The 113,423-nt window shown below is 65.3% G+C and carries 104 protein-coding genes, 1 tRNA gene and 2 riboswitches (1 of these 107 running past the window's edge); of the genes, 62 read left to right on the top strand and 43 right to left on the bottom strand.

Annotated features, from left to right (window positions below; all coding sequences use genetic code 11):
- Window positions 1-142: 142 nt before the first annotated feature.
- Window positions 143-244: riboswitch (TPP riboswitch) on the bottom strand.
- Between the two features lie 116 nt (window positions 245-360).
- Window positions 361-1,908, top strand: coding sequence for a surface-adhesin E family protein (locus tag ACTIFF_RS14940; RefSeq protein ID WP_439537549.1), 1,548 nt, complete (start codon window positions 361-363; stop codon window positions 1,906-1,908).
- 202 nt (window positions 1,909-2,110) lie between these two features.
- On the opposite strand, the gene ahcY is transcribed toward ACTIFF_RS14940, so the two are convergent.
- On the bottom strand, window positions 2,111-3,520 hold the full coding sequence (ahcY, locus tag ACTIFF_RS14945; RefSeq protein ID WP_439537550.1) for an adenosylhomocysteinase: 1,410 nt from the start codon (window positions 3,518-3,520) through the stop codon (window positions 2,111-2,113).
- 70 nt (window positions 3,521-3,590) lie between these two features.
- A riboswitch (S-adenosyl-L-homocysteine riboswitch) is annotated at window positions 3,591-3,689 on the bottom strand.
- Window positions 3,690-3,828: 139 nt separating this feature from the next.
- Here ahcY and ACTIFF_RS14950 point away from each other — a divergent pair.
- Window positions 3,829-5,370 carry a C13 family peptidase gene (locus tag ACTIFF_RS14950; RefSeq protein ID WP_439537551.1) on the top strand — a complete coding sequence of 514 codons (1,542 nt, stop codon included), beginning with the start codon at window positions 3,829-3,831 and terminating at the stop codon, window positions 5,368-5,370.
- Window positions 5,371-5,430: 60 nt separating this feature from the next.
- On the opposite strand, the gene ACTIFF_RS14955 is transcribed toward ACTIFF_RS14950, so the two are convergent.
- The 6 genes from ACTIFF_RS14955 to ACTIFF_RS14980 form a co-directional block, all read right to left on the bottom strand.
- On the bottom strand, window positions 5,431-5,805 hold the full coding sequence (locus ACTIFF_RS14955; protein ID WP_069039176.1) for a membrane lipoprotein lipid attachment site-containing protein: 375 nt from the start codon (window positions 5,803-5,805) through the stop codon (window positions 5,431-5,433).
- 136 nt (window positions 5,806-5,941) lie between these two features.
- The gene (locus ACTIFF_RS14960; protein ID WP_439537552.1) at window positions 5,942-6,403 is read right to left on the bottom strand and encodes a VOC family protein; all 462 of its coding nucleotides are present in this window, start codon (window positions 6,401-6,403) and stop codon (window positions 5,942-5,944) included.
- 11 nt (window positions 6,404-6,414) lie between these two features.
- Window positions 6,415-7,218, bottom strand: a complete 804-nt coding sequence (gene lgt / locus ACTIFF_RS14965; protein WP_439537553.1) for a prolipoprotein diacylglyceryl transferase — start codon at window positions 7,216-7,218, stop codon at window positions 6,415-6,417.
- A 215-nt stretch (window positions 7,219-7,433) separates the two neighbouring features.
- Complete coding sequence (locus tag ACTIFF_RS14970) at window positions 7,434-8,618, bottom strand: EAL domain-containing response regulator (protein ID WP_439537554.1); 1,185 nt, start codon at window positions 8,616-8,618, stop codon at window positions 7,434-7,436.
- A 28-nt stretch (window positions 8,619-8,646) separates the two neighbouring features.
- Entirely contained in the window at window positions 8,647-12,813 is a 4,167-nt protein-coding gene (locus ACTIFF_RS14975; protein WP_439537555.1) for a PAS domain S-box protein, read from the bottom strand.
- A gap of 144 nt (window positions 12,814-12,957) precedes the next feature.
- A complete protein-coding gene (locus ACTIFF_RS14980; RefSeq protein ID WP_439537556.1) occupies window positions 12,958-13,647 on the bottom strand; it encodes a YggS family pyridoxal phosphate-dependent enzyme in 690 nt (229 codons plus the stop codon).
- Between the two features lie 86 nt (window positions 13,648-13,733).
- On the opposite strand from ACTIFF_RS14980, the gene ACTIFF_RS14985 reads away from it, so the two are divergent.
- Together ACTIFF_RS14985 and ACTIFF_RS14990 are read left to right on the top strand one after the other, a co-directional pair.
- Window positions 13,734-14,777 (top strand): type IV pilus twitching motility protein PilT, encoded by a 1,044-nt coding sequence (locus tag ACTIFF_RS14985; protein WP_439537557.1) that lies wholly within the window; start codon window positions 13,734-13,736, stop codon window positions 14,775-14,777.
- An 80-nt stretch (window positions 14,778-14,857) separates the two neighbouring features.
- The gene (locus tag ACTIFF_RS14990; protein WP_257080839.1) at window positions 14,858-15,991 is read left to right on the top strand and encodes a PilT/PilU family type 4a pilus ATPase; all 1,134 of its coding nucleotides are present in this window, start codon (window positions 14,858-14,860) and stop codon (window positions 15,989-15,991) included.
- 44 nt (window positions 15,992-16,035) lie between these two features.
- Here ACTIFF_RS14990 and ACTIFF_RS14995 read toward each other — a convergent pair whose 3' ends face one another.
- The 9 genes from ACTIFF_RS14995 to ACTIFF_RS15035 all read right to left on the bottom strand — a co-directional run bounded on the left by ACTIFF_RS14995 (window position 16,036) and on the right by ACTIFF_RS15035 (window position 23,020).
- Window positions 16,036-16,413, bottom strand: coding sequence for a diacylglycerol kinase (locus ACTIFF_RS14995; protein ID WP_439537558.1), 378 nt, complete (start codon window positions 16,411-16,413; stop codon window positions 16,036-16,038).
- 29 nt (window positions 16,414-16,442) lie between these two features.
- Window positions 16,443-16,946, bottom strand: coding sequence for a thiol peroxidase (gene tpx / locus ACTIFF_RS15000; RefSeq protein ID WP_305634153.1), 504 nt, complete (start codon window positions 16,944-16,946; stop codon window positions 16,443-16,445).
- A gap of 48 nt (window positions 16,947-16,994) precedes the next feature.
- A complete protein-coding gene (locus ACTIFF_RS15005) occupies window positions 16,995-18,422 on the bottom strand; it encodes a DUF3426 domain-containing protein (protein WP_439537559.1) in 1,428 nt (475 codons plus the stop codon).
- Window positions 18,422-19,348, bottom strand: a complete 927-nt coding sequence (prmA, locus tag ACTIFF_RS15010; protein ID WP_439537560.1) for a 50S ribosomal protein L11 methyltransferase — start codon at window positions 19,346-19,348, stop codon at window positions 18,422-18,424. The genes ACTIFF_RS15005 and prmA overlap by 1 nt, the downstream gene beginning before the upstream one ends.
- Window positions 19,345-20,706: an acetyl-CoA carboxylase biotin carboxylase subunit gene (gene accC / locus ACTIFF_RS15015; protein WP_257080844.1), complete on the bottom strand. Its 1,362-nt coding sequence runs from the start codon at window positions 20,704-20,706 to the stop codon at window positions 19,345-19,347. Before accC ends, prmA begins: the two co-directional genes overlap by 4 nt.
- 137 nt (window positions 20,707-20,843) lie before the next feature.
- Window positions 20,844-21,299 (bottom strand): acetyl-CoA carboxylase biotin carboxyl carrier protein, encoded by a 456-nt coding sequence (gene accB / locus ACTIFF_RS15020; protein ID WP_439537561.1) that lies wholly within the window; start codon window positions 21,297-21,299, stop codon window positions 20,844-20,846.
- 55 nt (window positions 21,300-21,354) lie between these two features.
- Window positions 21,355-21,873 (bottom strand): type II 3-dehydroquinate dehydratase, encoded by a 519-nt coding sequence (gene aroQ / locus ACTIFF_RS15025; protein ID WP_439537562.1) that lies wholly within the window; start codon window positions 21,871-21,873, stop codon window positions 21,355-21,357.
- A 53-nt stretch (window positions 21,874-21,926) separates the two neighbouring features.
- Complete coding sequence (locus ACTIFF_RS15030; RefSeq protein WP_439537563.1) at window positions 21,927-22,466, bottom strand: TlpA family protein disulfide reductase; 540 nt, start codon at window positions 22,464-22,466, stop codon at window positions 21,927-21,929.
- Window positions 22,463-23,020 (bottom strand): nucleotidyltransferase, encoded by a 558-nt coding sequence (locus ACTIFF_RS15035; protein ID WP_439537564.1) that lies wholly within the window; start codon window positions 23,018-23,020, stop codon window positions 22,463-22,465. The genes ACTIFF_RS15030 and ACTIFF_RS15035 overlap by 4 nt, the downstream gene beginning before the upstream one ends.
- 88 nt (window positions 23,021-23,108) lie before the next feature.
- Between ACTIFF_RS15035 and mpl the strand changes: the two genes are divergently transcribed.
- The 8 genes from mpl to ACTIFF_RS15075 all read left to right on the top strand — a co-directional run bounded on the left by mpl (window position 23,109) and on the right by ACTIFF_RS15075 (window position 29,725).
- Window positions 23,109-24,461: a UDP-N-acetylmuramate:L-alanyl-gamma-D-glutamyl-meso-diaminopimelate ligase gene (gene mpl, locus ACTIFF_RS15040; protein WP_439537565.1), complete on the top strand. Its 1,353-nt coding sequence runs from the start codon at window positions 23,109-23,111 to the stop codon at window positions 24,459-24,461.
- Between the two features lie 124 nt (window positions 24,462-24,585).
- Complete coding sequence (locus ACTIFF_RS15045) at window positions 24,586-25,056, top strand: DUF2244 domain-containing protein (RefSeq protein WP_439537566.1); 471 nt, start codon at window positions 24,586-24,588, stop codon at window positions 25,054-25,056.
- Between the two features lie 175 nt (window positions 25,057-25,231).
- Window positions 25,232-26,284: a cytochrome c oxidase subunit II gene (gene coxB, locus ACTIFF_RS15050; protein ID WP_439537567.1), complete on the top strand. Its 1,053-nt coding sequence runs from the start codon at window positions 25,232-25,234 to the stop codon at window positions 26,282-26,284.
- A 51-nt stretch (window positions 26,285-26,335) separates the two neighbouring features.
- Entirely contained in the window at window positions 26,336-27,922 is a 1,587-nt protein-coding gene (gene ctaD / locus ACTIFF_RS15055; protein ID WP_257080851.1) for a cytochrome c oxidase subunit I, read from the top strand.
- A gap of 8 nt (window positions 27,923-27,930) precedes the next feature.
- The gene (locus ACTIFF_RS15060) at window positions 27,931-28,050 is read left to right on the top strand and encodes a cytochrome oxidase small assembly protein (protein WP_305634165.1); all 120 of its coding nucleotides are present in this window, start codon (window positions 27,931-27,933) and stop codon (window positions 28,048-28,050) included.
- Complete coding sequence (locus ACTIFF_RS15065) at window positions 28,047-28,640, top strand: cytochrome c oxidase assembly protein (RefSeq protein ID WP_439537568.1); 594 nt, start codon at window positions 28,047-28,049, stop codon at window positions 28,638-28,640. Before ACTIFF_RS15060 ends, ACTIFF_RS15065 begins: the two co-directional genes overlap by 4 nt.
- 2 nt (window positions 28,641-28,642) lie before the next feature.
- Window positions 28,643-28,831, top strand: a complete 189-nt coding sequence (locus ACTIFF_RS15070; RefSeq protein WP_305613440.1) for a DUF2970 domain-containing protein — start codon at window positions 28,643-28,645, stop codon at window positions 28,829-28,831.
- Window positions 28,832-28,858: 27 nt separating this feature from the next.
- Window positions 28,859-29,725, top strand: a complete 867-nt coding sequence (locus tag ACTIFF_RS15075; protein ID WP_439537569.1) for a cytochrome c oxidase subunit 3 — start codon at window positions 28,859-28,861, stop codon at window positions 29,723-29,725.
- A gap of 170 nt (window positions 29,726-29,895) precedes the next feature.
- Here the strand turns inward: ACTIFF_RS15075 and ACTIFF_RS15080 are convergent, their stop codons facing one another.
- A complete protein-coding gene (locus ACTIFF_RS15080) occupies window positions 29,896-30,090 on the bottom strand; it encodes a twin transmembrane helix small protein (protein WP_439537570.1) in 195 nt (64 codons plus the stop codon).
- 51 nt (window positions 30,091-30,141) lie between these two features.
- Here ACTIFF_RS15080 and ACTIFF_RS15085 point away from each other — a divergent pair, with 51 nt between their 5' ends.
- From ACTIFF_RS15085 to ACTIFF_RS15105, 5 genes are read left to right on the top strand one after another with little or no spacing between them, the layout of a single operon-like run.
- Window positions 30,142-30,864, top strand: coding sequence for an SURF1 family protein (locus tag ACTIFF_RS15085; protein ID WP_439537571.1), 723 nt, complete (start codon window positions 30,142-30,144; stop codon window positions 30,862-30,864).
- Window positions 30,861-31,418, top strand: coding sequence for an SCO family protein (locus ACTIFF_RS15090; RefSeq protein WP_439537572.1), 558 nt, complete (start codon window positions 30,861-30,863; stop codon window positions 31,416-31,418). Before ACTIFF_RS15085 ends, ACTIFF_RS15090 begins: the two co-directional genes overlap by 4 nt.
- On the top strand, window positions 31,418-32,434 hold the full coding sequence (locus ACTIFF_RS15095; protein WP_439537573.1) for a COX15/CtaA family protein: 1,017 nt from the start codon (window positions 31,418-31,420) through the stop codon (window positions 32,432-32,434). The genes ACTIFF_RS15090 and ACTIFF_RS15095 overlap by 1 nt, the downstream gene beginning before the upstream one ends.
- Window positions 32,415-33,314 (top strand): heme o synthase, encoded by a 900-nt coding sequence (cyoE, locus tag ACTIFF_RS15100; RefSeq protein ID WP_439537574.1) that lies wholly within the window; start codon window positions 32,415-32,417, stop codon window positions 33,312-33,314. Before ACTIFF_RS15095 ends, cyoE begins: the two co-directional genes overlap by 20 nt.
- Window positions 33,311-33,895 (top strand): SCO family protein, encoded by a 585-nt coding sequence (locus ACTIFF_RS15105; RefSeq protein WP_439537575.1) that lies wholly within the window; start codon window positions 33,311-33,313, stop codon window positions 33,893-33,895. Before cyoE ends, ACTIFF_RS15105 begins: the two co-directional genes overlap by 4 nt.
- Before the next feature lie 67 nt (window positions 33,896-33,962).
- Here ACTIFF_RS15105 and rpoH read toward each other — a convergent pair whose 3' ends face one another.
- Window positions 33,963-34,850: an RNA polymerase sigma factor RpoH gene (gene rpoH / locus ACTIFF_RS15110; protein ID WP_439537576.1), complete on the bottom strand. Its 888-nt coding sequence runs from the start codon at window positions 34,848-34,850 to the stop codon at window positions 33,963-33,965.
- Window positions 34,851-35,034: 184 nt separating this feature from the next.
- On the opposite strand from rpoH, the gene ACTIFF_RS15115 reads away from it, so the two are divergent.
- The 12 genes from ACTIFF_RS15115 to gloA all read left to right on the top strand — a co-directional run bounded on the left by ACTIFF_RS15115 (window position 35,035) and on the right by gloA (window position 46,191).
- Complete coding sequence (locus ACTIFF_RS15115) at window positions 35,035-35,346, top strand: hypothetical protein (RefSeq protein WP_439537577.1); 312 nt, start codon at window positions 35,035-35,037, stop codon at window positions 35,344-35,346.
- Between the two features lie 32 nt (window positions 35,347-35,378).
- Entirely contained in the window at window positions 35,379-36,728 is a 1,350-nt protein-coding gene (gene miaB, locus ACTIFF_RS15120) for a tRNA (N6-isopentenyl adenosine(37)-C2)-methylthiotransferase MiaB (RefSeq protein WP_439537578.1), read from the top strand.
- Window positions 36,725-37,708 (top strand): PhoH family protein, encoded by a 984-nt coding sequence (locus ACTIFF_RS15125; protein ID WP_257096708.1) that lies wholly within the window; start codon window positions 36,725-36,727, stop codon window positions 37,706-37,708. Before miaB ends, ACTIFF_RS15125 begins: the two co-directional genes overlap by 4 nt.
- Window positions 37,708-38,160, top strand: a complete 453-nt coding sequence (gene ybeY, locus ACTIFF_RS15130; RefSeq protein WP_439537579.1) for an rRNA maturation RNase YbeY — start codon at window positions 37,708-37,710, stop codon at window positions 38,158-38,160. Before ACTIFF_RS15125 ends, ybeY begins: the two co-directional genes overlap by 1 nt.
- A 105-nt stretch (window positions 38,161-38,265) precedes the next feature.
- A complete protein-coding gene (locus tag ACTIFF_RS15135) occupies window positions 38,266-39,129 on the top strand; it encodes an HlyC/CorC family transporter (protein WP_439537580.1) in 864 nt (287 codons plus the stop codon).
- Entirely contained in the window at window positions 39,126-40,592 is a 1,467-nt protein-coding gene (gene lnt / locus ACTIFF_RS15140; protein ID WP_439537581.1) for an apolipoprotein N-acyltransferase, read from the top strand. Before ACTIFF_RS15135 ends, lnt begins: the two co-directional genes overlap by 4 nt.
- A 30-nt stretch (window positions 40,593-40,622) precedes the next feature.
- Window positions 40,623-41,573 (top strand): glycine--tRNA ligase subunit alpha, encoded by a 951-nt coding sequence (gene glyQ / locus ACTIFF_RS15145; RefSeq protein ID WP_306477078.1) that lies wholly within the window; start codon window positions 40,623-40,625, stop codon window positions 41,571-41,573.
- 51 nt (window positions 41,574-41,624) lie between these two features.
- Window positions 41,625-43,730: a glycine--tRNA ligase subunit beta gene (gene glyS / locus ACTIFF_RS15150; RefSeq protein WP_439537582.1), complete on the top strand. Its 2,106-nt coding sequence runs from the start codon at window positions 41,625-41,627 to the stop codon at window positions 43,728-43,730.
- A 3-nt stretch (window positions 43,731-43,733) separates the two neighbouring features.
- Window positions 43,734-44,276: a D-glycero-beta-D-manno-heptose 1,7-bisphosphate 7-phosphatase gene (gene gmhB / locus ACTIFF_RS15155; RefSeq protein ID WP_439537583.1), complete on the top strand. Its 543-nt coding sequence runs from the start codon at window positions 43,734-43,736 to the stop codon at window positions 44,274-44,276.
- Window positions 44,276-45,019: a lysophospholipid acyltransferase family protein gene (locus tag ACTIFF_RS15160; RefSeq protein WP_439537584.1), complete on the top strand. Its 744-nt coding sequence runs from the start codon at window positions 44,276-44,278 to the stop codon at window positions 45,017-45,019. The genes gmhB and ACTIFF_RS15160 overlap by 1 nt, the downstream gene beginning before the upstream one ends.
- Window positions 44,988-45,767 (top strand): M48 family metallopeptidase, encoded by a 780-nt coding sequence (locus ACTIFF_RS15165; protein WP_306441231.1) that lies wholly within the window; start codon window positions 44,988-44,990, stop codon window positions 45,765-45,767. The genes ACTIFF_RS15160 and ACTIFF_RS15165 overlap by 32 nt, the downstream gene beginning before the upstream one ends.
- Window positions 45,768-45,792: 25 nt before the next feature.
- Window positions 45,793-46,191, top strand: a complete 399-nt coding sequence (gloA, locus tag ACTIFF_RS15170; protein ID WP_439537585.1) for a lactoylglutathione lyase — start codon at window positions 45,793-45,795, stop codon at window positions 46,189-46,191.
- A 13-nt stretch (window positions 46,192-46,204) separates the two neighbouring features.
- On the opposite strand, the gene ACTIFF_RS15175 is transcribed toward gloA, so the two are convergent.
- Window positions 46,205-49,312 carry a response regulator gene (locus ACTIFF_RS15175; RefSeq protein WP_439537586.1) on the bottom strand — a complete coding sequence of 1,036 codons (3,108 nt, stop codon included), beginning with the start codon at window positions 49,310-49,312 and terminating at the stop codon, window positions 46,205-46,207.
- A 3-nt stretch (window positions 49,313-49,315) separates the two neighbouring features.
- Entirely contained in the window at window positions 49,316-50,353 is a 1,038-nt protein-coding gene (locus ACTIFF_RS15180) for an HD domain-containing phosphohydrolase (protein WP_439537587.1), read from the bottom strand.
- Window positions 50,354-50,497: 144 nt separating this feature from the next.
- On the opposite strand from ACTIFF_RS15180, the gene ACTIFF_RS15185 reads away from it, so the two are divergent.
- The 4 genes from ACTIFF_RS15185 to ACTIFF_RS15200 all read left to right on the top strand — a co-directional run bounded on the left by ACTIFF_RS15185 (window position 50,498) and on the right by ACTIFF_RS15200 (window position 57,789).
- Window positions 50,498-51,907, top strand: coding sequence for a TAXI family TRAP transporter solute-binding subunit (locus tag ACTIFF_RS15185; protein ID WP_439537588.1), 1,410 nt, complete (start codon window positions 50,498-50,500; stop codon window positions 51,905-51,907).
- 94 nt (window positions 51,908-52,001) lie between these two features.
- The gene (locus tag ACTIFF_RS15190) at window positions 52,002-53,228 is read left to right on the top strand and encodes an efflux RND transporter periplasmic adaptor subunit (protein WP_439537589.1); all 1,227 of its coding nucleotides are present in this window, start codon (window positions 52,002-52,004) and stop codon (window positions 53,226-53,228) included.
- A gap of 14 nt (window positions 53,229-53,242) precedes the next feature.
- Entirely contained in the window at window positions 53,243-56,353 is a 3,111-nt protein-coding gene (locus tag ACTIFF_RS15195) for an efflux RND transporter permease subunit (protein ID WP_439537590.1), read from the top strand.
- Window positions 56,350-57,789 (top strand): efflux transporter outer membrane subunit, encoded by a 1,440-nt coding sequence (locus tag ACTIFF_RS15200; RefSeq protein WP_439537591.1) that lies wholly within the window; start codon window positions 56,350-56,352, stop codon window positions 57,787-57,789. The genes ACTIFF_RS15195 and ACTIFF_RS15200 overlap by 4 nt, the downstream gene beginning before the upstream one ends.
- 25 nt (window positions 57,790-57,814) lie before the next feature.
- On the opposite strand, the gene ACTIFF_RS15205 is transcribed toward ACTIFF_RS15200, so the two are convergent.
- Window positions 57,815-58,420, bottom strand: a complete 606-nt coding sequence (locus ACTIFF_RS15205; RefSeq protein ID WP_439537592.1) for a bactofilin family protein — start codon at window positions 58,418-58,420, stop codon at window positions 57,815-57,817.
- A gap of 291 nt (window positions 58,421-58,711) precedes the next feature.
- On the opposite strand from ACTIFF_RS15205, the gene ACTIFF_RS15210 reads away from it, so the two are divergent.
- The 4 genes from ACTIFF_RS15210 to ACTIFF_RS15225 all read left to right on the top strand — a co-directional run bounded on the left by ACTIFF_RS15210 (window position 58,712) and on the right by ACTIFF_RS15225 (window position 62,464).
- Entirely contained in the window at window positions 58,712-60,118 is a 1,407-nt protein-coding gene (locus ACTIFF_RS15210; protein ID WP_439537593.1) for a HAMP domain-containing sensor histidine kinase, read from the top strand.
- 109 nt (window positions 60,119-60,227) lie between these two features.
- Window positions 60,228-60,575: a hypothetical protein gene (locus ACTIFF_RS15215; protein ID WP_439537594.1), complete on the top strand. Its 348-nt coding sequence runs from the start codon at window positions 60,228-60,230 to the stop codon at window positions 60,573-60,575.
- Window positions 60,572-61,951 carry a sigma 54-interacting transcriptional regulator gene (locus ACTIFF_RS15220; RefSeq protein WP_306477092.1) on the top strand — a complete coding sequence of 460 codons (1,380 nt, stop codon included), beginning with the start codon at window positions 60,572-60,574 and terminating at the stop codon, window positions 61,949-61,951. Before ACTIFF_RS15215 ends, ACTIFF_RS15220 begins: the two co-directional genes overlap by 4 nt.
- 150 nt (window positions 61,952-62,101) lie before the next feature.
- The gene (locus ACTIFF_RS15225) at window positions 62,102-62,464 is read left to right on the top strand and encodes a BON domain-containing protein (RefSeq protein WP_439537595.1); all 363 of its coding nucleotides are present in this window, start codon (window positions 62,102-62,104) and stop codon (window positions 62,462-62,464) included.
- Between the two features lie 67 nt (window positions 62,465-62,531).
- Here the strand turns inward: ACTIFF_RS15225 and ACTIFF_RS15230 are convergent.
- Window positions 62,532-62,610: transfer RNA gene (locus ACTIFF_RS15230), tRNA-Ile, on the bottom strand.
- An 87-nt stretch (window positions 62,611-62,697) separates the two neighbouring features.
- On the opposite strand from ACTIFF_RS15230, the gene ACTIFF_RS15235 reads away from it, so the two are divergent.
- Window positions 62,698-63,861, top strand: coding sequence for an alkaline phosphatase family protein (locus ACTIFF_RS15235; protein WP_439537596.1), 1,164 nt, complete (start codon window positions 62,698-62,700; stop codon window positions 63,859-63,861).
- On the opposite strand, the gene ACTIFF_RS15240 is transcribed toward ACTIFF_RS15235, so the two are convergent.
- The 5 genes from ACTIFF_RS15240 to rpsU form a co-directional block, all read right to left on the bottom strand.
- Entirely contained in the window at window positions 63,846-64,277 is a 432-nt protein-coding gene (locus tag ACTIFF_RS15240) for a CBS domain-containing protein (protein WP_439537597.1), read from the bottom strand. The two genes, ACTIFF_RS15235 and ACTIFF_RS15240, sit on opposite strands and share 16 nt — an antisense overlap.
- A gap of 52 nt (window positions 64,278-64,329) precedes the next feature.
- Entirely contained in the window at window positions 64,330-66,384 is a 2,055-nt protein-coding gene (rpoD, locus tag ACTIFF_RS15245; protein WP_439537598.1) for an RNA polymerase sigma factor RpoD, read from the bottom strand.
- A 248-nt stretch (window positions 66,385-66,632) separates the two neighbouring features.
- On the bottom strand, window positions 66,633-68,399 hold the full coding sequence (gene dnaG, locus ACTIFF_RS15250) for a DNA primase (protein ID WP_439537599.1): 1,767 nt from the start codon (window positions 68,397-68,399) through the stop codon (window positions 66,633-66,635).
- A 12-nt stretch (window positions 68,400-68,411) separates the two neighbouring features.
- The gene (locus ACTIFF_RS15255; protein WP_439537600.1) at window positions 68,412-68,867 is read right to left on the bottom strand and encodes a GatB/YqeY domain-containing protein; all 456 of its coding nucleotides are present in this window, start codon (window positions 68,865-68,867) and stop codon (window positions 68,412-68,414) included.
- Between the two features lie 118 nt (window positions 68,868-68,985).
- Complete coding sequence (gene rpsU / locus ACTIFF_RS15260) at window positions 68,986-69,198, bottom strand: 30S ribosomal protein S21 (protein WP_008061479.1); 213 nt, start codon at window positions 69,196-69,198, stop codon at window positions 68,986-68,988.
- 129 nt (window positions 69,199-69,327) lie between these two features.
- Here rpsU and tsaD point away from each other — a divergent pair, with 129 nt between their 5' ends.
- A complete protein-coding gene (tsaD, locus tag ACTIFF_RS15265) occupies window positions 69,328-70,338 on the top strand; it encodes a tRNA (adenosine(37)-N6)-threonylcarbamoyltransferase complex transferase subunit TsaD (protein ID WP_439537601.1) in 1,011 nt (336 codons plus the stop codon).
- Window positions 70,339-70,348: 10 nt separating this feature from the next.
- Here the strand turns inward: tsaD and plsY are convergent, their stop codons facing one another.
- Complete coding sequence (gene plsY, locus ACTIFF_RS15270; protein WP_439537602.1) at window positions 70,349-70,963, bottom strand: glycerol-3-phosphate 1-O-acyltransferase PlsY; 615 nt, start codon at window positions 70,961-70,963, stop codon at window positions 70,349-70,351.
- Window positions 70,964-71,026: 63 nt separating this feature from the next.
- Here plsY and ACTIFF_RS15275 point away from each other — a divergent pair, with 63 nt between their 5' ends.
- The gene (locus tag ACTIFF_RS15275; protein WP_069039234.1) at window positions 71,027-71,386 is read left to right on the top strand and encodes a dihydroneopterin aldolase; all 360 of its coding nucleotides are present in this window, start codon (window positions 71,027-71,029) and stop codon (window positions 71,384-71,386) included.
- Here the strand turns inward: ACTIFF_RS15275 and ACTIFF_RS15280 are convergent.
- Entirely contained in the window at window positions 71,325-71,870 is a 546-nt protein-coding gene (locus tag ACTIFF_RS15280) for a methylated-DNA--[protein]-cysteine S-methyltransferase (RefSeq protein ID WP_439537603.1), read from the bottom strand. The genes ACTIFF_RS15275 and ACTIFF_RS15280 overlap by 62 nt on opposite strands.
- Complete coding sequence (locus ACTIFF_RS15285; protein WP_439537604.1) at window positions 71,867-72,451, bottom strand: chalcone isomerase family protein; 585 nt, start codon at window positions 72,449-72,451, stop codon at window positions 71,867-71,869. The genes ACTIFF_RS15280 and ACTIFF_RS15285 overlap by 4 nt, the downstream gene beginning before the upstream one ends.
- Window positions 72,452-72,648: 197 nt before the next feature.
- On the opposite strand from ACTIFF_RS15285, the gene ACTIFF_RS15290 reads away from it, so the two are divergent.
- From ACTIFF_RS15290 to ybaL, 3 genes are all read left to right on the top strand, one after another.
- Complete coding sequence (locus ACTIFF_RS15290; protein WP_439537605.1) at window positions 72,649-74,022, top strand: tetratricopeptide repeat protein; 1,374 nt, start codon at window positions 72,649-72,651, stop codon at window positions 74,020-74,022.
- Between the two features lie 9 nt (window positions 74,023-74,031).
- Window positions 74,032-75,432, top strand: a complete 1,401-nt coding sequence (locus ACTIFF_RS15295) for a FecR domain-containing protein (RefSeq protein ID WP_439537606.1) — start codon at window positions 74,032-74,034, stop codon at window positions 75,430-75,432.
- 141 nt (window positions 75,433-75,573) lie between these two features.
- The gene (gene ybaL, locus ACTIFF_RS15300; RefSeq protein WP_439537607.1) at window positions 75,574-77,232 is read left to right on the top strand and encodes a YbaL family putative K(+) efflux transporter; all 1,659 of its coding nucleotides are present in this window, start codon (window positions 75,574-75,576) and stop codon (window positions 77,230-77,232) included.
- Window positions 77,233-77,245: 13 nt separating this feature from the next.
- Here the strand turns inward: ybaL and ACTIFF_RS15305 are convergent, their stop codons facing one another.
- From ACTIFF_RS15305 to ACTIFF_RS15330, 6 genes are all read right to left on the bottom strand, one after another.
- Complete coding sequence (locus tag ACTIFF_RS15305) at window positions 77,246-77,842, bottom strand: MarC family protein (protein WP_439537608.1); 597 nt, start codon at window positions 77,840-77,842, stop codon at window positions 77,246-77,248.
- Window positions 77,843-78,014: 172 nt separating this feature from the next.
- Window positions 78,015-79,271 carry a glutamate-5-semialdehyde dehydrogenase gene (locus ACTIFF_RS15310; protein ID WP_439537609.1) on the bottom strand — a complete coding sequence of 419 codons (1,257 nt, stop codon included), beginning with the start codon at window positions 79,269-79,271 and terminating at the stop codon, window positions 78,015-78,017.
- Window positions 79,272-79,549: 278 nt separating this feature from the next.
- Window positions 79,550-80,554: a DNA polymerase III subunit delta gene (gene holA / locus ACTIFF_RS15315; protein WP_439537610.1), complete on the bottom strand. Its 1,005-nt coding sequence runs from the start codon at window positions 80,552-80,554 to the stop codon at window positions 79,550-79,552.
- A gap of 5 nt (window positions 80,555-80,559) precedes the next feature.
- The gene (locus ACTIFF_RS15320) at window positions 80,560-81,075 is read right to left on the bottom strand and encodes an LPS-assembly lipoprotein LptE (RefSeq protein WP_439537611.1); all 516 of its coding nucleotides are present in this window, start codon (window positions 81,073-81,075) and stop codon (window positions 80,560-80,562) included.
- A gap of 14 nt (window positions 81,076-81,089) precedes the next feature.
- Window positions 81,090-83,726 carry a leucine--tRNA ligase gene (gene leuS, locus ACTIFF_RS15325; RefSeq protein ID WP_439537612.1) on the bottom strand — a complete coding sequence of 879 codons (2,637 nt, stop codon included), beginning with the start codon at window positions 83,724-83,726 and terminating at the stop codon, window positions 81,090-81,092.
- Between the two features lie 59 nt (window positions 83,727-83,785).
- Window positions 83,786-84,715, bottom strand: coding sequence for a mechanosensitive ion channel family protein (locus ACTIFF_RS15330; RefSeq protein WP_439537613.1), 930 nt, complete (start codon window positions 84,713-84,715; stop codon window positions 83,786-83,788).
- Between the two features lie 155 nt (window positions 84,716-84,870).
- Here ACTIFF_RS15330 and uvrD point away from each other — a divergent pair, with 155 nt between their 5' ends.
- Genes uvrD through ACTIFF_RS15345 form a run of 3 tightly spaced genes read left to right on the top strand, consistent with a single transcriptional unit; the run spans window position 84,871 to window position 88,596 of the window.
- A complete protein-coding gene (gene uvrD, locus ACTIFF_RS15335) occupies window positions 84,871-87,096 on the top strand; it encodes a DNA helicase II (RefSeq protein WP_439537614.1) in 2,226 nt (741 codons plus the stop codon).
- A gap of 1 nt (window position 87,097) precedes the next feature.
- Window positions 87,098-88,000 carry a tetratricopeptide repeat protein gene (locus ACTIFF_RS15340; protein WP_439537615.1) on the top strand — a complete coding sequence of 301 codons (903 nt, stop codon included), beginning with the start codon at window positions 87,098-87,100 and terminating at the stop codon, window positions 87,998-88,000.
- Window positions 87,997-88,596 (top strand): poly-gamma-glutamate hydrolase family protein, encoded by a 600-nt coding sequence (locus ACTIFF_RS15345; protein ID WP_439537616.1) that lies wholly within the window; start codon window positions 87,997-87,999, stop codon window positions 88,594-88,596. The genes ACTIFF_RS15340 and ACTIFF_RS15345 overlap by 4 nt, the downstream gene beginning before the upstream one ends.
- Here the strand turns inward: ACTIFF_RS15345 and ACTIFF_RS15350 are convergent.
- Entirely contained in the window at window positions 88,593-89,090 is a 498-nt protein-coding gene (locus tag ACTIFF_RS15350; protein WP_257081005.1) for a hypothetical protein, read from the bottom strand. The genes ACTIFF_RS15345 and ACTIFF_RS15350 overlap by 4 nt on opposite strands.
- Before the next feature lie 118 nt (window positions 89,091-89,208).
- Window positions 89,209-89,976 carry a ParA family protein gene (locus tag ACTIFF_RS15355; RefSeq protein WP_439537617.1) on the bottom strand — a complete coding sequence of 256 codons (768 nt, stop codon included), beginning with the start codon at window positions 89,974-89,976 and terminating at the stop codon, window positions 89,209-89,211.
- Window positions 89,977-90,084: 108 nt separating this feature from the next.
- On the opposite strand from ACTIFF_RS15355, the gene ACTIFF_RS15360 reads away from it, so the two are divergent.
- The 7 genes from ACTIFF_RS15360 (at window position 90,085) to ACTIFF_RS15390 (ending at window position 96,143) form a co-directional block, all read left to right on the top strand.
- A complete protein-coding gene (locus ACTIFF_RS15360) occupies window positions 90,085-91,068 on the top strand; it encodes a quinone oxidoreductase family protein (RefSeq protein WP_439537618.1) in 984 nt (327 codons plus the stop codon).
- Between the two features lie 80 nt (window positions 91,069-91,148).
- Window positions 91,149-91,487: a hypothetical protein gene (locus tag ACTIFF_RS15365; protein ID WP_306477120.1), complete on the top strand. Its 339-nt coding sequence runs from the start codon at window positions 91,149-91,151 to the stop codon at window positions 91,485-91,487.
- Window positions 91,488-91,601: 114 nt separating this feature from the next.
- Entirely contained in the window at window positions 91,602-92,261 is a 660-nt protein-coding gene (locus tag ACTIFF_RS15370) for an SDR family NAD(P)-dependent oxidoreductase (RefSeq protein ID WP_306477121.1), read from the top strand.
- 23 nt (window positions 92,262-92,284) lie between these two features.
- Window positions 92,285-92,911: a ParA family protein gene (locus tag ACTIFF_RS15375; RefSeq protein WP_257081010.1), complete on the top strand. Its 627-nt coding sequence runs from the start codon at window positions 92,285-92,287 to the stop codon at window positions 92,909-92,911.
- The gene (locus ACTIFF_RS15380) at window positions 92,908-93,543 is read left to right on the top strand and encodes an NADPH-dependent FMN reductase (protein ID WP_439537619.1); all 636 of its coding nucleotides are present in this window, start codon (window positions 92,908-92,910) and stop codon (window positions 93,541-93,543) included. Before ACTIFF_RS15375 ends, ACTIFF_RS15380 begins: the two co-directional genes overlap by 4 nt.
- Before the next feature lie 41 nt (window positions 93,544-93,584).
- Window positions 93,585-94,358: a fumarylacetoacetate hydrolase family protein gene (locus ACTIFF_RS15385; protein WP_439537620.1), complete on the top strand. Its 774-nt coding sequence runs from the start codon at window positions 93,585-93,587 to the stop codon at window positions 94,356-94,358.
- A gap of 48 nt (window positions 94,359-94,406) precedes the next feature.
- The gene (locus ACTIFF_RS15390) at window positions 94,407-96,143 is read left to right on the top strand and encodes a cation:proton antiporter domain-containing protein (RefSeq protein WP_439537621.1); all 1,737 of its coding nucleotides are present in this window, start codon (window positions 94,407-94,409) and stop codon (window positions 96,141-96,143) included.
- Window positions 96,144-96,159: 16 nt separating this feature from the next.
- Here ACTIFF_RS15390 and ACTIFF_RS15395 read toward each other — a convergent pair whose 3' ends face one another.
- Window positions 96,160-96,663 carry a hypothetical protein gene (locus ACTIFF_RS15395; protein WP_439537622.1) on the bottom strand — a complete coding sequence of 168 codons (504 nt, stop codon included), beginning with the start codon at window positions 96,661-96,663 and terminating at the stop codon, window positions 96,160-96,162.
- A 142-nt stretch (window positions 96,664-96,805) separates the two neighbouring features.
- Between ACTIFF_RS15395 and ACTIFF_RS15400 the strand changes: the two genes are divergently transcribed.
- Window positions 96,806-97,603 (top strand): alpha/beta fold hydrolase, encoded by a 798-nt coding sequence (locus tag ACTIFF_RS15400; protein WP_439537623.1) that lies wholly within the window; start codon window positions 96,806-96,808, stop codon window positions 97,601-97,603.
- A 69-nt stretch (window positions 97,604-97,672) separates the two neighbouring features.
- On the opposite strand, the gene ACTIFF_RS15405 is transcribed toward ACTIFF_RS15400, so the two are convergent.
- Entirely contained in the window at window positions 97,673-99,541 is a 1,869-nt protein-coding gene (locus tag ACTIFF_RS15405) for a PAS domain-containing protein (protein ID WP_439537624.1), read from the bottom strand.
- Window position 99,542: 1 nt separating this feature from the next.
- Between ACTIFF_RS15405 and ACTIFF_RS15410 the strand changes: the two genes are divergently transcribed.
- Both ACTIFF_RS15410 and narL read left to right on the top strand, forming a co-directional pair.
- Window positions 99,543-101,141 carry a histidine kinase gene (locus ACTIFF_RS15410; RefSeq protein WP_439537625.1) on the top strand — a complete coding sequence of 533 codons (1,599 nt, stop codon included), beginning with the start codon at window positions 99,543-99,545 and terminating at the stop codon, window positions 101,139-101,141.
- The gene (narL, locus tag ACTIFF_RS15415; RefSeq protein WP_439537626.1) at window positions 101,138-101,788 is read left to right on the top strand and encodes a two-component system response regulator NarL; all 651 of its coding nucleotides are present in this window, start codon (window positions 101,138-101,140) and stop codon (window positions 101,786-101,788) included. Before ACTIFF_RS15410 ends, narL begins: the two co-directional genes overlap by 4 nt.
- 110 nt (window positions 101,789-101,898) lie before the next feature.
- Here the strand turns inward: narL and ACTIFF_RS15420 are convergent, their stop codons facing one another.
- Entirely contained in the window at window positions 101,899-103,599 is a 1,701-nt protein-coding gene (locus tag ACTIFF_RS15420; protein ID WP_439537627.1) for an APC family permease, read from the bottom strand.
- Between the two features lie 50 nt (window positions 103,600-103,649).
- The gene (locus ACTIFF_RS15425; RefSeq protein WP_439537628.1) at window positions 103,650-104,441 is read right to left on the bottom strand and encodes a TorF family putative porin; all 792 of its coding nucleotides are present in this window, start codon (window positions 104,439-104,441) and stop codon (window positions 103,650-103,652) included.
- Window positions 104,442-105,070: 629 nt separating this feature from the next.
- On the opposite strand from ACTIFF_RS15425, the gene ACTIFF_RS15430 reads away from it, so the two are divergent.
- From ACTIFF_RS15430 to ACTIFF_RS15455, 6 genes are all read left to right on the top strand, one after another.
- Window positions 105,071-106,432, top strand: coding sequence for a flavin-containing monooxygenase (locus ACTIFF_RS15430; RefSeq protein WP_439537629.1), 1,362 nt, complete (start codon window positions 105,071-105,073; stop codon window positions 106,430-106,432).
- Between the two features lie 112 nt (window positions 106,433-106,544).
- Window positions 106,545-108,827 (top strand): DUF1989 domain-containing protein, encoded by a 2,283-nt coding sequence (locus ACTIFF_RS15435; RefSeq protein ID WP_439537630.1) that lies wholly within the window; start codon window positions 106,545-106,547, stop codon window positions 108,825-108,827.
- 308 nt (window positions 108,828-109,135) lie between these two features.
- Complete coding sequence (locus ACTIFF_RS15440) at window positions 109,136-110,254, top strand: aminomethyltransferase family protein (protein ID WP_439537631.1); 1,119 nt, start codon at window positions 109,136-109,138, stop codon at window positions 110,252-110,254.
- A gap of 79 nt (window positions 110,255-110,333) precedes the next feature.
- Window positions 110,334-110,927, top strand: coding sequence for a dimethylamine monooxygenase subunit DmmA family protein (locus ACTIFF_RS15445; protein WP_439537632.1), 594 nt, complete (start codon window positions 110,334-110,336; stop codon window positions 110,925-110,927).
- Window positions 110,924-111,883 (top strand): PDR/VanB family oxidoreductase, encoded by a 960-nt coding sequence (locus ACTIFF_RS15450; RefSeq protein WP_439537633.1) that lies wholly within the window; start codon window positions 110,924-110,926, stop codon window positions 111,881-111,883. The genes ACTIFF_RS15445 and ACTIFF_RS15450 overlap by 4 nt, the downstream gene beginning before the upstream one ends.
- A 10-nt stretch (window positions 111,884-111,893) precedes the next feature.
- Entirely contained in the window at window positions 111,894-112,937 is a 1,044-nt protein-coding gene (locus ACTIFF_RS15455) for a heme-dependent oxidative N-demethylase family protein (protein ID WP_439537634.1), read from the top strand.
- Window positions 112,938-112,952: 15 nt separating this feature from the next.
- Here the strand turns inward: ACTIFF_RS15455 and ACTIFF_RS15460 are convergent, their stop codons facing one another.
- A protein-coding gene (locus ACTIFF_RS15460) for a TRAP transporter large permease (protein ID WP_439537635.1) crosses the window boundary here: on the bottom strand, window positions 112,953-113,423 show its final stretch. The gene runs 1,194 nt beyond the window's last position; the window shows 471 of its 1,665 coding nt (coding positions 1,195-1,665); its start codon lies off the right edge, out of view; the stop codon is at window positions 112,953-112,955.

Below are 113,423 nucleotides of genomic sequence, written 5' to 3' on the forward strand. Positions count from 1 at the left end.
TTGGGCAGCGGCGCGATGGCCGCCGAGTCGACGTGCGCCTGCGCGGCGAGGAAGGTGTCGCGGGAATCGCGGGAGTCGGGGGAAAGCGGGTCTTTGGCGTTCATGGAAGCTCCTGTGGGGCGAAGGGAACGCCGGCGCCCGGAGGTGGAGCTGCCCGTTTCCCTACGCCGGCATGATCCGGATCAGGTGTTGAGGGTGTGTCTCAGCCGCCAGCCTGCGCCGGGCGGCACCCCTAACGTGTGCAGGCTGAAAGTACCCTGCCGGCTGCGCCAGCGCAAGCGGCGTCGTTCAAGCGGGCGGTCTCGCGTGCCGTAAACCCTTCATCGTCCCGAACGGGACAGGGCTGACACGAGACCTGCCATGCAAAAGACCCACGCTCTGACTTCCTCCGTGATCGCCGCCGCGCTGTGCAGCGCGCTGGGCATTGCCCATGCGGCTGACTGGCACGTCGTGTCGACCGACCGCGGCAAAACCATCGAAATCGACCGGGACAGCGTGCTGCGTGCAGAAAGCGGCAAGAAGGTGGCCTGGGGACGGCTGGTGCTGAGCGACGCCGACGCCCAGAAAACCGGCTACGCGATGGTGCAGGCGCTGAACCGCTACGACTGCCAGAGCCTGCGCTTTGCCACGATCAAGCGCGTCTATCTGGATGCCAACCACAAGATTCTGCGCGAGGAACGTGCCGGCTCGGACAGCGAGATCGCGCTGCTGCCCGGCACGCTGGACGAAAAACTGTTCCGCGAAGTGTGTCAGCCGCCGGGTGCCGAGGAATTGCGCCAGGTCGCCGAACAGGCCGGCCGCGCCGCACTGACGGCGGCGAATGCGGCGGAGGGGCAGGGCGGCATCCAGCGGACCGAAATGGTCAGCATCAAGCCCGACCTGCGGGACGCTGCGGCGCAGGCGCGCAGCGAAATGGCTGCCGCACCGAAAGCTGCTGCGCCTAAGCCGGACAGCGCCGAGAAGGTGACTACCCCGGCCGGTCTGAAGGAAAAACTGGCGGCGGCGGACAAGCCGGCGCCAGCCCGGTCGGTCGAACCGGTCGCCGAAAAGGTGGCTGCCCCGGTCGCGAAGCCCGCACCGCCTGTCACGCGCAGTGAGATTCCCTTGCCGCCGCCGTACCGGCCAAAATCCAGGCCGATGCAGATGGCCGCCCTGGCGCCGGACGTACATGCGGGGTCCAAGCCGAAACCCAAGGCAGCGGCGGAAGTATCCCCGCATCCTGCTGCGCACGGCGACATCCACTGGACTTACGAAGGCGAGTTCGGGCCGCAGAACTGGGGCAAGCTCAAACCGGAGTGGGCGCAGTGCGGTGAAGGCCGCACGCAGTCGCCGATCGACATCCGCGAGGGCATCAAGGTCGACCTGCCGCCGATCAGCTTCGACTACAAGACGAGCTATATCACGATCATCGACACCGGTCATACGGTGCAGGTCAATGTCGGCGAGGGCAGCAGCTTTACCGTATCGGGCAAGCGCTACGACCTGGTGCAGTTCCATTTCCACAAGCCGGCCGAAGAACGCATCAACGGCAAGAGCTATGAAATGGTGGCCCACCTCGTGCATCGCGATGTGGACAACAAGCTGGCGGTGGTCGCGGTGCTGCTCGATCGCGGTGACGAAAGCTCGATCTTCAACACGCTCTGGGCCTATCTGCCGCTGCAGAAAAACGTGGAATCGACGCCGGACGTGAGCATTGACCTCGCGAAACTGCTGCCGGAAAAGCGCGAGTACTTCACCTACATGGGTTCGCTGACGACGCCGCCGTGTTCGGAAGGCGTGACCTGGATCGTGCTGAAGCAGCCGCACCTCGTGTCGGCCGAGCAGATCGGTGTGTTCGGTCACCTGTACAGGAACAACGCGCGGCCGGTGCAGGCGGGCAATTCGAGACTGATCAAGCAGTCGCGGTAGAGGCCCTCGGCGCCGCCGTTTGCCCGGCGTGCGGCGCGAGCGGGCCGCCTGCGGCCTCGCATCGAATCCGGTCCGTACTGCCGTCAAGGCGGTCGGCTTCGTCGAAAACAAAAAAGCCTCCATGACGGGTCCGCTGGAACCGTCATGGAGGCCATCCTTCCGCAGGTCGATCCGGGCCGGGAGCCTCCCGGCCGGCTGTCGATCAGTAGCGGTAGTGATCCGGCTTGTACGGACCTTCGCGGTGCACGCCGATGTAGCGCGCCTGCGTATCGCTCAGTTCGGTCAGCTGCGCATTCAGCTTCCTCAGCTGCAGGCGCGCGACCTTTTCGTCGAGGTGCTTGGGCAGCACGTAGACGCCGACAGGATATTTCTCTGTTTCGGTGAACAGCTCAATCTGGGCGATGGTCTGGTTGGCGAAGGAACTGGACATCACGTACGACGGATGACCCGTGCCGCAACCCAGATTCACCAGACGACCCTTGGCCAGCAGGATGATGCGACGGCCCGACGGGAAGATGACGTGATCGACCTGCGGCTTGATTTCGTCCCACTCGTACTTTTCGAGCGCGGCGACGTCGATTTCGTTGTCGAAGTGGCCGATGTTGCAGACGATGGCCTGATCCTTCATCTTCAGCATGTGTTCATGCGTGATGACGTGATAGTTGCCGGTGGCGGTCACGAAGATGTCGGCGTGTTCGACCGCGTAATCCATCGTGACGACGCGGTAGCCTTCCATCGCGGCCTGCAGTGCGCAGATCGGGTCGATTTCGGTGACCCACACCTGGGCCGACAGGGCGCGCAGTGCCTGTGCCGAGCCCTTGCCCACATCGCCGTAACCGGCGACGACGGCGACCTTGCCGGCGATCATCACGTCGGTGGCGCGCTTGATGCCGTCGACCAGCGACTCGCGGCAACCATACAGATTGTCGAACTTCGACTTGGTGACCGAGTCATTGACGTTGATGGCCGGGAAAGCCAGACGGCCTTCCTTGTGCATCTGGTACAGACGATGCACGCCGGTGGTGGTTTCTTCGGTCACGCCCTTGATGTGCTTCAGGCGCTTCGAATACCAGTTCGGGTCGCGCTTGAGCGTTTCGGTGATCGAATTGAACAGGCAGACTTCTTCTTCGCTCGCCGGGTGGTGCAGCGCGGTCGGATCGGTTTCCGCCTTGGTGCCCAGATGCAGCAGCAGCGTGGCATCGCCGCCGTCGTCGAGGATCATGTTGCTGAAACCGCCGTCCGGCCATTCGAAGATGCGATGGGTGTAATCCCAGTAATCGACCAGCGACTCGCCCTTGACCGCAAACACCGGCGTGCCGGCAGCGGCGATCGCTGCAGCGGCGTGGTCCTGCGTCGAGTAGATGTTGCACGATGCCCAGCGCACTTCGGCGCCCAGCGCTTCGAGCGTCTGGATCAGCACGGCGGTCTGGATCGTCATGTGCAGGCTGCCAGTGATGCGCGCGCCGCGCAGCGGCTGCTGCGTCGCGTACTCTTCGCGGATCGCCATCAGACCCGGCATTTCGGTCTCGGCGATGGCGATTTCCTTGCGTCCCCAGTCGGCCAGCGACGGGTCGGCAATCACGTAATCCTTCAGATCATTGGGGGCATTCATCTACGGGCTCCTTTGCAAGGGCAGGTGTGCTCACCTGCCATCCGCCACCGGACAATTCCGGCACTGCGGGTTCAGGTGAGCGCCGTTACAAATGTGCCCGCGACCGGCGACGGTCTGGCGGGGTCCGAGCCTGGGGGCCTTGCGGCACCTCGCAGCGCTCCTCGGAAGCTTTCGATTATAACGTCGCACGGGTCATCGGTCCGGGCATTTGCCCGCTCCAGTGATGCGACGCTGGCAACAGAGTGGCGAAAACCGCAATACGTTCCCGCCACGTCTGCATTTACGGTCTCTCCGGACGCAACTTGAGCATGAATCACGAAAATCACGAACTTTCCGGCACCCCGACACCCGTGGAGCCGCCGGGTCCGGCCGGCCACGTCATCGGCGACCTTCTCCGCAACCTCGCCGCCGGGCTGGGCAGTCTGCTGCTGTCCGCACGCGCTACGGCCGCCGCGCGCGCCGGCGTACTGGCATGGGTGGTGCTGGAATTGGCCGGTCTGCTCATCCGTCTTGGTTTCGAAGTCGCCCGCAACGGCAGCGACGGACGGATCGACCCCGGCGCGCTGCCGGATCAGCTGTTTCACCTGCCTTGGCTGCTGCTGTGTGCCTGGCTGGTGACTCGTCGGCAGCATCGGACCGACGCGGTGTTGCAGGCCGTGGTGGTGCTGGCCGCGTTGTGGATATGGATCGACGTGTCGTGGAATCTGGTCGCCATGCTGCCGGCCGGGATCTGGGACAGTCTGGGCGATGACAGCCAGTGGCTATGGTGGGCGCCGCTGGGCTGGGGCATCCTGGCGTCGACCGTCGCGCTGTGCCGGCTGCAGGGCGCGACCGGTGTCCAGCGCGCTGGCGTGCTGGGCGCGGTGCTGCTGGTGCTGGTGGTGCCGCAGATTGCGGTCGGTCCGCAAGCCCCGCTCTGGCTGGCGAGCGAGCCCGCACAGGACCCGGCAGAAGCCGCTCGCTGGCAGCAGGCGCGCAGCGAAACCGTGATCTACCGGCAGCCCTTGCTGCTGACCGAGGCACTGGCGCGGCTGGAACCCGGCCAGCCGGGCAGGACCGACCTGTTCCTGCTGGCAGTCGCCGGTCATGGCGCGCAGGACGTGTTCCTGCGCGAGGTCGAAAAGGTCGAGCGCCTGTTTGCGGAACGGTTCGGCACCGGCGGGCGCAGTGTGGTGCTGGCCAACAACCCCGGCACCGTGCTGACCCGCCCGCTCGCCACGGTCAGCGCGCTTGAACGCAGCCTGCAGATCATCGCTCAGCGTATGGACGACGATGAAGACGTGCTGTTCGTTTTCCTGACGTCTCATGGCGCCGAAAATCACCTGTTCGATCTCAGCCTTTGGCCATGGGAGCTGGAACAGCTGACGCCGCAGCGACTGGCCGGACTGCTCGATGCGGCGGGCATCCGCAACCGCGTCATTCTCGTGTCTGCCTGCTATTCGGGCGGCTTCGTGCCGCCGCTGGCCGGACCCGACACGCTGGTGATGTCGGCGTCGCGTGCTGACCGCAATTCGCACGGTTGCTCGCACGAGGCAGACTGGACCTTCTTCGGTCGCGCCTTCTTCGACGAGGCGCTGCGCGAAACCACCTCGTTCACCGATGCTTTCGAGCGCGCGCGCGCGGCGGTGGCGCAACGCGAATCTGCCGAGGGGCTGGAGCCGTCGGAACCGCAGATTGCCGTGGGAGAAACGATCCGGTCGCGGCTCGCCGATCTGGCCGCCGGGTGGCAGGCGAGGCCAGATCTGCCGTCCGCGCAGGCTGCGGGCGACGCAAACGTCGACCTTTCGCAGCCGCCCTGCGATGGCGAGGCGGCGCAACGAAAGTGCGCTCACCCGGCTAACCGGCGTTGAGTCGGCCGCCGGTCGTTTTCGAAGACCGATCGCGACGGGGGCATGGCCCCCGCCTGACGGTCACTTCTTGCGCGTGGCCTTGAACGGGAAGTCCAGGCCGGACACCCACATCGCGCCGGTGATTTCGTCGCCGCTTTCGTGCTGCTTGGCGTCGACCTTCACCTTCATGCCCGAGTAGATGAACTCGCCATCGATCTTGTTCGTTTCGCTGTCGAAGGTGAATCGATCCATGGCCAGTTCGCTGCCATTGGCCTTCATCAGCACCGAAAAGGATTTGGGGTCGGCGTTCGGGCCGGTGATCGTCAGCGTGCCGGTCACGTCGCCTTCCGGTGTTTCGAGGACCTGATAGTCCCACTGCCCGGCCGGCGTGGGTTTCATCGGCGAACAGGCGGCAAGCGCAAGGACGCTGAACAGCAGGCAGAGCAGTTTTTTCATGGTCAGTCAGTCTCCGTCGTTATGAAGGTCACCCTGTCACGCGGTGATCCGGGCGGCGCGTGTCGCACCGCTGCAGACTCATGGTGCCGCAGGCTTGACGAAGCGGCAAGCGTCCGCCCTGCACATCGACGTTGTCTCAACCCAGTGCCGCGACGACTTCAGGGGGCGCCTGCACCAACTCGATCAGCACGCCTTCGCCGCACAGCGGGAACTGTTCGTTGCCCTTCGGGTGGATGAACACGATGTCGAAGCCGGCCGCGCCGCGGCGGATGCCGCCCGGCGTGAAACGCATGCCCTGCGCCGTCATCCACTCGACGGCCTTCGGCAGATCGTCCACCCACAGACCGATGTGGTTCAGCGCAGGCTCGTCGACACGCGGCTTCTTCGACGGGTCGAGCGGCTGCATCAGATCGACCTCGATCCGGCTCGGTCCCGTGCCCAGCACGGCGATGTCCTCGACGACGTTCTCGCGCTCCGACGTGAAGTCGCCTTCCAGACCGAGGCCGAACACATCGACCCACAGATGCCGCAGTTTCATGCGGTCGGGACCGCCGATCGCGATCTGTTGCAGGCCGAGGATGCGGAAAGGTCGGTTCATGGATTCACTCCTCAAGTACGGCGATACGCCAGGATCATCATCACGCTGCCTGCAGCGACCATCGGCAGGCTGAGCCACTGGCCCATCGACAGCCCGCCGGCCAGCAGGCCCAGAAAATCGTCCGGCTCGCGGCCGAACTCCGCCAGAAAGCGGAAACCGCCGTAGCCGATCAGGAACATGGCACTGACCGCCGCCATCGGTCGCGGCTTGCGTGCGAACCACCACAGCAGCGCGAACAGCGCGAGCCCCTCGCCGGCGAACTGGTACAGCTGCGACGGATGACGCGGCAGCGCATCGACGGTCGGAAAGATCATGGCCCAGGGCACATCGGTCACGCGCCCGACCAGCTCGGCGTTGATGAAATTGCCCATGCGCCCGGCCGCCAACCCGAGCGGCACCAGCGGCGCGATGAAATCGGTCAGCTGGAAGAAGCGCCAGTCCATGCGGCGTGCAAACAGCGCCGCCGCGATCAGCACGCCGAGGAAGCCGCCGTGGAAACTCATGCCGCCGGACCAGATGGCCGGAATCTCATGCCAGTTCTCGAAGTAATACGCCGGCTTGTAGAACAGCACGTAGCCCAGCCGCCCGCCCAGCACCACGCCCAGTACGCCGAAGAACAGCAGGTCATCGATCTGCTTCGTGTCGAGCATGGACATGCCCTGCGCGGCCAGCCGCCGCGCATGGACCCGACCGAGCAGCATGAAGCCGACGAACGCCAGCAGATACATCAGCCCGTACCAGCGCACGGCAAGCGGGCCCAGTTCGAAGGCGATGGGGGAAATCGTGGGGTGGATCAGGAAGGCGGAGGCGGGCACGTCGGGAGCTTGGGGAAGTGCATCGAAGGCGGCAGTCTAGCCGGTCGGCGCGTCCGGCTGTGCAGACGGTGACCCGACGCGGGCGACGCAAACCATGAGTCGGGCACCGTGGGCGGCGGTCCCCAACCGTCCAGCCGGCAGCGGGTAACGACAGACAATGTCCGCAAACGACGCGCTGTTGCTGCGCTGCTTCGGCAACCCTGCGATGTCGGAATTCAGGCCGCGCTGGTCGCGGGTTGCCAGTGCCGTGCGGCGTCGCCGCTCATCGGGCGCGCAATGAAATAGCCCTGTGCCAGGTCGCAGCCGATCGACGTCAGGTAGTCGAGCGCGCCCTGATCCTCGACGCCTTCGGCGGTGAGGCGCAGGCCGAGGCTGTGGCCGAGGTCAACAATGGAACGGATGACGGTGCGCGATTCCTGCGATGCCATGGCGTTCATGACGAAGGATTTGTCGACCTTCATTTCCGAGAACGGCAGGCGGACCAGCTGCACCATCGATGAGTAGCCGGTGCCGAAGTCATCGATCGACAGCTGGAACCCTCGCATGCGCAGCCGGGTCAGCAGGTCGAGCGACGTGACCGGGTCGTCCATCGCGCTGGTTTCGGTCAGTTCGAGAATGAGCTGTCCGGGGGAAACGCCGTGCGTGGCGCACAGGCCGGAAATGAATTCCGCCAGCTGGAAGTCGATCAGGCTGCGGGCGGAAATGTTCACCGACAGCGACAGCCCGGTGCCGGGACAGCTGCCGGAAAACCAGGCGAGTGCCTGTTCGAACACCTGCTCGGTCAGCGGGTCGATCAGACCGGTGCTTTCGGCCAGCGGAATGAAGCGGTCGGGCATGATGAGCCCGGCCCGCGGATGCTGCCAGCGCACGAGTGCCTCGAAGCCCGCAAGCTGGTGGCTGCCGCAGACGACTTTCGGCTGGTAGGCGAGCACGAACTCCCGTGCGTCGAGCGCCCGGCGCAGTTCGGCCAGATCGGGCACGAAGGCGGCGTCACCGGCGGCAGTGCCTCCCGGGGCCCTTGCGGTCGGAGGCTCGATGGCGAGCAGGCTGCGCAGCGTGGCCGGCGAAAAGGGCTTGGACACGATGCCGGTCACGTTCAGGCCGTGTTCGGTGGCCGAGCGCTTGGCGGCATCTAGAATGCGGCCGCCGACGCCGCTGGTGATGATGATCTGGGCGCGGCAGCCCTTGATGGCCAGCATGCGCATGACTTCGACGCCATCCATGTCCGGCATCACGAGATCGATTGCGATATGGGTGGGCTGCCACTGATCGCATGTTTCGAAGAACTGCACCGGTTCGCAGGTGATCCGGGTTTCCAGTCCGGTTTCTTCGGCGATCCATGCAATCGTCTGCGCGACCGCGAGGTCGTCGTCAAGTACCAGCAGTCGGCCGTTCAACATGGTGCGGTGCTTTCGGACAGAAGCATGTTCATCTCGAGCCGGACAGTGCCAGCCTGACTTTGCGCGCCAGTTCGGCGCGCCGGTACGGCTTGTTCAACAGATGTACGCCCTTGTCGAGTCGCCCCTGATGCACGATCGCGTTCTCGGTGTAGCCCGAGGTATACAGCACCTTGAGCTGCGGTCGCACGCCGTGCGCCGCTTCGACGAGCTGCGGACCGTTCATGCCGCCCGGCATGATGACATCGGTAAACAACAGGTCGATGTGCGACCGGCCACGGATGATCTGCAATGCATCCGGTCCGTTGGTCGCTTCGATCACCGTGTAGCCGAGGCCGAGCAGCACGTTTCTCGCATGCTGACGGACCAGTTCGTCGTCTTCGACCAGCAGCACGGTTTCGTCGCTGCCCTGGGCATCGCGTTCGGCACCGGCGTCGGGCGACCCATTCTCCGACCATTCGTCCGACAGGTCGGCGCGCGGCAGATACATCTTGACCGTGGTGCCCTGGCCGACCTCGGAGTACACCTTCACGTGACCGCGCGACTGCTTGACGAAGCCGAACACCATGCTGAGCCCCAGTCCGGTGCCCTTGCCCTTCTCCTTCGTGGTGAAGAAGGGCTCGAACACCCGCGCAAGATGTTCGGGCGCTATGCCGGTGCCGGTGTCCGACACGGCGACCAGCACATACTGACCCGGCGACAGGTCAGGATAGGGGGTGCCGTGCGCGTCATCGAGCCAGGCGTTGGTCGTTTCCATCGTGAGCCGCCCGCCGCCCTTCATGGCATCACGCGCATTGATGCACAGGTTCAGCACGGCGCCTTCCAGCTGCGACGGGTCGACCAGCGCGCGCCACAGGCCGGGCCCATGGCGGAATTCGATCTCGATGTTTTCGCCCAGCGTGCGGCGCAGCATGTCGTGCATGCCGAGCAGCACGCCATGGGTATCCACCGATCTGGGTTCCAGCGCCTGCCGGCGCGAAAAGGCGAGCAGGCGATGCGTGAGATCGGCGCCGCGCTGGGCGGCCGTACGGGTCATTTCCGCCAGCATGCGCAGGCGATCGTTGTCGCCCAGCTTTTCCATCAGCAGTTCGGAATTGCCGAGGATGACGGTCAGCAGATTGTTGAAGTCATGCGCCACACCACCGGTCAGCTGGCCGACGGCCTCCAGCCGCTGTGCCTGCTCGAGCTGCGCTTCCACGGCGAGGCGGTGCGTGATGTCGGTGTTGATGGCCAGTACCGACTTGGGCTTGCCGTCGGCACCGGTCAGCAGTGTCCAGTGACCTTCCACGGTCAGCGAACTGCCATCCTTGCGGCGTTGCGTGATCTCGCCGGTCCATTCACCGGTGGCGATGACCTGCTGTGTCGCGACCCGGAATGCCGTGTCGTCCGGGTAGAACAGGTCGTTGATCCGCTGTCCGATCGCTTCGTGCGCCGGCCAGCCATAGATGCGCTCGGCGCTCTTGTTCCAGTACAGCACCCGATGGTCGATGCTGCGCACGATGATTGCGTCCTGCGCCTTGTCGAGCAGAGAGGCCTGCTCGCGGATGCGCGCGTCAGCATGCTGGCGTTCGAGCTCGGCGGCAGCGCGCGCGGAAAAGATGCGCAAGGTCGAGGTCATGAAGGCGGTTTCCTCGAGACATCGCCGGAACAGCACGAACAGCCAGCCGATCACCCGGCCATCGGCATCCACCAGACGGCGGCCGACATACGCTTCGATGTCCGGGCCGCCGAGCGTCGTCACGGCACCGAAACGGGCCATGACGCCCTGGCAGAATACCGACTCGTCGGCATGCAAAAGGGTTTCGCAGGGCGTCTGGTCGACGTCGTACTCCATGGCCGGTACCGACTCGCCGTCGCATACACCCGCAATCGTGCGCGCCCGCAGTGGCGTGCCAGGCAACAATACGGCGAGAAACCCGGCGTCGGCACCCAGCGCCTCGGTCATGTTGCGCACGAGCTGTTCGAAAAACTCGTTGCCGGCACTCGCTGACACGGCAGCGGCCACCTTCAGCACGGCTGACTGCAGGCGACGACGCTCGTCCTGCGCGCGGATGCTGTCGATACCGAACGCGAGGTCGTTGGCCAGCCCCTTCAGCAGCATAAGCTCCTCGTCAGCCATCTGACGTACTTCATCGGCGTACAGTGACAGCACGCCGAAGGTCCGGCGGTCGTTCTTCAGCGGCAGCCATACTCCACCCATGTAGCCGCGCGCGGCAGCCGCCGCCGACCATGTTCTGAAGCTTTCGTCGCGGCTGAGGTCGTTGCTGAAGATCGCCTCGCCCCCGCGGATGACGCGACCCGCCGGGCCCTTTCCGTCGACGCGGCTTTCGTCCCACGACAGATGGATGTTGTCGAAATAGCCATCGGTCCAGCCCGCGTGACATTGCACGGCGACCGGCTTGTCCGGTGCGTCGATTGCGTAGCCGACCCAGGCCATTCTGTAGCCGGCACTGTCGACGGCGATGCTGCAGATTTCGTGCAGCAGTTCCTGCTCATCCTGGATGCGGATCAGCGCCTCGCTGCAGCGGCTGCGCAGGTGAAGCGCGCGCGTGCGCTGCATCAGCAGACGTTCGGACCGGTCGCGCCCGGTAATGTCGTGCATCGCCACTACGGCACCCAGTTGTCGCCCGGATTCCGTCGCGATCGCCTGTCCAGTGCACTGCACGAGTCGCGGCGAGCCGCCAGCCGGTGCAATCACCATCTTCGCGTCCTTGATGATTTCGCCACGCAGTGCGCGGAACAGCGGAATGTCCGCCAGGGCGAGCGGCGTGGCGCCATCGGCGGCGAACAGGCTGTAGTGCGCGCCCCACTGTTCCGGTGGCAGCGGCTCCGGCGGAAGTCCGTGCAGATCGCGGGTGACGCGGTTGAACACCGATAGCGTGCCGTGTTCGTCACAGGCAACGATGCCTTCCGACAGGCTTTCAAGCAGTGCGTCGAGAAATTCACGTTCGCGTTCGCGCTCCTGTTCGAGCTGCTTGCGCTGAGTGATGTCGCGGAAATACACCGTCAGGCCGTCGTCCGACGGATAGGCACGAACTTCGAACCAGGACGCCAGCGGCGTGTAATAGGTATCGAACTCGACCGTCACGTTGTGCCCGACGGCGCGCCGATACGCGTCGCCGACCTCCGAGATTTCGGTACCGGAAAACTCGTCCCACAGCCGCTTGCCGACGACGGCGTCCGTGTCGCGCGTCAGCAGGCGCCCGGCTTCGCGGTTCATGTAGGTGAAGCGCCAGTTTTCATCCAGTGCGAACACGCCGTCGGTCATGCTGTCCAGCGTGGACGACAGGCGGCTGGCCAGCCGCCTTGTCTCTTCCGTGGCGCGCTTGCGTGCGGAAATATTCTGGAATGCGCCATGCACCTGAACCACACGCCCCTGCGGGTCAAGGCCCGCACGTCCGATTGAACGCACCCAGACCCGCTGCCCGCGGGATGTGACGACCTGCAGTTCCTCATCGAACGGTTTGCCCTGCGTCAGACAGGCTTCGAAAGCGTCCGTGATCTGCGCTCGCCACTCGGGCGCGTAGAGATCAAGTGCCTGACCGACCGAGAGCCGCGTACCCCGCGGCATTTCGTGAATGGCATACACCTCGTCCGACCAATTCAGCCGTTGCGTCGCAACGTCGAATTCCCAGGTCCCGATCCCGGCCATCCGCTGCGTGGCCTGAAGCTGGTCGGCGAGGCGCTGCCGCTGCACCTCGATCTGCTTGCACTGCTGCTGAAGGTCGATGTGCGCCATGATCTGGGTCGCCAGCGCGTCCAGCGCATCGAGCTGTTCGGGTGACAGTGCGTGCGGTCGGGTATCCATCACGGCCAGGGTGCCGATCGCGAAACCGGACAGCGTGCGCAGCGGCACGCCCGCGTACATCCGGACATGTGGTTCGCCGCGCACCAGCGGGTGAATTGCCAAACCGGCCGATTCACCGATGTCGGACATCATGAACGGACTGCGGGTGGCGATCGTGCGCTCGCAGAGGGCGACTTCGCGCGGAAACTCGCGCGGTCCGGCAAGGCCCACGGTCGATTTGAACCACTGGCGTGATGCGTCGATGAAACTCGTGAAGGCGATCGGTGTGCCGCACACCTGGGCCGCGAGCCGGGTCAGGCGGTCAATCTGCACGTCGGGAGGCGTGTCGAGCACTGCGCACGCGGTCAGTGCATCAAGCCGGCAGCGCTCTGCGTGATCGGTCTGGCTCATGACGCTTCCGTGAATGTCTGTCGACAGATCCTGCGCCCCTGAATGCTGGGGGTGCGCCCCTCCTCGGTCACCGCAAATTTACCTTGAATCGGGTCGCCAGCACCGTGAATTGGCTGTGCGCTTCGACCTGCCACCGCCAGCCGCTCACGTGCGGGCGCCGAACAACGCACTGCCGACGCGCACGATGGTCGCGCCCTCGGCGATGGCGGCTTCCAGATCGTGCGACATGCCCATCGACAGCGTGTCCAGATCGTGTCCGGCCGCATTCAGTTCTTCGAGTACCTGCCGTAAATGGGCAAAACGTTGACGCTGGAGAATGACATCGTCTGTCGGTTCGGGAATGGCCATCAGGCCGCGCAGCTTCAGCCGGGGCAGTCGCGCGACCGCGTCGGCGAGCGCGGCCACGTCGCCCGGCGCCACGCCGCTTTTCGACGCCTCGTCGCTCACGTTCACCTGTATGCATATGCAGAGCGGCGGTTTGTCGGGCGGGCGCTGTTCGGACAGGCGCTGCGCGATCTTCTCGCGGTCGATGGCGTGCACCCAGTCGAACCAGGTCGCCACCGGTCGCGTCTTGTTGCTCTGGATCGGCCCGATGAAGTGCCAGTCGAGCGCATGGCCCGCCGCGGTCAGCCGTTCCGCCTTGTCGCAGCCTTCCTGCACGTAGTTTTCGCCGAACGCCCGCTGACCGGCTGCTGCTGCAGCGAGGATGTCAGCATCGGGTTTGGTCTTGCTGACCGCCAGCAGCGAAATGCTCGCCGGATCGCGACCGCAGGCGTGAGCCGCTGCCGCAATGCGGTGCCGAACTGCTTGCAGGTTGTCTGAAATGTTCATCATAATGCCCTGAATTTCATCGATTTATCTCTGGCCGGAAAGCACCTGTTCGTGCTGCCCGGCGCGTCGCAACAGCTCCGAGGTTAAGCATGGACATCACCGAACTGCTCGCGTTTTCCGTCAAGAACAAGGCGTCCGACCTGCATCTGTCGGCCGGCCTGCCACCGATGATCCGCGTGCACGGCGACGTGCGACGCATCAATCTGCCGCCGATGGAGCACAAGGATGTGCACGGCATGATCTACGACATCATGAACGACACCCAGCGCAAGGTGTATGAAGAGCACCTCGAGTGCGACTTCTCGTTCGCGGTGCCCAATCTGGCGCGTTTCCTGGTCAATGCCTTCGTTCAGAACCGCGGCGCCGGCGCGGTGTTCCGGACCATTCCGTCCAAGGTGCTGACGCTGGAAGAATTGAACGCACCCAAGATATTCAAGGAGATCGCCAACACGCCGCGCGGCATCGTGCTGGTGACCGGACCGACGGGTTCCGGCAAGTCCACGACGCTGGCGGCCATGGTCGATTACGTCAACGAGAACGACTATGGCCACATCCTGACGGTGGAGGATCCGATCGAATTCGTTCACGAATCGAAGCGCTGCCTGATCAATCAGCGCGAAGTCGGGCCGCATACGCTCAGTTTCGCCAACGCGCTGCGTTCGGCGCTGCGGGAGGATCCGGACGTGATCCTGGTGGGCGAAATGCGCGATCTGGAAACCATCCGGCTCGCGCTGACCGCCGCCGAAACCGGCCACCTGGTGTTCGGCACCCTGCACACGTCGAGCGCCGCCAAGACGATCGACCGTATCGTTGACGTATTTCCGGCCGAGGAGAAGGAAATGGTGCGGGCCATGCTGTCGGAGTCGCTGCGCGCCGTCATTTCGCAGACGCTGCTGAAGACCAAGGATGGTGCCAGCCGCGTTGCGGCGCACGAAATCATGGTCGGCACGCCGGCCATCCGCAACCTGATCCGCGAAAACAAGATCGCGCAGATGTATTCGGCGATCCAGACCGGCCACAACGTGGGCATGCAGACGCTGGACCAGAACCTGACCGAACTGGTGCGCCGCAATGTGATATCGAACGCCGAAGCGCGCACCCGCGCACAGAACAAGGACGCCTTCGCCGGGTGACCGGCGTCGACCGGACGTGCAGCCGGCTACACTGGACACGTCGGCAGCATCAATCGCGTCAATCGCAGCGGAGAGCGTAGATGGAAAGAGATCAGGCACTGAAATTCATGTACGACCTGCTGCGCCTGATGGCGACCAAGCGCGGGTCGGACCTGTTTGTGACCGCAGGATTTCCGCCGGCCATCAAGGTGGACGGCCGCATCATTCCGCAGTCCAACCAGTCGCTGACGCCGCAGCACACAGCCGAACTGGCGCGCGCCATCATGAATGACCGGCAGGCGGCGGAATTCGAATCCACGAAGGAATGCAATTTCGCGATCTCGCCGGCCGGCATCGGCCGCTTCCGCGTCAATGCCTTCGTGCAGCAGGGCAAGATCGGCTGCGTGCTGCGCACCATCAACGCCAAGATTCCGACGCTCGACGAGCTGGGGCTGCCGACCGTGCTGAAGGACGTGGCGATGGCCAAGCGCGGTCTCACCATCTTCGTCGGCGGCACCGGCACCGGCAAGACCACCTCGCTGGCTGCGCTGGTCGACTGGCGCAACACCAACAGCTACGGTCACATCATCACGATCGAGGACCCGATCGAATATGTGCACGAACACAAGAACTGCGTCGTGACGCAGCGCGAGGTCGGGCTGGACACCGCCGACTGGGAAATCGCGCTGAAGAACACGCTGCGCCAGGCGCCCGACGTCATCCTGATGGGTGAAATCCGCGATCGCGAAACGATGGAGCACGCGATCCAGTTCGCCGAAACAGGCCACCTGTGTCTGGCCACCCTGCATGCCAACAGCGCCAACCAGGCGATCGACCGCATCATCAACTTCTTCCCCGAGAACAAGCGCGAGCAGTTGCTGATGGATCTGTCGCTGAACCTGCGCGCAATGATTTCGCAGCGTCTGGTGCCGATGAAGGAAGGCAAGGGGCGCGCGGCCGCGATCGAGGTGATGCTGAATTCGCCGCTGATCGCCGATCACATCTTCAAGGGCAATGTGGGCGAGATCAAGGACGTGATGAAGCGCTCGCGCGAGATCGGCATGCAGACCTTCGACCAGGCGCTGTTCGACCTGTACGAAGCGGGTCGCATCAATTATGAAGACGCGCTGCGCAACGCCGACTCGGTGAATGACCTGCGGCTGCAGATCAAGCTCAACAGCAAGGAAGCGCAGGATCGCAACCTGAACGTGACGTCAGGGCTGGATCTGGTCTGAGCCGGCGTCTGTCGCGGCGTTCGCGCCGCACAGGACCGGTGTATTCACATCCGCTGCACCAGTATCAGCCCCCATACCAGACCCAGGTTCAGCAGCGCCAGCATCACCGCCGCCGAGCCGATGTCCTTGGCGCGCTTGGCGAGGCGGTGGTTTTCGAGCGAGATGCGATCGACGGTCGCTTCGATCGCCGAATTCAGCAGTTCCACGATCAGCACCAGCAGCACCGCAAAAGCCATCAGCGAGCGCTCGATGCCGGTATTGCCCAGCCAGATCGCCAGCGGAATCAGCACGACGGCGGCGATCACCTCCTGCCGGAAGGCGTCTTCGTGGCGGAACGCTGCACCCAGCCCCTCGGCGGAATAACGCGTGGCATTGAGCAGCCGGCGCAGGCCGGTCTTGCCCTTGAACGGACTTTCTTCCATCTGCAGTGACCGGTCGGTTGGGCGGCTGCCTATCTCAGCGCGGCCAGTGCGGCGTCGTAGTCGGGTTCCTGCTTGATCTCGGGCACCAGCTCGGCATGCAGCACGCCATTGTTCGCGTCCAGCACGATGACGGCGCGGGCGGTCAGCCCGGCCAGCGGTCCATCAAGTATCTCCACCCCGTAGTTCGCCATGAATTCGCGACCGCGCAGCGTCGACAACGACACCACGTTGGACAATCCCTCGGTTTCGCAGAAGCGCTTCATCGCGAACGGCAGATCAGCCGAAATGACCAGCACCACGGTGTTGTTCATCTTGCCGGCCTGCTCGTTGAAGCGGCGCGTCGATGCCTGGCAGACCGGCGTATCGAGGCTGGGTACGATGTTGAGCACCTTGCGCCGGCTGCCGAAACTGGCCAGCGCGACGTCGGCCAGATCGGTTCCGACCAGCGTGAACGACGGGGCCCGGGACCCCTGCACGGGGAAATGTCCGGCGAGATGGATGGGCGTGCCGGCCAGCAATACGGTCTGGGTCATCGCAGTGTCCTCGGTGTCGGTGTGGGGGCCGGCGCTGACGCGCCGGAGTCAGGGATAGAAGGCGTACAGGCGGTAGCCGCTGGCGCCGGATTCCGCCGGGTCGACCAGCACACCGACCGTCTGTTCCGATGCCGGAGCGAAACTCTTTGTGCGGGCGTCCGGCGGCAGGAATTCCGACGGCGTCAGCACGCGCCGCACGACGGCGCGGTCGCCGGTATCGGTCAGCGTCAGTTCGAGATGCGGCCATTCCTGCTCGAAGGCGGCGGTATTGCGCAACAGTGCCGACAAGCGCAGCAGCGGCTCCCGCCCGGGTTCCGGCGTCAGTTCCGACGCCTCGATGCTCACCTTGTCGGGTTCGCGCGGCGCCCGCACGCTGCAGCCGATGCGCGCGCACGCCTGCTCGAACAAGGGCTTGAGCGCGGGCTGGGCAAGCGCAAGTTCGGTGCGGAAGTGATAGGCCAGCTGGCCCGTCGCGACCAGCGCGAGCAGCAGGCATCCCGCGATCCACAGCGCGGTCCGCAGCCCGCTGCGCGCGGCAGGCTCCTCGTCGCCGTAGAGCTCGCGCCGGATGCGCTGCATGGCCGGGTCGCGCACCGGTTCGAGCGCCGGCGGCGGATCGAGCAGCGGGTCACGTGCGGGCGCAGGGGCCGGCACTTCGTCGGGCGTGTCGTCGCGGGTGCCGGATGCCGGGACGGTGTCGTCCATGACATCGGCTGGCGGGCGGACGGAAGCTTCAGCAGGATCGTCGGCGGCGACTGCGATCAGCCCGTCCATTGCCGCAGACGTGTGCGCAGGCGACGCATCCGCCGGATCGTCAGTGGTGGCCGGTTCCCTGGCCGGATCGATCTGCAGCCCGGCGGCAGCGTCCAGTTCGAAAATGTCGAGCGGCTGGGTGATGTCGGGGTCGAGTTCGTGCGTGGCAGCCGGTTCGGAGGGCGTGAAGGGCGACGGTTCCGACAGCGACGGCATGCCCCAGTAATCGGTGGTGCGTGCGACCAGGGCGTCCATGTTGCCGCCCGGCTCGGGCATCGGCTGCCCGGGTGGCTCTGCCGGGCCACCCGGTTCGGTCAGCCGATCGGTCGTGACGGCAGACGCTTCGCTGCTCACCCGGACTTCGGGCGCATCGACGACATTCAGCGTGGCGTGGCTTTCTTCGGGCGGTTCAGGCGGATGGTCGGCGTCGCCGGTGGGCGAGTCAGCGAAGAAGCTCGCAATGTCAGTGTCCGGTGCTTCGCTGACCGCAGCGACCGTGCCCGCAGCAATCGGAAGGGGCAACGCCGGCGATGGCGGCGCGTCGATCGGCGTGCTGCCTGTGGCGACCGGACCGGCCGCGCGCAGGGCGGCGATGTCGACCATCGCGTCCAGCGCGTCGAAGACTGCATGGCAGCGGCCACAGCGCACGCGGCCTTCGCGTGCCCGGATCTGCACCGTATCGACGCGGAAGACGGTGGCGCAGGCCGGGCAGCGGGACAGCATCAGAGGCGTGTCCCGGTCAGCAGCACCCAGCCATCCCGCTCGCCGGCAACCTCCAGTTCGAAGGCCGGGCGATAGGCATCGCATACCATCTCGGTCTGGGCGGACAGGATGCCGGACAGCGCGATGCGCCCACCACCCCGCGTCAGGCCGCATAACAGCGGCGCCAGCACGGTCAGCGGATTGGCGAGGATGTTCGCCACCACGATGTCGGCCTGATGGTCGATGGTTTCGCTTGAATGCATCAGCTCGAGTGTGGCGCCATTGCGCTCGGCGTTGTAGTGCGCGGCGTCGAGTGCGTGCGGGTCGATGTCGGTGCCGGTCACCCGCGCCGAGCCGAGCCGCGAGGCCGCCAGTGCCAGGATGCCCGAGCCGCATCCGTAGTCGATGACGGTTTCGCCGCCGGTGATTACGCGGTCCAGCCATTCCAGGCAGAGACGGGTGGTCGGGTGCGAACCGGTGCCGAAGGCCATGCCCGGATCGAGCGTGATGTTGATCGCCGCCGGGTCGGGCTGGGCGTGCCAGGAGGGCACGATCCACAGTCGGTCCGACACGCGGATCGGGTCGAACTGGGCCTGCGTGATGCGCACCCAGTTCTGCTCGTCGAGCTGCGATGTCGTATAGGGTGGGGGGGCGGTCAGACCTGCCGCCTCGGCCGCTTCGGCCATGGCGGAGGCGAGATCGGCGTCGTGTTCGAACAGCGCGTGCAGGCGCGAATGCGGCCACAACTCGACCGCCACCGGCAGCCCGGGCTCGCCGAACTGGGGTCTTTCGTCCGGCGTGCCGGCATCGGCGTCCTCGATGTCAACAGACAGCGCGCCGGCGTCGAGCAGCGCGTCCGACAGCGCTTCGGCATGATTCGAATCAGCCAGCAGCGTGACGGTGATCCAGCCGCCTGCTGCACCCACGGGCTGGTCGTTGGCGCTCATTTGGCTTTGGCCAGAACCTGATCCGCCAGCTTCTGTTCGAGGTAGTGGATGCTGGTGCCGCCATCGACGAAGCGCGCGTCCTGCATCAACTCCTGGTGCAGCGGGATGTTGGTCTTGATGCCGCTGACGATCATTTCCGACAGGGCAATGCTCATGCGGCGGATTGCCTGGTCGCGCGTGTCGCCGTAGGTGATCACCTTGCCGATCATCGAGTCGTAGTAAGGCGGCACGGTGTAGCCCTGATAGACGTGCGAATCGACGCGCACACCCGGGCCGCCCGGTGGGTGATAACCGGTGATCTTGCCCGGGCTGGGTGTGAACTTGTACGGGTCTTCGGCGTTGATCCGGCACTCCAGCGCATGGCCGGTCAGCTTGATGTCGCGTTGCTTGAAGCGCAGCTTTTCGCCCGCCGCCACGCGGATCTGCTCCTGCACCAGGTCGATGCCGGTGATCAGTTCCGTCACCGGATGTTCCACCTGGATGCGGGTGTTCATTTCAATGAAGTAGAACTCGCCGTTCTCGAACAGGAACTCGAAGGTGCCGGCGCCGCGATAGTTGATGCGCCGGCAGGCTTCGGCGCAGCGTTCGCCGACGCGCGCGATGATGCGGGCCGGAATGCCGGGCGCCGGTGCTTCCTCGATGATCTTCTGGTGCCGCCGCTGCATGGAACAGTCGCGCTCGCCCAGATAGACCGCGTTGCGGTGAGCGTCGGCCAGCACCTGGATTTCGATGTGGCGGGGGTTTTCGAGAAACTTCTCCATGTACACGGAGGGGTTGTTGAACGCTGCCCCCGCTTCGGTCCGCGTCATCTGCACCGCATTGAGCAGGGCCGCTTCGGTATGTACGGTACGCATGCCGCGGCCGCCGCCGCCGCCGGCGGCCTTGATGATCACCGGATAGCCGATGCCACGCGCGATGCGGATGATTTCCTTCGGGTCGTCGCCGAGCGCGCCTTCCGAGCCGGGCACGACCGGTACGCCCGCTTCCTTCATCGCATCCTTGGCCGATACCTTGTCACCCATCAGCGTGATGGTTTCCGGGCGCGGGCCGATGAATACGAAACCGCTGCGCTCGACCCGTTCGGCAAAGTCGGCGTTTTCGGACAGGAAGCCGTAGCCAGGATGAATGGCTTCCGAATCGGTCACCTCGGCCGCCGAAATGATGGCCGGGATGTTCAGGTAGGACTGGCTGGACGGCGCCGGGCCGATGCATACCGACTCATCGGCCAGCTTGACGTATTTCGCTTCGGTGTCGGCTTCGGAATGCACCGCCACCGTGCGGATGCCCAGCTCGCGGCAGGCACGCAGGATGCGCAGGGCGATTTCGCCGCGGTTTGCAATCAGTATCTTTTCAAACATGGGCAACCTCCGCGGCGAAACCGCCCTGACGGCCCTTGGCCGTCGCGCAATTTGACTTCGTCGCTGCGCTGCCCGCAGGCAGCTGGTCACCGCGGTTTGCGATCAGTATCTTTTCAAACATCGTTTCGGGTCCGCGCTCAGCCGATGATGAACAGCGGCTGGCCGTATTCGACCGGCTGGCCATTCTCGACCAGCACCGCCTTCACGACGCCGGCAGCGTCCGACTCGATCTCGTTCATGAGCTTCATCGCTTCGATGATGCACAGCGTTTCGCCGACCACGACGGTCTGTCCGATATCGACAAATGATTTGCCGCCGGGCGAAGACGAGCGGTAGAAGCTGCCGACCATCGGCGACTTGACCACATGGCCTTCAGGCTGGGCCGCCTCGACCGGCACGACCGGCAGGGCGGCAACGGCAGCGGCCGGTGCCGCTTGCTGCGGCGCAGGCTGGCTCGATACATAGGTGGTCTGCATGGTGGGCGGCAGGTGCTTTGCAATGCGCACCTTTTCTTCGCCTTCGGTGACTTCGAGTTCCGAAATCCCCGATTCCTGTACCAGATCGATCAGCTTCTTGAGTTTGCGCAAATCCATGATTTTCCCCGCAAGAACCGCCCACGTACGTGGCGCGGTGTTTGTGCATGTTTAATTATTGTGTGGTGTCGAGCCGGCGGAGCGCGAACTCCAGAGCGGCTTCGTAACCGTAGGCACCGAGTCCGCAGATGACGCCGACGGCGATGTCCGACAGGTAGGAGTGGTGCCTGAACGCTTCTCGTGCATGGACGTTCGACAGGTGAACCTCGACGAACGGGATGCTGACCGACGCGAGTGCGTCGCGAATGGCCACACTGGTGTGGGTGTAGGCGGCCGGGTTGATGAGGATGAAGTCGATGTGTTCGGCCCGCGCGTGCTGGATGCGCGTGACCAGTTCGCCTTCGTGGTTGCTCTGGAAGCATTCGATGACCACGCCGCGCTCCAGCGCAGTCACTTTCAGCCGGGCATCGATGTCGGCCAGTGTCAGATGACCGTAGATGTCAGGTTCCCGCGAGCCCAGCAGATTCAGGTTGGGCCCGTGCAGGACAAGTATGCGACGCGTCGCGGCAGGCTTTCCGACACTGTCCGGCTGCACGGCAGTTTTTGACGCCTTGCGGCGAGTTGTAGGCTGCATGGCAGCAAGTTTGCCGGACTTGGCTGCAATTTGTCCAGCCGGGAACAGTGCGCTCAGCGCAACCTTGCCAGCAGGATGGCTTCCAGTTCGGATTCCTTGTAGGTGCCCAGCTTGCGTTCGACCACGCTGCCGTCGGGTGCGAAAATCACCGTGAATGGCATGCCCTGCGCGGTATTGCCCAGTTCCGAAGAAATCTGTATCGCGTCAGAACCGCCGATCAGCAGCGGATAGTCGATCGTCTCTTCCAGCAGGTATTGGCGCACGTTGTCTGCGCTGTCGATGCTGATGCCGACGAATTGCACGCCGCGATCGCGCAGTCGTCCGGCAATGCGCGAAAAACCGGGCATTTCCTCCCTGCACGGCGGGCACCAGGTGGCCCAGAAATTCACCACCAGCAGTTTGCCGCGCCATGCCGAGAACGGCATTTCGGTGCCGCTGGCGTCGGCCAGCCGGAGCGCGTCGAGACGGTTGGCGCCGATGGTCGCGGGTGCTGCCTCGAGCGTCGGTTGGCGCGACAGGGCGCTCCACACACCCGCGGCGCCGGCCGCGAGCACCATGGCGGCGATCAGGGCGCGTCGCAGCCAGATATTCATTCCTCGATCTCCTCGTTGTCCAGCAGGGCACGCAGCGACTCGGCACGCAGCCGCTCCCGCCCCCGGGACCGTTCCAGACCGGCCGGGAAGACCGCCAGTTCCACTGGCAGGTCATCCCAATCGAACAGCAGCGTGGTTTCCGGGCTGTTCCGGTCGGGCCGGCGCGGGTCGCGTGAATCGAAATCGACGCCGTTGTTGAGCAGGAACAGTTCGACTTCCTTTGCGCTGTCGGCGAAGACCTGCAGTTCGATTGCCGTGAAACGCCCGGCAGTCCCGTCGACCAAGCCGCCGGTGGCGTAGGGGTTGAAGCGAGCGAGCTCCGCCATCAGCGTCACGGCGGCGCTGCGCAGCATGCGCAACTGTTCCGGCTGTTCGTCGGCCAGATACAGTGACTGGTAGGTGCGTACCGCCTCCTCGATCTCGAGGTTGGTCGGCAGTTCCTCATTCGGACCGATGCCGAGCTGACGCGCCGCCTTGCGTTTGGCGAGCCCGTAGTCGCGGATGCCTTCTTCGGCGATCAGTCGCGCGGCAGTGCTTGCGATCTGCCGTCTCATGTTGCTGGGGCGCATGGCGGATGCTGCAGAGGGTGGGCACGGGCCCGGGTTGATAGAATCTGCGGTCATTCTGTCACATCACCCAGCCATGCACATTCACATCCTCGGCATTTGCGGCACCTTCATGGGCGGTGTTGCCGCGCTGGCGCGCGAGGCCGGACATCAGGTCAGCGGCTGCGATGCCGGCGTCTATCCGCCGATGAGCACACAGCTCGAACAACTGGGTATCAACCTGATCGAGGGCTACGATCCGGCGCAGATCGATCTCGAACCTGACCTGTTCGTCGTCGGCAATGCCGTGTCACGCGGCAATCCGCTGCTGGAAGCCGTGCTGGATCGCGGATTGCCCTATGTGTCGGGTCCGCAGTGGCTGGCGGAGCATGTGCTGGCCGGGCGCTGGGTACTCGCGGTCGCCGGCACGCACGGCAAGACGACGACGACTTCGATGCTGGCCTGGATGCTCGAGGATGCCGGACTGAAGCCCGGGTTCCTGATCGGCGGCGTGCCGCTTGATTTCGGTGTGTCGGCGCGACTGGGCGACGCGCCGTTCTTCGTGATCGAGGCCGATGAGTACGACACCGCGTTCTGCGACAAGCGATCGAAGTTCGTCCACTACCGGCCGCGTACCGCCATCCTGAACAATCTCGAGTTCGATCACGCCGACATCTTCGCTGATCTGGCCGCGATCGAGACCCAGTTCCACCACCTTGTGCGCACAATGCCTGCCAGCGCCCGCATCATTGCCAATGGCGCCGAAGAATCCTTGCACCGCGTGCTGGCGCGCGGCGTCTGGAGCGAAGTCGAGTGGTTCAATGCGCCGGCTGGCTGGCAGGTTACGGGGGCCGGACAGGCGCTGCACGTGCGCGGCCCGGCCGGTGAGGACGTTGCGGGTCGGCTTGAGATGCCCGGCAGGCACAACGCAAACAACGCGCTGGCGGCCATGCTCGCGGCGCGCCATGCCGGCGTGCGCCCGGAGCATGCACTCGAATCGCTGGCGACATTCCGGGGCGTCCGTCGGCGGCTGGAGCGGATTGGCGAAGTGGCCGGCGTGACCGTCTATGACGACTTTGCGCACCACCCTACCGCCATCGAGGAAACGATCCGCGCTCTGCGCACCGAGGTGGGTAAGGCGCGCATCCTTGCCGTCATCGAGCCGCGTTCGAACACGATGAAGCTCGGCGTGATGAAGGCACGCCTGCCCGCTGCACTCGAATCTGCCGACCTGACCTTCTGCCTCGGTGGCGATTCACTGGGCTGGGATGCTGCCACCGCACTGGCTCCGCTGGGGCAGCGGGCCCGTGTTGCGCCGTCGGTCGATACGCTGCTCGACCAGCTGTTGAGTGCGGTGCGTCCTGGCGACCATGTGCTTGTGATGAGCAATGGCGGCTTCGGCGGCGTCCACCGCAAGTTGCTGAATCGACTTGATCCGTCACGTTCGTGATGTCGGCACCTTGGGTTTTGCTCCGCTACGATATTGATAAGCGAGGGGGCGTGTGCTAGCTTATCGATTGCCAAGCGGCCCGCAGTGGTCGTATCAGGGGAGCTCCACTTCCGAGGCAGTCCACTTGTCTGCAGTACTCAGCCAATCCAGCGAGTTCAGCATTGAAGCCCGCCGTAATTGCTCGATGTCGCCGCGCGCCCTCCTGACTTTTTTTCTGGTCACCTGTGCGCTGTCGATGGCGATAGCGGCTGCATGGGCGGCCGTCGGTGTCTGGTGGGTGTTTCCATTTGCCGGGCTGGAGATCAGCGCGCTGGGACTTGCATTCATTGCGTATGGACGCAGGGTTGGTGACTTTGAACGCATTCATCTCGACGATGAGCGGTTGCTTGTCGAGGTCTGCGAAAAAACGCGTGTGATCCGATACGAGTTCGCACCGGCATGGGCAAAAGTTGAAACGCGGAAGGTCGGTTTCGGTTCGGAAGTCGTTGTACGGTGTCGCGACAGACAAGTGACGGTCGGTCGCTACCTCGATGAAAAGGGTCGCGCGAAGCTCGCACGAGATCTTGCGGGAAGATTGCGGGAGAAGCGTTTTTAGGTGCTTTTTTGCTGTTCGTTGTTTAGCCGTTGTCTGGATTCACCGTTTCACAGAACCAATCACAACATAAATCTGGGGTTGCATTATGGCGCTATCAAGAGGTGGCTTGCCCATTGCCCGTCGGGCTTGGGCGGCGATGGGTTTGTTTCTGCTTTCGGGTATTTCCCAGGCGGAAATGAAACTGAATCTGCAGGAGCCGATCACGGCGCTCGGTCGAGACGTCTACGACCTGCACCTGCTGATGACCATCGTCTGTGGCGTCATTTTCGTCGCCGTCTTCGGTGTGATGTTCTGGTCGGTGTTTGTGCACCGCAAGTCGGCGGGCTACAAGGCGGCAACCTTCCACGAAAGCACGACGGTTGAAATTCTCTGGACCATCGTTCCGGTTTTCATCCTGCTCGGCATGGCATGGCCCGCGACGAAAACCATTCTCGCGATGCGCGACACCACCAATGCGGACATCACGATCAAGGCAACGGGGTATCAGTGGAAATGGGGCTATGACTACCTGAAGGGCACGGGCGAAGGCATCAGCTTCGTCAGTACGTTGTCCACCCCGCAGCCGCAAGTACGCAACGAAGTCGCCAAGGGCGAGAACTACCTGCTCGAAGTCGATAACGAGCTTGTGGTTCCCGTCGGCAAGAAGATTCGCATCCTCACGACCGCGAATGACGTCATTCACGCCTGGTGGGTGCCTGCCCTTGCGGTCAAGCAGGACGCGGTGCCGGGCTTCATTCGCGATACGTGGTTCCGCGCCGAAAAGACGGGTACCTATCGCGGGCAATGTGCCGAGCTGTGCGGCAAGGAACATGGCTACATGCCCATCGTCGTCAAGATCGTGACCGAGGAGGAGTATGCGGCATGGGTCGATGGCAAGCTCAAGGCAATGGCTGCGGCCGCAGATGATCCGAACAAGATGTACCTCGTCGAAGAGCTGACCCCGCGCGGCGAGAAGGTGTTTGCCGCCAACTGCGCCGCCTGTCATCAGGCGAATGGTCAGGGCTTGCCGCCTGCCTTCCCGGCGCTTGTCGGGTCCAAGGTGGTGCTCGGCCCGCAGGACGGTCAGATCGACATCCTGTTGAACGGCAAGTCGGGTACGGCAATGGCGGCCTTCAAGCACCTGAGCGATACCGAACTGGCAGCCGTGATCACGTACACCCGGAACAGCTGGGGCAATGCCACCGGTGAAGTCGTTCAGCCGTCGGACATCAAGGTGGCGCGCGAGTAAGCGGCCGTCTCCGAACCTTCAGTCAACATTCTAGATTTTCAGGAGATCAACATGGCTGCGATTCCGGGCGGTGCCGACCACGCACACGATCACGACCACCATCAGCCCAGCGGCATCATGCGCTGGGTGACCACGACGAATCACAAGGACATCGGCTCGATGTACCTGTGGTTCAGTTTTGCGATGTTCCTTGTTGGCGGCGTCATGGCGCTCGTCATCCGCGCCGAGCTGTTCCAGCCCGGCCTGCAGGTGGTTGATCCCGACCGCTTCAACCAGATGACGACGCTGCACGGTCTCATCATGGTGTTCGGCGCGATCATGCCGGCCTTTGTCGGTTTCGCGAACTGGATGATTCCGCTGATGATTGGCGCATCCGACATGGCGTTCGCACGCATGAACAACTGGTCGTTCTGGCTGCTGCCGCCGGCTGCCATCCTGCTCACCTCGTCGCTGCTCGTGCCGGGCGGTGCCGCTGCTTCGGGCTGGACGCTCTACCCGCCGCTGACCGTGCAGATGGGCATCGGCATGGACATGGCGATCTTCGCGGTCCACATCCTCGGCATTTCGTCGATCATGGGTTCGATCAACATCGTGACGACGCTGCTGAACATGCGGGCGCCGGGCATGACGCTGATGAAGATGCCGCTGTTCTGCTGGACCTGGCTGATCACCGCCTATCTGGTCATCGCGGTGATGCCGGTTCTGGCCGGTGCGGTCACGATGATCCTGACCGACCGTCACTTCGGCACCAGCTTCTTCAATGCGGCCGGTGGTGGTGACCCGGTGCTGTACCAGCATATCTTCTGGTTCTTCGGCCATCCCGAGGTCTACATCATTGCGATTCCGGCCTTCGGTGTCGTGTCGCAGGTGATTCCCGCCTTCTCGCGCAAGCCGCTGTTCGGTTACGCCTCGATGGTCTATGCGACCTCGTCGATCGCCATCCTGTCCTTCATCGTGTGGGCGCACCACATGTACACGGTGGGCATGCCGGTTGCCGGTCAGCTGTACTTCATGTTCGCCACGATGCTGATCGCCATTCCGACCGGCGTGAAGGTGTTCAACTGGGTGGCCACCATGTGGCGCGGTTCGCTGAGCTTCGAAACCCCGATGCTGTTCTCGATCGGTTTCCTGTTCCTCTTCACGCTGGGCGGCTTCTCCGGACTGGTGCTGTCGATGACGGCGGTGGATATCCAGCTGCACGACAGCTACTACGTCGTGGCGCACTTCCACTACGTGATGGTCGCGGGCGCGCTGTTCTCCGCCTACGCCGGCGCCTACTATTGGCTGCCGAAGTGGACGGGTCACATGTACGACGAAAAGCTGGGCAAGCTGCACTTCTGGCTGTCCATCGTGTTCTTCAACATGACCTTCTTCGTTCAGCATTTCCTCGGCCTTGCAGGCATGCCGCGCCGCATCCCGGATTACTCGCTGCAGTTTGCCGAGTTCAACATGATCTCGTCGATCGGTGCCTTCGGCTTCGGTCTGTCGCAGCTGGTGTTCCTGGTTGTCGTGCTGAAGTGCATCAAGGGTGGAGAGAAGGCATCTGCCAAGCCTTGGGATGGTGCAGAAGGCCTTGAGTGGACCGTGCCGTCGCCGGCGCCGCATCACACCTTCGAAACGCCTCCGGTCTTCAAGTGAGCGCCGCTGTGACCTCAAGTGATGACGAGCTCCGCCGCCGCAACGTACGTACTGCGGTGTGGCTGGCGGGGACCGCGGTTGCCGTGTTCGTGGCGTTTGTGGTTCGTTACGGGTTGTCCGGCCAATGACAAATCCGGAACAGGGCGGAACGGTGTCCGAAAGACGCAACCGGTCGACGCTGGTGCGTTTGATCGTGTCTGCATTTCTGATGTTCGGCTTCGGCTACGCGCTGGTGCCGTTCTACGAAAAGCTCTGTCAGGTGCTGGACGTCAACAACCTGAACAAGCAGGACAACAGCCTGCCTCTGAACACCCAGGTCGACCGTTCTCGCAGCGTGACGGTCGAATTCGACGCCAACCTGCACAAGCTGCCGTGGAATTTCAAACCGGTGACGGGTTCAATGGTGGTGCACCCGGGTGAAGTCGTGACGATCGAGTACGAGGTGTCGAACACACGTCAGAACGCGGTGACCGGGCAGGCCATTCCGAGCTACACGCCGTCGGCTGCGATGCAGTACTTCCAGAAGATGGAGTGTTTCTGCTTCAAGCAGCAGACGCTTTCGGCCGGTGAGGTACGGCGGATGCCGGTGGCCTTCCTGGTGTCGCCGTCGCTGCCGAAGGACATCAACACCATCACCCTGTCGTACACCTTCTTCGAGGTTCCCGGTGCGACGGCTTCGGTGCCTGCACGCGACGCCAGTGCTGGCGCAGGAGGTTGATCATGGCCAGTGTGTTCCGCAATGTCGTGACCGTGTTGTCCGCATTCGCAGGTGTGCGGGGAAAGCGCAATCATGACGAAGCAGCGGCGTCTCTGACGCCGGTGCAAGTTATCATCACGGGCGTCGTGGCCGCCGCGTTGTTCGTGATCACGTTGCTGGTGGTTGTGAGAGTTCTGATCAGTATTGCTTGAAAGAATAACGGGAAGGAAAATTACAAAATGAGTTCGAATACGCCTCACCAAGCACCGTATTACTTCGTGCCGTCGCCATCGACCTATCCGATCACCGGTTCGGTCGCGCTGCTGTTGTTTGCACTGGGTTCAGTGCTGACGATGAACGCGATCCAGGGTGGTCCTTACGTTCTGGGTGCCGGCATCCTCACGCTGCTGTACATGATGTTCATCTGGTTCCGCAAGGTTGCCCACGAGTCGGAAGGCGGGCTGTACAACAAGCGCGTCGGCATGTCGTTCCGCTGGAGCATGGGCTGGTTCATCTTTTCGGAGGTGATGTTCTTTGCGGCCTTCTTTGGCGCGCTGTTCTACGCACGTGTGCTGTCCATCCCTGATCTCGCGTCGCTCGAACATCAGGCCTTGCTGTGGCCGGAGGCGACGAACGCCTGGCCGAACCCCGGCCCGGCCTACGACGGCGGCCCGTTCACCCCGATGGGTGCATGGGGCATACCGGCACTCAACACCTTCCTGCTGCTGACGTCCGGTGCCACGCTGACCTGGGCGCATCACGGCCTGCTGCACGACAACCGCGGACAATTGAAGCTCGGTCTGTTTCTGACCATCCTGCTCGGCGTCGTCTTCCTGGGTTTCCAGGTGTATGAATACATGCACGCTTACGGCGACCTGAACGTAAAGCTGACGACGGGGGTGTTCGGATCGCTGTTTTACCTGCTGACCGGGTTCCACGGCTTTCACGTCACCATTGGTGCAACGATGCTGATCGTGATACTGTGCCGCGTCTTTGCCGGACATTTCACGTCGCAAAACCATTTCGGCTTCGAAGCGGTTGCCTGGTACTGGCACTTTGTGGACGTCGTCTGGCTGCTGCTTTTCGTGGTGGTCTACTGGATCTGACGTAACGGAATTAGCGAGGAGGAGAGTGGGCCGGTATCAAACAAGAGCCCTTAAAAAATAAATACTCGGCGCCGCACATCGTGCGGCGCTTTTTTTCGTGGATCCGATCCGGTGCTGACGGGATGCACGGTCTGCTGCGGCGAAGCCCGCCCACGGCATGAAACCTCGGCTCAGAGTTTTCCTTCGATGAGCCCGAAGCGGTAACTCAGCGTCAGTGCGACGAACAGGGCGATCGACAGTCCAACGCGCAGCGCCAGCGCGCGCATCATCCGGCTCGAATTTCCTGAATCGCGGAACAGGAAGAAAAGTGCCGACCCCAGGCTGGCAATGATGAACAGCAACACGACGATAACGAGATAGCGCATCAAACGATTCCCTTTTCAAGATGTCCAGTGTATCCCGGACGTCTCACCGCAATGACCCATTTCACCTTCGCCCGCCGCACTTTCGTGATCCGTTTCTGGCCTGCGCTGATCTGCGCGCTGGTCATTGCTGTCACGCTCGGCGCCGCACAATGGCAGACCGCGCGCGCGCACTACAAGCAGGGTCTTCTCGCCGCGTATGAACGCGCCCAGGCGGCCCCCGCACTCGATGTCACGCGCTGGGGGCCGGTCGCGCCGCCCGAGTATTCGAGCGCCACGGTCGAGGGCGTGTGGAAGACCGATCAGCTCATTTACGCGGACAACCGGGTACGCAACGGCCAGGTCGGTTATGGGGTGTTCATGCCGCTGTGCCAGACGCCGGTGCGGTGTGTCCTGGTCGATCGTGGCTGGGTGCGCAGTGGCCGCTTGCGGGAAGACCTGCCGGCCGTCCCGACCGGATCCGGCGTGCAGCGTATCGAAGGTGTCATCCTGCGCGCCGACTCCAGATTCGTCGAATTGTCGGCTGATTCGGTCGATGGCAAGGTGTGGCAGAACGTGACGGTCGATCGCGTCGCGCGCGCCAGTTCGCTGGAACTGGCACCGTTCATCCTCGCGCAGCACGCCGGTCCGGATGACGGTCTGGCACGCGACCCGTTCAAGCCGGAATTCGGCATCGACAAGCACATCGCCTACGCCGGTCAGTGGTACGCATTCGCGCTCGTCACTGCGTTGTCCGGACTGTTCGCAGCCATGAAGAAAACAGGAGAGAAGTCTTGAACGGCAAGAAGACGCTGGTTGTCATCGGTCTGGTGTGCACGCTGCCCCTGCTCGCCTCGTACGCACTTTATTATCTGTGGCGACCCGACAGCACCGTGAACTACGGGCAGCTGTTGTCACCACAGCCCTTGCCGAAAGAGGCGCTGACGTCGATCGCCGGCAAGCCGTTCGATTTTTCCAGTCTCAAGGGCCGCTGGACGCTGGTGCTCGCTGACAGCGGCGCATGCGATGCGCGCTGCGAGCAATCGCTGTATTTCATCCGGCAGGTACGCAAGGCGCAGGGCGAGCATCAGGACCGCATCGAACGCGTGTGGCTGCTCAATGACGCCACAGCACCGCAGCCCAGACTGGTCGAGGCGATCGACGGCATGCACATCGTGCGTGCGGAAGGCTCGGCGACGCTTGCCGCGTTGACCCGGGAGCCTGCGCATGCGAGAGCCATCTATCTCGTCGATCCGCTCGGGCAATTGATGATGCGCTACCCGGACGAGCCGGACCCGAAGAAGATGATCAAGGATTTCCAACGACTGATGAAGTACTCGAGGCTCGGCTGATGAATACCTACCGCAAACTGCTGCTCGCCACCCTGGCGATGACTTTCGCACTGATCGTGCTTGGCGCATACGTGCGACTGTCCGACGCCGGACTGGGTTGTCCGGACTGGCCGGGCTGTTACGGCCATGCCACCGTGACCCAGGCGTCCGACCACATCACCGCAGCGCAGGAGGCCGACCCGCATGGTCCGGTGACTTTTGCCAAGGCATGGAAGGAAATGATCCACCGCTACTTTGCAGGCATCGTTGGCTTGTGCATCGTCGGCATCGCCGCGCTGGCCTGGCGCAACCGGCGCGAGCCTGCGGCGTCGCCTTGGTTGGCGACAGCCCTGATAGGGGTTGTCGGCCTGCAGGCGATGTTCGGCAAGTGGACGGTCACCATGCTGCTCAAGCCGGCGATCGTCACCGGCCATCTGATCGGCGGCCTGACGGTGCTCGCGCTGCTGGTCTGTCTTTACGCGCGCACGCTCGCGCCCTCCCGCATCACCGTCAGCCCGGCGCTGCGCCTGTTCGCCATGCTGGCCTTCGTGGTGCTCGCTGCGCAGATCACCCTGGGAGGCTGGGTCAGCACGAATTATGCTGCGCTCGCCTGTTCCGATTTGCCGACCTGCCGTGGCGCCTGGGTGCCGGAGATGGATGTCGCCAACGGCTTCCACGTCATTCGTGAGCTGGGCGTCGGTGCCGATGGCGAGACGCTGACCATCGAAGCCTTGACGGCAATTCACTGGATGCACCGGGTCGGTGCCGTCATCGCGACGCTCGTTCTGGTGTCCCTGGCGTTTGGTTTGCGCAGAGCTGGCCATGCAGCGCTTTCGACAGCACTGCTCGTGATTCTGGTGTTGCAGGTGTTGCTCGGCCTGGCAAATGTCTGGTTCAGTCTGCCTCTGCCGTTGGCTGCGGCACACAACGGCGGCGCTGCGGCGCTGGTGATCGTGATGGTACTGATAAACTACCGCCTTCGCGCGACTGCGCAGCAACGCTATCCCGGAGTCTTCCATGAAAGCCATGCGGCTTGATCTACCGCCCCTGTCGCTGAGGCTGGCCAATTACCTGCAGCTGACCAAGCCGCGCGTCGTTCAGCTGATCGTTTTCTGCGCGGTGATCGGCATGTTCCTCGCGGTGCCGCAGGGCCTGCCGCCGATGGGGGTCGTGCTGGCTGCCACCGTGGGGATCGGGCTGGTGGCGGGTGCCGCAGCCGCGATCAACTGTCTTGTGGAACAGAAGATCGACGCCGTGATGGCGCGCACGCGGGCCCGTCCGTTGCCGCGCGGCGAGGTCAATTCGCTTGAAACGCTGGTGTTCTCGGGGGTGGTCGGTGGCGTCGGCCTGACCATGCTCTACCACTGGGTCAATCCGCTGACCATGTGGCTCACGCTGGCGACCTTCATCGGCTACGCCATCATCTACACAGTCGTGCTCAAGCCGGCGACGCCGCAGAACATCGTGATTGGCGGCGCCTCGGGCGCAATGCCGCCGGTGCTGGGCTGGACGGCGGTGACCGGTGAAGTGTCGTCCGACGCACTGCTGCTGTTCCTGATCATCTTCGCATGGACGCCGCCCCACTTCTGGGCGCTGGCGCTCTACCGCACGCAGGAGTACGCCAAGGCCGGCCTGCCGATGCTGCCGGTGACCCATGGTGCCGAATACACCCGGCTGCAGGTATTTCTGTACACCCTGATCCTGTTCGCGGTCACGTTGCTGCCATTTGCCTCGCGCATGAGCGGCTGGATCTATCTCGCGGCGGCGGTCGTGCTGGGTGGCATCTTCATTGCTTATGCCTGGCGCCTGATGCGCGATTACTCCGACGATCTTGCCAAGCGCACCTTCCGCTTTTCACTCTGGCATCTGTCCCTGCTGTTTGCTGCACTGCTGGTCGACCACTACATCCCGCTATGAATCGCCGCCTCTTCGCGACCGCGCTGATTGCCGTCGCGCTGTCGGGCTGCGGACCGTCCGGCCCGAGCTATCGCAGCATCGATGTGACCGGCGCCGAATACGGCCGGGGCTTCACGCTGACCGACCACACCGGTCAGTCGCGTACCTTGGCCGATTACAAGGGCAAGCTGGTCACGCTGTTCTTCGGCTTCACGCATTGCCCTGATGTCTGCCCGACCAGCCTGACGACGATGAAGCAGGCGCTTGATCTGCTCGGACCGGACGCCGCCAAGGTCCAGGTGCTGTTCATCACGGTCGATCCGGAGCGCGATACGGCAGAGCTCCTGGCCGGTTATGTGCCCAAGTTCGACCCGTCCTTCGTCGGCCTGCGCGGCGACGCCGCGGCGACTGCCGCCACAGCCAAGGAATACAAGATCTTCTACCAGAAGGTCGCCGGCAACACGGAAGGCCAGTACACCATGGATCATTCCGCCGGAACCTATGTCCATGATGCGCAGGGCCGGCTGCGTCTGTTCATCCGTCACGGCGAGACGGCAGCCAATATCGCGCAGGATCTGAGAACCCTGCTTGCTGCAGGCTGACAACAAAAAAGCGACCCGGAGGTCGCTTTTTTGTTGTCCGGCCGATGTGTCGAAGCCGTCCTTCAGGTCAGGCGGCAACACCCAGCGCACGATGCATCGAGGCCTTCATCTTCTGCATGGCCTTCACTTCGATCTGGCGGATGCGTTCGGCAGACACGCCGTATTCGTCGGCCAGTTCATGCAGCGTGGCGGATTCGCCTTCCTGTGCCAGCCAGCGGCGCTGCACGATCGTACGGCTGCGGTCGTCGAGTGCAGCCAGCGCCGAATGCAGGCCTTCTTCGCGCAGGCGTACGTCCTGCGCCGCTTCCATCACTTCGAGCGGTGCGGCGGCGCTGTCGGTCAACCAGCTGATCGGTGCCATGCGTGCGCCGTCACGGTCGTCGTCGTCGGTATTGCCTTCGAGCGCGATGTCCTGCCCGGTCAGGCGGGTTTCCATCTCGACGACTTCTTCCGGCTTGACGCCGAGCGTTTTCGCCACCTCGCGGACTTCGGCCGGATTCAGCGTGTTGCTGCTGTGCTTCAGGCTGCGCAGGTTGAAGAACAGCTTGCGTTGTGCCTTGGTCGTCGCCACTTTCACGAGGCGCCAGTTGCGCAGGATGTACTCGTGGATCTCCGCCTTGATCCAGTGGATCGCGAACGAAACCAAGCGTACGCCGCGATCCGGATCGAAGCGCTTCACGGCCTTCATCAGGCCGATATTGCCTTCCTGGATCAGGTCGGCGTGCGGCAGGCCGTAGCCCAGGTAGCCGCGCGCGATGGCGACCACCAGACGCAGGTGCGACATCACGAGCGCGCGCGCAGATTCGAGGTCTTCCTCGTCGCGGAAACGCCGCGCCAGCGCCTGCTCCTGCTCTTCGGTGAGCAGCGGTACGCGATTCGCAGCCTGGATGTAGCTGTCGATGTTGCCGAGGGCGCCCGCCACCGGCAGATTCGGAACAATCAAAGCATGGGTCATGGTGCATTCCTCCCTTGTGCGCAAGATTAGCACTCCTCGCCATTGAGTGCTGATCGTCGAAAGGGTTCATTGCGTCGCAATATGTAACGGGTCACTTTTGCGCTGACTGCGACGGCTCGCTTTGGGGTTGCACGGGGGCGCAAGCTACAATCCGGTCATCAGTCACCGTCCTGTCAAGCCGCCGATGCGCATTTCGACTGCCCTGTTCCTGCTGATGTGCTGTCCGGCCATTGCATGGGCCCAGTTGCGGGCGATTCCGCCGGATGCGATCAAGGCGAAGATGCAGCCGCCGCGGGACGGTCTGGTCGAAATGGGCAAGCATGTTTTCCGGCTGGCGCCCGGTGCGCACATCCGTTCGACCGACAACAGGATCATGCTGCCGGTCATGATCACATCCGAACAGGTCGTGCGTTATCGGCTCGACGCCAATGGCGACCTGTACCGCGTGTGGATCCTGTCGCCGGACGAGATCGACCTGCCGGCCCCCAAACAGTAAGCAAGCATGATGATCCGGATGAATTCGCCCCGATGAGCCGCAAGATTTATATCAAGACCTTTGGTTGCCAGATGAACGAGTACGACTCGGACAAGATGGCCGACGTGCTCGGCGAGTCCGAAGGCCTGACGCCGACCGATCGACCGGAAGAGGCCGACGTGATCCTGTTCAACACCTGCTCGGTGCGCGAGAAGGCGCAGGAAAAGGTGTTTCATGACCTGGGCCGGGTCAAGCACCTGAAGAAGGACAACCCGCGCCTGCTGATCGGCGTCGGCGGTTGCGTCGCCAGTCAGGAAGGTGCGGCCATCGTCGAACGCGCGCCCTATGTCGACTTCGTGTTCGGCCCGCAGACCCTGCACCGACTGCCCGCCCTGATCGCGAAACGCCGCGAAAGCGGCCGGCCGCAGGTGGATATCAGTTTTCCCGAGATCGAGAAGTTCGACCACATGCCGCCGGCGCGCGTCGAAGGCGCCACCGCCTTCGTATCCATCATGGAAGGCTGCTCGAAGTACTGCACCTTCTGCGTCGTGCCCTATACGCGCGGCGAGGAAGTGTCTCGTCCGCTCGACGACATCCTGACCGAGGTGGCGACCCTGGTCGGCCAGGGCGTGAAGGAAGTGACCTTGCTCGGCCAGAACGTCAATGCCTGGCGTGCGCCGATCAGTCGCGACTCGGACGATATCGGTGACTTCGCCTTCCTGCTCGAATGCGTGCATGACCTGCCCGGCATCGAACGCATCCGCTACACGACCTCGCACCCGCGCGAAATGACGCAGCGGGTGATCGACGCCTACGCGCGCCTTCCCAAGCTGGTGTCGCAGCTGCACCTTCCGGTGCAGAGCGGCTCCGACCGCATCCTCGCGGCGATGAAGCGTGGCTACACGGCGCTCGAATACAAGGCGGTGGTCCGCAGGCTGCGCGCAGCGCGTCCCGACCTGTCGCTCAGTTCCGACTTCATCATCGGCTTCCCGGGCGAAACCGACGACGACTTCGAAAAGACGATGAAGCTGATCGACGACGTCGGTTTCGACAACAGCTTCAGCTTCGTCTATAGCGCACGGCCCGGCACACCGGCCGCCGACATGGCGGACGACACACCGACCGAGGTGAAGCAGGCGCGACTGGCGCGACTGCAGAAGCGCATCGAGGAACACACACAGGCGATCAGCCAGGCCATGGTGGGTACGGTGCAGCGCATCCTGGTCGAGGGGGCGTCGCGCAAGGACGCCCGCGAACTGGCTGGCCGAACCGACAACAACCGCGTCGTGAATTTCAGCGGCCCGGCCCGGCTCGTCGGACACTTCATCGACGTACGCATCGAGTCGGCGCTGCCGCACAGCCTGCGTGGCGCGGTGTTGACGCGAGAGGCGGTCGACGCTTGAAAACCAAACCGCTCGAGTTGCTGCTCGAACCGCTGGACAACACGCGGCTGGCCAATCTGTGCGGCGTGCTGGACGAAAACCTGCGTCAACTGGAAACCGCCTACGACGTCGAGATCGCCCGCCGCGGCGAAAATTTCCGCGTCAGCGGCGATCCGGTGCAGTCGCAGCGGGCCGTCGTTGCGCTGCGCCACTTCTACAGCGTCGCCAAGGATCACCTGAGCGTGGATGCCATCCAGCTCGGGCTGATCGAACTGTCGAATCGCGGGCTGCCGGAACCCGGTGCGCCCACGCTGCTGACGCGCAAGAGCAACCTGCACAGCCGCACACCGCGTCAGGCGCAGTACCTGAAGCAGATCCAGGAACACGACATCACGTTCGGCATCGGTCCGGCCGGCACCGGCAAGACCTATCTGGCGGTGGCCAGCGCGGTCGATGCGCTGGAACGCGAAACCGTCGCGCGCATCGTGCTGACCCGCCCTGCGGTCGAGGCCGGTGAGCGGCTCGGTTTCCTGCCCGGCGATCTGGCGCAGAAGGTCGATCCGTATCTGCGGCCGCTGTACGACGCGCTGTACGAACTGATGGGTTTCGAGCGGGTGGCACGCGCGTTCGAGCGGCAGGTGATCGAGATCGCGCCGCTGGCCTACATGCGCGGCCGCACGCTGAACAACGCCTTCATCATTCTCGACGAGGCGCAGAACACCACGCCGGAACAGATGAAGATGTTCCTGACCCGCATGGGCATCGGCTCCAAGGCGGTCATCACCGGCGACCTGACGCAGGTCGATTTGCCGCGCGGCCACAAGAGCGGGCTGGGCGAAGCGCGCAAGGTGCTGCACGACGTGCGCGGCATCGCGACGACCGAATTCCTCGCCGAGGATGTCGTGCGCCATCCGCTGGTGGCGCGCATCGTGTCCGCCTACGAGCGGTTCGACGCGCAGCGCGAGGCCGAAGAAGCCATGCGCAGGGGACCGCGCGGCTGATGCGGCTGAATCTGTCGGTGCAGTACGCCTGTGCGCGGGAAGGCTGCCCGCTGCGCGCCGATGTCCTGCGCTGGGTGCGTGCCGCAATCGACCCGGAGGTCGTGGTGCGTGCCGACATCACGGTGCGCTTCGTCGACGCCGATGAAGGCCGTGCGCTCAATGTCGACTATCGCGGCCGTGACTACGCGACCAATGTGCTGTCGTTCCCGTACGAGCAGGGCGCGCATTTGGCGGGCGATCTCGTCGTCTGCCAGCCGGTTCTTGCGACTGAGGCGACCGCACAGCGCAAGCCGTTCGCGCAGCATGCGGCCCACCTGATCGTGCATGGCACGCTGCATCTGCAGGGCCGGGACCACGAAACGTCGGACGCCGACGCCGAGGCGATGGAGGCGGAAGAGCGGCGCATCCTGGCCGGGCTGGGTCTGCCCGATCCGTACGCCGACGACCGTTGAAACCCGGCCTGCGCCGGTGCGCTCGCGCCCTGCGACGCACGCCTGACTCGAAACCTGCACGCGGCTCGGGTTACACTTGGGCTGTGTTCGTTCTCCTCTCCCCGCATGGACAGTAGTCCTTCTGCCCCACATCGCCCGGGTTTCCTCGAACGGCTGAGCCATCTTCTGATGCGCGAACCGGAAGACCGGGACCAGTTGCTGGCGCTGCTGCACTCCGCCTTCGAACGCAATCTGCTTGACGCGGATGCCCTGTCCATCATCGAAGGCGCGCTCCAGGTGTCCGACATGCCGGTGCGCGACGTGATGATCCCGCGCGCCCAGATGGATTGCGTCGACATCGAAGACCCGCTGGAAAAGATCGTCGACACCGCGCTGCGCACCGCGCACTCGCGTTTCCCGGTCATCGGCGACAACCGCGATGACGTCATCGGCATCCTGCTTGCCAAGGATCTGCTGCGCCTGGTGGCCGGCCACGACGACAGCCTGCGCGACATGCTGCGCCCGGCCGTGTTCATCCCGGAATCGAAGCGGCTCAACGTGCTGCTGCGCGAGTTCCGCGCCAGCCGCAACCACATGGCCATCGTGGTCGACGAATACGGCGGTGTCGCGGGTCTGGTGACGATCGAGGACGTGCTGGAACAGATCGTCGGCGACATCGAGGACGAATACGACTTCGACGAGTCGGCCGACAACATCCGGATCGACCAGGCCGGGCGCTATCGCGTCAAGGCGGCGACCGAGATCGAGGATTTCAACGAGGTTTTCTCAACCGAGTTCGAAGACGATGCCTTCGATACGGTCGGCGGTCTGGTCATCCACCAGCTCGGCCGCCTGCCCAAACGTGGCGAAGTCATCCAGCTGAAGGATCTGCGCTTCACCGTGCTGCGCGCCGACAGTCGTCGCGTGCATACGCTGATGGTGGATCGCATCAAGCCGGCCACGCCGATCGACGCAGCGCTGGTCGAATGAAGCCGGCGGTCAGGCTGGCCGCAGCCGGTGCGGCCGGTCTGCTGGCGGTTGCCGGATTCGCGCCGCTCGGCCTTTTCCCGATCCCGCTGCTGTCGCTGGCCACGCTGCTTTGGCTGATCGCCCTCTGCAATCCGCGTGCCGCGGCGCTGACCGGTTTCGTGTTCGGCCTGGGCTGGTTCCTCGGCGGCGTGTCATGGGTGCATGTGAGCCTGCACGACTTCGGCGGCATGCCGATGGCCATTTCACTGCTCGCGACCTTCCTGTTCTGCGTTTACCTGTCCTTCTTCCCTGCGGCGGCCTGCGCAGCACAGTGTTGGCTGCGCCCCGGGCGCGTGCTGTACGCGCCGCTGTTTGCCGGTCTGTGGGCGCTGACCGAATGGCTGCGCGGCACGCTGCTGACCGGATTTCCGTGGCTGGCCAGCGGCTATGCGCACGCACCGCCCAGCCCGCTGGCCGGGTACGTGCCCGTATTCGGCGTGCACGGCGCAGGCTGGGTCGCCGCATTGATTGGCGCCCTGCTTGCCGCGGCGGCGCTGCAGCGGATGACCTTGCGGCCGGCCATCGTGTCGCTGGTCGCACTGCTGGCCGGCGGCGCGCTGCTCGGTGCCGTTCGCTGGACCGAGCCCACGGGCCGTACGCTGACCGTGAGCCTGCTGCAGGGCAATGTGCCGCAAAGCCTGAAGTGGGTGCCGGAACGTCTGCCCGATTCGATGCAGACCTATCTCGACCTCGCGCGCACCTGGCCCGCCGATCTGGTCGTGCTGCCGGAAACCGCGATACCGGTGCCGTACGACGAGATCGATCCGGCCTGGCTGGCGGAAGTGCGGCGCACCGGCGCCGATGTGCTGATGGGCGCCATCACCATCGGTCGCGATGGCGAGGGAACCACCCGTTACTTCAACAGTGCGGTCGCACTGGGTCGTGAGGATGCGCGCTACAGCAAGTCGCATCTGGTGGCGTTCGGCGAATTCACGCCGCCGCTGTTCGCATGGACGCTGTCGCTGCTGTCCATCCCGATGTCCGACTTCGGCCGCGGTGCGGCGGTGCAGCCACCGCTCGATCTGGCCGGCGAGAAGGTCGCGGTGAACATCTGCTACGAGGACGTGTTCGGCGAGGAACTGATCGCCGCTGCGCGCGATGCGACGCTGCTGGTCAATGTGTCCAATACGGCCTGGTTCGGCGATTCGCTGGCGCAGCCACAGCATCTGCAGATCGCGCAGCTGCGTGCGCTGGAAATGGGCCGGCCGATGCTGCGCGCCACCAATACCGGCATGACGGCAGCGATCGGCGCCGACGGTCGCGTCATCGCCGCGCTGCCGCCATTCGAGCGTGCCGGACTGCGTGTCGAACTGTCCGGCCAGCAGGGCCTGACGCCCTTCATGCGCTGGGGCAATGCGCCGGTGGTCATCGGCGCGCTGTTGCTGATCGGGGCGGCGATGGTGCGGCGCAAGGCGAGCCGGTAGAATCCGCGCTTTCCGATTCGTCCAGTGCCCATGTCCGCCGCACCCACCTTCCAGGAAGTCCTGCTGCGTCTGTCCCGCTTCTGGGGCGACCAGAACTGCGCCCTGCTGCAGCCCTATGACATCGAGGTCGGTGCCGGCACCTTCCACACCGCCACCTTCCTGCGCGCCATCGGCCCCGAGCCCTGGCGCGCCGCCTACGTGCAGCCATCGCGCCGCCCGAAGGACGGGCGCTATGGCGAGAACCCGAACCGGTTGCAGCACTATTACCAGTTCCAGGTCGCGCTGAAGCCGTCGCCACCGAACATTCAGGAGCTGTACATCGACAGCCTGCGTGCGCTTGGACTGGACCCGTCGCAGCACGACATCCGCTTCGTCGAGGACGACTGGGAATCGCCGACGCTGGGCGCCTGGGGGCTGGGCTGGGAAGTGTGGCTGGACGGCATGGAAGTCACGCAGTTCACCTATTTCCAGGAAGTGGGGTCGATTGCCTGTAAGCCGGTGCTCGGTGAAATCACCTACGGCGCCGAGCGCCTGGCGATGTATCTGCAGGGCGTCGAGAACGTGTATGACCTGGTGTGGGCGCCCGGTATCCGCTACGGCGACGTCTATCACCAGAACGAGGTCGAACAGTCGACCTACAACTTCGAACACTCGAATGTCGAGTGGCTGTTCAGGCAATTCGGTGACTACGAGTCGGAAGCGAAGCGCCTGATCGAGATCGGCCTGCCGCTGCCCGGTTACGAAATGGTCATGAAGGCCTCGCACAGCTTCAACCTGCTCGATGCGCGCGGCGCGATTTCGGTCACCGAGCGTGCCGCCTACATCGGTCGTGTGCGCGCACTGGCGCGACTGGTGGCGCAGGCCTACTACGCGTCGCGCGAGCAGCGCGGCTTTCCGATGGCCGACCTGACGAGCCCGCGCCTGCGCGCGCTGCTGGGCGAAGAAGAGTGCAGCCGCATCGAAGCGCTGCGCGCCGCCTGATCACCGATTGCTTCGACGCCGCCGATCATGGCGGCTGATTCTGGACTGATTATGCACGCCACATTACTGGTCGAACTGCTGACCGAAGAGTTGCCGCCGAAAGCGCTGTCGCGACTGGGCGAAGTGTTCGCCGACGGCGTGTTCAAGGCGCTGGTCGAGCGCAAGCTGGTCGCCGCCGATGCGCGCATGGACCGCTACGCGAGTCCGCGCAGGCTGGCACTCACACTGCAGAACGTGACCGACCGTGCGCCCGATGCCGTGGTCGACGAAAAGCTGATGCCGGTCGCCGTCGCGCTCGACGCCGAGGGCCGGCCGACACCGGCATTGCTGAAGAAGCTGCTGGCGAAGAACATCCCGGCCGAGGCGCTGCCGCAATTCACGCGTCGGATGGACGGCAAGAGCGAAACCCTGTTTTACGCGATGACAGTGCCCGGCGCTGCGCTCGACGACGTACTGGCCGGCATCGTGCTCGAAGCCTTGAAGAAGCTGCCGATTCCGAAGCTGATGCGCTGGTCCGACTGCGACTTCCAGTTCGTCCGACCGGTGCATGGACTCGTCATGCTGCATGGCGACCGCATCGTGCCAGGCCAGGCCTTCGGTCACGCGTCCGGCCGCAGCACGCGCGGCCACCGCTTCATGGGCGAGGGCGAGGTGACGCTGGCGGGCGCCGACGAGTATGCCCGCACGCTGTATGAGCGCGGTTCGGTCATGGCCTCATTCGAGGCGCGCCGCGCGCTCATCACGCAGAAGCTGGCCCAGGCCTGCGCTGCGCTGGGTGAGGGCGTGCATCACGTCGATGACGCAGCGCTGATCGACGAAGTGACGGCGCTGGTCGAGTATCCGGTCGTCTACGTCGCCCAGTTCGAACCGGAATTCCTGGCGGTGCCGCAGGAATGCCTCATCCTGACGATGAAAGCGAACCAGAAGTACTTCCCGCTGCTCGACGCCTCGGGAAAGCTGCTCAACCGCTTTCTTGTCGTGTCCAACATGCAGGTGGCCGATGCGCACAACATCGTATCCGGCAACGAGCGCGTGGTGCGCGCCCGCCTGTCCGATGCGCGCTTCTTCTTCGAGCAGGACAAGAAGACGCCGCTGGCCGGACGCATCACGAAGATGGAGTCGGTGGTCTATCACAACCGCCTCGGCAGCCAGTTCGACCGCGTCATGCGCATCCAGCGGCTGGCGACGGAAATCGCGCATCGGCTCGATGCGGACGTGATGGCAACGGCGCGCGCCGCACTGCTGGCCAAGGCCGACCTGATGACCGACATGGTGGGCGAGTTTCCCGAACTGCAGGGGGTCATGGGACGCTACTACGCGCAGCATGACGGCGAGACCGACACGGTGTCGGCGGCGGTCGAACAGCACTATCGCCCGCGGTTTGCCGGCGATGCGCTGCCGCAGGGCGATGTCGCCTGCGCGGTATCGCTGGCCGACAAGATCGATGCGCTGGTCGGCTTCTTCGGCATCGGCCAGATTCCGACCGGCGACAAGGATCCGTTCGCGCTGCGTCGCGCCGCACTGGGCGTGCTGCGCATCCTGATGGACGCGTCGCTGCCGCTCGATCTCGGTCAGCTGGTGCAGATCGCTGCCGGCGGTTTCCGTGCCGGCCAGATCGGCGCCGGCGAAACCGCCGGGTTCGCCGCGCAGCTGCTCGATTTCATGCAGGAGCGACTGCGCAACCTGCTCAAGGATGGCGGCCACGACGCGCGCGCAATCGATGCCGTACTGGCGCTCAAGCCCACGCGCATCGATCTGGTGCCAGCCAAGCTTGCCGCCGTGGTTGCGTTCTCCGAACTGGCCGAGGCGCAGTCGCTCGCAGCGGCCAACAAGCGCATCGTGAACATCCTGAAGAAGGCGGGCGAGGTCGGTGACGTCATCGATCCGGCGCTGTTCGCGGTAGATGCCGAGGTCGAGCTGAACCATGCGCTGAGCACGGCAAACATGATGGCGCATCAGCATGTCGAACATGGCAACTACGCCGGCGCACTGAGCGCGCTGGCGATGCTGCGTGCGCCGGTCGATCGTTTTTTCGACGACGTCATGGTGAACGATGACGATGCGGCCGTGCGTGCCAACCGGCTTGCGCTGCTCGGTCAGCTGGCCACGGCGATGAATGCCGTGGCGGACATTTCGCGGCTCGAACTGAAAGACTGACGGATGAAGCTGATCATCCTCGACCGCGACGGCGTCATCAACTACGACTCCGACCAGTTCATCAAGTCGCCGCAGGAGTGGCGACCCATAGAAGGTTCGCTCGAAGCGATCGCGCTGCTGAACCAGTTCGGCTGGCGCGTCGTGGTGGCGACCAACCAGTCTGGCGTCGGTCGCGGGCTCTTCGACATGGACACCCTGGCTGCGATCCACGACAAGATGCACCGCTCGCTTGCCCAGACCGGCGGGCGCATCGACGCCATCTTCTTCTGTCCGCACGCGGCCGATTCGAAGTGCGCGTGCCGCAAGCCCAAGCCGGGCATGCTGCTGGAGATCGCCAGTCGCTTCAACGTTGATCTGGCTGATGTGCCGGTGGTCGGTGACAGCCTACGCGACCTGCAGGCGGCCGATGCGGCCGGCGCGCAACCGGTGCTGGTGCGTACCGGCAAGGGCACCAAGACCGAAGCCGATCCGGCGCTGCCGCGCGGTGCCCGGATCTATGACAATCTGGCCGCCATGGTGCGCGCGCTCACGGTGACTGCCGACTGATGACCTTCGTTCGCTCCGTCCTGTTCTTCCTGTTCCTCGTCGTCATCACGCCGCCGTTCTCGCTGATCGCCATCCTGGTGCGGCCGCTGCCGCCGCGTGTTCGCTACCGCATCATCGGCGCCTGGACGCGCCTCACGATGTTCGCGCTGCGTTTCATCGTGGGCCTGCACTACCGCGTCATCGGCCGCGAGAACCTGCCCTCCCACAGTGCGGTCGTGCTGTGCAAGCACCAGTCGGCGTGGGAGACGTTGAGCCTGCAGGTGATCCTGCCGCGCGTCGCCTTCGTGTTCAAGAAGGAGCTGCTGCGCATTCCGTTCTTCGGCTGGGGGCTGGGCTGCATGCCGATGATCGCGATCGACCGCTCGGCCGGCAAGGACGCGCTGGTGCAGGTCGAGGAGCAGGGCCGCACACTGCTCGAACAGGGATTCTGGGTGACCGTTTTTCCGGAGGGCACACGCATGCCACCCGGGCAGACGCGGCGCTACAAGGTCGGCGGCGCGCGGCTTGCGCAGGTGACCGGTGCGCCCGTGGTGCCGATCGCGCACAATGCGGGTGACTACTGGAAGCGCAACGCCTTCTTGAAGTATCCGGGCGAAATCGTCGTGAGCATCGGCCCCCCGATCGCGACACAGGGCTTGACGACCGAACAGATCAACGGGCACGCTCAGGTCTGGATCGAAAGTGAAATGCGTCGACTTTTTCCGCATCACTATGAAGCCGAACACCTGTCCGCAGCAGCTTGAGTTGGCCCTCGATACGCCGGAACACGCCGCGCCGCCGCCGCTGCGCGGGCGTCATATCGTGCTTGGGCAGCAGATCGTCGAGTACGCGCTGCGTCGTTCGCGTCGCCGTTCGATCGGTTTTTCGATCGGCGAATCCGGGCTGCGCGTGACCGCGCCGCACTGGGTGACGCTGCCGCAGATCGAGGAGGCGCTGCGCGAGAAGCAACGCTGGATATTCACCAAACTGGGCGAAGTGCGCGCGCGCCGTGCGCCCGTGCGCACCGACTGGCGCGATGGTGCACGACTGCCCTGGCTGGGCGGTCATGTGACGTTGCGGCTCGGCGACACCTGCGCCCGGCCGATGATCGACGACGACATGCTGCGCCTGCCTCTGCCGGCCGATGCCGACCACGACCGCGTGCGCGATGCGGTGTGTGCCTTCCTGCAGCGCGAAGCGCTCACGCGCTTCACGCAACGTGCGACCGAACTGGGCGCACGCATCGGCGTGTCGCCTTCCCGCGTCATGCTCAGTTCGGCCAACACGCTGTGGGGCACCTGTACTGCGCAGGGCGTGATCCGGCTGAACTGGCGCCTTATCCACTTCTCGCCGGCGATGATCGACTACGTGATCGCACACGAGCTGGCGCACCTGAAGGAACTGAATCACTCGCGCGCCTTCTGGGATACCGTGGCGCTGATCCTGCCCGGCTTCGAAGCCGCGCGACGCGAACTGCGTACCCAGCATCCGGGCCGCATCGTCGCCCACTGAACCGTCCAACCTGCGAGGTCACCTCATGAGAATCCTGCACACCATGTTGCGCGTCGGCCAGCTCGACCGCTCGATCGAGTTCTACACCAAGGTGCTCGGCATGCGCCTGCTGCGCCGGCAGGACTATCCGGACGGAAAGTTCACCCTCGCTTTCATCGGGTACCAGGACGAATCCGAAGGCGCCGTGCTCGAACTGACCCATAACTGGGACACTGACGCCTACGAGATGGGCAACGCGTACGGCCACATCGCGCTGGAGGTCGACGACGCCCATGCGACCTGTGACCAGGTCCGGGCGCTGGGGGGGCGTGTGGTGCGCGAGGCCGGTCCGATGAAGCACGGCACGACCGTGATCGCCTTCGTCGAGGACCCGGACGGCTACAAGATCGAATTCATCCAGCGCGGCACGTCGGGCGCCTGCTGAACGCAGGCTTCGCTCACGCGACCTTGCGCGCCGCCTGCTGTGCGGCGCGCAGTTCGGTCGCCAGTGCTTCGGTCTCGTCGACCAGCTGTTCCACCCACGCCGCACACTGTGGGTCTTCCACCGGCGTGCCGCTGCCCCCGCGTTCCAGTTGAGCGGCAATGCCGCTCGCCCGGGTGGCGCCGAAGTTGCGCACGATTCCCTTCACCGTATGCGCATGCATGGCCAGTTCTTCACGCGTGCCGCCGGCAAATGCCTGCACCAGCGCGTCCAGTGTGTTGCGGTAGTCGCGCAGGAACAGCGCGATGATGTCGTGCATCAGGCCCTCGTCGCCACCGAGGTTGCCGAGCATGAACAGGCGGTCGAATCGTGATTCGGCCGCTGGCGCATCGGGCTGGCGGCTGACCGGCGGTGCTGCCGACGGACCGAGTGCTTCGTCCAGCGCGCGCAGCAGGGCCGGTACCTGTACCGGCTTCGATACATAGCCGTCCATGCCGGCTTCGATGCATTTTTCGCGATCGCCGGCCATTGCGTGAGCGGTCATTGCGACGATGGGTGTGTGCCGCTGGCCGTCCTGGGCGCGGATGTGCCGCGTGGCTTCGAAGCCGCCCATCTGCGGCATCTGCACATCCATCAGGATCACATCGAAGCGTCGCTGCGCGGCCAGTGCCACGGCTTCGATACCGTTGGCGGCCAGTTCGACGTGATGGCCGAGCCGTTCCAGCAGACGCAGTGCGAGCGTCTGGTTGATCGGGTTGTCTTCGGCCAGCAGGATGTTCAGCGGACGGTTGTCGCGCAGCGCGGCCGGCGGATCGGACGGCATGTCGGCTGACGTGTCGGGACGCATGCCGGGTACGGCCATCAGTGCATCGAGCAGCTGCGCGGACTGCACCGGCCGCGTGATCAGGCTGCTCACGCCGACCGGCACGGTGTGCGCTGCGGGCGCCGCGCCGTCATGCAGCACGATGATGGGCAGTTCCGGGCTGTATTCGCCGCCCAGCGTGTGCACCAGCGCCCAGTCGTCGCGGCGGGCAATCTCCAGGTCGACCAGCAGCGCCTGGTAGCAGCGTGCCTCGGTTTCTGCCGACACGATGGCGCCAATGCCGGCGTCGAGGTCGGCGCACAGCTTCGGTACGACATGCCAGTGCGCCAGCCTGGCCGCCAGATCCTCGCGTGCGGCGGCATCCGGTTCGATGACCAGCACGGACATGTTGTCGAGCGAGCGGGTATCCGGTTGTGCAAGCTCGCTGCCGAGGGCGCGCGGAAAGCGGGCGGTGAAATGGAAGGTCGAGCCCTCGCCGGGCGTGCTCGTGACGCCTATCGTGCCGTCCATGCACTGCACCAGGCGGGTGCAGATGGCCAGTCCGAGGCCGGTGCCGCCGAACTTGCGCGTGGTCGAGGTATCCGCCTGCGAGAAGGCGTCGAAGATCAGCGTCTGCTTGTCGAGCGGAATGCCGATGCCGGTGTCACGAACGGCAAAGCGCAGGCCCTGGGCCTCGGGTGTCAGTTCGTCCAGCGTGACGGAGACGTCCACCTGTCCGCGTTCGGTGAACTTCAGTGCGTTCGACAGCAGGTTGGTCAGTACCTGACGCAGCCGCATCGGGTCACCCAGTACCGCGTCCGCCACTGCGGGATCGATGTGGCAGCGCAACTCCACAGGCTTGCCCGGTTTCGGTCGCAGGGTGCGCACGACGCCACCGATGACGTCGCGCAGGCTGAACGGAATCTGTTCGAAGTCCAGGTGGCCGGCTTCAATCTTGGAAAAGTCGAGGATGTCGTCGATCAGCGTCAGCAACGCGTCGGAGGACTGTTTCACCAGGCCGAGGTATTCGCGCTGTTCGGCGGTCAGGTCGGTGTCGAGCGCCAGTTCCGTCATGCCCATGATCGCGTTCATCGGCGTGCGGATTTCGTGGCTCATGTTTGCGAGGAAGTCGCTTTTGGCGCGGTTGGCCGCTTCGGCGGCGTCGCGCGCGTGCATGATTTGTTGCTGTATCGCCTTGCGTTCGCTGATGTCCGACACGAAGGCTGTGAACAGCGTGCGCCCCTTCATCTGCGACGCGGTGATCGCCAGTTCGGCCGGAAAGAGGCCGCCATCCTTGCGGTACAGATCGAGCTGCAGGTGATGACCGATGACGGCGTCGAAGCGCCGGCCCAGCCAGTGCACCAGATCCGTTTCGTCGCGTTCGCGCTGACTGCGCGTGACCAGCAGTTCGATCACCGGGCGTTGCCGCGCTTCGGTCAGCGTCCAGCCCAGCATGCGTTCGGCCGCCGGGTTGTACTCGATGACATTGCCGAAGGTGTCGAAGGTGATCACCGCGTCGATCGCGGCACTCATGATGGCGCCGGTGTGAGCTTCGCTTTCGGCCAGCGCGCTGCGCTGGTCGTACAGGCTCAGTGATGCCCAGTTCAGGGCCTGCGCCAGCCGGTCGGTTTCGAGCGAACCGGTGCCTGTCGGCAGGGTTTCGCCGGTCGCCCGGTCGAGTCGCTCGGCAAAATCGGTGCACTGCTGCAATGCGGTCAGCGGGCGGCGCAGCAGGACGTGCAGGGCGACGATGCCGATCAGCATGGCGATCAGGCCATGCAGCAGGCTGTCGGCCAGAATGTGCTGCCACACCTGGTGTGCTTCAGCGTTGTCCGTTTCGGTGCGCAGCCAGCGCAGTCCGCCTTCGCCGGCCAGTGGAACCCAGCTGACGACGCGCGTCTGACTGCTACCGCCGGTGCGGCTTCCGCTCACCGACAAGGTGCGGACTTCGGGGTGCGGTGTCGCCGGTGGCGCTTCGAACAGGATCGGATCGGTGTGCACCCAGCCCGGTCCGGCGTCATGCCGGAATGCCGCCAGCGTGGCGCCATCCTTGCTGATCAGTGCCGCGCCCTGCAGGCGGGTGTCGCCGGGCAGCCGCTGCAGGAGGTTGCCCTGGTCGAGACGGGTGGCCTGCTGGATCCTTTCGCCGATCACGCGTGTTTCGGCCAGCGCATTGCGGTGCAACTGCTGCAGAGTTTGTTGCGACTGTTCGTGCGCGGTGTAGAGCGCATTGCCGACGACGCTGATGCAGAACACCAGTGCAAACAGTCCGGCGATGCGCTGCAGCAGACGCCCGCCGCCCGGAGTCAGTGCGTCATCCATGGCTCAGGTTTCGTCCTGAAAGCGGGCGCGAATGTCCAGTACCTGATCCCACTGGCCAAGCAGCGCGTCCACGCAGACGGCGTCGAAGTGGCTGTTTCGGCCCTCGATCAGGAAGGCGGTTGCCTTGTCGAGGTCCCAGGCCGGCTTGTACGGACGCGGCGAGGTCAGTGCATCGAATACGTCGGCCACGGCGACGATGCGGCCGATCAGCGGAATGTCCTCGCCGGCCAGTCCGTTCGGATAACCGGTGCCGTCGAACTTCTCGTGATGGGTCAGGGCGATCGTTGCGGCGAGCTGCATGTAGGGCGATGCCGAATCTTTCAGGATTTCGTGGCCGATCGATGCGTGTCTGCGCATGATCACCAGTTCGTCCGGATCGAGCCGACCCGGCTTGAGCAGGATGTGGTCCGGCGTGCCGAGCTTGCCGACGTCGTGCATCGGCGCGGCAATCAGCAGTGATTCCTCCATGTCGGCATCGAGCCCCATGGCGCGCGCGATCAGTGCAGAGTAGTGCGCCATGCGCAGGATGTGGGCGCCGGTTTCAGGATCGCGGAACTCGGCTGCACGCGCCAGCTTGTTCAGCGTTTCACGCTCGCGCCCGTAGATTTCGGCGGTGGCCCGGCGCACCTCGTCGGCCAGCGTTCGCGCGTGGTTGGCCAGCGCGACCTGGCTGCGTCGCAGGAACAGCATGTTCTTCACCCGCGAGGTGAATTCGATGCGGTCCAGCGGCTTGTTCAGGAAATCGTTGGCACCCGATTCGAGCGCCCGGTAGCGCACTTCGCGCTCATGGTCGGCGGTGACCATCAGCAGCGGTGTCTGCGAGCGGGCGGGGTGACTGCGGAAGCGCCGGATGAACTCGATGCCATCCATGTCAGGCATCATGTAATCGACTATCACCAGATCGGGATCTTCGCGCATGCAGTGTTCGAGCGCCTCGGCAGGCGACAGGAAACAGGTCGCCGCGCAGTCGGGGAGCTTGCCCAGCAGCGCAGCCATGAGCACCAGGTTCACCTGGGCGTCGTCGATCACCACTACATCCATCGGACGAACCTCTGGTTTTGGTCAGTGTCTTTTATGGCAGCTAGCCGCCCGCCCGTGCATTCAATATGTCGCATCGTGTCCCGTTAACGGATGCACTCGTTGCACACTTGAGCCCGCCGCAATCTTCGTCGTGATCCGATCCGCATGACTTCGCCTCCACCGCCCTACACCCTGCGCGCGTCCGCGCTGCGCAACTGGCTGCGTCAATTGTCCTTTCGCGACATGTTCGTGCTGGTCCTGCCCGCACTGCTCATCGTCGGTGCGGGCTTCTGGTTCGCCGCCCGTTACATCAAGCCGGCACCCCCCGATTCCACGACGGTGTCGTGCGGCGCCGAAGGCTCGGCCTACGAAACCTACTGTGCGCGCTACAAGCCGCTGATCGAGCCGTTCGGCGTGCGCGTCGATGTCCGGCAGAGTGCCGGATCGATCGAAAACCTGCAGCGCTTGATGGACACGGAACAGTCGGTCGATTTCGCGTTCGTCCAGGGGGGCAGCGCAGAAGACCATCCGCCGGGCCTGCTGTCGCTCGGGGCAGCCTATTACGAGCCGGTATGGGTGTTCTATCGTGGCCGGCCAGGCCTTGACCGGCTGGATCAGCTGAAAGGTCTGCGCATCGGGATTGGCGCCGAAGGCAGCGGCACGCGCCATCTGGCGCTGCAACTGCTGGAGGCGCATGCACTCGTCGGTGACGCAAGACTGCTGAAGCCGCTTGGCGGCACCGCCGGCGTGGCGGCGCTGCTGACGCGCAAGATCGATGCGCTGATCGTGGTCGGCGCGGTCAATTCGGCCAGCGTGTGGTCACTGCTGTACGCCGACGGCATTTCGCTGATGAGCCTGGCGCAGTCACCGGCCTACGCGCGCCGCTTTCCCCATCTGAATGAATTGACGCTGCCGCGCGGTGCGATCGACTTCGTGCGCGACATTCCGTCGCGCGACATTTCGATGGTGGCGACGCGCGCCTATGTCGTGGCGCGCGAGGACACGCATCCGGCGCTGATCGACCTGATGCTGGGCGCGATGAAGCCGGCGCATGCCGAAGCCACGGTTTTTCAGCATCCGGGCGAGTTTCCGCAGTCCGACGGCGGCGACTTCGAGCTGCATCCGCGCGCGGCGCGTTTCTACGAGGTCGGCCCGCCGTTCCTGCAGCGCTACCTTCCGTTTTCCATCGCCAACCTGCTCGACCGCATGATCGTGCTGCTGGTGCCGCTGCTCGCCCTGGCCGTGCCGCTGTTCCGCATCCTGCCGCAGCTCTACGTATGGCGCGTGCGCAGCAAGCTATACCGCTGGTACGGCGAGCTGAAGGATCTGGAGCGCCAGGCGCTGCAGGAAGACACGACGCGCTCGCGCGCCGAATGGCTGCACGACCTCGACCGCATCGAAATCGCGGTCGCGCGCATCGGCGTGCCACTGTCACACGCCGACTATCACTATCAGTTGCGCGCGCACATCCACATGGTGCGCCGTCGCATCCAGGGGCTGGCCGAGAACGTCGTGCCGGCAGACCTGTCGACCTCCGGTGCCGCCGTCGGCGATCCCGTCACCCCGCAGGCCTGACCTTTGCGGGCGGTCCGGTGGAGCGGCAAGCCCTCTGTAATTTACAAACATTCGTGCGTGTATATAATTGCAGGCCGAGATCTGGAGAGCATTGATGCCCGCCCGCCCCGCAGTCCCGTCCGCCGCCATGTCGCCGGCGCCCCTGCATCGTTCTCCCGTCGCCCTGCGTTTTTCCCTGTCGATCGTCCCGCTGCTGATTGCGGCGACTTTCCTGAGCGCGTGTTCCGGTGACCAGCCCACCGCGGCTGCGGCACCCAAACCGCTGCCGGTGTCCATCGTGGTGGCGGAGAGCACGCGCGCGCCGCTGCTGATCGAATCGGTTGCGCAGGCAGAAGGGGCGCGCGAGGTTGAAGTCAGGGCGCGCGTGACCGGCATCATCGAAAAGCGGCTGTACGGCGAAGGTGAAGCCGTGAAAGCCGGCCAGCCGCTGTTCCGCATCGAGCGCGCGCCGTTCGAGATCGCACTCGCCCAGGCCCGCGCCCAGCTGGCCGAAGCGCAGGCGCTGGACGAACAGACGGCGCGCGAGCTGCAGCGTCTGCAGGGTCTGGTAACCGAGCGCGCGATCAGCCAGAAGGAATTCGACGATACGAAATCGGCCAGTGCGGTGTCGAAGGCGGCGATGAAATCGGCCGAAGCGGCGGTGCGCCAGGCTGAACTGAACCTCTCCTACACGAATGTGACCGCGCCGGTATCCGGCATGTCGGGGCGGGCGCAGCGTTCCGAAGGGTCACTGGTCAATGCCGGCAGCGACAGCCTGCTGACCTCGATTTCGCAGATCAATCCGATCTGGATCCGCTTCAGCCTGTCCGATGGCGACCTGCAGAAGCTGCCGGGCGGCCGCGCCGCCGCGCGCAACCTGCGCGACGTCGAACTGCAATTGCCCGATGGCAGTATTTATCCGCAGCGCGGGCAGATCAACTTTTCCGCCAGCCGGATCGACGCACTACTCGGCACGATGGAAATGCGCGCCGAGTTCGCCAACGCCGACGCCCGCATCCTGCCCGGCCAGTTCGTGCGCGCCCGGGTGATCGTCGGCGAACAGGACAATGTCTTTCTCGTGCCGCAGGCGGCGGTCACCCAGACGGAAAACGGCCCGGTGCTGATGCTGGTGGGGGCCGACGACAAGGTGGAGCCGCGCCCGGTCAAGCTGGGCGACTGGCAGGGCAAGAACTGGGTGGTCACCGACGGACTGAAGCCCGGCGAGCGCGTCATCGTCGACAACCTGATCAAGCTGCGCCCGGGCGCGCCCGTTGTCCCGCGAGTGCCGGGTGCAGGACCAGCCGACGCGCCGCCGGCCGCCGCCGCGCAGCCCAAGACCTGACGGAGCGCGCAGCCATGGCCCGCTTCTTCATCACCCGCCCGATCTTCTCGGGCGTCATTTCCATCGTGATCATGATTGCCGGTCTGGTGGCGTCGCTGTCGCTGCCGGTCGCGCAATATCCCGAAATTTCCCCACCGACGGTCATCGTCACCGCGACCTATCCCGGTGCCAATGCCGAAACGCTGTCGCGCACGGTTGCGGCACCGATCGAGGAACAGCTGTCCGGCGTCGAAGGCCTGCTGTACTTCAACTCGACGTCGACGTCCAACGGCACCGTCAGCATCACGCTCACCTTCGAAGTCGGTACGGACCCCGACACCGCGCTGATCGCGGTGAACAACCGCATTTCGGTCGCGGAATCGCGACTGCCGGAGGACGTGCGGCGCAACGGGCTGGTGGTGCGCAAGCGCTCGAACAATCTATTGATGATCGCTGCGCTGAAGTCGACCGATGGGCAGCGCGATACCCTTTTTCTGACCAATTACGTCGCGGTGAACGTGCTCGACGAACTGCGCCGGCTGCGCGGCGTCGGTGACGCGATCGCCTTCGATGCGCCTTACGCCATGCGCGTGTGGCTCAAGCCGGATGTGATGGCGCGGCTGGGCATCGCCACCTCCGACGTGGCGGCGGCGATCCGAGTGCAGAACGCGCAGAACGCCGCCGGTCGCATCGGCCAGGAGCCGGTGCTCAACGGTCAGCAGCTCACCTACACGGTCAGCGCGAAGGGCCGTCTGCTGAGCATCGAGGAGTTCGAGAACATCCTGCTGCGCGCCGATGGCCCGGGCGGCGTGGTGCGGCTGAAGGATGTCGCGCGCATCGAGCTCGGCGCGGAAAATTACGACCGCACGACCAAGGTGAATGGCACGCCGGTGTCCGGCATGGGCATCTACCTGCAGTCCGGCGCCAATGCCCTGGAGGCGGCGAATCTGGTCCGCGCCAAGCTGGACGAGTTGTCGGTGCGCCTGCCGGACGGACTCGAATTCATCATTCCGAACGACACCACGCGCTTCATCCGCGAATCGATCAAGGCGGTGGCGACGACGCTGCTCGAAGCCACCGTACTGGTTGTGCTGGTGGTGTTCGTGTTCCTGCAGAACTGGCGTGCCACGCTGATCCCCTTGATCGCAGTGCCGGTGTCGCTGGTCGGCACCTTCGCCGGACTGTGGATATTCGGCTTTTCGATCAATACGCTGACGCTGTTCGCCATGGTGCTGTCGATCGGCATCGTCGTGGACGATGCCATCGTGGTGCTGGAGAACGTCGAGCGGCAGATGCGCGAGTTCGGCCGCACGCCGAAGGATGCGGCGCTGGAAGCGATGCGCGAGGTGTCCGGCGCGCTGGTCGCCATGGTGCTGGTGCTGGTCGCGGTGTTCGTGCCGGTTGCCTTCCTGGGCGGCATCGCCGGCAAGTTGTACCAGCAGTTCGCCGCCACGGTGGCGGTGTCGGTCACCATCTCCGGCATCGTCGCGCTCACATTGACGCCCGCACTGTGCGCGCTGATGCTCAAGCCGCACGACGGTGAATCGAAAATATTCCGGCCGTTCAACCGCGGCTTCGACTGGCTGACGAAGGTCTACACCGGCACGGTGGCGCTGACGCTGCGCCACGGACTGATCAGCGTGCTGGTGGTCGGCCTGCTGTTCGCTGGCGCCGGCTTCATGTTCCGCGTCGTGCCGGGCGCCTTCGTGCCGTCGGAAGATCAGGGTTATCTGTTCGGTTTCGTGACCTTGCCGGATGGCGCTTCGGCCGAGCGCACCGAACAATCGTTTGAAAAGCTGCGCAAGGTGATCAACGACGAACCCGCGGTGGAAAACCTGTTCATGGTGCGCGGCATCGATTTCATCACCGGCAACAACCGGTCGAGCGTCGCCATGATGTTCGTCGTGCTGCGTCCGTGGGACCAGCGCACCGAAACCGCGGATGACCTGCAGAAGAAGATTGCCGCGGCAGGCATGAAATTGAGCGACGGCATGGGACTGATCTTCAATCCGCCACCGATCCAGGGCCTGGGTACGGCAGGTGGCTTCGAAGCCTACGTCCAGGCGCGCGAAGAGGCCGACCCGCGCAAGCTCGCTGCCATCACCACACAACTGCTCGATGCGCTGAAGGCGCGCTCCGAACTGACCGGCATGAACAGCTTCTTCCGCGTGTCCTCGCCGCAGTTGAGCGTCGAGGTGGACGAGGCCAAGGCGATCGCACTCGGCATTCCGATCGACGCGCTGTATTCGACGCTGCAGGCGACGATGGGCACGCTGTACGTGAATGACTTTAATCGCTCGGGCAAGACCTACAAGGTGCAGCTTGGCGCCGATGCCGCCTACCGCATGAAGCCGGAAGATCTGGGCAAACCGTATGTGCGGGCGACTACCGGCGCAATGATTCCGCTGTCGGCGGTGATCACCGTGAAGTCCGTCGTCGGTCCGGAGATGGTCGAGCGCTTCAATGGCTTCATCGCCGCCAAGATTCTCGGCAATTCGGCACCGGGCCGCAGTTCGGGCGAAGCCATACAGATCGTGGAGGAGGTGGCGCGCGACATCCTGCCGGCCGGCTACGCGCTGGAGTGGACCGGTCAGGCGTATCAGGAGAAACGCACCGGCCTGACCTCGGTCATCGCGATGGCTTTCGGCATCATCATGGTGTTCCTGATCCTCGCTGCGCAGTACGAACGCTGGTCTCTGCCGCTGGCGGTCATCCTGGCGATTCCGTTCGCCATCCTGGGAGCGCTGCTGGCAGTGTGGGTGCGCGGCATGCCGAACGACATCTACTTCCAGATCGGTCTGGTGGTGCTGGTCGGACTGGCCGCAAAGAACGCCATCCTGATCGTCGAATTCGCCGCGCAGAAGCAGGCCGAGGGCATGAGCGCCATCGAGGCTTCACTTGAGGCTGCACGGCTGCGATTCCGCCCGATCTGCATGACTGCGCTCGCCTTCATCCTCGGTGTCGTGCCGCTGGTGATCGCCACCGGCGCCGGTGCGTCGGCCCGGCGTTCGATGGGTACCGGCGTGTTTGGCGGCATGCTGGCTGCTACATTTGTCGCGACGATCTTCATTCCGCTGTTCTACAGCTGGCTGAGCGGCCGCAAGGCGGCAACGCGCGACACGGAAACCCAGGAGGCGGCGCAATGAAGACTGCGTTCCGCTCGCCGGCCCTGACTGCGCTTGCGGCCTTGCTGCTGTCCGGCTGCATGGTGGGCCCGGATTATGTGAGACCTGAACTGCCGCTGCCCGCGCGCTTTGCGGCGTCGGCCGACGGTCAGCCCCAGGTTGCGGTGGCGCGCGGCTGGTGGAAGCTGTTCAACGACGACACGCTGAACGCGCTGGTCGACCGCGCGCTGACCGACAACAGCGACGTGCAGCGTGCTGTCGCGCGGATCGAACAGGCGGACGCCGTGCTGCGCGAAGTCGGTGCGGCGCTGTTTCCGGATGTCGGCGTGGGGGCGGCCGCGAGCCGCTCACGCATCAGCGGCGTGGCAACGCCGATTCCGGCCGGGGCGCCGTTGTACCGCAACAACTTCCAGACCTCGATCTCGACTTCGTTCGAGATCGACTTCTGGGGCAAGCTGCGCCGCGCCAGCGAGGCGGCACGCGCGCAGGCGCTCGGTACCCGCTACGCGAAGGACACGGTGGAGCTGACGCTGGTGAGCCAGCTGGTCGGCAGCTATCTGAACCTGCGCGCGCTGGACGCCCAGCTCGCGCTGTCGCGCGACACGCTGGCGACACGGCGCGACAACGCCGCCATCCTGCGTACGCGCGCCGAACGCGGCCTGACCAATGATCTCGAACTGCAGCAGGCGCTGGGCGCGGTGGCGGCCATCGAGGCGCAGATCGCCGATCTGACGCGCAGTCGTGCGATTGCCGAAAACCAGCTCGGTCTGCTCAGTGGCCAGCTCGATCTGGCGATCGCCCCGGGTGATCTGCGCACGCTGCCCCTTCCGTTGCAGCCGCCGGCGGGCCTGCCGTCGTCGCTGCTCGACGCGCGGCCGGACATCCGTCAGGCCGAAGCCGATCTGGCCGCAGCCAGCGCGCAGATCGGTGTGGCGAAGGCTGCGCTGTACCCGTCGATTTCACTGACCGGCAACTACGGCTCGCAAAGTCGCGAACTGTCCGACCTGTTCAGCGGCCCGGCCAATATCTGGTCACTGGGCGTCGGGCTGGATCTGCCGTTGTTCGACGCTGGCCGGCGCAGCGCGCGCGTCGATCAGGTCAGTGCGCAGCAGAAGCAGGCGCTGGCGAGCTATGTGTCGGCAGTGCGCAGTGCCTTCACCGATGTGCGCGATGCGCTGGTGGCGGGCGAGCAGTACGCGCAGAGTGTGGTTGCGCTGCAAGCGCAGTTCGACGCCGCAGCACGCAGTCTTGAATTGGCGCAGAAGCGCTACGACGCCGGCTATTCGCGCTATCTGGAAGTGCTCGATGCGCAACGCAGCGCGAATGACGCATCACTCGCCCTGGTGCGGGCGCGCCAGTCGCAACTGGCCGAAGTGGTGAACCTGTATGTCGCGCTTGGCGGCGGGTGGGCCGACGCGACGGCGGAGCAGGGCGAGGCCGCAGCGGCCGCACCCTGATCTCCGGTCCATCGGGCTTGTCGTTTCAGCCGGCGAGCGCGCTCAGCACCCGGCGCTCGTCCGCCGGCAGTTCCTTTGCCGGCCGCGAGGCGTCCTTGCCAGCGGCGGTCAGCGATTTCACGTCGCCCGATATTTCCCCGCCTTCCTCGATCAGGATCGAGCCGTAGCGGATCTTGCCGCTGACCCGGCCGGTCGCATGCACGATGAGCCGCTGGCGCGCGGTCAGTTCGCCATCGAAATGACCGTGGATTTCCGCGATGTCGATGCCCACCGTGCCGGAGTACGCGCCATGTTCGGCGATGCGGATGACCCGGCTGTCCATCGTCGCCTCGACGCGGCCTTCCACCACCAGCGTGTCGCAGTCGAGAATTTCCGCGCCCTTGAGCTTCACGTCCGGTCCGACGATGAGGCGGCTGCCTTGCTCGGTCGAACCCGCACTGGCCGCTTCACGCGCGGCGGGCGTGGCGGTGAGTGCGGCCGGTGTGTCGCCAGGCAGCGACACGGGCGGTGCGCTGCCTGGCTGCGTGGCCGACAAGCCACCAGACATGGATGACTGTCCGCCCGGCCGCAAGGTACGGCCAGTCTGGTTTTCGGCGGGTTTCGGATACGGACCGGGTTTGCTGTTGAACATGCGTTCTCCTTGAATGATCGGGCCATCGAAGCGGTGCCCGACAGTACTCAGCAATGCTCGTGCCGGAAAAAATAGGTTCATAACTTCAATGGGTTGAGCGTGCGTCGAGCAAGCGGACGCCCGAAATCGCGCGGTGACTGTCGCCGCGGCACGACACACCGTTGGCGAACGGGAGGGCGGGCCATGCAACCGCCATTTACTTTATTTTGCATTTGCTTACGACGGCTTACCGCACGGGATTTGCGCCCTCCCTAGACTCGCTGCTCCATCTTGGCCTCACTCCGTCCGCGCATGCCGCATCTTTCCTTCCGCAGCACCCTTCTCATCACCGTGCTGCTGATCGCCGGCGCGCTCGGCGCAGCGGCTGGCAGCGGCTGGGTGATGCTTCAGGATTTCGCGCTCGCCAGCCGGCAGGCGAGCGCCGGTGCGCTCAAGCTGTCGGCTGCCATGCAGCAGATCGACGAACGCAGCGCCGATATGGAGCGCAGTGCGCGTCAGTACGCGGTGCTGCAGGCACCGGCGCTGCGCGAACGCTTCGATGAGGCCTATGACCAGGCGCAGACCGCGCTGGTCGACATCGAAGCCGAATTGCCGGCTGCGGTCGCCACGACGCAATGGCGCGAACGTGCCGCCCGACTCGCCGCCGGACTCGATGGGCCCCCGCCCCCGGCGGATGCGGTCGAAGCGGAGTCCGGTCTGGCCAGCCTGAATGACAGGCTGGCCGCTGCAGTCCGCAGCCACATCGACCAGCGCAACACCACGCTGCTCGACACCCTGGAGCGCAGTCGCGACCGGCTCGCTCTGCAGGTGCTGGCCGCCGTGGTGCTCGCCGTTCTGCTGGCGCTGGCCATCGGCTGGTGGATTTTGCGACCTCTGAAGCACGTCGAACGCGCGATCACGCGACTGGGCGAAGGCAGCTTTGCCGCGCCGGTGGTGGTCGGCGGACCTGCCGACTTGCGCCAGCTCGGTGACCGCCTGGAATGGCTGCGTCAGCGCATGGCCGAACTCGAGGCGCACCGAAACCGGGTGCTGCGCCATGTTTCGCACGAACTGAAGACGCCGCTCGCGTCGTTGCGTGAGGGCATCGCGTTGATGCAGGACGGTGTGCTTGGCGGTCTCAATGCGGAACAGCTCGAGGTGAGCCGCATTCTCGACACCAATGCGCGCGCCCTGCAGGAACGCATCGAGCAGCTGATCGGCTACAACGCGACGCAATTCGACGCGCAGCACCTTGATCTGCGGCCGACCGCGCTGCGAGCGCTGGTGCGCGACGTCACCGCCGACCTCAAGCTGCAGGCCAAGGTGAAGGACGTCCAGATCAACGTGTCGGGCTACGCGCCTCCGGTGCGCGGCGACGCCGCCAAGCTGCGCATCGCGCTGAGCAACCTGGTCAGCAACGGCATCGCATTCAGCCCGCACGGCGGGACGGTCCGGCTTGAGTTGAGCGCCGATGAACAGACCGCCCGCATCGACTGCATCGACGAAGGGCCGGGCGTTGCGCCAGACGAAGTCGATCGCATCTTCGAACCGTTTTTCCGCGGCAGCCGCCGCGCACCGCGACCGGACAAGGGCAACGGCCTCGGTCTGGCCATCGTGCGCGAATTCATCGCTGCCCATGGCGGCACGGCCTTCGTGATGCCTGCCGAACGCGGCGCCCATTTCAGGATAGAACTGCCCCATGCACCTCAAGTCGTCTGACATCGCCCGCGGTCCCGCGTGTCCATTCGCATATCTGCTGATACTCGCCGCGCTGTTGAGCGGCTGTGCGGCGACACGATCGTCATCCACCACAGAAGTACCTGACCCGATGCCCGTATCGCCGGTAGTGATCGTTCAGCCGGTCGAGCCGTCGCCGCTGCAGCAGGCCATGCAGGCCGCACACCCGCGCACCGGCAACGTCGCTCGCGCAAAGGCGCTGCTCGAAACCTTGCTGGCGGCGACGGACGATGCGTCGCGCGCGCAGCATCCGTATGCGCGCACGTTGCTCGACCAGATCAATGAGCGACAGCGGCTCGTCCAGCTGGCCGAGCGCACGAACCAGCAGTTGAAGGACAGCCAGCTGCGCACCGACGAGCTGCAGCGCAAGATCGATGCGCTGGCCGACATCGAACGCACGCCGCCGTCCCGCACACCGAAGCGGGTGCTGGCACGATGAGCGGCGCGCACCGGCTGCTCCTTGTCGACGACGATACGGGCCTGTTGCGATTGCTGTCGATGCGGCTCAAGGCCAGCGGCTATGCGGTCAGCACCGCCGAAACAGCCGAGGCAGCTTTGTTGCGGCTGGCGGTCGAACGCTTCAGTCTCGTGGTGTGCGATGTGCGTCTGCCGGACCGCGATGGCCTGTCGCTGTTCGGCGACATCCGGCATCAACATCCAGCGCTGCCGGTCATCCTGCTGACCGCACACGGCACGATTCCGGACGCGGTCGAAGCGACTTCGCAGGGCGTCTCCGGCTACCTGACCAAGCCTTTCGACAGTGCAGTGCTGCTGGCGCAGATTTCGCGCGCACTCGAGCACGCGACACCGCCCGGCGCAAGCGCCGCCATCGACGAAGCCTGGCGCGCTGACCTGATCAGCCACAGTGCGCGCATGAACACGCTGCTCGATGAAGCGCGACTGATCGCGGCGTCCGACGCCAGCGTGCTGATCCGCGGCCAGAGCGGCACCGGCAAGGAGTTGCTGGCGCGTGCCATCCATCGCGCCAGCCCGCGCGCGGCAGAGCCTTTCATTGCGATCAACTGCGGCGCGATTCCCGAAGCGCTGCTCGAATCCGAATTGTTCGGCCACGAGCGGGGCGCCTTCACGGGCGCGACCGTGCGCCATACCGGCCTGTTCCGTGCGGCGCACGGCGGTACGCTGTTTCTCGACGAGATCGGTGACATGCCGCTGGCGCTGCAGGTGAAGCTGCTGCGCGTGCTGCAGGAACGCGCAGTGCGCCCGGTGGGTGCGACGCAGGCTGAGCCGATCGACGTGCGCATCGTGTCGGCCACCCATTGCGATCTCGACGCTGCGCTCGATCAGGGCCAGTTCCGCGAAGACCTGTACTACCGCATCAACGTGGTGAGCCTCGTGCTGCCGTCGCTGGACGAGCGGCGCGAAGACATTCCGCTGTTGGCGGATCACTTCCTGCGCACGCTGGCGAAGAAGTATGGCAAGCACCTGACCGGCTTCGCACCCGACGCGCTCGAAGCGCTGGCGACCGCGAGCTGGGCCGGCAATGTGCGCCAGCTGCAGAACGTGGTCGAACAGGCGTGCGCACTGGCCACCACGGCACTTGTACCGCGCGCGCTGGTCGACCGTGCGTTGCGTGTGAAGCCGATGGAAGCGCTTGGCTATGCCGAAGCCAAACAGCGTTTCGAACGCAACTATCTGGTGCAGTTGCTCAAGCTCACGGCCGGCAACGTGAGCGATGCGGCGCGCATTGCCGGGCGCAACCGCACCGAGTTCTACCGGCTGCTGCAGCGCTGCGGACTTGATCCGGTCCTGTTCCGCAACGACGCAGCGGATGCGGCACTCGGCCGCCACGGCTGACCGCCGCGGTGTCGCCTCAGGGCGACGCCACAGTCGCAACCCGCAGCGGCAATAAACTGATTAAAAAAGGAAAAACGTGTTGGCGCGACATCTGCTTGAGGATCAGGCAGGCGTTTCAGCTACACGACCCGACTACAAGGAGGAGACCTCATGATCACCCGACAGCGCATCGTCACCGTATTGACCACCACGGCCATCGCCTATTCGATCTGCTCGCCGACCCAGGCTGCCGGTCTGGTGGGTGCCGCGCGTCCGCAGGCGCGCGAGCCGGCCACCGATGATGTGGATCACTCTTTGCAGAACGCCATCCAGGTGGCCTTTCGGGCCGACCATGCGCTCGACGGCATGGATGTTGCTGTGTCTTCGCACGCGGGCGATGTGACCCTCTCCGGTACCGTGCGCGATGCGGCGCAGCTCGCCCGCATACTGCAGACCGCCCTGTCAGTCGCCGGCGTGAGGCGGATCGACAATGCGCTGGCCGTGGCAGACGAACGCCCTGGCGACGCGGCGTGAAAGGGACTTCTTCCGCTCAGCACGAAATGGAAAAGCCCCAGCCGCGCACGGCTGGGGCTTTTGTGTCTGGTGGGCCCCCCGAGAGTCGAACTCGGCACCAACGGATTATGAGTCCGCTGCTCTAACCAAGCATGAGCTAGAGGCCCGGCAAGGGCGCGTACTATATCAAAGCGCCCTGGGGTTCGGACAACCGGACATCCAGACGGCGTGCCTTGTGGAGGATGCAGCGCGGCATGTGGCCGGATTTCGAAGGCGGGTCGATAGTCGATCTGATGGACAGCGTGGCGCGCGCGCGGGGTGGCATGGCTGCCGGGCAGGGGTTGCGCGACGTCGTGACGTCGGGCTGGCGCGACGCACGCACTGTCGTGCTGCTGGTGCTCGACGGCGTCGGCATGAAGCAGCTTGAGCTGCTGCCGGACGACAGCTTTCTGCGGCGCCACTGTGCGCACGCACTGACATCGGTTTTCCCTTCCACCACGGCGGCGGCGATCACGACCTTCATGACCGCGCGCGCGCCTGCGGTGCACGGATTGACGGGCTGGCACGTACGCTTCGACGAACCGGGTCTCGATGGGCGGGTGCTGGCCATCCTGCCGGTCACGCCACGCGGTTCGCACGACGTTTCTGCGCTGACGCCTGACGAAACATTGGCGCGGGTGTGCCGCACACCGTCGATGTTCGCTTCGCTGCCCGGCGACAGCTGCGTCGTCTCGCCGGCCGACATCGTCGATTCGCCGTTCAACCGGCGCCACAGCGCGGGGGCGCGGCGCATCGGCCACGATGGTTTTCCGGACATGCTGGACCAGATCGACTGCACCCTTCGAGCGCCGTCTCCACCGTCCTACGTCTATGCCTACTGGCCGGATTTCGATCATTGCGCCCATCAGTGCGGCGCGGCGTCTGACGAGGCAGGTGCCCTGCTGCGCGCAGCCGATGCCGCACTGGGCCGCTGGGTGAAGGCGCAGCTACGAGGCGACACGTTGCTGCTGGTGACGGCCGATCACGGTTTCATCAATGGTCCGCCGCAGCGCTTGATCGACATGGAGGACTTGCCACTGCTCGCCGATTGTCTCGCCAGTCCGCTGTCCGGCGAACGACGGACCGTGTTCTGTCACGTGAAGCCGGGGCGCGAGCGCGATTTCGAGCGCGCGGCGCAGGCGCTCGATCACGCCTGTACCGTGTGGCGCTCGGCCGATCTGCAGGCGGCCGGGCGTTTCGGGCCCGGTGCGCCCCATCCGAAGCTGCTGTCGCGCGTCGGCGACTTCACACTGGAAATGGGTGATGACTGGACGCTGCGCGACACGATGCCAGGCGAGCGCAGGCACCGTCTTGTTGGCGTCCACGGCGGTACGCACCCCGACGAAATGGGGGTGCCGCTGGTTCAGCTGGTGATATAGCTTTCGAGTTGCCGGATGAGGAACTGCTGGTAAGCGATGGTTTCCTTGACCATGTCGCCGATGGACACAACGCCGACCAACGTACCGGCTTCGTCGAGCACCGGCAGGTGACGGATGCGCTTGTCGGTCATCAGCTGCATCGCGTCGTCCACCGTATTGACCGGCGTCACGTGGATGAGCTTGCTCGTCATCACCTCGCGCAGCAGCGTCGTCGAAGAGCTTTTTCCTTCGAGTACCACGCGCCGGGCGTAGTCGCGTTCCGAAAAAATGCCGGCGAGCTTGCCGTCATCGGTCACCAGAACGGCGCCGATGCCGTGCTCCGCAAGAAGGCGCAGTGCGTCAAGCACCGTGCGCTCCGCCTCCATCGTTGCGATCTGGGCGGCTTTTCCTTCAAGTACCTGGGCTATCGTTTTCACGGTGCATCCTCCCTGTTGTCGATCAAGACTCCGGGTGAGGATGCACCCGAAATCAGGTCTCCGTGTCGAGGAAGCTGCGCAGCTTCTCCGAACGCGACGGATGACGCAGCTTGCGCAGCGCCTTGGCTTCGATCTGACGGATGCGCTCGCGCGTCACGTCGAACTGTTTGCCGACCTCTTCCAGAGTATGGTCGGTATTCATTTCGATGCCGAAGCGCATGCGCAGCACCTTGGCTTCACGCGGCGTCAGGCTGTCCAGCACTTCCTTCGTGATATCGCGCAGGCTGGCAAACAGCGCAGCGTCGGTCGGTGCCAGCGTCGCGGTGTCCTCGATGAAGTCGCCCAGGTGGGAATCGTCGTCGTCGCCGATCGGCGTTTCCATCGAGATCGGCTCCTTGCTGATCTTCAGGATCTTGCGGATCTTCTCTTCCGGCATTTCCATGCGGATCGCCAGCGTCGCCGGATCCGGCTCGGCGCCGGTTTCCTGCAGGATCTGCCGCGAAATCCGGTTCATCTTGTTGATCGTTTCGATCATGTGCACCGGAATGCGGATGGTGCGCGCCTGATCGGCGATGGAACGCGTGATCGCCTGGCGGATCCACCAGGTCGCATAGGTCGAAAATTTGTAGCCGCGGCGGTATTCGAACTTGTCCACCGCCTTCATCAGGCCGATGTTGCCTTCCTGGATCAGGTCGAGGAACTGCAGGCCGCGGTTGGTGTATTTCTTCGCGATCGAAATGACCAGACGTAGGTTGGCTTCGGTCATTTCGCGCTTGGCGCGGCGCATCTTGGCTTCGCCGGTGGACATCTGCTTGTTGATGTCCTTCAGTTCCTTCAACGGCAGACCGATGCGGTCCTGGATGTCGATCAGCTTGCCCTGTTCCTCGATGATGGCGGGCGCGGCGCGCAGCAATTGCGCGCCATTCGACTTGGCGGCGGTGATTTCACCCTTCAGCCAGTCGATGTTCACCTCGTTGCCGGGGAACACCTTGATGAAGTGCGAACGCGGCATGTTGCCCTTGTCCACACACAGTTCCAGGATCTTGCGCTCGTGCTTGCGTGCCGACTCGACCATGCCACGTACCGAATCGCACAGCTTTTCGATCATGCGGGCGGTGAAGCGGATGTTCATCAGTTCGTCGGACAACTGCTTCTGCAGCTTCAGGTAGATCTTGTCCTGCGAGCCCTTCTTGTCCAGCGTGGCCTGCATCTTCGTGTAGAAGGCGCGGATGTTCTCGAAGCGTTCGAGCGCGTCGGCCTTGAGCTGGATCAGCGAGGCGCTCATCGCGCCGGCTTCGTCTTCTTCTTCCTCGTCGTCCTCTTCGCTGTCCTCGTCGACGGCCGGTTCTGGCGCCGCTGCGGCTTCTTCCTCGACCGCATTCGGATCGATGAGGCCGTCGATCAGTTCGTCGATGCGCATTTCCTCGCGCGCCACCTTGTCGGCCATGTCGAGGATTTCGGCAATCGTCGTCGGGCAGGCCGAGATGGCCTGGATCATGTGGCGCAGGCCGTCTTCGATGCGCTTGGCGATTTCGATTTCGCCCTCGCGGGTCAGCAGTTCGACCGTTCCCATTTCACGCATGTACATGCGCACCGGATCGGTCGTGCGGCCGAATTCCGACTCCACCGTGGATAGTGCCTGCTCGGCTTCTTCCTCGACTTCCGAAGCATCGACCACGGCCGGGGCGTTTTCGCCCATCAGCAGGTCTTCCGATGCCGGCGCTTCGTCGAAGACACGGATGCCCATGTCGTTGAAGGTCGAAATGATCGACTCGATCTGTTCGGCATCGACAATGTCGTCCGGCAGATGGTCGTTGATCTCGGCGTAGGTCAGGTAGCCACGCTCCTTGCCGAGTGCGATCAGCGTCTTCAGGCGCAGGCGGCGCTGGTCGGCGTCCATCGGCAGTGCGTTTGCGACGGCGCCGGCTGCCTTGGCAGCCTTCAGTTCCTTCGCTTTACTGGCGGCCGTAGGCGGCTTTGCGGGCTTTGCGGCGCGTGCTGCGGCGGGCTTCGATGCAGCTGCTTCAGTCGGGTTGGGGGTGGCAACAGGTGTTTCCTCGACCGCTACCTGCTTGCGTGTATCCTTCGACTTGTCCTTGGCGACCATGTAATTCCTCAGATCTGCGTGTTACCAACGATATTCCGACTATCGGAAGATCGTCCGCCGGCATCGACGTGACATCCCGCGATGCGGCGGCCCGGAATGCTGCAAAGGCAACCGGCCAACTTTCTACGGTTCGAGTACGTTGCGCTCGACGAGTTCGGCAGTGCCCGGGAGGGCGCCGGCACCGCCGGTCGAACGTTCAATTGGGGAACCCATCATTATACGTGTTTTAGGGTGCGGGACGGCCTGTTTCAAGTGCCGGCCTTTTCCTTCAACAGGCGGTGCAGTTCTTCCTGCTGTGCGGCGGTCAGTCCGGACTGCCGGCTCAGTTCCGTCAAGCGCTTGATCGAATTCGATATTCCGGCGCGTCGCAGATGCAGGATGGTGTCGTCGAACATATGGGGCAGCGCGCCTTCATCCGCCACCTCTTCAAGCGAGCTGGCTGCGGCTTCGGTCATCAGCGTCCCGTGCGGGCTGTCCCGGAAGAATTCCATCAGCGCGGCGGCGTTCGGCGATTCGATGTCGCCATGTTCCAGGCAGTCGGCCACGGCCTGCACCGCCTGCAGCCAGCTGTCTTCCTCCACGAATTCCAGATGACCCAGCCGCAGGCTCAGTTCCGGGTGCTGCATCACGATGCACAGCAACTTGCGGGCGGGTGAGGACGGCGCTGTGCGTGGCGCTGCTGCCGGCGCGCGCGCTGGATAGCTGCCGCGGCGCGGCATGCGCAGCCCGCACGCCTCGGCCAGCTCGGCCGCAGACAGCCCGACTGCCGGCGCCAGCAGATGCAGCAGCTGGGTGCGCAGTGCGCCGGCCGGCACCTGCGTGACCAGCGGTTTCGCCTCCGTCACCAGCTGCGCACGCCCTTCGGCGCTGCGCGTGTCACAGCGCGCCCCGAGTTCGTGCAGCAAGTATTCGCTCAGCGGCTGTGCAGACAGCGCGAGCTGGCGAAAGCGGTCGGCGCCCTGTTCGCGCACGAAGCTGTCCGGATCGTGTTCCGGCGGCAGGAACAGAAAGGACGCGGATCGACCGTCTGCGAGTTCAGTCAGCGCCGATTCGAGCGCGCGCCAGGCCGCCTTGCGACCGGCGCGATCACCATCGAAGCAGAACACGATTCGATCTGTCTGGCGGAACAGCTTGTGGATATGGTCGGCCGTGGTGGCGGTACCGAGCGTGGCGACCGCATTGCCGACGCCGAACTGCGCCAGCGCCACCACATCCATATAGCCTTCGACCACCAGCACGAAGCCGTCGTCGCGGATCGCCGCACGCGCCTGCGTCAGCCCATACAACTCGCGACCCTTGGAGAACAAGGGGGTTTCCGGAGAATTCAGGTACTTCGGCTCACCCTTGTCGAGCACGCGGCCGCCGAACCCGATCACGTTGTTGCGGGCATCGAAGATGGGAAACATGATGCGGTCGCGGAAGCGGTCATAGCGCCGACCTTTTTCCTGGCCGTCGGACGCCTCGGCGTCGATGACCAGACCGCACTCGTTCAGCCCGGGCGCCTCGTAGTCGTCAAATGCGTCGCGCAGCCCTTGCCAGCCATCGGGCGCATAACCGATGCCGAAACGTGCCGCAATCTCGCCTGACAGACCTCGTCCCTTCAGGTACTCGATGGCGCGCGGTGACTTCTTGAGCTGCTGCTTGTAGTGATTCGCGGCGCGCGCCATCAGTTCGGTCAGCGAAGCGGCCTGCTGGCGGCGCTGTGCCATTTCCGGCGTGAAGTCCTCGCGCGGCACGGTCATGCCGGCCTGGCGCGCCAGTTCCTCTATCGCTTCCGGATACGGCAGGCCGGAATATTCCATCAGGAAACCGATGGCGCTGCCGTGGGCGCCGCAGCCGAAGCAGTGATAGAACTGCTTGGTCGGGCTGACCGTGAAGGAGGGCGATTTCTCGCTGTGGAAGGGGCAGCAGGCCTGGTAGTTGGCGCCGGCCTTCTTCAGCGGCACATGGCGTTCCACCACATCGACGATGTCGACCCGGTTGAGCAGTTCCTGAATGAAGGACTGCGGGATCATGCCCGCTCCCGGTCAGCCGCCAGCGCCGCCGAGTGCGGCCTTCACGAGTGCCGACGCGGCGGCCATGTCGGTCTTGCCGGCCAGCTTCGCCTTCAACGGACCCATGACCTTGCCCATGTCTGCCGGACCGGTTGCGCCGACAGCCGCGATCACCTCGGCGATGACTGCACGAACGTCGTCTGCACCCAGTTGCTGCGGCATGTAGGCAGTCAGGATTTCGAGTTCGGCCTTTTCCGCGTCGACCAGATCCTGCCGGCCTGCGCCTTCGAATTGGCTGATCGAGTCGCGCCGCTGCTTGAGCATCTTGTCGATGACCGCGGTGATCTGTGCGTCGTCGAGCACGATGCGTTCATCGACTTCCTTCTGCTTGATCGCCGCAAGCAGCAGGCGAATCGTGCCCAGACGCGCACTGTCCTTGGCGCGCATCGCCGATTTCATGTCTTCGGTGATCTGGTCCTTCAGGCTCATGGTCGAGTGCTCGCAGCGAAAACGATTGAAGGGGCGCAACAAACACAAAAAGCCGAAGGCGCTGTCGAGCGCATCCGGCTTTTCGATTCAAGCCCTGCAGCCTTGCAGGGCCCGGCGATCAGTACAGCTTCGGCGGCAGGGTCTGGCTGCGCAGCCGCTTGTGATGGCGCTTGACCGCGGCAGCCAGCTTGCGCTTGCGCTCGGCGGTGGGCTTCTCGTAGAACTCGCGTGAGCGCAGTTCGGTCAGCGTGCCTGCTTTTTCGATGGTGCGCTTGAAGCGACGGATCGCCACTTCGAACGGCTCGTTTTCCTTGACGCGAATACCCGGCATGCAACAGCCCTCAATGGCGCGCCCGCTTCTCTGAATGAAAGCGAACGCATAACGGAAAGCCGGTGAGTATATCGCCTAGTCGGAGTTGTGCCAAGCCTGACCGACGTTGCGGCCCGTACAATGTCGGCCATGTGGATACTTGGCATCGAATCGTCGTGCGACGAAACCGGTCTGGCGCTCTTCCAGGACGTGCGCGGGCTTGCGGCGCACGCCGTCCATTCGCAGATCGACCTGCATCAGGCCTACGGTGGCGTGGTGCCCGAGCTGGCATCACGCGACCATGTGCGGCGCATCGTGCCACTGTACCGCCAGGTACTCGCGGAGGCAGGAGTCTCCGCAGGCGACATCGATGCGGTGGCCTATACGGCCGGACCGGGTCTGGCCGGGGCATTGCTGGTTGGTGCCGCGTTTGCTGAGTCGCTTGCCTTGTCGCTGGGTCGGCCCGCGATCCCCATCCATCACCTTGAAGGACATCTGCTGTCGCCACTGCTGTCGGCCGACCCGCCGGCGTTTCCGTTCGTGGCGCTGCTGGTGTCGGGCGGACATACACAGCTGATGCGGGTGACCGGCGTCGGTGCGTATGAGTTGCTTGGCGAAACGCTGGACGATGCGGCAGGCGAGGCGTTCGACAAGACCGCCAAGCTGCTTGGCCTGCCCTACCCGGGTGGCCCGGCGCTCGCTGCACTGGCCGAGCGTGGTGTGGCGGGTCGTATGAGGCTGCCGCGCCCGATGCTGGGCAGCGGGGATCTCGATTTCAGTTTTTCCGGGCTGAAGACCGCGGTACTGAATACGGTCAACAGGGGCGTCGAGGACGCTGCCCGGGCAGACCTCGCGGCTGAATTCCAGGAGGCAGTGGTCGACGTGCTGGTCGCAAAATGTCTTGCCGCACTGCGCCACACCCGCCTGAACCAGCTGGTCGTGGCCGGAGGCGTCGGCGCAAACCGGCGCCTGCGCAGCCGGCTCGATGTGGAACTCGCGCAGCGGCGTGGCCGTGTGTTCTACCCGGAACTGGCGTTGTGCACCGACAACGGCGCGATGATTGCCTTCGCAGGTGCGTTGCGGCTGGCAGCCGGCCTGGCGCACGCGTCGACCGGCGGCGAAATCGCCGTGCGGCCACGCTGGGCGCTCGATACGATCTGATCGTGCCGGATCAGCCCGCGGCGGTTTTCTTGCGTCCTATCCGGCTTTCGCTGCCATTCATCAGACGGCGGATGTTTTCGGCGTGGCGCCAGATCAGCAGCCCGGCCATCGCTGCGAATGCACCGCACACGACGGCCGAGCCGGTGTAGAGCAGGCCGGTGATCGGGGCGCTGCACGCGGCGAGCAGCGCGGCGAGCGAGGAGTAGCGCGTGATCGCCGCGACGCCTGCCCAGATGCCAAGTGCGATGACCCCTGCCGGGGGTACGGCAACCAGCATGACGCCGGCCGCCGTCGCGACGCCCTTGCCGCCGCGAAAACCCAGCGTGGCCGGGAATACATGGCCGACGAACGCCGCGACGCCAGCCAACAGGGCTGTCGTGTCGCCCATGCCCAGTGCGCGCACCACCCACACTGCGACGCACCCCTTCAGCGCGTCACCGAGCAGGGTGAGGATCGCCGCTTTCTTGTTGCCGGAGCGCAGTACGTTGGTGGCACCGGGGTTTCCCGAGCCGTAGGTTCGCGGATCGGCGAGTCCGAAAATTCTGCTGGTGATGACGGCGAAGGGGATGCAACCGAACCCGTAGCCGATGACGAGCGCGAGGGCGATGCTTGAAGCGGTATTCACGATATGCGACGGGCCCGACGTAGAATCCGTTCATTCTAGTTCCACACGGGCAGCACGCGAGTCATGGACTGCATATTCATAGAAGGCATGAAGGTGACCGCTTCGGTCGGTATCTACGCCCGCGAAAAGGCGCATACGCAACAGCTGGAAATCAGCATGACCTTCGGCGTGCCGGATGCTGCAGCTGAAAATGATGACATCAACGACACCATCGACTACGCCGAAGTGGTCAATCGCATCCGCGCAGAACTGGGGCAGCGCCACTTCAACCTGCTGGAAACGCTGGGCGAATTCGTCATCCACATGATGCTCGAAGACTTCAAGGCGCCATGGGTGAAGATATCGATCGCCAAGACCGGCATCATGAAAGATGTGCGTCAGGTCGGTGTGACGATTGAGCGGGGCCGTTCGCCGACAGCGTGAAGCCGCCCGCGGCGGCCTCGTGTGCCAGCAGCCAGCGCTTGATGCCGGGCAGGAAGCCGGCCGTCGAATGCGCGAAGCCACCCAGCCTGCCGCCGGCCGCAACGATGCGGTGGCAGGGAATCACGACTGGAAACGGGTTGGCGCCGCAGGCGCCGCCCACCGCGCGTGGCGAACTGCCGATCTGCGCTGCGACTTCGCCGTAGGTCAAGGAACTCCCCGGTGAAATCGCTCGCATCACCTCCCAGACCGCGCGTTGGTGCAGCGTGCCGGCGGCGGCGAGCGGCAGGTCGAACGGGGTCAGCGGATCACGCAGATAGGCCGTGAGCTGGGTAGTGACTTCGCGGCCAAGGGCGCAGCGCGCACTGCGCGTCAGCCCGGCAGGGAGAAATTCGATGCCGGCAACCATGTCCGCTGCCAGCCGAACGCCGAGTGCGAAGCCGGGTGCGCCGACGATGACGTCCCAGTCGCCGTCCGACGTACTCATGGAACGAAACGGCCCGCCAGCAACTGGACCTTCAGATCGTCCTGCGTGGGTACCGGGCCGATCCACACCGCGAGCAAGCTGCGAAAGAAGTCTTCGCCTTCGATCATGGTGCTCGAGGGCCGGCCATCAACCACGATGCGCGTGCCGCGACCGGGTATCCAGTCCAGCGCCAGCCGGCTGCCCGATTTCACCGACCCGATTGCCAGCACCTGTTCCGAAAACGCTTTGATGCGTGGCTGCATGGCTTCGTACTCGTCACGCGGCAGGTTTTTCTTGATGCCGCGGATCAGCGGCTTGTTGAAGTGCTCGGCCGGTACATCGACCATCGACACGATCTCGATCCGCTTGGCGCCCGGCACTGCCATGGCGCTGTCGAGACTGTCGGCGGGCGCGCCCAGATAGAGTCCGATGGCGTACGCCTTGAGCGAATAAAGGCTGCGAATGCCTTCGCCATTGAGCTTGAGTGGCGCATCGGCGACGCGGGTGACGGGTTCGAAACGCTGCGTCGCGGGCTCTGCGGCATGCAGCGGAACCGAAAGGAAAAACAGGACAACAACCAGCGCGAGGACGCGTGACGGCATGCGGAACTCCGTTTTGGCGAGCGCTCGATTATCCCGCGCAGTCGGCCGATGGCAACGTCGACGTGGCGAAGATGACAGATTTATTGACGAAAGAGCGTTAAAAGACAATCGCAACCTATTGTTTTTCATGTCTTGAGATGCAAAGATCGAGGGCCTGAATATTCAGTTGCCGCATGTTTCGGCGGCAGGGAGAGCACATGAGAACAACGACGAGGTCAGCGTGGCGTATCCGTCCGACGTCCGCTTCAGGTCTGCGACGATGGCTGTACCTTCCGGCCGTCGTGCTGTGGTTGGGTAGCCAGGCCCATGCGCAGTCGGTCACCGAACAGGCGGCCGCACACATCGAAGCCGGGCGTCATGCAGCGGCCTATGCCGTGCTGGCGCCGCAGGAAAGCGAACGTGCCGGCGACCCGCAATTCGATCTGCTGCTCGGCATCGCGGCGGTCGAAACCGGTCGCCATACGCTGGCGGTGTTCGCACTCGAACGGGTGCTGGCGTTGCAGCCGGACAACGCGCGTGCCCGCGCCGAAATCGGTCGCGCCTATCTCGCGCTTGGCGAATCGGCGAGCGCAAAACGCGAGTTGCAGGCGGTGCGCGGACAGAACGTGCCGCCTGAGGTCGCCCGCTCGCTCGATCGCCTGCTGTCGGCGATCGATCGTGCGCCGACCGCGCCCAGACCGTCCTTCTCCGGCTTCGTCGAGGCGGCGGTCGGGCGCGATACCAACGTCAACAGCGCCACATCGGCCGGTTCGATCGCAATTCCGGGTCTGATCGGCGACTTCACGCTGACCGGCGACAGCCGCAGTCGCGACGCCTGGTTCTCGTCACTCGCCGGCGGCATCAATGCCCGAATTCCGGTCAGTCGCGAGTGGGCGGTGGTGGGGGGTGCGTCCGGTGCCGGTCGATTCAACGGCGGTGAATCGCGCTTCGACACGACCGCGGTCGACGGCAATGCAGGCGTCGCCTGGACGCGTGGCGCCAACCGCGTCACCGCGGCGTTGCAGGGCGGCATCTTCGAGGTGGACAGCGACAAGCTGCGCGACTACACCGGCCTGAGCCTTCAGTGGCAGCACACGCACGACGCGCGCAACCAGACGACTGCCTTCATGCAGCATGTACGCCTGCGCTACGACGGCAGCAACGACGTGCGCGACGTCAACCGGAACATCTACGGCGTCGGTCACGCCCACGTGCTGCAGGGTGGCAAGACGATGATGTTCGGCAGTTTCTACCTGGGCAGTGAAACCGGTCGCAACGATCTGCCTTCCGGCGTCAATATCGCCGGCAACGATGTCATCGGCTTCCGTGTCGGCGCCCAGCACACGCTCGACCCGCGCTGGCTGCTGTTCGGTGCGCTCGCTCATGAAGCACGTGATTACGAGAATGCCGACCCCTTGTTCCTGCGCGTGCGCGACGATACCTTGACCACGCTGTCGCTCGGTGCAACCTATGCGCTGACCGAACGCTGGTTGTTGACGCCGTCGGTCACACTGATGCGCAACGATTCCAGTTTCAGCATCAACGATTATCGCCGCGGCGTTGCGCAGTTCGCCGTGCGCCGCACGTTCTAGGAGATCGCCATGACCCGGATTTTCAGGCCAGTCCCGCTGGCGCTCGCCATGGCGGCCGCGTTTCCGCTCACCGTGAATGCCGACAGTGCGGCGCGCGTGGAATTCACCGCCGGCGAAGTCCGCGCGGTTGCGGCCGACGGACGCAGCCGCCCGCTGACGCGCGGCGCGCAGGTGGGCAGTGGCGACACCATCGACACCGGCAGCGGGCGTGCCCAGATGCGCTTCACCGACGGCGCACTGGTGTCACTGCAACCACAGACACAGTTCCGCATCGACCAGTACGCATTCGCCGGCAAACCGGACGAGGACCGCGGCTTCTTCAACCTGCTCAAGGGCGGCCTGCGCACCATCACCGGGCTGGTCGGCAAAGCGAATCGCAGCAACTACAAGCTCACCACCTCGGTCGCCACCATCGGCATCCGCGGCACCGAGTTCTCCGTGGCCTACGGCAACAGCATCAATGTCACGACCGGCGATGGCGCCGTCGATGTGTGCAACGGTGCCGGATGCCTGACGGTCGAGGATGGCCAGAGTGCCTACGTGGCCGACCAGAACACGATACCCGTCATCATCGAGGTGAAGACGGACCTTCCGCCGCCGCCGCCGTCGAACGCGTCGGGTGGCGTCGAACCACCGGTGCGCGATGAAGTCTTCCTCGTCGGCGAGGAACGCGATGACGACGGTGACCTGGTCACGCTGGACGGACTGGATCCGCAGGGCGACCTGCAGTCGGGCGATGGTTACTACGTGTATGGGCAGTACACCGAACAGTACGGCGGCTATGGCGGTCTGGTCACGCTGAGCGGTGTGACCACGGCGTTCGAAGGCAGCGCGCTCGAGTCAGCCGACAGCGGCGACGGCGGTCTGCTGACGGCAGGCACCGTCGTGCAGTCGGCACAGGACGGCATCATCGGCTGGGGCCGCTGGGCCAGCGCGTCGTGCGCCGGCTTCTCGTGCGATGGCGATGACATCGTCGACCTGCATTACGTCACCGGCCGTGCCACGCCGGATCTGGCGGCGCTCGGCGGCATCAGCGCAACCTACAGCCTGAGTGGCGCAACGACGCCGACCTCTTCCGGAGGCGCGCCGGGCGGCGCTGTCAGCGGTACGCTGCTGGCCGATTTCACCAGCTACACGGCCGATCTGGATCTCGGCGTCACTGTCAGCGCGGTTACCTTCAACGTCTCCGGCTCGGGATCGATCAACTCGGGTACGGCCGCCTTCGCCGGCTCCTTCGACAGTTGCAGCGGCTGCGGCAGCACGCCCAACGGCAGCTTCCATGGCTTCTTTGCCGGACCGTCAGCCGAGCGGGCGGGGGTGGTGTACTCCTTCGACAGCGCCATCAACGGCATCGACAAGGTGACGGGCGCCGCGGTGTTCACCAGGGGTGTTTCAGGCCTCGACAACTGACGCAACGCGTTCCGGCGGCCCGGCAAACCCGGGTCGCTCAGCTACAGCCCGTTTTTACGCGTTCTGTTCCGACGCTGAGCGAACGATCTTCGCGCAGCGCGGTCATGCTCCGTCGGCAGATAAAAACGGACACCACGCAACATGCCCCATCACACCCCGCTGATCACGACCATCGTCGGAGGTCTCGTACTGGCGTTCATCTTCGGCTCGCTGGCACACCGCTTCCGCATGCCGCCGCTGGTGGGCTACCTCGTTGCCGGCATCGCGGTCGGTCCGTTCACGCCTGGCTTTGTCGCCGATGTCGCGCTGGCGCAGGAACTGGCCGAAATCGGCGTCATCCTGTTGATGTTCGGCGTCGGCCTGCATTTTTCGCTGAAGGACCTGATGTCGGTGAAGGGCATCGCCATTCCAGGGGCGATCGTGCAGATCGGCATCGCCACGCTGCTCGGCATGGCACTGGCCTGGGCGATGGACTGGACTGTCGGGGCCGGTATCGTGTTCGGGCTGGCGCTTTCGGTCGCCAGCACGGTCGTGCTGCTGACGGCGCTGCAGGAGCGGCGGCTCGAAACCACCCGCCGCGGGCGCATCGCCATTGGCTGGCTCATCGTCGAAGACATCGCCATGGTGCTCGCGCTGGTGCTGATCCCCGCCTTCAGCGGTCTGCTCGGCGGTCAGGGTGAGGCGCTGAGCGGCGATGCGCTGCTGAAGACGCTCGCCATCACGCTGGGCAAGGTGGCCGCTTTCGTCGTCGTCATGCTGGTGGTCGGACGCCGGGTGATCCCCTGGACGCTGGAACGCATCGCCGATACCGGCTCGCGCGAGCTGTTCCGGCTCGGCGTGCTGGCCATCGCGCTCGGCTTCGCACTCGGCTCGGCCTATGTATTCGGCGTGTCGTTCGCGCTGGGCGCCTTCTTTGCCGGCATGATCCTCAGCGAATCCGAACTGTCGCACCGTGCGGCGGAGGAGTCGCTGCCGCTGCGCGACGCTTTTGCCGTGCTGTTTTTCGTGTCGGTCGGCATGTTGTTCGATCCGTCCATCGTCGTGCGCGAGCCGCTGCTGGTGCTCGCGACCGTATTCATCATCGTCATCGGCAAATCGATTGCTGCGGCGGCCATCGTGCGTGCCTTCGGCCATCCGCTCAGCACCGCGCTGACGGTGTCGGCCAGCCTGGCCCAGATCGGCGAGTTCTCGTTCATCCTCGCCACGCTGGGTCTGTCGCTCGGGCTGCTGCCGGAAACCGGGCGCGACCTGATACTGGGCGGCGCCATCATTTCCATCCTGCTCAATCCGCTGCTGTTCGTTGCGCTGGACCGCCTCAAGCCGTGGCTGGAAGCGCGCGAAGGCACGGCGAGCGCGGTCGCGCCGGATCCATCGGCCGCAACCGAAATCGAAGGTCATGTCGTGCTGGTCGGCTTCGGCAAGGTCGGTCACCGCATCGTGATGGCGCTGCTGGAAAGCGGGCGCAAGGTGGTCGTCATCGAGGACCATGCGGAAGTGGTCGAAGCATTGAACGGTGACGGCATTCTCGCGCTGTACGGCAATGGTGCCGCGCCGGGCATGATGGAAGCGGCGCGCATCGAGAGCGCGCGTTTCCTGCTGGTCGCCATTCCGGATGCGCTGGAAGCCGGTCAGATCATCGAGCACGCCCGGCGCCTCAATCCGGACATCGAGGTCATTGCGCGTGCCTACACGGACGCCGAACTGGCGCACCTGGAAAAGCACGGCGCGACGCACACCGTCATCGGTGAGACGGAGATCGCGCGCGGCATGGCGCAGCGGGTCATCGACGCGATGGTCTGACTCAAAGGATGTCTCAAAGGGTGTCGATGAAGTTGCGGATGCCGGCCAGCAGCATTTCGATCGAGATCGCACACAGCAGCAGTCCCATCAGACGCTCCAGCGCAGCTGTGCCGCGTTCGCCGAGCCGGCGGATCAGCGGTCCGGCGGCCAGCAGCACGACCGTGGTGACGGCCATGGCGGCGCTCATCGCGCCCAGCCACGTGTAGAAGCGTTCCGGCTCGCGCGACACCAGCAACATCACCATGGCCATCGCCGACGGTCCGGCGATCAGCGGAATCGCCAGCGGCACGATGAAAGGCTCGCCACCCGACCACTCGCCGAACACGCCGTCGGGCTGGTGAAAAATCATGCGCAGCGCGATCAGGAACAGCAGCACGCCGCCGGCGATGCCGAGCGACGTTTCCGACAGCTGCAGCACACGCATGACGGATTCGCCGGCGTACATGAACAGCACCAGCGCCAGCCAGGCTGCGCAGCACTCGCGCAGGATGACGAGCCGGCGCCGCTCCCGCGGAACGTCCTTCATCAGCACCGTCATCACCGGCGCGTTGCCGAACGGATCGAACAGCAGCAGAAGCAGGATGCTGGCGGAGAGGAAGCTGTCGGACATTCTCGGGAGTCAGGACGTGTGCGTGGGGTGGACGTTGGGCATCGCTGCGCTCACCCCAACCTACGGAGTGCGACACGCACGTACGGTGAGCGCAGCGATGCCCAACAAGACTCCCCGAAAGACTCGCCCCTTGCCGAAGCACGGACAAGCGCCCCGCTTACGGTACGGACTCTCAGGACCGCACCTGGCCGTCTCCCAGCACCACCCATTTCTGGCTGGTCAGACCGTCGAGGCCGACCGGACCGCGTGCGTGGATCTTGTCGGTCGAAATGCCGATTTCCGCACCCAGCCCGTACTCGAAGCCGTCGGCGAAGCGGGTCGATGCGTTGATCATGACCGATGCCGAATCGACCTCGCGGATGAAGCGCATCGCCCGTGTGTGGTTTTCGGTGACGATGGCGTCGGTGTGCTGCGAGCCCCAGCGGTTGATGTGATCGATCGCCTCATCGAGCGAATCGACGATGCGCACCGCGAGGATGGGCGCCAGATATTCGGTCGCCCAGTCTTCGTCGGTGGCGGCCGTCATCGCCGGCACCAGCGCGCGCGAACGTTCGCAGCCGCGCAGTTCCACACCCTTGCCGAGGTAGATGTCGGCCAGCCGGCCGAGCACGCGGGGTGCCGCGGCGACATGCACCAGCAGCGTTTCCATCGTGTTGCAGGTGCCGTAGCGGTGGGTTTTCGCGTTGTCGGCAATGCGCACCGCCTTGTCGTCGTCCGCCTGCTCGTCGATGTAGACATGGCAATTGCCGTCCAGATGCTTGATCACCGGCACCTTGGCATCGCGCGAAATGCGTTCGATGAGCCCTTTGCCGCCGCGCGGCACGATCACGTCGACGAACTGCGGCATGGTGATCAGCTCACCCACGGCCGCGCGGTCGGTGGTGTCGACCACCTGCACTGCGGTGTCAGGCAGGCCCGCCGCGACCAGGCCTTCACGCACGCAGGCGGCGACCGCCTGATTGCAGCGCGCCGCTTCCGAGCCGCCGCGCAGGATGGCCGCGTTGCCGCTCTTCAGGCACAGCGCGGCCGCATCGGCCGTCACGTTCGGCCGCGCTTCGTAGATGATGCCGATCACGCCCAGCGGTACGCGCATCCGGCCGACCGTGATGCCGCTCGGCCGGCGCTTGAAATCGGTCATTTCGCCGATCGGATCGGGCAGCGCGGCCACCTGTTCCAGACCGGTCGCCATCGCTTCCACACCCTTGGCGGTCAGCGTCAGGCGGTCGATCATTGCCGCGTCGAGGCCGTTGTCGCGCGCGGCGGCTACGTCGGCTGCGTTCGCTTCGAGCAGCTGCGGTGCGCGCTCACGCAGCAGTGCGGCGATACGCATCAGCGCATCGTTCTTCACCGCGGTCGACGCCTGCGCGACGACGCGTGACGCGGCCCGGGCCTGACGGCCCAGCGTATTCATGTAGTCCTTGATGTCCATCTTGTGTCCTGGAGTGCTCGGTCGCGGTGACTGCGGGTAAAGGCGGATGAAAGCAGAAAGCGCGGCGGCGTGCCACCGGTTTCTGGCAAGCGAGGGGCCGGGGTGGGGGTGTTGGGCATCGCTGCGCTCACCCCAACCTACGAACTGGGCGCGGGCGGTGGTGCTGCGCATGGTTCGGCGATGCGACGCCGGGTCGCGGGTTGTAGGTTGGGGTGAGCGCAGCGATGCCCAACAGCAATCCGTTACTCACGAACGACCACCTGCCCCCGTGGCAACGCTCAGCGTGCGCAGACCCTGAGCGCGATCTGCAGGAACTCGTCCCACACATCGCCGCGCGCAACACCCTTGATCATGCGGTCGAGCCGCGCTGCCTGCATCAGCGCCGTGCGCGTGGCACCGGATGACAGCCGCGCGAGTGCGCGCCGGTAAGGCGACTGGCGGGCGCCGAAGATGCGGGCGGTGGCGAGGGCTTCGTCGGCACTGCGGCCGGCGTCCATTTCGGCCCGCGCAATGGCCAGCGTGCGCAGCTCGGCCACGATGATCCACAGCACCAGCGGTGCGGCCACGCCTTCGGCGCGCAGGCCGTCGAGCAGCCGGCTCGCTCGCGCCGCATCGCCGGCCAGCAGCGCCTGGCGCAGGTCTTCCACGTCGTAGCGCGCGACGTCCATCACCGCGTTGCGCACCTGTTCCAGCGTGAGTTTGCCCGGTGGATGCAGCAGCCCGAGCTTCATCACTTCCTGATTGGCGGCCAGCAGATTGCCTTCGACATGGGTTGCCATGAAGTCGAGCGCGTCCCGATCCGCGCTTTGCTGCTGTCGAGCCAGGCGCGCGGCCAGCCAGTCCGGCAGGCGGTCGAGCGGCGGCGCGTTCAGCTCCATCACCACGCCGGTCGCCGACAGTACGGCGAACCAGGCGCTCTTCTGCGCCTTCCAGTCCATCTGCGGCAGCGTGATCAGCGTCACCGTCCCGGCGGGCGGACTGGCCGCAAAGCGCGTCAGCACGTCGCCGCCGTCGCGCCCCGGTTTGCCGGTCGGAATGCGCAGGTCGATCAGCTTGTCGCCTCCGAACAGCGACATATTGCCGGCCGCCTCGGCCAGCGCCGACCATTTGAAGTATTGCGTCACCACCAGCACTTCGCGTTCGGTGAAGCCGCGCGCGCGCGCCGCGGTGCGGATCGAATCCGCCGCTTCGATGACCAGCAGCGGCTCGTCGCCGTGCAGCACGTAGAGCGGCGCAAGCGTGCCCTTCAGGTGGCTGTCGAGCTGTTCGGTGCGCAGCAGCATGCGGGTCAGGCGGGCTTTCTCTTGATGGCCTGAAGGCGGCGGAGCAGCTGCTGCACCACGTCAGCCTGCATTTCGGTGTACAGCAGCAGTTCTTCTTCCTGCTTGGCCAGCACTTCGACGTCGTTGAAGGTCAGGTCACGCCGCACTTCGATGGTCGACACCGGCGCGATTTCCTCGCCCTTCGGGCTCCGGACCTTGAATCCGAAGCGCTGGCGCAGCTGGTACTCACGCACCCGGCCGGCAGAGTTCAGGCTCAGGATGACCTTTTCGATCCGGTTTTCGGTGATGTCGATGACGGCTTCGGCGTCCTTCATTTCATCGGTGACGCGGGTCGTGCTCTGGGCGTCGATGGCGCGCCGGATCTGTGCCGTCATTTCCGCGTAGGGGCTGGCATTGATGAACACGGTCGCGAACGGCAGGTCGCGAACGCCGCGCAGCTGGAAGCCGCAGGCGCCGAGCAGCAGCGCACTGCCGGTGGCGGCGATCAGGCTGCGGCGGACCTTGGAATCAGGGGCAGTCACACGTTTCTCCCGTGTCAGCACACGATGTTGATCAGGCGGCCCGGCACCACGACAACTTTCCTTGCCGGCTTGCCTTCCATGAATTTCTGCGCTGCTTCGCTGGCCAGGGCCTGCGCCTCGATGGCGTCCTTCGACGCGTCGGCAGCGATACGCAGGCTGCCGCGCAGCTTGCCATTGACCTGCAGCATCAGCTCGATTTCGTCCTGCACCAGCGCCGAGTCGGCGGGTTCGGGCCAGGACGCGTTCAGGATGTCGTCGCCGAAGCCGCAGTCGCGCCACAGCACGTGCGTGATGTGCGGACAGATCGGCGACAGCACGCGCAGCAGCATCGACAGGCCTTCGCCGATCACTTCTGCCGCAAGCGCGCCGTCGCGCGGCGCCTTTTCGAGCGCATTGAGCATTTTCATCGCGCCCGACGCGACGGTGTTGAACTGCTGCTTGCCCAGATCGTAGCTGGCCTGCTTGAGCACCAGATGCAATTCGCGCCGCAGATCGGCCAGCGCAGTCGGCAGCTTCGCGCCGTCGAGCGTGGGGCGCGCCGGCATCCGGGCGCGCAGGTCGGCGTCGAAGCCCTGTGCGAAGGCCCACACCCGCTTCAGGAAGCGGTGCGCGCCCTCGACGCCGGCGTCGTTCCATTCCAGCGTCTGTTCCGGCGGGCTGGCGAACATCATGAAGAAGCGTGCCGTGTCGGCACCGAACTCGTCGATGATGGATTGCGGATCGACGCCATTGCGCTTGGACTTGGACATGGTGCCCATGCCCTGGAAATCGACCGGCTGGCCATCGGCGATCAGCGTGGCGCCGGTGATGCGGCCGGCATCGTCGCGCAGCGGCGTCACCTCTTCCGGCGCGTAGTACTCGATGCCGCCCTTGTCGGTGCGGCGCGAATAGATGTGGTTCAGCACCATGCCCTGCGTCAGCAGGCGGCCGAACGGTTCGGTCACCGTGGTCAGCCCCATGTCGCGCATCACCTTGCACCAGAAGCGTGAATACAGCAGGTGCAGGATCGCGTGCTCGATGCCGCCGATGTACTGGTCGACCGGCATCCAGTAATTGGCGCGCTGATCGACCATGGCGCCGTCGTTGCCGGCCGAGCAGTAGCGCGCGTAGTACCAGCTCGAATCGACGAAGGTATCCATCGTGTCGGTTTCCCGCTTCGCAGGCGCGCCGCAGGTGGGGCAGGCGACGTGGATGAAGTCGTCGCGTTTCAGCAGAGGGTTGCCGGATCCATCCGGAATGCAGTCTTCCGGCAGCACCACCGGCAACTGCTCGTCCGGCACCGGCACGTCGCCGCAGTGGTCGCAGTGGATGATCGGTATCGGGCAGCCCCAGTAGCGCTGGCGCGACACGCCCCAGTCGCGCAGGCGCCACTGGATCTTCTTTTCGCCCCCTTTTGCGTCGAGATCGGCCGCCACCGCGTCGACCGCCGCTTCGTAGCCCAGTCCGTCGTACCGGCCGCTCGCGGCGCACACGCCGTCCTTCGAGGCGTACCACTCGGCCCATGCGTCGGTCGAGAACACCTTGTCGCCGAGCGAAATCACCTGCCGGATCGGCAGGTCGTATTTCTTCGCGAAGCCGAAGTCGCGCTCGTCGTGCGCCGGCACGGCCATCACTGCGCCGTCGCCGTAGCTCATCAGTACATAGTTGCCGACCCACAGCGGAACCGCTTCGCCGGTCAGCGGATGCACGACGGTCAGTCCGGTCGGCAGGCCTTCCTTGTCCATGGTCGCCATGTCGGCTTCCATCACCGAGCCGTGCTTGCACCTTTCGATGAAGGCCGCCAGTTCGGGGTTGTCGCGCGCGGCATGCGTGGCCAGCGGATGTTCGGCGGCCACGGCGCAGAAGGTGACGCCCATGATGGTGTCGGCGCGGGTGGTGAATACCCAAAGCTTGCCGTCGTCGATCAACGCCCCCGCGTCGTCGCGGATGTCGTGCGTGAAGGCAAAGCGAACGCCGGTGCTCTTGCCGATCCAGTTCGCCTGCATGGTTTTCACGCGTTCGGGCCAGCCCTCCAGCGTGTCGAGATCGTTCAGCAGTTCGTCGGCGTACTGCGTGATGCCGAGGTAGTAACCGGGGATCTCACGCTTTTCGACCAGCGCACCGGTGCGCCAGCCGCGGCCGTCGATCACCTGTTCGTTGGCCAGCACGGTCTGGTCGACCGGGTCCCAGTTCACGACCTGCGTCTTCTTGTAGGCGATGCCCTTTTCCAGCATGCGCAGGAAAAGCCACTGGTTCCACTTGTAGTAGGACGGCTGGCAGGTGGCCAGTTCGCGGCTCCAGTCGATGGCGAAGCCCAGCGACTGCAGCTGCTGCTTCATGTAGGCAATGTTGTCCCAGGTCCACTTCGCCGGCGGCACCGCGTTCTTGATTGCCGCGTTCTCGGCCGGCAGGCCGAAGGCGTCCCAGCCCATGGGCTGCAGCACGTTGTAGCCGCGCATGCGGTGAAAGCGGGTCAGCACGTCGCCGATCGTGTAGTTGCGCACATGGCCCATGTGCAGCTTGCCCGACGGGTAGGGGAACATCGACAGGCAGTAGTACTTCGGGCGGCTCGCGTCTTCGACCGCCCTGAAGGCGTGCGTCGTGTCCCAGTGCTGCCGGGCGGCGGCCTCGACGGCGGACGGCGTGTAGGCGGAGGTCTGTTTCTGTTGCATGGCGCGGGTTTGCAGCGAAGGTGGGGGATGCAAACCCGCGATTATAGGCTGTGCAGACCCTAGGCAGAGGACAGCTTGCGCGGCGCCAGCCGGCCACTCATCTGATCGATCAGCGCCTTTTCGGTCTCGCGCGCGAACGACAGCGTGATCTGCGGATACGGGATTTCGTGGCCGCGTGCATCGAATTCGGCTTTCAGCCGGCGCATGAACTCGCGCTTCACCTCCCACTGCGCCAGTGCCACCACCTTCAGCCGGGCGCGCAGCGTCACGGTGGAGTCGTCCCACGACTGGACGCCGGCGATGTCCAGATCGCCCAGTATCTTCGGTCCGAGCTGTTCATCCTCGCGCAGGCCGGTGGCCACTTCCTTCATCACCTCGAAGATGTCATCCACCCGCTCGCGGTAGTGCACGCCGACGTCGAGCACGGCGTGGGCGAATTCGCGCGAGCGGCTGGTGACGGTCGTGATTTCACCGTTCGGCACGAAATGCACATTGCCCTCGTAGTCGCGCAGTCGCACGTAGCGCAGGGTCACTTCCTCGACTGCGCCATCGTGGCCTGCAATGCTCACCACGTCGCCGACCCGGATCTGGTTCTCGAGCAGCACGAAGAAGCCGGCGAACAGGTCCTTCACCAGACTTTGCGCGCCGAAACCGATGGCGATGCCGGCGACGCCCGCGGTGGCGAGCAGCGGTGCGACCGACACGCCGAGCACACTGAGCACCAGACCGCAGGCGATGACGAACACCACCACCGACGCGGCATAGCGTGCCACCCGGACCAGCGTGTCGATGCGCTTGACGTCTTCGGTGCAGTCGGTGCGACTCTTCAGCGCGGCGTACACGAGATTGATCGCGCGCCGCGCCGCCAGGCGCAGCCCCCACGCCAGCAGCAGGATGAAGCCGAGCCGTATCGACAGGTCGAGCAGCAGAGGCAGGCGTTCCATCGCCCAGCCGTAGAACCACGTGGTCCATTGTGTCCATTCGGCCATTCTTGTGTTCTCCCTTGCAGTGAAGTCATCTTTCCCGACACCCTCATGTCGTGACGGTTCCCGTCGTGACGACATCGAAAGCGGGAGCCGGGCAGGGTGAGGGCGGGTCGTCGCCCACCGCTGTAGTGGCGGGCTGCGCGGTTAGAATCGGCCGGATGAACGCAAATCCGCTCCTCGCCGGTCTGAATGAACCGCAGTTCCAGGCTGTCACGCTGCCCTCGCAATCGGCACTCATCCTCGCCGGTGCCGGCTCCGGCAAGACGCGCGTGCTGACCACCCGGCTCGCCTGGCTGATTTCCACCGGCCAGGTGTCGCCGCACGGCATCCTGGCGGTCACCTTCACCAACAAGGCGGCCAAGGAAATGCTGGCGCGGCTGACCGCCATGCTGCCGATGAATACGCGCGGGCTGTGGATCGGCACCTTCCACGGGTTGTGCAACCGCATGCTGCGCGCGCACTGGAAGGAAGCCGGCCTGCCGCAACTGTTCCAGATTCTGGATTCGGCGGACCAGCTGTCGGCCATCAAGCGCCTGCTGAAGGCGCTGAACATCGACGACGAAAAGTTTCCGCCGCGCGAGTTGGGGTACTTCATCAATTCGGCCAAGGAACAGGGCCTGCGGCCGCACGAGGTCGAAGCCTTCGACGACTTCGCACGCCGGCGCGTCGAGCTGTATCAGGCCTACGAGGCACAGTGCCAGCGCGAAGGCGTGGTCGATTTCGCCGAACTGCTGCTGCGCTGTTACGAACTGCTGACGCGCAACGAACCGATCCGCGCGCACTATCAGCGACGCTTCCGCCACCTGCTGGTCGACGAGTTCCAGGACACCAACGTGTTGCAGTACCGCTGGCTCAAGCTGCTGGCCGGTCTGGGCTCCGAACATCAGGCAGCGGTGATGGCGGTCGGCGACGACGACCAGAGCATCTACCGCTTCCGCGGCGCCGAGGTCGGCAACATGCGCGACTTCGAGCGCGAATTCCATGTCGACAATGTCATCCGGCTGGAGCAGAACTACCGCTCGCACGGCAACATCCTCGATGCGGCCAATGCCGTCATCAAGCAGAACACCGGACGGCTGGGCAAGAACCTGTGGACCGAAGCCGGCAGCGGCGAGCCGCTGCGCGTGTACGAGGCGTTCAACGACATCGAGGAAGCGCGCTGGGTGGTCGAGGAAATCAAGGCGCTGATCAACGACGGCGCGGCGCGCTCCGACATCGCGCTGCTCTATCGCAGCAATGCGCAGTCGCGCGTGCTCGAGCACGCACTGTTTTCAGCCGCGATTCCTTACCGGGTGTATGGCGGCCTGCGTTTCTTCGAGCGGCAGGAAGTGAAGCACGCGCTGGCCTACATGCGACTGATCGCCAATCCGCACGACGATACCGCCTTCACCCGGGTGGTGAATTTCCCGACCCGCGGCATCGGCGCCCGCTCGCTCGAACAACTGCAGGACGCCGCGAAGGCGTCCGAGTCCAGCCTGTACGGCGCGCTGAACCTGCTGACCGGCAAGGCGGCGCAGTCGGTCGGCCATTTCATCGATCTGGTCGATCAGCTGCGCTTTGCGTGCGAAGGTCTGACACTGCCGGAAATGGTCGAACAGGTGCTGGAATTGTCGGGCCTGCGTGCCCACTACAAGACCGAGAAGGAAGGTCAGGAACGCATCGCCAACCTCGATGAAATCATCAATGCGGCGAGCAATTTTATCTCTGAAGAAGGCTATGCGCAGGTGGCGGCCGAAGACGAAGCCGCACCGCCTGATCCGCTCGCCGCTTTCCTGTCGCACGCTTCGCTGGAAGCCGGCGAACACCAGGCGGACGCCGGTCAGTCGGCGGTGCAGCTGATGACGGTGCATTCGGCCAAGGGTCTGGAATTCGATGCGGTGTTCCTGGGCGGACTGGAGGAAGGTCTGTTCCCGCACGAGAACTCCATTCTCGAGCGCGAGGGGCTGGAGGAAGAGCGGCGGCTGATGTACGTCGCCATCACCCGCGCGCGCAAGCGGCTCTATCTGTCGTTTGCCCAGTCGCGCATGCTGCACGGCCAGACCCGCTACAACCTGCGCAGCCGCTTCTTCGACGAGATACCGGCCGAGTTGATGAAGTGGCTGACGCCGCCGGCCACGGCGCGTGGCTTCGGCAGCTTCGGCCACGCGGCGGTGCCGCCGCCGCCCGCCAGCAGCAACCCGCGGACCTTCGGCAGCGGCCGCAAGTCGCCGTCGAGCAACGACACCGGTTTTCGCATCGGCCAGCAGGTCAGCCACGCGAAGTTCGGCAGTGGCGTCATCGTCAGTGCGGAAGGGTCCGGCTCGGACGCCCGGGTACAGGTCAATTTCGGTCGCGAAGGCGTCAAGTGGCTGGCGCTGGCCGTGGCGAAACTGAGCGCGGCCTGACATGAACCGGCGCGTCGCCTTCCTGTTCTGCGCGCTGCTGTCCGGTGCGGCCGGGCAGGTCGCGGCCAGCGATGAGTGGCGCACCGCGCATCTGCGGGGTGAATGCGAAACGGCTCTGGCCGAGGCGCGCACCGCCGCGGACGCAGGCAGCGCCGAGGCCCTGCTGCAATTGTCCGACTGGCATTTCTTCGGCACCTGTCTGGACAAGGACGACATTGCGTCGGCGCGCTTCGCCCTGCAGGCGGCGCAGGGCGGGCTGCCTCGCGCCCAGGCGGTGGTCGGTCAGCTGTATGCCAGTGGCCTCGGTGTCGGACGCGATGATGCCGAAGCGCGTCGCTGGTATCTGCTGGCAGCCGACGCCGGCGATGCCGAAGCCATGCTGCTGCTGGCGCGCCACCTGGAAGCCGATAGCACCAGCCCGGTCGCCGCCGATGTCGCGCTGGCCTGGGCCAACCGCTCGGCGGAAGCCGGCTATGCACCGGCGTTCGTCCATCTGGCCCAGCTGTACAGCGGCGGCGGTGCGCAGACCGACTATGCAAAGGCGGCGCAATGGCTAGAACGGTCCATCGAGTCCGGCTACAAGGACAATGGCGTGTGGGTGGCCTATTCCTGGGCCTGCCTGAACCTCGGCCGCTACGATGACGTGCTGCGCGCAGCCGATCAGGTGCCGAAGGAAGCTGCTGAATACAAGGCGGCGCAGATCAACCGTGCGCACGCGCTGTTGCTGAATGGCCAGATCGGCAATGCACGCGAGGTCTATGCCGCCAACCTCACGCTGCGCGGCGAAGACGAATTCCGTCGCATCCTGCGCGACGACTTCGCCGAACTGCGCCGCTCCGGCCGCGCGCACCCGGCGATGGCACGCATCGAAAAGCTTTTCGCCATCGGCGCAGCCCCGCAGTGAGCCATCAAGCGGTGCATAGCGATCGCTATCGGCGCTACGCCGAACTCGCTGCTGAACAGGCAGAGGGGCGCGACTATCGCGTCACCGCAGTACGTCGCGGCAGCGGTATCGCCGTGATCGCCCCGCACGGCGGGCGCATCGAACGCGGGACGTCCGAAGTCGCGCGCGCTATCGCCGGCGAGGATCTGGACCTGTATCTGTTCGAAGGCTGCCTGCCGTCACTCAATTTCGAAACCCTGCATCTGACCAGCCGGCATTTCGACGAGCCGCGTGCGCTGGCGCTGATCGCCGGCTGTCACACGGTGCTGGCAGTACACGGCGTGGCCGACACCGGTGAGCGCGCGTTGCTCGGCGGGCGCGACAGCGCGCTGGCCTGCAGGATCGCCGACCGGCTGTTCGTACGCGGCGTGCGCGCACAGGTGTCGGGTCATCGTTACCCCGGCCGCGATGCCGCGAATGTCTGCAACCGCGGAGCGAGCGGGCAGGGCGTACAGCTTGAATTGAGCGACCGCCTGCGTGGCGGGCCGCTGGAACCTGCAGTGGTCGAGGCGTTACGTCTGGCGCTTCTTGACAGGCTGAGCGCCAGCGAATCCTAGCTGCCGCCGCGCAATGGCGCCGCGAGATCACCTGAGCAATTCAGGTATTGCGCCGTGACATCGCGCGGTGCCGGACCGGTGAACGGGATTTCGATGTCGCCGCCGACCTGCCCCAGCACCAGCGTGCCGCCGAAGAACATGAAATTGCGCATCAGCGTCGCCCAGTCCAGCCGCGCGTCGGCTTCGAAGCCGGGCAGCGTGAGCAGACCTTCGTTGGGCACCAGCAGCACGGCCGGTCTGAACTGGCCGATTTCGAGCCGGGCCAGCACCGGCAGCGCACCGCCGCCGGCCGGTGGCCTGACTTCCACCCTCGCCGCGACGTCGTCACCGACCCGTTCGCGCAGGATCTGGATGTCCCAACCCTGTATCGACACCGCGCTGCCGCACCGGCGCGGCCAGCCGCTGTCCAGACCGACCACCGCGCGATAGCTGCCGGCCGCGCCAGCGGACACGGTACCCAGACAAAGCAGGAGGAAGAGGAGGCTGCGAAGCATGGCGGTTCAGACACGGCGAAGCGGCTGCGAGTTCGACCGCACGTTTACCGCTGCCAGCGCCTTCGCAGCCGCTGCGGCGCATCGAACGCGAACATCGCGACCACGGCGACTTCGGCCATCAGCGTTTTTCGAGCAGTTCGTACAGCGCGACGAACTCCTGGGTGACCTTGTGGCTGGGGGCGAAATGGATCAGCGGTTGCGCCGCTTCGTGCGATTCCTTCACCTTGACCGATGACGACAGCGCGGCTTCGAGCACCGGCAGGCCTTCGTCGCGCAATTCCTGCACCACGCGCACCGGCAGGCTGGAGCGCGCCTGGAACTGGTTCACCACGATGCCTTCGAGCTTCAGCCCTTCGTTGTGGTCACCGCGGATTTCCTCGATGTTCTCGATCAGCGTGTACAGCGCCTTGCGCGAGAAATCGTCGCAGTCGAACGGGATCAGCACCGACTCCGCAGCGATCAGCGCACAGCGCGAGTAGAAATTGAGCGCCGGCGGCGTGTCGATGTAGATGTTGTCGAAGTCGTCGAGCGCTTCCAGCGCCTCGCGCAATTTATAGATTTTGTAGCGCGACTCCAGCTTGTTTTCGAGTTCGGCCAGCTGCGGGCTGGCACTCATCACGGACAGACCCGGATGCCCGGTGTCGCTGATGAATTCGGCCGTGTCGCGCGGCGTGAGCTTGAAGTTGAGGATCTGGTCGAAGAAGTCGGCCGCACCCAGCTCCACCTTGTCGGCGGCATCGCCGAGCAGGTAATGGCTCGAATTGCACTGCGTATCGAGATCGATCACCAGTGTGCGTTGGCCGCGCGTGGCACTGATGGCGGCCAGATTGCAGGTGATCGTGGATTTGCCGACGCCACCCTTCTGGTTGAACACGACACGACGCATGACGGACTCCGGTGGACTCGAGCCTGCATTCTGCCAAAACCGACGGTGCAGTGCACCATGAACTTGGCCGGTAGAATCCGTGCTCATGTTCAGGAACCTGCCCTTCCGATGACCGATTTCGCTGTACGCATGCACCGTACCGGTGGCCCCGAGGTGTTGCAGTACGAGGCGGTCGAGCTGTGCGACCCCGCGGCAGGCGAGGCGCGGGTGCGCCAGCACGCCATCGGCGTCAATTTCATCGACATCTACTACCGCTCCGGGCTCTATCCCATGCCGCTGCCCGGCGGGCTGGGGCTGGAGGCGGCCGGTGTGGTCGAAGCGGTCGGTGAGGGCGTGACCGACATCGCACCCGGCGACCGCGTGGCCTATGCCGGCGGCCCGCCCGGCGCCTACGCCTCGGTGCGCAACCTGCCGGCCGACCGGCTGGTACGCCTGCCCGACGCGATCGATTTCGACACCGCCGCGGCCTTGATGCTCAAGGGGCTGACTGCGCAGTATCTGCTGCGTCGGACCTGCCGCATCGAGCCGGGTGACAGCGTACTGCTGCACGCCGCGGCCGGTGGCGTCGGTCTGATTGCGAGCCAGTGGGCGCAGGCGCTCGGCGCGACGGTCATCGGCACGGTCAGTACGCCGGCCAAGGCTGAACTGGCTCGTGCCCACGGTTGCGCCCACGTCCTGACCGATGTGGCACCGGCCGACCTGCCGGCGCAGGTGCGCGCGCTGACCGGCGGCAAGGGCGTGCGGGTCGTGTACGACGGCATCGGCCGCGACACTTTCATGGCCTCGCTGGACTGTCTCGCCCCGCTCGGCATGATGGTCAGCTTCGGCAACGCGTCCGGACCGGTCGCTGCTTTCGAACCGGCCATGCTGGCGCAGAAGGGCTCGTTGTTCCTGACCCGGCCGACCTTGTTTCATTACGTTGCGCAGCGCGCCGACCTGCTGGCTGCCGCCGACGAAGTGTTCGCCCGGGTGGCCGATGGCACCGTGCGTGTCGCCATCGGGCAGCGTCATACGTTGAAGGACTGCGCACGTGCGCATGAAGCGCTCGCTGCGCGCCGCACCACAGGTTCCCTTCTGCTTGCGCCGGAGTGAAGCGTGGCGAGGGTGTGGGCGGAACACACTGTGCCCGGCGTGGCACGCCGATTACCGATGGACCTTGCGGAGCATTCCCGATGAAGTTTCTGTTGTCGCTGCTGGCCTGCTGTTGCATGCTTTCACCCGCCATCGCGCAGACGCCTGCCCAGACGGCCTTTCTGAAGGCGGAAACGCGCAGGATCGAAGATCAGTTCGTTCGTCGCATCGTCGACATCACCCGGCTGCCCGATGCGCAGGTGCGCTCGGCGATGCCGGCTGAAGGGCGCATCACCGACCCGGCCGCGCGCGTGGTGGCGGCCATTGAACAGCAGCGTGGCCAGCCTTTGAGCGACGCGCAGAAACAGGCCATCGCGCAGGCGGATGAGGAACGTCGCAGCGCGCTGGTCGCTGCGCGTGCTGCAGCGAAGGACAAATAGACGCGACCCGCACATGCAGCGGGCAACAGCAGCAGGAGGCCAGCAGCACGGCCGTGACAGGTAACAGCGACACCAAACAGCCATCACAGCAGCGCTGGCCGGGAGAAAAACGATATGGGATCCAAGGTGTGCGCCATTGTCGGCATGGGAACCGGAGTCGGTGCCGCGGTGGCACGGCGCTTCGGTGCCGAAGGCTATTGCGTGGCGATGATTTCGCGCAATGCCGGCAAGCTCGAGCGCTATGAACACGAACTGGCTGCGCGCGGCGTCACGGCGCAGGGCTTCGTGGCTGACGCCGGCAGCGATGAATCCATCCTGTGTGCCATCGAAAGCATGCGCCACGCGATGCCGCCGCCCGAGGTGCTGGTGTTCAACGCCGCGGTGCCGCGCGAAAGCGCACCCTCTGTGCTCGACCCGGAAGCGCTCGCGGCCGATCTGCGGATCGGCGTGCTGGGTGCCCTGATCGCGGCGCGCGCCGTGCTGCCGGCGATGCGCGCGGCCGGCCAGGGCAGCATCCTGTTCACCGGCGGCGGGCTGGCAATGGAACCGGTCGCGGCGGCGGCCTCGCTGTCGGTGCAGAAGGCGGCACTGCGCAATCTGGTGTTCAGCCTGCATCAGGAACTGTCGCCGGCCGGCGTGCATGCGGCGATCGTCACGATTGCAGGCGTGCTGCGCGAAGGCAGCCTGCTCGATTCGGCCCGCGTGGCCGACGCGTTCTGGACCCTGCATTCACAGCCCGGCGGCCAGTTCGCGCGCGAAATCGTACTTTCCTGAGCGTACTTTCCCGAGATTGCTGCATGTATAGCGTACTGGTTGCAAATCCCAAGGGCGGCGCCGGCAAGAGCACGCTGTCGACCAACGTCGCGGCGCACTACGCCACCCAGGGGGCCCGTGTCATGCTGGGCGACATCGACCGCCAGCAGTCGGCGCGCCACTGGCTGGCACTGCGTTCGCCTCTGCTGGCGCCCATTTCCGGCTGGGACATCGAACCCGACCTGCCGGCCCGACCGCCGCGCGGCACCACCCACGTGGTCATCGACACGCCCGCCGGTCTGCGCGGCAAGCGGCTCGAGACCATGCTGCGCAGCGTCGACCGCATCCTGGTGCCGGTGCAGCCGTCGATCTTCGATATCCTCGCCACTGGCGAATTTCTGAACGAGCTGGCGCAGCACAAACGCATCAGCTCGGCGCGGGTGCGCATCGGCATCGTCGGCATGCGGGTCGACACGCGCACGCGCGCCGCGCAGGAACTGGAGCGTTTCTGCGCCGGGCTCGATCTGCCGGTGCTGGGCTATCTGCGCAATTCGCAGCTGTACGTGCAGACGGCCGCGCACGGCATGAGCATTTTCGACCTGTCCCGCTCGCGCGCTCAGACCGACCGCGAACAGTGGCAGCCCATCATCGACTGGCTGGATTCCCCATGAACAACCCGAACAGCAAAAGTCTGGCCGTCGTGCGCAACAGTTCCGAGGAAGAAGGCATGAAGGCACGCATCCTGTGCTTCGCCGGCAGCACACGCGAGGCATCGTTCAACCGCAGGCTCGCGCTGGCGGCAGCCCGCGCCGTCGAAGAGGCGGGCGGTGAGGCCACCTTCATGGACCTGCGCGATCATCCCTTGCCGCTGTACGACGGCGACCTCGAAGCGTCGGCCGGCCTGCCGCTGGGCGTGCGCCCGCTGAAGGAACTGTTCAAGTCGCACCACGGCCTGTTCATCGCGTCGCCGGAGTACAACGGTTCTTTCAGCGCGGTGCTGAAAAACACGCTGGACTGGATTTCCCGCCCGGCCGGCGACGAAGCCGGTACGGTGCCGTATGCCGGCAAGGTGGCCGCACTCGCCGCGGCCTCACCGGGCGCGCTGGGTGGCCTGCGCGGTCTGGTGCATCTGCGGGCAGTGCTGCAGTCGGTCGGCGCGCTGGTGCTGTCCGAGCAGGTGGCCGTCGGCGGGGCGTCTACAGCCTTCACGTCCGAAGGCCGTCTGGCCGACGAGCGCCTGCAACAGATGCTGGACCGCACGGCAATGCGTCTGGTCGATGTGGCGGCGCGCCTGCGCCCCTGATTTCTTTCCGCTGATTTTTCGTCCGACTCCAGGAAGCAACAATGAAATACCTGCGTGTGCGCCATCAGGGCGCCGAACGGCTGGGCCGCATTGCCGGCGACTCGGTTGAACTGCTCGACGGCGATCTGTTCGGCGCGCCGCGCGCGACCGGCGAAACGATGCCGCTGGCCGGCGTCGAATGGCTGATGCCGTGCGTGCCGTCGAAGATGATCATCATCGTGAACAACTTTCACGCGGCTGTGCAGAAGGCCGGTGGCAGCGTTCCGTCCGAGCCGTTGTTCCTCGTGCGTTCGCCGACTGCGCTGAACTGGCACGGCCAGCCGATTCCGAAACCACGGGCTTTCGACGGTCGCGTGTTCTACGAGGGCGAACTGGGCGTGGTCATCGGCAAGGTGGCCCGCAACCTGGACGAGGCGCAGGCGGCCGACGCCATCTTCGGCTACACCTGCGTCAATGACGTGAGCGCGCTGGAACTGGTGGACAAGGACCCGTCGTTCGCGCAATGGACGCGCGCCAAAAGCTTCGACGGCTTCGGCTGCTTCGGCCCGGTCATCGAAACCGATGCGCTGCCGGCCGATGCCGAAGTGGTCACCACAGTCGGCGGGCGCGAGCGCCAGCGCTATCCGGTGTCCGACATGATCATTCCGCCGGTGAAGCTGGTGGCGATGATTTCGCGCGACATGACGCTGCTGCCGGGCGACGTGATCTGCTGCGGGACCTCGGTCGGCGTATTGCCGATGAAACCGGGCAGCACCGTCGACGTGACCGTGACCGGGGTCGGCACGCTCAGCAACGTGTACGCGCCCGCTGACTGAACGACCTGCGTCAATACGGCCCGGCCGCGTCTGATGCACGCTTGACGGATGGACGCCCACGCCGGATTGCCCCACCTGCAGCCGCTGCTGCTGTTTCTCGCCATTGCCGGTCTGGTGATGCCGCTGCTGGCGCGCGCCCGGGTGAGCCAGGTGGTGGCCTTCCTGTGCGCGGGCGCGCTGGTCGGTCCGTATGGTCTGGGCCGGCTGGCCGCTGACCAGCCCTGGCTGGGTGCGCTCACCATCGCAGACGGCGAGGGCGTGCGCGGTCTGGCCGAGCTGGGCGTCATGTTCATGCTGTTCGTCATTGGTCTCGAACTGTCGGCACGCCAGCTGTGGTCGCTGCGTCGCTGGGTGCTGGGCGTGGGCAGCGCGCAGTGGCTGGGCACCGGCGCGCTGATTGGCGGCATCGCGCTGGCCTTCGGCCACGGCTACCAAACGGCGCTGGTACTCGGACTCGGTCTCGCAATGTCATCCACCGCGGTGGTGATGCAGTTGCTCGACGAGGCCGGTCAGACGCGTTCGACGGTCGGTCGCACGAGTTTCGCCGTGCTGCTGCTGCAGGACATCGCCTTCGTACCGCTGCTCATCCTGCTCGGCCTGATGGCCGATGATGGCGCAGGCGGTACCGTGAGCGGCTTTGCATGGCTGATGCTGACCGCGCTGGCCAAGGCTGCGCTGGCGGTGGCGCTCATCCTGCTGCTCGGTCGGCTCGTGCTGACGCCGCTGTTCCGCCGCGTGTCGGTCACCACGCAGGCCGACAGCTTCATGGCACTGACACTGCTCGCGGCGCTCGGCGTCGCGGCGCTGACCGGCCGTGCCGGGTTGTCGATGGCGCTCGGCGCCTTCCTGGCTGGGTTGATGCTGTCCGAAACCGAATACCGCCATGCGGCGCTGCAGGCCATCGAACCGTTCAAGGGTTTGCTGATGGGGCTGTTCTTCGTGTCGGTCGGCATGAGTCTTGATCTGGTGACCGTGGCCGCCGACGCGCTGTGGCTGGTGGGCTCGGTGATCGGCCTGTACGCGCTGAAAAGCGCCGTGCTGTTCACGCTGTTCCGCCTGTTCGGCCTGGCACGCGGTGACGCGGCCGAGGCGGCGCTGTTGCTCGGTCAGGCCGGCGAATTCGCGCTGATCGTCATCGGCATCGCGCTTGGCGCCGGTCTGCTGGATGCCCGTACCGGCAATTTCATGTTGCTGGTGGCCACGCTGAGCATGTTCATGACGCCACTTGCGGCAAAGGCCGGCCGTGCGCTGCACCGGCGCTTCGATGGCGCTGCGGACACGGCGGGCGAAGGTGCGGCCGCGCGAAGCCTGCCCGCTCAGGACGATGTGGTCATCATTGCCGGCTTCGGCCGGGTCGGCCAGCGGGTGGCACGTGTGCTGGACCGCGCCGGACTTCCGTGGGTCGCCATCGAACGGCACGTCGCCGCGGCGGCGCGCCATCATGCAGAAGGTCGGACGGTGATTGTCGGCGATGCCGGCAGCCCGTCACTGCTGCATCATCTGGGCGCCGGTCGGGCCCGCGCGCTGGTGGTCACGATGGATGATCCCGCCGCGGCACGGCACGTCGTGCGCAGCCTGCACGCCGAATTCCCGGCGCTGCCATTGATCGCCCGGGCGCGCGATGGCGCGCATGCTGCCGAACTGCGCGCAGCGGGCGCCAGCGAAGTCATTCCGGAGGCGCTGGAAGCGGCGCTCCAGCTGGGCGATCACGTGCTGGCGCAACTGGATGTGTCGCCTGCACGGCGCGGCGAACTGATCGACGCCGAACGCCGTACCGCCGACTGAGCGTCGTCGCGCTGCGTCAGCGCTTCACGCCCGGTGGCAGCGCCGGCTTCATTTCGGTGGCACTCGGCTGCACGTGGTCGTGGCTCTCTATCGTCGGATGTTCCTGTCCGGCATGCACCTTGCGCTGCGACGGCTGAACGCCGATCGGCATCGCCAGCTTCTGTTCGGTGGCGCTCTGCGGTACATGGTCGTGCCCTTCGATCACTGGGTGTTCCTGGCCGGCATGCACCTTGCGCGTCGACGGCTTGACGCCCGGCGGCAGCGCAGGCTTTTGTTCGGTGGCCGTCAGCTGTGCGTGATCGTGCCCTTCGATCACCGGGTGCTCCTGCCCGGCGTGCACCTTGCGCGTCGACGGCGTGACGCCGGGCGGCAACGCCGGCTTGCTGCCGACGTTGGCCGGCGCCTTGTCCTTCAGCGCATCGGCCGGATGCGGCGAACCGGCATGGCCCGACGCGCCGTCGGCCCATGCGGTCGTACAGGACAACGCGGAAAGTGCCAGAGCGGCCCAGATCCTGTTCATGATTGCTTCCTTCCGGTAGTGAGTGATTGCAGCCAGTGTGCGCCTCGGACGCGCTTGACGCATTGACCTGACTCAAAAGCATTGCGCGCAACCGGTCGTCGCGACACGCGGGTGGGGTGCGCGGCGTATTCTTCGTCGCGCCATGCCGCCCGCCCAACCCGTCCTGTTCCTGCACGCCAATGGCTACCCGGCCGGCGTGTACCGCCAGTTTCTCGCTGCACTGGCGCGCCACCACCCGGTCAGTGCGATCGACGTGATCGCCGCCGCACACGGCCCCGGCCGTGGCTGGCGCAACCTGTTGACGCAGGTGCTGGCCCGGGTCGACGCGCTGCCGGATGAACCGCTCGTGCTGGTGGGGCACTCGATGGGCGGCTATCTGGCCGCCATGACCGCCGCGCGCCGGCCGACGCGCGTGGCGCAGGTCGTTCTGATCGATGCGCCACTGGTCGGCGGCTGGCGCAGCGCAGTGCTGACGGCGTCACATGCCAGCGGCCTGTCGCGCCGATTCGGCCCGGCGCCGATCGCGGCCCGCCGGCGCATGCACTGGCCATCACGCGACGACGCGCGGCAACATCTGGCAGGCAAACCTTTCGTGCAGCGCTGGGCGCCCGGCGTGCTCGACGATTTCCTGGCCGCCGCGCTGACCGATCACCCGGATGGCGGTGTCACGCTGACCATTGCACGCGAAGCCGAGCGCGACATTTACGCCACGCTGGCGCACCGAGCGGCCCTGCGTGCCGTGCGCACGCTGCGCCGGCGCGGCACGCCCATCGGTTTCGTTGCCGGCAGCCAGTCGGAAGAACTGCGCCTCGCCGGCCGCGACGCCAACCGCGCCTTCTGGGGCGAGGACTGGCACGAGCTGGACACCGGCCATCTGGTACCGATGGAAGCGCCGCAAGCGTGCGCCGCTGCGGTGCATGCGCTGCTCGGCGAACGTTGAACCCGTGCCGTGTTCTACGCCCTGCCGTGCGTGGGCGTTTGCCCGGCGTAACCGACCGACGGAACGTCCTTATTCGTCAGCGAACTCGCAGTGCCCCGAACCCAGCTCGACCGCCTGGGTCGCGGCGCGTCTTGCCGCTTCGAACATCGATTCGATGCCGATATAGCGTGCGTCGCCCAGTGCGATGCCAGCCGCTGCGGCGATCACGACCTCGCTGTCGCCCACGCGCAGCGTCGCAGTCAGTTCCTGCATCAGGCGCGCCGCGAGTTTCGATACCGCCGGAATCAGTTCGTTGGAGCCGGCCAGTTCGCGCGCGGCCTGACCGGCCCTGAAGTCGGTCAGCAGCACCGCGAACTGGTGCTTTTCCAGATAGCTGACTGCGGCGCCCGGATAGCTGACCGGACGGAAGCGCCGCGCCACCTCGGCCAGCACCTGTTCGGACACTTCCTGGCTGTACTGCGGTACCAGGTCTTCCATGCCGAACACATCGACCCACAGCAGTGCGAACGGGGCGCCGCTGACCTGGAACTGGTGCAGCGTCCACGCCAGCAGCGCATCGAAGATGGGCCGGCTGGTCATGCCGGTGCGCGCTTCGAACCACATGCGGCGGCGGGCGCGTTCCTCGGCGCCGCGCCGCTCGCTGACGTCGGTGATGAAGCCTTCGATCACCAGCAGTTCGCCCTGCGACGAGAACACGCCGCGCCCCTGTTCCCACACCCACAGATAGACGCCGTTGACGTCGGCGATGCGGTAGGAAATCTGATACGGCTTGTGCTGCGCCAGATTGGCCTGCACCTGCGACCAGACGAATTCGCGGTCTTCCGGGTGAATCAGGCTGCCGAAGGCCACGCGACGGTTGTCGACCAGTTCCCACGGTTCGTAGCCGGTCAGGTCGACGCAGCCGTCGCTGACGAACTCCATGGTCCAGTCCGGATCGTTGCGTCCGCGATACACCATGCCCGGAACATTGGCGAGCAGCGTGTTCAGGTAGCGCCGGCTGGAGCCCAGTTCCTCGCTGCGCCGCCGCCGCGTGACCTCGGTCAGCGTGCCGACGACGCCGGCCAGGTCGCCGTCGGGCAGCGTGCATGACTGCGCGCGCAGCATGACCCAGAACACGTTACCGCTGGCGGCCACCAGACGCACTTCGCTGATCAGCTGGTCGAGCTGGCCACTGGCCACCGACAGCAATGACTTCTGCACGCCATCGCGCTCTTCCGGGTGCACGGCCGCGCTCAGCAAGCGCCCCCGGCAGTCGGCGACGCTGCGGCCAGTCAGCCGCTCCCAGGCGCGATTCAGATAGGCGATGCGGCCTTCGGTGTCGGTCTTGAACAGCACCAGATCGATCTGGTCCAGCACCACCGGCATGTCATGTTCGCTGTCGTCGCGCGCCGGCACGGCCGCGGCATCCGGGCTGAACTGGATCAGCAGGCTTCCGGGCACCGCCGGCAGCGGCGAAACGCTGGCGTGCAGCTTCACCGGCAGGCCGGTCGCGCTGACCATGCGCAGCATGCTGTCGGCCGCCGTCGGGGTGCTGCCGGCAGCGATCGCGTACAGCGAAGCGAAGCGGGCATGATCGACCGGATGCAGCAGATTGGTGAACGGCAGTCCGAGCACTTCGTCGGCACGGCCGCGGTAGTCGAGCAGCGCCAGAAAAGCCTGGTTGGCGAAACTGATGGTCGGCCCTTCTATCGTGACCGAGGGCGATGAAATGTTGTGGCACAGTTCACCCGCCCACTGCGTCTGTTGTGCAGTGGCATCGGGGCGCCGCCGCAGCGGTGCGTCGGACCATGTCTGTCGCCGCAACAGCAGCACCAGCAGCAGTCCGCCCAGTCCGACTGCGGCAGGCAGGCCGTAGGCCGCGCTGCCGCCGTGCCAGGTGCCGACCACGGCAGCAAACATCAGGGCGAGCGTCCATGCGGAAAACAGATACAGGGCCATCGTGATTCGATTCCTTTCAGGCGCCGGCAGGCGCTACCCGCTGTATACCGGATTGACGGTCATGCTGTCCGGCTGCGCGCTGTGCGCGGTGCTGGCCTTCTGGGGCAGCGTCGAAACGGAGCGGCAGTTTTCGCAGGTATTCGGGCGCATGGTCACGCTGTGCGCCGCGCCTGCGGCCGCCGAAGGGGCGCTGTGCGAGGTGGTGGCCGGCGTCGAGCGTGCGCTGCTCGAACGGGTGGCCGTCATGCTGCTGCTGCAGGGGCTCTGCCTGCTCGCGATTGTCGTCGGCTGCGTACTGATTGCACATCGGGCCTATCGTCTGCTCGTGTGCCGCAGCGAGGCCGCATTGAGCCTGATGCCGGAAAGCAGCCGCGCGCGCGGGCGAGACGAGATCGAGCGGCTGGTCGAAAGCCTGGCCGAAATGACCGCGCGCCAGGCCGGGCTGGAGGCGGAAGTGCGCTGGCGCCAGCAGGTCACGGCGGAACAGTTGCGGCGCAAGGCACTGGAGCTGCAGACGCTGCACCAGGTGGCGCGCACCTTCACGAACAGCGAAGTGTCGGCGTTCAGCCTGCTGGGCGGCCTTGCCCAGCTGGAATCGGCACTCGGCGCGCGTACCGTCGCGCTGAGCCTGGGCGCCGCCGCGCGGCAGGCGCTGGGTGCCGACGCCGTGCTGGCGACCCATGGCGAGCCCGCCATCATGGCTCAGCTGGCCGACCAGCCGGCGGCGCGCGAAATCACCGCGCGCGTGGTGCCGCCGGGTGCAACCGGCCCGAGCTGTTCGCTGGTGCTGCCGGTGTGCCGCGGCGATCTCGCACTGGGTACGCTGGTGGCCGAGTTTCCCGAGCATGCGCGGGTCGATGACCCGCAGGTCAAGCTGGCCGAAAGCTTCGCCCATCTCGCCGCGCTGGCGCTGTCCGGCGTCAGCCGCAGCCAGGAGGAAAGGCGGGTGGCGCTGATGGAGGAACGCACGGCGATCGCCGGCGAACTGCACGATTCGCTGGCGCAGTCGCTGGCCTACATGAAGATCCAGGTCGCCCGGCTGCAGCGCGGTCTCGACCGCGAAAAGCACCCGGCCGATGTGGCGCAGGCGGCGCGCGAACTGCGCGAGGGGCTGTCGGCCGCCTACCGCGAGGTGCGCGACCTGATCGCCGCCTTCCGCGTGCGCATGGGCCCCGGCGGGCTGCTTTCGTCGGTGCAGGCCACGGTCGACGAGTTCGCGCAGCGCAGCGGTCTCGACATCAGTTTCGTGCACGATCTGGGTCGCTGCCAGCTCGGCGTGAACGAGGAGTTCCACGTCATGCAAGTGATCCGTGAAGCGGTGTCGAACACGGTGCGTCACGCACGGGCCTACCATGTGTGGATCAGCATGCACTACGGGCCCGGACATCTGCTCACCGCCATCGTGGATGATGACGGTCGCGGCCTGACCAATCCCTACGCAGAAACGAACCATTACGGCCTGTCCATCATGCGCGAGCGCGCCAGCTCGCTCGGTGGCGAGGTTTCGGTGGTCCACCGGCCGGGTGGCGGCACCCGGGTGCAGCTCGCCTTTGCGCCGCAGAAGCTGCCGGCCGACATTCTTTCCGAAGTGACGACATGAGCATACGCATACTGCTGATCGACGATCATCCGCTGTTCCGCAAGGGCGTGGCCCAGCTGGTGCGTGCCGATGACGAACTCGAACTGGCCGGCGAAGCCAGCGACGGTGTGAGCGGTCTCGCGCTGGCCACCGAAACCGACCCTGACCTGATCCTGATCGACCTCAACATGAAGTCGGTGAATGGCATCGAAACACTGCGCCGGCTCAAGGCTGCAGGCGTGCGCGGCCGCTGCGTCATGCTGACCGTGTCCGACGATGAACGCGACGTGCTGGATGCGATGAAGGCCGGCGCTGACGGTTATCTGCTGAAGGACATGGAACCGGAAGAGCTGTGCCAGCGCATCAAGCAGTCGGTGGCTGGCACGATGGTGCTCGACGGCAGTGTCGCCGGCCTGCTCGCCCATGCGCTGAACGCGCCGCCCGCGGCAACCCACTCCGATCTCACCGAACGCGAGCGCGAAATTCTCGGCCTGCTGTCCGACGGGCGCAGCAACAAGGAAATTGCACGTGTGCTCGGCATTTCCGATGCGACGGTGAAGGTGCATATCAAGCACGTGCTCAGCAAGCTCAACATGAAAAGCCGCCTCGAGGCGGCCGTGTGGGCGCTGCAGAACCCGCAGTTCCGGCGGGCCGCCGCCCACGACTGAGGGGTGCGACGCCGTCTCGCGCCAGCCGGGCCCTGAAAGGAAAACCGGCAGACGACAGCCCCGGGAGGCTGCCGTCTGCCGGCGGTGCTGCACCGACGGTGCGCGTCTGCTCAATACACGGCGAGGCTGTGCGACACCACCACCACCACGACACCGGCGGCCAGCGTCACGTAGGGCAGCACCCCGGCGCGCTTGCCGCCGGCCGGCAGCTGGTCGTTCAGGTGCATGTCCTCGATCATCGCATCCGGGAACTGCCCCTTGTCCTGCACGTAATGGCGGTACAGGAACACCGGGATGATCAGCGACGCGAACACCAGACCGGCCGTCAGCGTGCCGGCGCCGTAGATGTCGGCACCCAGACCCATCAGCGCGAGATTGACGAACGCAAGTACCACGCCGATACCGAGGATGATGTTCGGCGCCTTGAACGGACGCTCCCAGTCCGGGCGGTCCAGTCGATGGATCCAGCCGGAGTTCAGGTTAAGGAAGTTGAAGATGATGTAGCCGACATTCGAGCAAGCCAGCACGAATACGTAGTCGGACAGCATCAGCAGGATCAGGTTGAAGCCGAGGTCGGTCCACATCGCGCGCGTCGGCGCGCCATGTTCGTTGACGTGCGACAGGTAGCGCGGCAGCCAGCCATCGACCGATGCCTGGTATAGCGTGCGCGACGAGCCCGCCATCGACGTCATGATCGACAGCAGCACCGCCAGCACCAGCATGACCACCAGCACGTTCGCCACCATTTCGCCGCCGCCCACCATGTGCGACATCACGTTGGCGACACCCATGCCGCTGTACACGTCGGGTGCGAGCATGCCGCTGTAGACCGCCGGCGTCGTGACCGTGCCGTCGGCTTCCACCACCGGCGGCGTGACGACCTCACCCAGGCCAAGGTGCCCCTGGAAGGCAAGCGGCACCAGCGTGAACACGACGATGCACAGCAGGCCGGAAAACAGGATCGCCTTGAAGGTGTCCTTCTTCGGGTCCTTGAACTCGCGGGTGTAACAGACTGCTGTCTCGAAGCCGTAGGTCGACCACGCGGCGATGAACAGGCCGCCCGCCATCAGCGTGATACCCGCCATGTTCCACGAGCCATCGACCACCAGGCCGTTTTCCCACGCGATCGGCACCATCGGCGAGAAGTGGGTCGACGGCATGTCGCCGGACAGCAGCGGCACCAGCGCGATCAGCATCAGCGGGATCAGCGCCGTGATGCCGAGCACCATGGTCGTGCGCGCCGAGCGCAGGATGCCGCCGTGCTGGATGCCGAACACCGCCAGCAGCAGCACGACACCGACCAGGAAGGTCGCGTTGATGCGCAGTTCGAGCCCGGACTTGATGAAGCTCAGGTCGACCAGCGTCAGCTGCCAGGTATTGATTGCCGCGTCGGCCGGGAACAGCGCGCCCAGTATGTAACCTGCGGCGAGCCCGGAGCCGATGGCCAGCACCGGCGACCAGGCGAACCAGTTGCACCACACCGAGACCGGCGCAATGATCTTGCTGTAACGCACCCAGGCCACCGCACCGTACACCGACGCGCCACCCGACTTGTGCGGGAACAGGCCGGCGATCTCGGCATAGGTGAAGGCCTGGATGAAGCCGAAGCCGATCGACAGCGCCCACACCATCCACGACGGCTTGCCGACGGTGGCGGCGATGGCGCCGATGGAAAACAGCACCAGCGCCGGTACGCCGCTGGCCACCCAGAACGCACCGGTCCAGTCGATCTTCCGGTGCAGTGAAGCACTTTCGGCACGGCTGGCCGACCGCACCGGCGCCGCTCCGATCACATCCGCATTGCTGCTCATGTCATATCCCCTTTAGCGAAAAGGGCTGCATCGCGGCAGCCCTTCGATCATCAGAACGTGCGCTTGACGTACAGCAGCCACTTGCTGTCGCCGGTGTCCTTGCAGCGCGTTGCCGCGCCGCCGACGTTGTCGCAGATGGTGTAGAAGTTCTTGTCGGCATTGGTGTCGACATAGGCCACGGCGGCCTGCCAGCCCCCGTCGAAGTTCTTCGTGATGCCGACCTTCCAGTCGGTGAAGTCGTAGTCGTCGTAATTCTTCACCTTCTGGTGACCGACGTGCAGGTTGGCGATCCAGCCCGGCATGAACTCGTAGTTCGCGTTCGCTTCCAGATAGTCGGAGCCGTCCGAATCTGCGCCGAACGCCTTCTCGCTGAAGCCGAAGTAATCGGTGACGGCGTAGGAGTATTTCAGCTGGATGAACTTCCAGGTCACCGCGGCATTCAGTTCCAGCGTGTTCAGGCTTTCACCGGACGGATCGTACTTGCCGCCCGGGAAGATGAACTGCAGGAAGCCGACATCGAACAGGAAGTCGCCCACCGTCTTCGCATAGCCGCCATACACGTCGATCTCGCCGGTGGCATTCGACAGCGCCAGATCGCTGACATTGGTCCCCCACACACCGAGGTAGAGCCCGCTCTCGTGCGCGAGATCGAAGCCGCCCTGCACGGCCGGCTTTTCCTGCGTGTAGCTGATGCCGCGGAAGATGTACTGCGAGAACACGCCCACGTTGGCGCTGATCGTGTAGGACGGCGCCGGCGCCTCTTCCGCCTGTGCCGCGAGCGGTGCGACGAGCAGGCCCAGCAGCAGCGCGCTCAGGGTCTTGTGACGAAAACGTTCATGCATGGTGCTCTCCTGTGATCCACGGTTGTCGGACGATCTGTACGACGGATGACGGGCCCAACGTCGTCCGCCTGTTCTGCGTCACGACAGCCGGCGTCGAATCCGGCTGCCGCGCGTTGATGCTCGGGAATGAGAGTGCTGCGGGGTGACGCACCGGCCGCGCCAGTGCGCCCGGAGGTCTTGATGTGGGACCGATTATTGAAACGTCGCTGCCGTGCGAACAATTCTCACAAGGGATTACCCACTAATGGGTAAGACGCGGACGAAGGCGTCCCGCGGGAGCGGCACCGGTTTTGCGGGAGCGGCGATCCACTGCCGGCCCGGCATGGCCGGCCGGCTCCGCGGGCGGCGAGCAGTGCTCGCCGAAACCCCCGCTCCGCCCCTGCCGCGATATGCACTTCGCACGGCGACTGTCGCTGCACCATCGCGGCGAGGCCGCCGCTCCCACAGGGACAGACCGGCTCTACCCCCTAATGGGTAACTCCTCTTGAGAATTGTCCGCACCGGTCGCGCTTCGCATCATTCGCCGCACCTGATGTTCGGAGCGATGCCGCGCATCCGGCGGGCGACCCGGCGCATGCGGCGCCGTCGCATCCGTATCCCGAACGGAACTGACAAGAGGAATCCACAGCATGAAAAAGCGTGTTGCCATCATCGGTGCCGGCCCCAGCGGGCTGGCCCAGCTGCGTGCCTTCCAGTCTGCGGCGGCCAAGGGCGCAGACATTCCCGAACTGGTGTGTTTCGAGAAGCAGTCGGACTGGGGGGGCATGTGGAACTACACCTGGCGGACCGGGCTGGACGAGCACGGCGAGCCGGTGCACGGCAGCATGTACCGTTATCTGTGGTCGAACGGTCCGAAGGAATGTCTGGAGTTCGCCGACTACACCTTCGACGAGCACTTCGGCCGTCCGATGGGCTCCTACCCGCCGCGCGAAGTGCTGTGGGACTACATCAAGGGTCGCGTCGAGAAGGCCGGCGTACGCAAGCACATCCGCTTCAACACCTCGGTGCGCAACGTGACCTGGGACGACGCGACACAACTGTTCACGGTCACCGTGCACAACTACGAGCAGGACCTCACCTACTCGGAAACCTTCGACTTCGTCGTGGTGGCCAGCGGCCACTTCTCGACGCCCAACGTGCCGTACTTCCCGGGCTTCGAAACCTTCGGCGGCCGCGTGCTGCATGCCCACGACTTCCGCGACGCACTCGAATTCAAGGGCAAGGACGTGCTCATCGTCGGCGCCAGCTACTCGGCCGAGGACATCGGCTCGCAGTGCTACAAGTACGGCGCACGCTCCATCACCAGCTGTTACCGCACCCACCCGATGGGCTACAAGTGGCCGGACAACTGGGACGAAAAGCCGCAGCTGCTGCGCGTCGACGGCCATATGGCCCATTTCGCCGACGGCAGCAGCAAGCACATCGACGCGGTCATCCTGTGCACCGGCTACAAGCACCACTTCCCCTTCCTGCCGGAAGAGCTGCGCCTGAAGACCGACAACCGCCTGTGGCCGCTGAACCTCTACAAGGGCGTGTTCTGGGAAGAGAATCAGGCGCTGATCTATCTCGGCATGCAGGACCAGTGGTACAGCTTCAACATGTTCGACGCCCAGGCCTGGTATGCACGCGACGTCATCCTCGGCCGCATCCCGCTGCCGTCGCCGGAAGCCATGCACGCCGAAGACATGGCCTGGCGCGAAGAGGAACTGACGCTGGAAACCGCGCAGGAAATGTTCGAATTCCAGGGCAAGTACATCGGCCAGCTGATCGAAGCCACCGACTACCCGAGCTTCGACATCGCCGCGGTCAACAAGACCTTCCTCGAGTGGAAGAACGACAAGTACGAGGACATCATGGGCTACCGGAACAAGTGCTACGCTTCCCTGATGACCGGCACCATGGCGACGCCGCACCACACGTCATGGCTCGGAGCGCTCGATGATTCGCTCGAGGCCTACCTGAACGAACCGGCCGACCAGGAACACGCCTGACCTGCTGCAGCGTGCGGGCGGCATCAACGCAGATGAGCCCGCATCCGATGAACCCCGTTGCGGTCCGTCGCGCCCCTGCAGCACGGCGCCGGACTGCGGGTGACCGCATCTGATGAACACGATAGTCGAACCTTCTTTCAACCCGTCGATCGCCGCCCGTCCGCGTCCGGCGCATGTCCGCCATGTCGCGCCCGGCGGTGCCATGGTCGCGTTTGACCTGGCAGCTGGCGACCGGGTCACGCTGATGGATCCCGAAGGCCTGCAGCCCGGTGACTTCTACCTTGCCGGACCGGCCGGCCTCGCGGCCGCCATGCTGCCCGGCGTGGCCCTTGAACCTGTTGACGTGGCCGGCACACCGGCCGCTGCGCTGATGCACGGCGCCCCCGCCGGCTGGCGTCTGCTGCGCGCCCGCCTGTTCGGCGCCGACAGCCGGCCCGGCGCCCGGTGCGACTTCACCGCACCGGGCGCCCTGCGCTGCCTGCTGCACGCGCCGGGCAGCGATATGGCGCCCGATGCGCAGGACGCGCCGACCGAACTGATCGCCGACATCCTCCGCGCCGAGCCGCTGAGCGGTCAGGCGCCGCCACCGCTGGCCGAACCGGTGCTCGACCTGCGGGTCGCGGCCGGCACGGCGCACGCCTACCGCGTGAAGGCCGGCGACTACATCCAGGTGATCGACGTCGATGGCCGTCAGTGCTCCGACTTTCTCGCCTTCGACGCGGCCGCGCTGGCGCGCGGTCAGGAATACGACCTCGACCCGACCACCACGCGCACGCTGACCGGCACTGCCAATCCGGGTCCGGGCCTGCTGTCGAAGTACTACGACGAGCGGCAGGTGGCACTGGTCGAAGTGGTGCGCGACACGGTCGGCCGGCACGACACCTTCATGCTCGCCTGCAGCGCCAAGTACTACGACGACATGGGCTACCCCGGTCATGCCAACTGCAGCGACAACTTCAACAACGCGCTCGAACCGCTGGGCGTGGCGCGCCGGGCCGGCTGGCCGGCGATCAACTTCTTCTACAACACCATCGTCAATCACGACGACAGCATCGGTCTCGACGAGCCGTGGTCGCGCGCCGGCGATTACGTGCTGATGCGCGCGCTGACCGATCTGGTCTGCGCCTCGTCGTCCTGCCCCGATGACATCGATCCGGCCAATGGCTGGTATCCGACCGACATCCACGTGCGCGTGTATGACGCCTCGAACAACTTTTCCAAAGGGATCGCACACCGCATGACGCCCGACGCCACCCCCAGACTGACGCGCGAATCGGGTTTCCACGCCCGCACCTCCGCGCTCACCCGCAACCTGGTCGAGTACCGCGGCTTCTGGCTGCAGACTTCGTTCGCCGCCAATGGCCCGATCGACGAGTACTGGGCCTGCCGCGAGCGCGCCGCGATGATCGATCTGTCGGCGCTGCGCAAGTTCGAAATCACCGGCCCGGACGCCGAAGCGCTGCTGCAGCGCGCCACCACGCGCAACATCCGCAAGCTGGCGGTCGGCCAGATCGTCTATGCCGCACTGTGCCATGAGCACGGCGGCATGATCGACGACTGCACCGTGTTCCGCCTGGCGCAGAACAACTTCCGCCTGGTGTGCGGCGACGACTGGTGCGGCGTGTGGCTGCGCGAACTGGCGGCGCAGCACGGCCTGCGCGCTTGGGTGCGTTCATCCACCGACCAGCTGCACAACCTGTCGGTGCAGGGACCGAAGTCGCGCGACATCCTGCGCGACATCGTGGTCACGCCGCCGACCAGCGCTTCGATGGACGAACTGAAGTGGTTCCGCTTCTCGGTCGGCAAGATCGACGGCTGCCCGGTCGTCGTGTCGCGCACCGGCTACACCGGCGAACTGGGCTACGAGGTGTGGTGCCATCCCAAGCACGCCGTGCAGGTGTGGGACGCGGTGGCCACGGCCGGCGCGCCGCACGGCATCGCGCCGATGGGGCTGGCCGCGCTCGACATGCTGCGCATCGAAGCCGGGCTGATGTTCGCCGAGTACGATTTCTGCGACCAGACCGATCCGTTCGAAGCCGGCATCGGCTTCGCCGTGGCGGCCGACAAGGAAGACGACTACGTCGGCAAGGCCGCGCTGGAACGCCGCAAGGCCCATCCGGCGCGCGTCATGGTCGGGCTGGACATCGAAGGCAGCGAGCTGGTGGCGCACGGCGACCCGATCTTTAACGGTCGGGCACAGATCGGCCAGATCACCAGCACGACCCGTTCGCCCATCCTCGGCAAGACGATCGCCTTGGCGCGGCTGGACGTGTCAGCCGCTGAACCGGGCGCCACGGTCGAGATCGGCAAGCTCGACGGCCACCAGAAGCGCATCCAGGCGAAGCAGGTACGTTTCTCGCACTACGACCCGGAGAAGGCGCGCGTCCGGGGGTGAAGGCAGATGCAAGATTCAAGACGCAAGACGCAAGGGGGGCGCGTTGATCGCGCTGTCGGCGTGACTTGAGTATCGTTTTAGGGAGCTGCAGGGACAACGGGGATGCGGGCATCGTGCCTTCATCTCCGTTTCCTTTGTATGCGCGGCACGCCCGCACGGGCTTTCCTTGCACCTTGCGGAATGCAACGGCTTCTACCTCCAAGTAGGTAACCCCTCGTGAGAATTGTCCCGCACCCACCCGGACAACAGAATCAGTCCCGGATCGACCGCGTTGCGCGGCGACATGTCAGACAGGGAGACACCGGGAAATGCAGAGGAATTCGATTCTGAACGAGCGGCACCGCCAGCTCGGCTCCAAGCTCGACGGCGACACGTGGAACTTCATGCCCATCCCTTGGAGTTACAGCAGCTGTCCGCACGATGAAGTGGTCGCCACGCGCACGCGCGCCGGCCTGTACGACGTGTCGGCGCTGAACATCGTCAACGTGACCGGGCCGGACGCCGAAGCCGTCATCGACCGCCTGGTCACCATCGACGTCACGAAGCTGAAGCCGGGCACGGACCGTCTCGGCGGCGAAGTGAACGAAGCCGGCGCACTGGTCGACGACATCATGATCATCCGCGACGCCGCCGACAGATTCCGCATTTCGCACGGCAGCGGCGCCACGCCGAAGACGCTGGCCGCACTGGCTGCCGGCAGGAATGTGAAGATCGAGGCCGACCTCGACGTGCACATCCTGTCGCTGCAGGGCCCGGTTTCGCTCGATGTGCTGAAGGCGCACACGCCGGCCGACCTGGCTGCGCTGCCCTACTTCAACCATGTTGAAACCACGCTGTTCGGCAAGACGGTGACGCTGGGCCGTGGCGGCTACTCCGGCGAGCGCGGCTACGAGGTGTACTGCAGCGCGGCCGACGCCGTGTTCCTGTGGGACACCCTCCTCGAGGCGGGCAAGCCGCAGGGCGTCATCCCGTGTTCGTGGACCGCGCTCGATCTGACGCGCGTCGAAGGCGCGCTGCTGTTCTTCCCGTTCGAAATGCCGGAAGGCGACACCACGCCGTGGGAAGTGAACATGGACTGGGCGGTCGACCTCGACAAGGCGGACGACTATATCGGCAAGGCTGCGGTACTGCACCTGAAGGGGCGCGAGCGCGTGAAGCAGGCCGGCATGACGGTGCTGCACCACGCAGCGGTCGAAGCGGGTGCGAAGGTCTATGACGGCGACACCGAAGTCGGCGTGGTCACGTCGGCCTCTTACAGTCGCCTGCTGATGCAGTCGCTGGCGATGGTGCATCTGACGCCGGCGAAGTCGTCGATCGGCACCCGTCTGACGATCCGCAGCGAGGCCGGCAATCTGGCGGCGCTGGTGGTGCCGACGCCGTTCTACGACCCGCTGCGCCAGCGTACCCATCCCGACAGGAAGCGCTGATCGCTCAACGCCGACGACCCGCTGCGTGCTCCGTACGCCGCGGGCCGGACCGCTCCCTCCCCTTGCCACGAGACGCCGCATGTCCACCCCTGCCATCAAAAGCCAGCCGGTTTACACCGCGCTCGAATGGGACCGCGCCGGCACCCATCACGTGCTGTTCGTCGCCGCCGATGAGGCGGCGCTGGCGCGCCGACTGTGGGCGCAACCGCCCGCCGGCCCGATCACGCTCATCCTCCAGCACGCCGACGGCGCGCCGATGGCCGGCTGGCTGGCCGAGCGGCCAGCCAGCGTGCACGCGATCGCCGCCACCACGCTGGAGCTTGCGTTGAAAGCGCTGGGCGACACGCTGCGCGCCGCGCAGATGGGCACCCGGCTGTATCTGGTCGGACCGGAAGATGCCATCTGGCAGGCGGCGCGCCTGGCTGACGGCCTGGGCATGAGCCGCGACGAAATGCGTCTGATGCAGGCGGGCACGCGCGCCCGGCCGGTGTTCTGCGTGCATTGCCGCACCATCACGCGCGGCGTGCACACCCATATCGTGCCGTGCAGCGGCTGTGGGCGTGCGCTGTTCGTGCGCGACCATTTTTCGCGTCGTCTGGGCGCCTACATGGGCTTCCAGATCGACGCCGAAGCGCCGGGCGACATCCCGGCCGTGGAGGTGATCTACCCATGAGCCACGCATCCCTGAACGTCGAGATCGGTCGTATCCGCGACCTGGCGCCCGGCATCCGGGAGTTCAGTCTCCGGCGCAGCGACGGCGCCGATTTCCCGGTCTTCTCCGGCGGCAGCCACACCGTGCTGTCGCTGCCGCTGGGCGATCGCCTGCACCGCAACCCGTATTCGCTGCTGGGCGACCCGTCGGTGCGTGACACCTGGCGCATCGCGGTGCGCCTTCAGGAGGCGTCGCGCGGCGGTTCGCGCTGGCTGCACGAGGACGCGCGCGAAGGCATGCGTCTCGACATTTCGGCACCGGTCAATCTGTTCGCGCTGAACCGCACCGGTCGGCGCCACATCCTGGTCGCCGGCGGCATCGGCATCACGCCGATACTTTCGCAGGCGCGCGAACTGGCGCGCCTGGGCGCCGATTTCGAAGTGCATTACGCCTACCGCGCGCCAGAGTTCGGCGTGTTCGCCGACGAACTCGAAACGCTGGCGCCCGGCCGCATCCACCATTACGTGCAGTCGCGCCGCGAACAGATCGAATTCGGCTCGCTGCTGGCCGGCCGCCCGCTCGGCACCCACTTCTACATCTGCGGCCCGGCCGGCATGGTGGCCGCCAGCCTGAATGCCGGCAAGTCGCTGGGCTGGCCCGACAGCCATCTGCACAGCGAACAGTTCCTCGCGCCAAGCGGCGGCGAGCCGTTCGACGTGAAGCTCGCGCTCAGCGGCCATCGCTTCAGCGTGCCGAGCGACCTGTCGCTGCTGGAAGCGATCGAACAGCAGGGCGTCGACGCGCCCTATCTGTGTCGCGGCGGCGCCTGCGGCCAGTGCGAACTGGAGGTGCTCGGCGCCGACGGCGAGCTGATCCATCACGACCTGTATCTGAGCGCCGACGAGCGCGCGTCGGGCACGAAAATCATGCCCTGCGTGTCGCGCCTGAAGGGCGGCTGCCTGACCCTGAACCTGTGAGGACGACGACATGACCCTAGCCTTCAAGCCGGACGAAACCTTCCGCGACGACTACACCTATCGCAACTCTCCGGCCGCCATCCGCCGCTTCCCTTTTCCCTTCCATCAGGACCAGTACATGTACTCGGTCAACATGGAACCGCACGCCGGCGGGCCGGCCGGTTCGGTGTACGAGCATGCGTTCGACATCGACGAGCACTACATCGCCGAAATGCGCGACCGCGCCATCACGCTGGAGCGCGACCCGGGCCGCTGCGTGTCGCTGCCGCACATGATGGACGCCGAGTGGGACACGCTCGAACTGCTGATGGAATCGATGGCGCGCGACTACCCCGATCTGTTCGTGCTGAACAAGGACGGCGATCGCTGGCACTGGGTGAACAAGCCGCTGGGCATCGACCAGTCCTTCACCTTCGGCGACGCCGCCACCTTGCCGTGCCCGCCGTTCGAATACATCACGCGCCAGACCCAGGGCGATTTCGTCATCATGGATCAGCGCGACAACGACCTGTTCGCCGACGCCGGCATGATCACCTCGCAGGCCGACTGGTCGCTCACCTTCGACGTCGGCATGAGCTTCATGGAATGGCACGGCCCGGTGCCGCTGGCGCACGAGCTGGGCGTGTTCGAGCGCGCACTCAAATACCTGCTGATGCTGCAGCAGGGCCGCCCGGTGCGCCGCCTGAACTGGACCATGACGATCAATCCGCGCCTCGACACCGCGCCCGAAACCTACCCCGAGTGGGGCCAGGACCGCGCCAGCGTCACGCCGGACAACGTCGGCGCCAAGGTGCATCTGCGGGTGGAACTGCAGACCCTGTTCCGCCTGCCGCGCAGCAACGGCATGCTGTTCTCGATCCGCGGCTACCTCGCCAGCATGGAAGAACTGGCCACCTACCCGCGCTGGGCCAAACGCCTGAACCGCGTGCTCGGCTCGCTGCCGAACGAACTGGCCGAATACAAGGGCCTCGTGCGCTACCGCCAGACCACCCTCGACTGGCTGGCCCGCCACGACGACGGCGCCGCGCTCGTGGTGGGTACGCAGCCGGAATAGCGGCGGCCATCGGGGTCACTCGTCCGGTGTGTCTCCGGCGATCGACTCCGCCTTCTCGATCGCCGCTTCCAGCGCGGCGTCGGGATGGCCGGTCGGCAGGCGGGGGGCGCTCGAACTGCGCCGGTAGTCGGCGTCGGTCGTCACCGAATCGCCGGCTGCGCGCTGCACCGACCCCAGATTGGCCGTGACCAGTTGCGGCACGGCCAGCACCAGCGCGACCATGACGATCTGGATGCCGACGAAGGGCACGGCGCCCCAGTAGATGTCGCGCGTCGGCAGGGTTTTCGGGGCGACCGAGCGCAGGTAGAACAGCGCGAAGCCGAACGGCGGGTGCATGAATGAGGTCTGCATGTTCACCGCCAGCAGCACGCCGAACCACACCAGATCGATGCCCAGCTTGTCGGCCACCGGCGCGAGCAGCGGCACGACGATGAAGGCCAGTTCGAAGAAATCGAGGAAGAAGGCGAGCACGAACACCAGCGCCAT

Source organism: Methyloversatilis sp. (genome assembly GCF_051861465.1).
In the GTDB taxonomy this organism is placed as follows: domain Bacteria; phylum Pseudomonadota; class Gammaproteobacteria; order Burkholderiales; family Rhodocyclaceae; genus Methyloversatilis.

Bases quoted from the DNA above. Each gene is read 5' to 3' on its own strand.
- ACTIFF_RS15285 (WP_439537604.1), bottom strand. From the start codon at position 72,451: ATGCCGTCACGCGTCCTCGCGCTGGTTGTTGTCCTGTTTTTCCTTTCG.
- gmhB (WP_439537583.1), top strand. From the start codon at position 43,734: ATGAAGCTGATCATCCTCGACCGCGACGGCGTCATCAACTACGACTCC.
- ACTIFF_RS15305 (WP_439537608.1), bottom strand. From the start codon at position 77,842: ATGTCCGACAGCTTCCTCTCCGCCAGCATCCTGCTTCTGCTGCTGTTC.
- rpsU (WP_008061479.1), bottom strand. From the start codon at position 69,198: ATGCCGGGTATTCGCGTCAAGGAAAACGAGCCGTTCGAAGTGGCGATC.
- ACTIFF_RS15395 (WP_439537622.1), bottom strand. From the start codon at position 96,663: ATGAACAGGATCTGGGCCGCTCTGGCACTTTCCGCGTTGTCCTGTACG.
- ACTIFF_RS15280 (WP_439537603.1), bottom strand. From the start codon at position 71,870: ATGAGTACGTCGGACGGCGACTGGGACGTCATCGTCGGCGCACCCGGC.
- ACTIFF_RS15205 (WP_439537592.1), bottom strand. From the start codon at position 58,420: ATGTTCAACAGCAAACCCGGTCCGTATCCGAAACCCGCCGAAAACCAG.
- ACTIFF_RS15030 (WP_439537563.1), bottom strand. From the start codon at position 22,466: ATGAATATCTGGCTGCGACGCGCCCTGATCGCCGCCATGGTGCTCGCG.
- ACTIFF_RS15425 (WP_439537628.1), bottom strand. From the start codon at position 104,441: ATGCATGAACGTTTTCGTCACAAGACCCTGAGCGCGCTGCTGCTGGGC.
- ctaD (WP_257080851.1), top strand. From the start codon at position 26,336: ATGGCTGCGATTCCGGGCGGTGCCGACCACGCACACGATCACGACCAC.
- aroQ (WP_439537562.1), bottom strand. From the start codon at position 21,873: ATGCAGCCTACAACTCGCCGCAAGGCGTCAAAAACTGCCGTGCAGCCG.
- ACTIFF_RS15375 (WP_257081010.1), top strand. From the start codon at position 92,285: ATGTATAGCGTACTGGTTGCAAATCCCAAGGGCGGCGCCGGCAAGAGC.
- ACTIFF_RS15435 (WP_439537630.1), top strand. From the start codon at position 106,545: ATGAACACGATAGTCGAACCTTCTTTCAACCCGTCGATCGCCGCCCGT.
- ACTIFF_RS14990 (WP_257080839.1), top strand. From the start codon at position 14,858: ATGGAAAGAGATCAGGCACTGAAATTCATGTACGACCTGCTGCGCCTG.
- ACTIFF_RS15080 (WP_439537570.1), bottom strand. From the start codon at position 30,090: ATGCGCTATCTCGTTATCGTCGTGTTGCTGTTCATCATTGCCAGCCTG.
- ACTIFF_RS15180 (WP_439537587.1), bottom strand. From the start codon at position 50,353: ATGGATGTAGTGGTGATCGACGACGCCCAGGTGAACCTGGTGCTCATG.
- cyoE (WP_439537574.1), top strand. From the start codon at position 32,415: ATGAAAGCCATGCGGCTTGATCTACCGCCCCTGTCGCTGAGGCTGGCC.
- ACTIFF_RS15035 (WP_439537564.1), bottom strand. From the start codon at position 23,020: ATGAGACGGCAGATCGCAAGCACTGCCGCGCGACTGATCGCCGAAGAA.
- coxB (WP_439537567.1), top strand. From the start codon at position 25,232: ATGAAACTGAATCTGCAGGAGCCGATCACGGCGCTCGGTCGAGACGTC.
- ACTIFF_RS14985 (WP_439537557.1), top strand. From the start codon at position 13,734: ATGGACATCACCGAACTGCTCGCGTTTTCCGTCAAGAACAAGGCGTCC.
- ACTIFF_RS14940 (WP_439537549.1), top strand. From the start codon at position 361: ATGCAAAAGACCCACGCTCTGACTTCCTCCGTGATCGCCGCCGCGCTG.
- ACTIFF_RS15400 (WP_439537623.1), top strand. From the start codon at position 96,806: ATGCCGCCCGCCCAACCCGTCCTGTTCCTGCACGCCAATGGCTACCCG.
- ACTIFF_RS15455 (WP_439537634.1), top strand. From the start codon at position 111,894: ATGACCCTAGCCTTCAAGCCGGACGAAACCTTCCGCGACGACTACACC.
- ACTIFF_RS15430 (WP_439537629.1), top strand. From the start codon at position 105,071: ATGAAAAAGCGTGTTGCCATCATCGGTGCCGGCCCCAGCGGGCTGGCC.
- ACTIFF_RS15385 (WP_439537620.1), top strand. From the start codon at position 93,585: ATGAAATACCTGCGTGTGCGCCATCAGGGCGCCGAACGGCTGGGCCGC.
- ACTIFF_RS15190 (WP_439537589.1), top strand. From the start codon at position 52,002: ATGCCCGCCCGCCCCGCAGTCCCGTCCGCCGCCATGTCGCCGGCGCCC.
- lnt (WP_439537581.1), top strand. From the start codon at position 39,126: ATGAAGCCGGCGGTCAGGCTGGCCGCAGCCGGTGCGGCCGGTCTGCTG.
- ACTIFF_RS15275 (WP_069039234.1), top strand. From the start codon at position 71,027: ATGGACTGCATATTCATAGAAGGCATGAAGGTGACCGCTTCGGTCGGT.
- accB (WP_439537561.1), bottom strand. From the start codon at position 21,299: ATGGATTTGCGCAAACTCAAGAAGCTGATCGATCTGGTACAGGAATCG.
- ACTIFF_RS15360 (WP_439537618.1), top strand. From the start codon at position 90,085: ATGACCGATTTCGCTGTACGCATGCACCGTACCGGTGGCCCCGAGGTG.
- ACTIFF_RS15445 (WP_439537632.1), top strand. From the start codon at position 110,334: ATGTCCACCCCTGCCATCAAAAGCCAGCCGGTTTACACCGCGCTCGAA.
- ahcY (WP_439537550.1), bottom strand. From the start codon at position 3,520: ATGAATGCCCCCAATGATCTGAAGGATTACGTGATTGCCGACCCGTCG.
- glyQ (WP_306477078.1), top strand. From the start codon at position 40,623: ATGTCCGCCGCACCCACCTTCCAGGAAGTCCTGCTGCGTCTGTCCCGC.
- ACTIFF_RS15370 (WP_306477121.1), top strand. From the start codon at position 91,602: ATGGGATCCAAGGTGTGCGCCATTGTCGGCATGGGAACCGGAGTCGGT.
- ACTIFF_RS15095 (WP_439537573.1), top strand. From the start codon at position 31,418: ATGAATACCTACCGCAAACTGCTGCTCGCCACCCTGGCGATGACTTTC.
- rpoH (WP_439537576.1), bottom strand. From the start codon at position 34,850: ATGACCCATGCTTTGATTGTTCCGAATCTGCCGGTGGCGGGCGCCCTC.
- narL (WP_439537626.1), top strand. From the start codon at position 101,138: ATGAGCATACGCATACTGCTGATCGACGATCATCCGCTGTTCCGCAAG.
- tpx (WP_305634153.1), bottom strand. From the start codon at position 16,946: ATGACCCAGACCGTATTGCTGGCCGGCACGCCCATCCATCTCGCCGGA.
- ACTIFF_RS15405 (WP_439537624.1), bottom strand. From the start codon at position 99,541: ATGGCCCTGTATCTGTTTTCCGCATGGACGCTCGCCCTGATGTTTGCT.
- ACTIFF_RS15135 (WP_439537580.1), top strand. From the start codon at position 38,266: ATGGACAGTAGTCCTTCTGCCCCACATCGCCCGGGTTTCCTCGAACGG.
- rpoD (WP_439537598.1), bottom strand. From the start codon at position 66,384: ATGGTCGCCAAGGACAAGTCGAAGGATACACGCAAGCAGGTAGCGGTC.
- ACTIFF_RS15070 (WP_305613440.1), top strand. From the start codon at position 28,643: ATGGCCAGTGTGTTCCGCAATGTCGTGACCGTGTTGTCCGCATTCGCA.
- ACTIFF_RS14995 (WP_439537558.1), bottom strand. From the start codon at position 16,413: ATGGAAGAAAGTCCGTTCAAGGGCAAGACCGGCCTGCGCCGGCTGCTC.
- ACTIFF_RS15380 (WP_439537619.1), top strand. From the start codon at position 92,908: ATGAACAACCCGAACAGCAAAAGTCTGGCCGTCGTGCGCAACAGTTCC.
- ACTIFF_RS15420 (WP_439537627.1), bottom strand. From the start codon at position 103,599: ATGAGCAGCAATGCGGATGTGATCGGAGCGGCGCCGGTGCGGTCGGCC.
- miaB (WP_439537578.1), top strand. From the start codon at position 35,379: ATGAGCCGCAAGATTTATATCAAGACCTTTGGTTGCCAGATGAACGAG.
- ACTIFF_RS15220 (WP_306477092.1), top strand. From the start codon at position 60,572: ATGAGCGGCGCGCACCGGCTGCTCCTTGTCGACGACGATACGGGCCTG.
- ACTIFF_RS15200 (WP_439537591.1), top strand. From the start codon at position 56,350: ATGAAGACTGCGTTCCGCTCGCCGGCCCTGACTGCGCTTGCGGCCTTG.
- uvrD (WP_439537614.1), top strand. From the start codon at position 84,871: ATGAACGCAAATCCGCTCCTCGCCGGTCTGAATGAACCGCAGTTCCAG.
- leuS (WP_439537612.1), bottom strand. From the start codon at position 83,726: ATGCAACAGAAACAGACCTCCGCCTACACGCCGTCCGCCGTCGAGGCC.
- tsaD (WP_439537601.1), top strand. From the start codon at position 69,328: ATGTGGATACTTGGCATCGAATCGTCGTGCGACGAAACCGGTCTGGCG.
- ACTIFF_RS15310 (WP_439537609.1), bottom strand. From the start codon at position 79,271: ATGGACATCAAGGACTACATGAATACGCTGGGCCGTCAGGCCCGGGCC.
- ACTIFF_RS15340 (WP_439537615.1), top strand. From the start codon at position 87,098: ATGAACCGGCGCGTCGCCTTCCTGTTCTGCGCGCTGCTGTCCGGTGCG.
- holA (WP_439537610.1), bottom strand. From the start codon at position 80,554: ATGCTGCTGCGCACCGAACAGCTCGACAGCCACCTGAAGGGCACGCTT.
- ACTIFF_RS15215 (WP_439537594.1), top strand. From the start codon at position 60,228: ATGCCCGTATCGCCGGTAGTGATCGTTCAGCCGGTCGAGCCGTCGCCG.
- ACTIFF_RS14980 (WP_439537556.1), bottom strand. From the start codon at position 13,647: ATGATGAACATTTCAGACAACCTGCAAGCAGTTCGGCACCGCATTGCG.
- prmA (WP_439537560.1), bottom strand. From the start codon at position 19,348: ATGAGCGCCAACGACCAGCCCGTGGGTGCAGCAGGCGGCTGGATCACC.
- ACTIFF_RS14955 (WP_069039176.1), bottom strand. From the start codon at position 5,805: ATGAAAAAACTGCTCTGCCTGCTGTTCAGCGTCCTTGCGCTTGCCGCC.
- ACTIFF_RS15065 (WP_439537568.1), top strand. From the start codon at position 28,047: ATGACAAATCCGGAACAGGGCGGAACGGTGTCCGAAAGACGCAACCGG.
- ACTIFF_RS15005 (WP_439537559.1), bottom strand. From the start codon at position 18,422: ATGCTGTCCCGCTGCCCGGCCTGCGCCACCGTCTTCCGCGTCGATACG.
- ACTIFF_RS15390 (WP_439537621.1), top strand. From the start codon at position 94,407: ATGGACGCCCACGCCGGATTGCCCCACCTGCAGCCGCTGCTGCTGTTT.
- mpl (WP_439537565.1), top strand. From the start codon at position 23,109: ATGCACATTCACATCCTCGGCATTTGCGGCACCTTCATGGGCGGTGTT.
- ACTIFF_RS15330 (WP_439537613.1), bottom strand. From the start codon at position 84,715: ATGGCCGAATGGACACAATGGACCACGTGGTTCTACGGCTGGGCGATG.
- ybeY (WP_439537579.1), top strand. From the start codon at position 37,708: ATGCGGCTGAATCTGTCGGTGCAGTACGCCTGTGCGCGGGAAGGCTGC.
- ACTIFF_RS14975 (WP_439537555.1), bottom strand. From the start codon at position 12,813: ATGAGCCAGACCGATCACGCAGAGCGCTGCCGGCTTGATGCACTGACC.
- ybaL (WP_439537607.1), top strand. From the start codon at position 75,574: ATGCCCCATCACACCCCGCTGATCACGACCATCGTCGGAGGTCTCGTA.
- ACTIFF_RS15355 (WP_439537617.1), bottom strand. From the start codon at position 89,976: ATGCGTCGTGTCGTGTTCAACCAGAAGGGTGGCGTCGGCAAATCCACG.
- ACTIFF_RS15160 (WP_439537584.1), top strand. From the start codon at position 44,276: ATGACCTTCGTTCGCTCCGTCCTGTTCTTCCTGTTCCTCGTCGTCATC.
- ACTIFF_RS14960 (WP_439537552.1), bottom strand. From the start codon at position 6,403: ATGAACCGACCTTTCCGCATCCTCGGCCTGCAACAGATCGCGATCGGC.
- ACTIFF_RS15365 (WP_306477120.1), top strand. From the start codon at position 91,149: ATGAAGTTTCTGTTGTCGCTGCTGGCCTGCTGTTGCATGCTTTCACCC.
- glyS (WP_439537582.1), top strand. From the start codon at position 41,625: ATGCACGCCACATTACTGGTCGAACTGCTGACCGAAGAGTTGCCGCCG.
- ACTIFF_RS14970 (WP_439537554.1), bottom strand. From the start codon at position 8,618: ATGTTGAACGGCCGACTGCTGGTACTTGACGACGACCTCGCGGTCGCG.
- ACTIFF_RS15440 (WP_439537631.1), top strand. From the start codon at position 109,136: ATGCAGAGGAATTCGATTCTGAACGAGCGGCACCGCCAGCTCGGCTCC.
- ACTIFF_RS15235 (WP_439537596.1), top strand. From the start codon at position 62,698: ATGTGGCCGGATTTCGAAGGCGGGTCGATAGTCGATCTGATGGACAGC.
- ACTIFF_RS15290 (WP_439537605.1), top strand. From the start codon at position 72,649: ATGAGAACAACGACGAGGTCAGCGTGGCGTATCCGTCCGACGTCCGCT.
- ACTIFF_RS15075 (WP_439537569.1), top strand. From the start codon at position 28,859: ATGAGTTCGAATACGCCTCACCAAGCACCGTATTACTTCGTGCCGTCG.
- ACTIFF_RS15085 (WP_439537571.1), top strand. From the start codon at position 30,142: ATGACCCATTTCACCTTCGCCCGCCGCACTTTCGTGATCCGTTTCTGG.
- ACTIFF_RS15350 (WP_257081005.1), bottom strand. From the start codon at position 89,090: ATGCTTCGCAGCCTCCTCTTCCTCCTGCTTTGTCTGGGTACCGTGTCC.
- ACTIFF_RS15450 (WP_439537633.1), top strand. From the start codon at position 110,924: ATGAGCCACGCATCCCTGAACGTCGAGATCGGTCGTATCCGCGACCTG.
- ACTIFF_RS15175 (WP_439537586.1), bottom strand. From the start codon at position 49,312: ATGGATGACGCACTGACTCCGGGCGGCGGGCGTCTGCTGCAGCGCATC.
- ACTIFF_RS15255 (WP_439537600.1), bottom strand. From the start codon at position 68,867: ATGAGCCTGAAGGACCAGATCACCGAAGACATGAAATCGGCGATGCGC.
- gloA (WP_439537585.1), top strand. From the start codon at position 45,793: ATGAGAATCCTGCACACCATGTTGCGCGTCGGCCAGCTCGACCGCTCG.
- accC (WP_257080844.1), bottom strand. From the start codon at position 20,706: ATGTTTGAAAAGATACTGATTGCAAACCGCGGCGAAATCGCCCTGCGC.
- ACTIFF_RS15295 (WP_439537606.1), top strand. From the start codon at position 74,032: ATGACCCGGATTTTCAGGCCAGTCCCGCTGGCGCTCGCCATGGCGGCC.
- ACTIFF_RS15195 (WP_439537590.1), top strand. From the start codon at position 53,243: ATGGCCCGCTTCTTCATCACCCGCCCGATCTTCTCGGGCGTCATTTCC.
- ACTIFF_RS15225 (WP_439537595.1), top strand. From the start codon at position 62,102: ATGATCACCCGACAGCGCATCGTCACCGTATTGACCACCACGGCCATC.
- ACTIFF_RS15185 (WP_439537588.1), top strand. From the start codon at position 50,498: ATGACTTCGCCTCCACCGCCCTACACCCTGCGCGCGTCCGCGCTGCGC.
- ACTIFF_RS15165 (WP_306441231.1), top strand. From the start codon at position 44,988: ATGAAGCCGAACACCTGTCCGCAGCAGCTTGAGTTGGCCCTCGATACG.
- ACTIFF_RS15210 (WP_439537593.1), top strand. From the start codon at position 58,712: ATGCCGCATCTTTCCTTCCGCAGCACCCTTCTCATCACCGTGCTGCTG.
- ACTIFF_RS15105 (WP_439537575.1), top strand. From the start codon at position 33,311: ATGAATCGCCGCCTCTTCGCGACCGCGCTGATTGCCGTCGCGCTGTCG.
- dnaG (WP_439537599.1), bottom strand. From the start codon at position 68,399: ATGATCCCGCAGTCCTTCATTCAGGAACTGCTCAACCGGGTCGACATC.
- ACTIFF_RS14950 (WP_439537551.1), top strand. From the start codon at position 3,829: ATGAATCACGAAAATCACGAACTTTCCGGCACCCCGACACCCGTGGAG.
- ACTIFF_RS15115 (WP_439537577.1), top strand. From the start codon at position 35,035: ATGCGCATTTCGACTGCCCTGTTCCTGCTGATGTGCTGTCCGGCCATT.